This is a genomic window from Tessaracoccus sp. (assembly GCF_016714275.1).
Taxonomy (GTDB): Bacteria; Actinomycetota; Actinomycetes; order Propionibacteriales; family Propionibacteriaceae; genus Arachnia.
Genome location: NZ_JADJNP010000002.1, coordinates 395619 through 508705, shown reverse-complemented (window position 1 = coordinate 508705; position 113087 = coordinate 395619). Strand labels below are relative to the sequence as shown.

Genomic DNA, 113087 nt, shown 5'->3' with positions numbered 1-113087 from the left:
CCTATGGGGGTGGCGGAGGGTCTACGTTCTCGTCGCCGTCCTCGCGCTCCCGCTCGCGGTCGTGCTCGCCGTCCTGATTCCGCGACTGCCCGCCCGCCGGTCCATCCCGTATGTGCAGTTGCTCGGATCGGTGTTCACCGCGGTGGCGCGGCATCCTGCCGCTCCGGTCACGCTGCTGATCACCGGCGCGAACTTCGCGGTGTTCTCCCTGTTCTGGACCGCGCTCACCTTCCTGCTCACCGCTGAGCCGTTCGGCTACTCGACCACCCAGATCGGCCTCATGGGGCTCGCCGGGCTCGTCGGCGCCGTCGCCGGACGCAGAGCCGGCGTCATGCACGATCGCGGGTGGTCGGTCCCAGCCACGGGGATCGCCCTTGCGCTGCTCGCGCTCTCGCTCGTCGGGGCGTGGGCGTTCCAAACGTCGATCGTCGGCCTCATCGTCGTCGTGATCGTCCTCGACATTGCCGTTCAGGGAAACCTCATTCTCGGTCAGACTCGGATGTTCGCCTTGTCCGCGAGCGAGCGCAGCAGGCTCAACACCGCCGTCGTGGTGTTCAACTTCCTCGGTGGCGCGCTCGGATCATTCCTGGCGGGACCGCTGTGGTCGGCCGGGGGCTGGACCGCGATCACCGCCGGATCCCTCGCGGTCACGCTGTGTGCGCTGTGCGTCTGGGCGATGTCGCGGCGACGGTTGGCGGACCTGACCTGAACCCCGGTCGCGGTACTCCACAGCATGCGGTCCCGGGGCCCTGATCAGGTCAGCTCCCACTGGACGCGGGTTGGTACGGACCTGTGTCTCTGAGGCTCCGAGCCGGGCAGACTGGAATCTATGGACATTGAGGTTATCCAGGGTGACATCACCCGGCAGCAGGTGGACGCAGTGGTGAACGCGGCGAACTCTGGGATGCGTGGCGGCGGTGGTGTGGACGGGGCAATCCACGCCGCGGGTGGCCCGGCGATCCTGGCCGACTGCATTCGTCGGTTTCCCGGCGGCCTTCCAACCGGGCAGGCGGGCTGGACCACCGCCGGAGACCTGCCGGCGCGTTGGGTGATCCACGTCGTCGGACCGATCCACGGACGGGGCGACCGCCGCCAGCTGGAATCCTGTTACGCCCACGCACTGGCGGTGGCCGACGACCTGGGCGCGACATCGATCGCGTTTCCGCTGGTCTCCGCCGGCGCCTACGGCTGGCCGCTGGAGGACGCAGCAGGTGCCGCGGTGGAGACACTGCGCGCCACGCCTACCAGGGTCGAGCGATGTGTGCTGGTGGGCTACTCGAGGCAGACCGCAGCTGTCTTGCGCCAAGCGTTGGCGCGGCAGTGACCGGCACTGGCCCGTCGTTCGTCGGCGATGCTCGTCCCGCTCTCGACCCCAGCATTTCTGCCGAGGAGTTCCAGCGTTGGTACTGGTTGAGGGAAGAACTGGCGGGGTTCGCTCGGGTCCTTGGCATCCGGGTCTCTGGCGGCAAAGACCTGTTGGCGGCCCGGATCGCTGCGAGACTCGACGGGCGCGAGTTCGTCGAACCCGCGACCGCGAAGCGCGGCGGCGCGCACCAACTCACCGGCATCCTCTCGCCAGACACGGTGATTCCGCAGGGTCAGCGGTGCAGTCACGTCGTGCGGGCGTGGATGATCGAGCAAGCGGGCGAGGGATTCCACTTCGACGCCGAGATGAGGGCATTTTTTGCGGAGTCCGATGGCACGAGGACGTTGCAGGACGCCCTCGACCACTGGCACGCGACGCGGGGCAGGGCGCAACGCGGCATCGATCGCCAGTTCGAGTACAACCGCGTCACTCGGGCGTGGTACGAGGCGAACCCCGGCGGTAGCCGCGAGGACATGCGGGCTGCGTGGTGGGACTACCGCTCGCGTCCGGTTGATGAACGGGGCCGGACATAGATGCGCCCTCTCGCGCTTCCTGCACTCCGGGAGATCGTCAGTGGCTCCGCCTCTCTACGATGCGGTGGATACGTCGTCGGCGATAGTCGGGGTGGTGGCTAGCTGAAGACCACGGCGCCGTCGTCGTCGATGCGCCATCCCGGGTTGTGCGCGATCTCCCAGATGACGCCGTTCGGATCGGCGGCGTGGCCATGGAAGACGCCTCCGAAGGCGCCGTCCTGAGCGGGCTTGAGGATCGTTCCACCCGCAGCTTCGAATGCGGTGAGCGTGGCGACGACACTCTCGCGATCGGGCACATTGTGGGCGAGGGTCACTCCGCTGACTCCGCTGGTCGAGCCTTCGCGCTGCAGGTCTTGGTCGAACTTCTCGGCGTCGAACAGGCCGAGCAGGAGGCCCGGCGCGATCTGGAAGAAGACGATCTCGCCCGGCTCGTCGTGGAACACGGTCCAGCCCAGGCCGCCGCGATAGAAGGCCTTGGCGGCATCGAGATCGGGGGTCGCAAGGGTGAGGAAGTGCAGGCGCTGGTCCATGAGCTCAGTATCTCTGATCCAACGCACGACACGGCTCAGCAGCTTGCGCAGCAGCAGCCGTCCTAGCACCTCGACGATGGAGTCCAGCCCGAACCCGATCAGCGCGGCCGCGGACGCGGCGCCGTCGTCGTCGGCGGCGGCGGGGACGATTGCCTCGATGACATTCCAACGATGACCAATCGTAGATGGTCCGAACGCAAATCTGCGTAGGCTGTACGAGTTGTGCATTACGCACAGCTGAGTGAACCCACGCAGATTCGTGTACGGCGGCGGGAATGAGGCCTTCTCTCGGCGGTACAGTCGGGTCTTCGCTAGTCGACATGTTAGGGAGAGGCGGCCACGATGAGCGCACGCAGCCGGCGGAGCCCCGCGAGGGCGACGCGGTGAGCGGGCTCTCCGCCCGGCAGCGCCGGTCGCTCTGGCAGTTCGTGAAGTTCGGCTTCGTGGGCGGCTCCGGGGTGCTCGTCAATATGGCGGTCATCTGGGTGCAGCGTCACGGGTTCCCGATCATCTGGTCGGGTTCCGCGCACGGCGAGGGTGCCTGGTGGTCGATCCCCGGCACCCCGTTCAACATCCGCTGGTACCACGTGATGAGCATGGTGGCGTTCCTCGTCGCCAACCTCTTCAACTTCCAGTTCAACCGGCTGTGGACGTTCGGCTCGCACCGGCACGCGGGCTGGTGGCGCGAGTATTGGCCGTTCCTCACCGTCGGCCTCGCCGCGCAGGGCATCGGGATGGTGCTGCTCACCGCGCTGATGTGGGACCGCTCGCCGATCGAGCTGCCCAGCGACATCTTCGACAACTCCACCGGGTTCCGCACGAAGCTGTACTGGGCGCAGCTGATCATGATCGTGTGCACGCTGCCCGTCAGCTTCCTGCTCAACAAGTTCTGGACCTTCCGAGCCGTCCGCAGTCATCGCCTCAAGGCCTCGGAGGAGGTCTCGTAGCCGATGTACCTCAAGAAGCTCACCCTGCGCGGGTTCAAGTCCTTCGCCTCGGCCACGACGCTGGTGTTCGAGCCGGGCATCACCTGCGTCGTCGGGCCGAACGGCTCCGGCAAGTCCAACGTGGTGGACGCGCTCAGCTGGGTGATGGGGGAGCAGGGCGCCAAGTCGCTCCGCGGCGGCAAGATGGAGGACGTCATCTTCGCGGGCACGACCAAGCGCGCGCCGCTCGGCCGCGCGGAGGTCGAGCTGACCATCGACAACTCCGACGGCGCGCTGCCGATCGAGTACACCGAGGTCACCATCACCCGCACGATGTTCCGCAGTGGGGGCAGCGAGTACGCCATCAACGGCGCCACCGCGCGACTGCTCGACGTGCAGGAACTGCTGAGCGACTCCGGCATCGGACGCGAGATGCACGTCATCGTCGGGCAGGGGCAGTTGGACGCCATCCTGCAGGCGACGCCGGAGTCACGGCGTGGCTTCATTGAGGAGGCCGCCGGCGTGCTCAAGCACCGCAAGCGCAAGGAGAAGGCGCTGCGGAAGCTGGAGGCGACCAAGGCGAACCTCGAGCGGCTGCAGGACCTGGTCGCCGAGTTGCAGCGCCAGTTGAAGCCGCTGGGTCGGCAGGCGCAGGCCGCGCGCAAGGCCGCCGTCATCCAGGCGGAGCTGCGCGACGCCAAGGCCCGCCTGCTGGCCGACGACCTGGCTACGGCACAGGCCCAGCTCGCCGCAGAGCTCGCCGACGAGGCGGCCGCCGCCGAGGCGCGGGCCCGGGCCGAGCAGGCCGTGGCCCAGGCCCAGGCCGGTGAGGAGGCGGCCGAGCGCAGGCTCCGGGCCGCTGCCGCGGACTTCGACGCCGCCCAGGAGCAGTGGTACGCGCTCGCGGGCCTCCGGGAGCGCGTCGGCACCACCATCTCCATCTCTGCGGAGCGCATGCGGATGGGCGAGAACCAGCCCACCCTCGACGTCGGCGGCCGCGACCCCGAGGTGCTCGAGGCCGAGGCTACCGAGATCCGGTCCCGCGAGAACGCCCTGCGCGCGGAGGCAGACGCCGCCAACGGGACGCTGACCGACGCGACGCTGCGCCGGGGCGGCGCCGAGCACGAGCATTCCGCCGCCGAGCAGGCCTACAGCGCCGCGCTGCGCGCCATCGCGGACCGGCGCGAGGGACTCGCGCGCCTCGCGGGCCGGGTGTCGAGCACGCAGGCCCGCCTTGAGGCGTCGGGCGAAGAGGTCTCCCGGCTGGAGATCCGCCGTGGCGAGGCGGAGGAGCGCGCCGAGCAGGCCGGGCGCCGCTACCACGAGACGGAGTCGTCGCTTGCCGGTCTGGGCGCCTCGGAGTCCGACCTTGACGCCGTCTATGAGAAGGCCGCGGCTCTGGTAGAGGCCGCCGACACCGCCGTCCACGCCGTCAAGGCCCGCGAGGCCGACAACGCGAAGGCCCGCGCCGGGTTAGGTGCGCGCGTCGAGGCGCTGCGGCTGATGAGTGAGCGCAGGGACGGCGCGGCCGAGCTGCTGGGCTCCGGACGTGTCGAGGTCCTCGGCCGGCTGAGCGACCAGCTCACCGTCGAGGCCGGCTGGGAGGCCGCGATCGATGCGGCGCTGCGCGGCGCGGCCGAGGCCGTCGTCGTCCACGGTCTCGACGGGGCGGTCGCCGCCGCGGGTCACCTGGCCGAGCGCGACCTGGGACGCGCCCCTCTGGTGGTTGCGGGCGCTCCCGCGACACGCCCACGGCCGGTGCAGGGCACCTCGGCCCGGACGCTGGTCACGGCACCCCGGGAGCTGTCCGACGCACTTGACCGGCTGCTGGACGGCGTCGTCGCCGTCGAGGACGCCGCTGCCGCCGCTGCAGTCGTCGCCGCTGACCCCTCAGTCGTCGCAGTGACCCGCGCGGGGGAGTGGGTGTCGGCGTGGTTGGTCGAGGGCGGTTCCGCCGCCGCCCCGTCGCTGCTGGAGCTGCACGCGCAGCTCGCGGAGGCGGAGGGCGCGCTCGCCGAGGCGGACCACGAGGCGCAGCGGTTGCGGTTCGAGGCCGAGCGGGCGGCGTCCGCGCTGGCCGAGGCACGGGCCGATGAAGAGGCGGCGCTGGCGGCGCTGCACGACTCTGACGCGAAGCTGGCCGCCGTCGCCGACCAACTCGGATCGTTCCGCCAGGCGCAGGCCACCGCGCTGAAGGAGGCCGAGCGGTTGGAGGAGGCGATGGTCGCGGCCACCGCGGCCCGCGCGAGAGACGAGGATCAGCTCGCCGAGCTGACGGCGCGCCTAGAGGCGGCGTCGGCGGAGGACGACATCGCGGAACCAGATGCGGGCGAGCGCGACCAGAAGGCCGCGGAGGCGCGGCGGGCGCGGCAGGCGGAGATGGACGCGCGCCTCGCACTGCGCAGCATCGAGGAGCAGCTCAAGGCCATCGCGGGCAGGGCGGACGCGCTGCAGCGGGCGGCGCAGCACGAGCGGCAGTCGCGGGCGAAGGCTAAGGCGCGGGCGGAGCAGCTGCGTCGCGAGGCTGAGGTGGCGCGGGCCGTCCACGAGGCGGGGCTGCGGGTCGCGGACCTGGTGGAGCTCGCGCGGCAGCGGGCGACAGCCCAGCGCGATGCCGCCGACCAGGCTCGCCGAGAGGCAGAGGCGGGCACGACGCGCGCCCGGCACGAGGCGAAGGCCGCGGCGACACGGCTCGACGAGATCGTCCGCGGTGCGCACCGCGACGAGATGGTACGCGTCGAGTTCCGGATGCGGATCGAGCAGCTGACCGACCGTGCGCTGAGCGAGCTGGGCCTCGAGCCGGAACAGTTGGTCGTCGAGTACGGCCCCGATCAACCCATTCCGGTGCTGACCAGGCCGGACGGCACCGCGCTTACGGAAGAGGACGAGGCGCCGGAGCCTGTCGCCTACGACCGCGACCGCCAACAGTCCCGGCTGCGCGCGGCCGAGCGCAACCTCGCCATCCTCGGCCGGGTCAACCCCCTGGCGCTCGAGGAGTTCGAGGCGATGACCGCGCGCCACCAGTTCCTCGCCGAGCAGCTGGAGGACCTTCGGCAGACGCGCACAGACCTGCTGGACATCGTCGCCGAGGTCGACAAGCGCGTGCAGGAGGTCTTCGAGGCCGCCTACCGCGATGTCGAGAAGAGCTTCGGCGACGTCTTCGGTCGCCTCTTCCCCGGCGGCGAGGGCCGCCTCATCCTTACCGACCCCGGGGACTGGCTGACCACGGGCGTCGAGGTCGAGGCGCGCCCCGCAGGCAAGCAGGTCAAGCGCCTCTCGCTGCTCTCGGGCGGCGAGCGCTCCCTGGTCGCCGTCGCGTTCCTCGTCAGTCTTTTCATCGCCCGCCCCAGCCCGTTCTACATTCTCGACGAGGTGGAGGCGGCGCTCGACGATGCCAACCTCGGCCGCCTGCTGAGCATCTACGAAGAACTCCGCGCCAACTCCCAGCTACTGGTGATAACGCATCAGAAGCGCACCATGGAGATCGCTGACTCTCTGTACGGCGTGACCATGCGCGGCGACGGCATCTCCACCGTCGTCAGCCAGCGCCTCCACACCGACTAACCACTCGCCAGCCACCTGTTGCGGTGGACGCTGGCGTGTCGATTGGGTTTGGGTCGACGACGGTGGCAGACTCATTTGCGAGCCCAAGAATGCCGTCCTCGAAAGGGTCTCTCATGTCGTTTGCCGCCGGTTTCGCGGTGCTGCTGGTCATCCTCCTCGCGGTGGCCGTTTTTCTCGTCGTCGCCGTTTCCTCGGGGCATGTCACACTCAAGCGGCAGAAGCTGAATGAGCTCGCGGAGGCGGCAGAGATGCACATGAACGGCCGTGGTCAGGTTCCGCGGTTCATTGAGCGTCTCGAGGAGCGGATCGACGAACGCGTCTCCGCCCGCTGAGGGCGCACGCCAACCGCGAATGGGGCTCCGTGAGCCCTCGCCAGTAGGATGTCCGCCGTGTGGATCTTCTGGACCGTAATTGCCATCGTCGGAATCGCGCTCGTCGTGGGCGCCGTCGTCATCGCCGTTGACGGCCGCAGGCAGCGGGAGCTGCAGGCACAGACCAAGCCGGAGCTGACTCCCTCTGTTGAGGAGCCGGCGCCCGAACCCGCGGAAAAGGAGCCGGCAGCTCCCGCGGCCGAAGGTGAGCCTGAGCCGATCACCGAGCCGGTCGTCGTCGAGCCCGCGGCACCCGTGCTGGACGAGCCCGAGGCGCCGCTGTCGCGCTGGGCCCGGCTGCGGCGTCGGCTGTCTTCCAGCAACAACGCGCTCGCCCGGGCGCTCGCGGACCTCCTGTCGGTCGACAAGATCGACGCGGACGTGTGGGACGACTTCGAGACGACGCTCATCACCTCCGACCTCGGCGTTGGGCCGGCGACGGAGCTGACCGACGCGCTACGCAAGCAGCTCGCCGTCGACGGCGTCGCCGACTCCGCGAAGGCCCGCGAGGTGCTGCGCGCCGAGCTGTTGCGGCTCGTGAACCCCAGCCTCGACCGCTCCCTGAACCTGACCCCGGCGAACGACGGCGACCCGGCCGTCGTGCTCGTCGTCGGCGTGAATGGCACGGGCAAGACCACGACCGTCGGCAAGCTGGCCCGCGTGCTGGTCGCCGACGGCAAGTCAGTCGTGCTGGGCGCGGCCGACACCTTCCGCGCCGCCGCCGCCGAGCAGCTCGCCACGTGGGGCGAGCGCGTGGGCGTCGAGACCGTGCGCAGCGACGTCGACGGCGCCGACCCCGCATCGGTCGCGTTCGACGCCGTCGCGAAGGGTGTCGCCGATGGCACCGACGTCGTGCTCGTCGACACCGCCGGCCGCCTGCACACCAAGACCGGCCTGATGGACGAACTCGGCAAGGTCAAGCGCGTCATCGAGAAGAAGGCCCCGGTCACGGAAGTGCTGCTCGTCCTCGACGCCACCACCGGCCAGAACGGCATGACCCAGGCGCGCATCTTCGCCGAGGTCGTCGACGTCACCGGCATCGTGCTCACGAAGCTCGATGGCTCCGCCAAGGGCGGCATCGTCGTCCAGGTCCAGCGCGAGCTCGGCGTCCCCGTCAAGCTCGTGGGATTGGGCGAGGGCGTCGATGACCTGGCCCCGTTCGACCCCGAGGGCTTCGTCCAGGGCATCCTCGGCGAGTAGTCACCCCACCGATCCGAGGGCCAGCGGGAGCACCGCGTCGGCTCCGGCGCGGCGCAGCAGGCGACCCGCAACGGTGATCGTCCAGCGCGAGTCGATCAGGTCGTCGACCAGCAGCACGGGGCCGTCGAGCGACGATAGCCGCGCGGCCAGCACGGGAGGCACCGAGAACCGACCCCACAGGTCGCGGACCCGGAACGCGCTGTTGGCCGACCCCACCGGGGCGTCGGCGTGCAGCGTCAACGGGCCGAGCAACTCCAGCCGGCCGGCCCGGGCGATCCCCGTGGCCAGCGACTCGACCAGCCCCGGCCGGGAGACGCTCGGCACCCAGGCGACGGCGACCGGCCGCTCTTCCCACTCCCAGCCCTTCAACACACGCAGGCAGGCCGAGGCCAACGAGGCCGGAAGGTCCCGATCCATCGGGCGCCCGTCGCGGTCCGGCGCGAACAGCTCCCGGAGCGCGGTGCCGTAGCCGAGGTCGGTGAGTCGCGCGATGACCCGGCCCTCGGCGAGCTGCTCGTCGGCCGGAATCTTGCCCTTGACCGCCTTGCCCCCGACGGTGACGCCGACCCGGTCGAGTCCCTGCGGCCAGAGCGCCCGCGGCGGGACCTCGACACCCACGCGCTCCAGCGACTCCTGGGCGCCGCGCTCGGCGTCGAGCGACACATCGGTGGCGTACCACGGGCCGGCGCACACGTCGCAGCGGCCGCACGGCGCGCTCGCCGGGTCGTCGAGGGAGCTGGTGAGGAACGCCATCCGGCACTGGGCGCCGCGCTGATAGCGCAGCATCGCGTCCTGCTCGGCGACTCTCGACTCGGCGATCCGGTCGTAGCGCTCCTTGTCGAACGTCCACGCCCGGCCGGTCGCCGTCCAGCCGCCCTGCCCGTACTCGACGACGCCATCGACGGCGAGCACCTTCAGCAGCAGCTCCAACTGGCTGCGGCGGAGATCCACCCGGGCCTCCAGCGCGCCGATCGACAGCGGACCCGGCGCCTCGCCCAACGCCGACAGCACGGCGTCCGCCCGCTGCTTCGTCGGCATCGCGTTGGTCGCGAAGTACCGCCAGATCTCCTTGTCCTCGGAACCCGGAAGGAGCAGGACGTCGGCGCTGGGGGTGGCGCGGCCGGCGCGGCCGACCTGCTGGTAGTACGCGACGGGGGAGCTGGGGGAGCCGAAGTGGACGACGAAACCGAGGTCCGGCTTGTCGAAGCCCATCCCGAGCGCCGACGTCGCGATCAACGCCTTCACCTCGTTGCCCTTCAGCGCCTCCTCGGCAGCGAGCCGCTCCGCCTGGTCCGTGCGGCCGGTGTAGGGGAGCACACGGTGCCCGGCCTTCGCCAGCTGCGCTGCCGTCTCCTCCGCTGCGGCGACGGTGAGGCAGTAGACGATGCCGCTGCCTGGCAGCTCCGCCAGGTGTTGCGTCAGCCAAGCCAGACGGCGCCACGAGGTCTTCATCTCCAGCACGCCCAGCCGTAGCGACGCCCGCGCCAGCGGCCCGCGCAGCGTGAACACCTCATGCCCACCCGCGGCCATCTGCTCCTCGACGTCGTGCACGACACGCTCGTTCGCGGTCGCCGTCGTCGCGAGAACGGGGACGTCGGAGGGGAGCTCGGAGATCAGCGTGCGGATGCGGCGGTAGTCCGGCCGGAAGTCGTGGCCCCAGTCGCTGATGCAGTGCGCCTCGTCGATGACGACGAGGCCCGCGGTGCCGATCAGGCGGGGGAGTTGCTCGGCCCGGAACCGCGGGTTGACGAGCCGTTCGGGGGAGACGAGCAGGACGTCGACCGCGTCGTCGTCCAGGAGCCGCTCGATGTCGTTCCACTCCGTGACGTTGGCGGAGTTGATGGCGGCGGCGCGCACGCCCGCGCGCTCGGCGGCGGCCACCTGGTCCCGCATGAGCGCCAGCAGCGGCGACACGATGAGTGCAGGGCCAGCGCCTGCCCGGCGCTGGAGCAGCGCGGCGATGAAATAGACGGCCGACTTGCCCCAGCCTGTGCGCTGCACAACAAGCGCGCGGCGATGCTCCGCCACCAGTGCCTCGATCGCCTCGAACTGCCCGTCGTGGAACACGGCGTCCGGGTTTCCGGTCAACGCGCGCAGGACCTGGAGCGCCTCCTCGCGCAACCCGCGGGTGCCGCGTTCGACGACATCCCGCTGAGGCACGGTGCGGGCCACGCGCGGCGCGGTGGCGCGCGGGGCGGCCACGGCCTCGGCCAGGTCCGCGGGCGGCTCGTCCCAGGGGTCGGGCGGCAGCTCGTCGAACTCCGGCGGCGGCTCCAGGTCCCACGGTTCACTCATGCCGGACACCCTGCCATGCCCGACAGACAGTTTTCACCCCGCGCGGTTCAAGTATCCTTGGGCGCGATCAAGCACATTTGCGAAGGGACGCCCAAGTGTTCGACACGCTGCAAGACCGGCTTTCGTCGGTGTTCAAGGGGCTGCGCTCCAAGGGGCGCCTGACCGAGGCCGATATCGATGCGACGATGCGAGAGATCCGCATCGCCCTGCTCGAGGCCGACGTCAACCTCGGCGTCGTCAAGGAGTTCGTCTCCACCGTCAAGACCCGGTCGCTCGACGCGGAGCTGTCGAAGGCCCTGAACCCGTCACAGCAGATCATCAAGTTCGTCAATGAGGAGCTCGTCTCGATCCTGGGCGGCGAGGCCCGGCCTATCCGGCACGCGAAGCGGCCCCCGACAGTCATCATGCTCGCCGGCCTCCAAGGCGCGGGCAAGACGACGCTCGCGGGCAAGCTCGGCCTATGGCTGAAGGAGAACAAGCGCACGCCGCTGCTCGTCGCCGCAGACCTCCAGCGCCCGAACGCCGTCAACCAGCTGCAGATCGTCGGCGAGCGCGCGGGGGTTCACGTCTTCGCGCCCGAGCCCGGCAACGGCGTCGGCGACCCCATCGACGTCGCCCGCCGCGCCATCGAGCACGCCGAGCACAAGCTGTACGACGTCGTGATCGTCGACACCGCGGGCCGCCTGGGCGTCGACCAGGAGCTCATGCAGCAGGCTGCGAACATCAAGGCCGCTGTCGGCCCGGACGAGACGCTGTTCGTCGTCGACGCCATGATCGGCCAGGACGCCGTCAACACCGCCAAGGCGTTTGACGAGGGCGTCGGGGTCGACGGCGTCGTCCTCACGAAGCTCGACGGCGACGCCCGCGGCGGCGCGGCGCTCTCGATCGCGCGCGTCCTCGGCAAGCCGATCATGTTCGCCTCCAACGGCGAAGGCCTTGGCGACTTCGACATGTTCCACCCCGACAGGATGGCCTCGCGCATCCTCGGCATGGGGGACGTCCTGACGCTCATCGAGCAGGCGGAGAAGACCTTCGACGCGGAGCAGTCGCGCGCCGCCGCCGAGAAGCTGATGGGCAAGAACAAGTTCGGCCTCCAGGACTTCCTCTCCCAGATGCAGCAGCTGCGCAAGATGGGGCCGATGTCGAAGATACTCGGCATGCTGCCCGGCGCGGGCCAGTTCAAGCAGGCGATCAACGAGATCGATGAGAAGGAGATCGACCGGATCGAGGCGATCATCTACTCGATGACCCCCGCCGAGCGCGACGACGTCTCCATCCTCAACGGCTCCCGCCGCGCCCGCATCGCCAAGGGCGCAGGGGTGCAGGTCTCCGAGGTGAACAAGCTCGTCAACCGCTTCGTCGAGGCTCGGAAGATGATGGAGGCCATGGCCGGCGGCGGGATGCCCGGGATGCCGGGAATGCCCGGTATGGGTGCGGGTCGTCGCGCGGGCTCCAAGAAGCCGGTGACGAGCAAGCGAAAGGGCAAGAAGCCCGCGCCGCGGCAGGCCCAGCGCCCCGCGCAGCGCCTGCCGCAGCAGCCGGCCGTGCCGCAGATCCCGCAGTCGATGGACGACTTCCAGCTCCCCCCTGAGCTGCAGAAGATGTTCGACCAGAACAAGCCCAAGTTCTAGGAGCGTGCTGAACAATGCCTCCTCCGGCGAGGACGTGCCAGGCGGGATGAGATACGACCCCCGTATCTCGACGAGTATGTCCACCCTCCCGTCGACGAGTGCAACGAAGCAGACGGCGTGCCAGGGCGCTGCGCAGTAGGCCACCTTCCGCTTTCGTAAGGGCCCTAGTCTCCTCCAAGGAGGATGTGGGTGTCCGGGTCCTAAAGTACCCCGAGTGCTCGTGGTTCCTTGGAGGCGCTAAGTTCCTCCCAGCGGACGACGAGAGTCCGCGTCGTCGGCCGAGAAGCGGCCGCCTCGGGGAGGACCTATGAAGAGCGAACCTGTTGAGCCCATGCCGGTGCGGCCGTTAACGGGAGCAGCTCGCGCAGGGCGCCGCATCGCCGCCGTCGCGATGGCCGGTGCCTTAGCCCTGGGCGGTGCGATCGCGCAGCCTGCAGAGGCAGCGGTGAAGGCAAAGGTCGACGTGCCGCTGCCGGTGGGGACCGCGGTGGCGACGCCGATCCCGTTTGGCGCGAACGGAACGCTGATCCCCATGGACTACGGCTGGATGGCGACCGAGGATGGAAAGTCCTGGTTCGACGTCGACGTGCCGGAGTCGGTGTGGACCCGCGACTTTGTGGCGATGAACACCCAGAACGCCTTCGTGGGCTACACCACGGAGTCGGTACATGCGCGCGTCAAGCTGAAGAAGGGCGCGAAGCCGGAGAAGATGCCAGCGGTGCCTGAGGACAGCTGGCGCGTTGTCCATCAGGAGAACGGCGTCGTCTACCTCCAGGAGGTGGGCTCGGACCGAGAGGTGTGGTACCAAGCGTCCGACGGCGCCCGGAGTTTGCTGGACACAGTACGCGGCGGCAGCGTCCGTATCGGCTACGTCGATGGCTGTCGGGTCTCGTGGTACGCCGAGGAGTGGGAGCCGCAGCCGTCCGCCTGGACCGTGCTGTTCGACACCTGTGCAGGCACCCAGTTGGCGACCTTTGACGGTGACCAACTCCGGATCGAGGCCTATGCCGACGGCGCGGTGACCTACGTCGAACACGACTATGACACTGAGGAAGCACGCGTGTGTCGTCGGCCGTTGGCCGGGGGCGCGGACAGATGCCTCACCGGGAAGTTCGTCGTCGAAGGATTCCTCGGTGGGGGAGTCCTGACCACGCCGCAGGACCAAGGCGCGGTTCCCACCTACCGGTTCTACGACATCGCAACCAAGAAGTCGGCCTGGACGTTCACGGGCGACTGTGGGTGGGCCGATGAGCAGATTGCCTGCGCGGACGCCTCGGGGAGCATCTTCCGGATGGGCGCGACGGGTCGTCAGGGCAACGTCGGGAAGCTGCCGAAGGTAAAGACCTGGGCGAAGATAGCGCTGGGTGGCGCTGATCTCTACCTGGTCTCACGCACCGGCGGCACGATCTCTCGGATCCAGTCGGATGGCAAGAAGGTGGGCGCCCCCAAGCAACTGTCGGCTGGCCGCGATGTGTCTGCGTCGGCGGCGCGCGCAGTGGTGGGCAACACCCTCCTCGACAGGGCCAAGGTCACCAAGAAGGCCTTCCTTCCCGCCCGCGCAACCGCGGGGCGGATGTCAGGGCCATACGTCACCTACACGGACTTCGCCGTGGACCGTTCGTACGTGAAGCGGACCGACGGCAAGACGCTCCTGAGCACCGCCGACAAGATCGTGGACGTCTTCGGACCCAGGGCGCTGGTCCAAAGCGATCGTGCTCTCAGGGTGGTGGATGTGGAGTCTGGAAAGACCATCGCGTCGCGGTCAGTGAAGAGCATTCGAGCGACTGGGCTCTGGGGCGACCTCGCCTACTACACCACCTACGACGAGACGCGCGACAAGATCGAGCTTTTCGAGTGGAACTATGTGACCGACGGCAAGGGCGCCAAGAAGGCGAGGCAGCTCAAGGCTGGCATCCCGACGACATCAGGGGAGATCACAGATGGCTTGCTCGCCTTTGACGACGCCATCGTGAATCCGGTGACCGACAAGCTGACCTGGCACGGTGGCAGAGTCGAGGCAGCGACCAACAACCGTGTTGCGTACGCCGTGGAGACGCAACGGCCGGACAAGGTGCGGGTGGAGACGCTCGACTTCGGGGGGAAGTCCGCGCCGCGGATGCTGGGTGTCGTGGCGAAGTCGTCGATCAAGTCCGGGGACGCCTGGACGCCGGAGATCGATTTCAGCAAGCCGTTGCTGAAGGGCAAGCTGGAGATCCGGGATGCGAAGAAGAAGCTGGTTGCGACGGTGAAGCTGCCCGCCACGGCCGATGGTTCGTACCGCGGGGTGGGCTGGGACGGGAAGGACACGAAGGGCGTCCCGGTGAAGGCGGGCACGTACACGTGGACGGTGAAGGCGACCGACGATCCGGCGCGCACCGGACTGAAGAAGGGCCAGGAGGCCCAGGCGCTGGACGGCAAGAGCGCGGCATCGGGGAAGATCAAGGTCTCGTTGAAGACGTTCGCGAAGTCGGCGACGCCGAAGGTGTCGGGGACGGCGAAGGTCGGCTCAAAGCTGAAGGCCAAGGCAGGGACGTGGTCTCCGAAGCCGACGTTCACCTACCAGTGGCTGCGGAACGGGAAGAGCATCAAGGGCGCGAAGAAGTCCTCGTACACGGTGACCTCGTCCGACAAGGGGAAGAAGATCAGCGTGAAGGTGAAGGGGTCGAAGGCGGGGTGCAAGCCGGTGTCTACGACCTCGAAGGCCACGTCCAAGGTGAAGTGAGGCGTCGATAGCTTCGCATGAGTCGCGGGATCCCCGCCCAGCCGCTCCGGTCGCGTCCGCGATCGCGGTCTGGGCGGGGATCCTGCTGCTGCCGCTTGCCGAGTTCCGGTGGGGTGCCGACCCTGGGGTAGCGCTCCGCCTCGTCGTCTCCGCGGTGGTTCTGGTTGCGGCCGCCGTCGTGCTGCGTGGGACCCGCAGCTTCCTCGACCACCGCGTTCTGCTCGCCGCTGGAGCGGGGCTCGCGGCGTTCGTCGCCGCCGCGCTTCTGGGCGCGACCCCGGTGCTCTCTCTGATGGGGCGTTTCCCGCGCTACGAGGGAATCGGGATGCTGCTGCTGTACGTCGGCCTAGCCGCCGCCGGCGCCGTCGTCATCTGCGGGCAGCGGCTGCAGCAGGCTTTGCTCGCGCTCGCCGCGCTCCAGGCCGTCCTGCTGACGCAGGTCGTGTGGGAGACGGCGCAGGGCGGGGCGCGGGTCGCGACCTCCGTCGGCAACGCGTCAGACCTCGCCGTCGTCGGGCTGACCGGGTTCGGCGTCCTGCTGTGGCATGCGCTGACATACAGATATGCCTGGCTGTGGGCGGGCACCGGTGCCGCCGCGTTCGTCGTTCTCCTGAGCGGGTCCCGAGGTGGGTGGTTCGGCCTCGTGGCGATCGTCGCGGGCGCCGTCGTCCTGCTGGCGACTGCTCGACGGTGGCGCACCGGGGCATGGGCCGGCGGCATGCTGCTCGCTGCGGCCGCCGTCGTGCTTGCGGTGCCGGGCACGCGGTCGCGGCTCCTGGGAGAGGGCCTCGCTTTCCGGACAGCCGACGGCCGCCTGCTGATGTGGCGCGAGACGCTTGCGCTCGTGGGCGACCGGCCGATGACGGGGGCGGGGCCCTCGAGGTTCGTCGACGAGATCGGCGCGTTCCATACGGAGCAGTGGGCGCGGATGGTCGGGCCCGAGAACCCGCCGGACTCGCCCCACAACGTCGTCCTCCAGGTCCTTGCCTCGACGGGCATCCTCGGTGCGGTGGCGGCGCTGGCTGCGGTCGTCGTCGTGGTCGTCCTGCTGCTGCGCGCCCGCTCCGACTGGGCGCGGGCCTGCCTGCTCGCAAGCCTCGGCGCAGGAGTCGCGCTGTGCTTCCACTTCACGACCCTGTGGGCGCTCGGTCCGCTGTTGATGTGCCTCGGCGGCGCGCTCGCGGCGCGTGCGCGGCGAGCCTGGCCCTGGGTGACGGCGCTGCTGGTGGTCGCCGCGTGGGCGGCGGTCGTCGGTGTCCTCACGATGGTCTCCGAGGAGCGGCTGGCGGGCGACATCGAACGGCTCGCCGCGACGGAGTCGGGCGCGGGCGTACGACTCGTGGCGACCATCTCGTCAAAGTCCTGGGATCCCGACTTCGTGAGGCGCGGCGGCTACGCGCTCGTGAGCTTCGCGGAGCAGGGCGAGGCCGACCCTGCACCGGCCCTTTCCGCGCTGAGCACAGCCTGCGACAGGCTGCCCCGGTCGACTGAGTGCGCTCAGACCCTAGGCAACGCCCAACTGCTGGCTGGCCACGCTGACGACGCCGTCCGCACGCTCTACGCAGTCATCGACCACGCACCCACCAACTCCGACACCTGGCTCTGGCTGGCCGACGCGCGGGCCGTCTCCGGCGACATGGACGGCGCCGTCGAGGCCCTCGTGCGGGTCACGGAGCTGAGGCCCGACGACCCCACTGCATGGGATGCGCTCGTCGTCGCGTACGAGCGGATGGGCGAGGCCCGTCTCGCCGAGGCCGCCCGGGCCGAGGCCGATGCGCGGCGATAGGCTGGCCGCATGAACGGCGCCCTCCATATCCGCGGCCACCTGCTCCCCGACGACGAGGTCGTCGACCTCTGGATCGCCGACGGCGTCCTGCAGCATGAGCCGGTCCCGGACGCCGACACCATCGCCACCGATGCCTGGATCATTCCTGGCCTGGTGGACGCGCACTGCCACATCGGGCTTTCCGCCGAGGGCGCCGTCAGCCCCGAGACGATCCGCGCGCAGGCGCTCGCCGACCTCGCCGCAGGCACCATGCTGATCCGGGATGCCGGGTCGCCCTCGGATACGCGCTGGGTCCAGTCCGACGACGCTCTCCCGCGGCTGGTCCGCGCCGGCCGGCACGTGGCCCGGCCCAAGCGCTATCTGCGGAACCTGGGCGCCGAGGTGGAGCCAGAGGACCTGGTCGCGCAGGTCCGGCACGAGGCGCGTTCGGGCGACGGATGGGTCAAGCTGGTCGGAGACTGGATCGACCGCGCCGTCGGCGACCTGGCGCCGCTCTGGCCGGCCGACGTCGCGGCCCAGGCCATCGCCGTGGCCCACGAGGAGGGCGCTCGGGTCACCGCGCACTGCTTCGGCGAGCAGGCCGTCGCCGAACTGGTGGCCGCGGGCATCGACTGCATCGAGCACGGCACCGGCATGTCCGACGACGTCATCGCCCAGATGGTCGCGCGCGGCACGGCTCTGGTGCCCACGATGATCAACCTGGCGCGGTTCCCGCAGTACGCGGCGCCCGCCAAGGAAAAGTTCCCGGCCTATTACACGCACATGACGGATCTGTACGAGCGCAGGAAGGACACCATCGGGAAGGCCGTCGACGCGGGCGTCGCTGTCTACTCGGGCACCGACGCCGGCACCGTCGTGGCGCACGGCTCCATCCGCGAGGAGATCGCGGAGTTGGCGGAGGTCGGCGGTGCGGAGTTCGCCCTCGGCGCCGCGAGCTGGCGTGCCCGCCCTTGGCTCGGCGCCGACGTGCTGACCGCAGGCGCCAGCGCCGACCTCATCGTGCTCGACGCCGACCCGCGCGCGGACCTCTCGACGCTGTATCGTCCCGTCGCCCGCGTCCTGAGGGGCCGCGTTCTATAAGGGTCAGCCCCAGCCCAGCTCGTGGAGCTTCTCCTCCTCGATGCCGTGGTAGTGGCCCAACTCGTGCACGAGGGTGATCCAGATCTCGTCGTACAGCTCGTCCTCGTCCTGGCACATGCGCGTTAGCGGGCCCTGGAACAACACGATGCGGTCGGGGAGCTGGCCGAAGCCGTACTGCTCACGCTCGGTGAGCGCGGTTCCGTCGTAGACGCCGAGCATGTCGGTGCCGTCCTCCGGTTCGTCCTCGATGACGAAGATCAGGTTGTCGATGCCCTGGAGGAGCTGCTCGGGAAGCTCGCCGAGCGCCTCCTCAACCAGGAGTTCGAACGCTTCCGCGGAGATCTGCACGTCGACGAGCGTAGCCGCACCCTCGGAGCCTGACCGATAAGTGCGGTGAGATAGGCGCGGGACGGCCCTGAGAGCCAGAATCCCGATCTGGCCACACTTATCCGTCAACGTGGTGCGTGTTTGGGCCGAGCCGGGAACCTCTGGCACAATGTCCGCTGCACCTTCTTCGTTCGTGCCCTCTCACGCGGGCGGGGGAGTCCCTCAGGTTTGCGCCGCGCGTGCCCCACACGCATAGGCGCGTCCATCCACTCGCCTGCGGCCGCAGGCACACTGAGTAACAGGAGAAACCACACCAGTGGCAACCAAGATCCGCCTGAAGCGTCTCGGCAAGATTCGCTCGCCCCACTACCGCATCATCGTCATCGACTCGCGCGCCAAGCGCGACGGCCAGGCCATCGAGGAGATCGGCCTGTACCACCCGAAGAACGACCCGAGCGTGATCCGCGTCGACTCCGAGCGCGCGCAGTACTGGCTGGGCGTCGGCGCGCAGCCGACCGAGGCCGTCGTCGCGATCTTCAAGCGCTCCGGCGACTGGCAGAAGTTCACCGGCGACACCAGCCCTTCGGGCATCGACCCGCAGCCGGAGCGCCGTGACCGCGAGGCCGAGTTCGCCAAGGCCCTCGCCGAGGATGCCGGCGCCACCGCGCCCGCCATCTCGAAGGCCAAGAAGAAGGCGGCGGAGGCTGTCGAGGCTCCCGCCGCCGAGGCCGAGGCCCCCGCCGAAGGCGAGTGAGCATGCTGGCCGACGCCTTGGAGCACCTCGTCGCAGGAATCGTCTCGAATCCCGACGACGTGACGGTCAAGGAGAAGGACCTGCGCCGCGGACGGCTCCTCGAGGTGCGCGTGCATCCGGAGGACGTCGGCAAGGTGATCGGCCGTCAGGGCCGCACCGCGCAGGCGCTGCGCACCGTGATCGGCGCGCTGGCGGGCAAGGAAGGGATCCGGGTCGACTTCGTCGACGTGGATCGGCCCCGCCGCCGCTGAGGCAGTCAACCGACGCCGGTCGAGCACATCGCTCGACCGGCGTCGCACATTCCCGAGGAGGGCCAAATGACTGACACCATCGAGGTGACTGTCGGCCGGTTCGGCCGTGCGGTCGGCATCCGTGGCGAGATCGCCGTCGACCTGCGCACCGACGAGCCAGGGCGCAGGTTCTTTCCCGGAGCGAAACTGCTGCTGGGCGAGAAGGGCAAGAAGGTCGAGATCGCAGGCGTGCGCTGGAACCGTGGCCGACTGGCCGTCACGCTCGTCGGCTACCCCGACAGGACCGCCGTCGAACCGCTCACAGGGCAGCTGTTGCATACCCGCGTCCCGGCCGCTGAACGGCCGAGCGAGCCCGAGGAGTACTTCGACCGCCAGCTGGTCGGCATCGCGGTGCTGCGGCATGACGGAACGCCCGTCGGAACGGTGACCGAGGTCGCTCACCTCCCGGCGCAAGACGTGCTGGTGTGCGATGTCGCCGGCGAGGAGCGCATGGTGCCCTTCGTGCAGGCTCTCGTTCCCGTCGTCGATGTCGAGGCTGGGCACGTCCGCCTCGCTGACGTCGCGGGTCTGCTGGAGGACGACGAATGAGGATCGACGCCGTCAGCATCTTCCCCGACTACTTCGCGCCGCTGGGGCTGAGCCTCGTCGGCAAGGCCATCGCCGCAGACACCGTCGAGGTTGCCGTGCATGACCTGCGCGACTGGACCCACGACCGGCACCGGACCGTCGACGACACGCCCTACGGCGGGGGCGCGGGCATGGTGATGAAGCCGGAGCCGTGGGGGGAGGCCCTCGACGCGCTGGAGCAGGCATCGCCGCTGCCGATGACGGTGATCGTCACCACGCCCGCCGGCCGACCGTTCACGCAGGAGCTGGCCTACGAACTGGCGGCCAAGGAGCGGCTGGTGTTCGCGTGTGGCCGGTACGAGGGGATCGACCAGCGCGTCGTCGACTATTGCCAGGAGCGGTACGAGGTCGTCGAGGTGAGCCTCGGCGACTACGTGCTGGGCGGGGGAGAGGTCGCGGCGCTGGCGATCACGGAGGCCGTCGTGCGGCTGCTGCCCGGCGTGCTGGGCAATCCGGAGTCGCTGCGGGAGGAGTCGCACTCAGCCGGGAACGCGCAGCTGCTCGAGTATCCGAACTACACGAAGCCGCCCGTTTGGCGCGGCCGGGAGGTGCCAGATGTGCTCCTCAGTGGGAACCACGGCCTGGTCGCGAAGTGGCGCCGGGAACAGGCTGAGGCCCGCACGAGGGAGCGACGACCCGATCTGGCAACGCCCCTAGCCAGCAGCGAAAATACGTGAGGATTTAAGCGCGTAATTTCGTTTTTGCGGAAGCGTGGTTTAACCTGCCCCCTACCACCATTGAGGCCCTCCTGTTGGCTAGAGTGAGCCCGTGGCAACAACACTCACCATTCATCAACGAGCGTTGCGTTCGACGGTCATCAAGAAGGTCATCATGGCGGTGACCGGCTTGGTGATGATCGGATTCCTGCTCGTGCACATGTACGGCAATCTGAAGATGTTCGTGAGCTTCGAGGCTTACGATCACTACGCGCACTGGCTGAAGGGGCTGACCGACGACGGCGGCATCATGGCTCCGATCATGCCGGCCGGGCAGTTCATCTGGGTCTTCCGTTTCGCGCTCCTGGCTGCGATCGTCCTGCACATCTGGTCCGCGGCGTCGCTGTCGAGGGACACCATCCGCAACCGGGGCGACAAGTACGTCAACAGCAAGCGGCTCGTCCAGACCTACTCGGCGAGGACCATGCGCTGGGGCGGCGTCATCATCGCGTTCTTCGTCGTCTTCCACCTGCTTCAGTTCACGATCGTCCCCAAGTCGTTCGGCGGTGACCCGCACGAGCCGCACACAATGGTGATGAACGCCTTCCTGGAGTGGTGGATGGTCGCGTTCTACGCGCTGTGCATGGTGCTGATCTGCATGCACGTCCGTCACGGCGTCTGGAGCGCGCTCACGACCCTCGGCGCCAACACCAGCACGGAGGCCCGCAAGGTCCTGAACCTCGTCGCGATCGTCGTCGCCGTCGTCCTCTACGTCGGCTTCATGATCATGCCCCTCGCCATCCTGTTTGGAGTGATCAAGTGACCACCACCGCAACCACCCAGGAGTTCTGGGTCGACGGAGCGGACATCGCCGACGCCAAGGCGCCCACCGGCCTCGACATCGAGAAGGTGTGGAAGACCCGCCAGTTCCAGGCTCGCCTTGTCAACCCGGCCAACCGCCGCAAGCTGTCGGTCATCATCGTCGGCACCGGCCTCGCAGGCGGCGCCGCCGCGGCGACGCTCGGCGAGGCGGGCTACAACGTCCTCAACTTCTGCTACCAGGACAGCCCGCGTCGCGCCCACTCGATCGCGGCCCAGGGCGGCATCAACGCCGCGAAGAACTACCGCAACGACAACGACTCGACCTTCCGGCTCTTCTACGACACGGTCAAGGGCGGCGACTACCGCGCCCGCGAGACCAACGTCTACCGGCTCGCCGAGGTCTCGGCCAACATCATCGACCAGTGCGTTGCGCAGGGCGTGCCCTTCGCCCGCGAGTACGGCGGTCTCCTCGACACCCGCTCCTTCGGCGGCGTGCAGGTGCAGCGCACGTTCTACGCCCGCGGCCAGACGGGCCAGCAGCTCCTGATCGGCGCGTACCAGCAGCTGGAGCGCCAGGTCGCCGCGGGAACCGTGAAGATGTACACCCGCCACGAGATGGTCGAGCTGATCGTCGTCGACGGCCGGGCCCGCGGCATCGTGACCCGCAACATGGTCAACGGCAAGGTCGAGACGTGGACGGCGGACGCCGTCGTGCTCGCGACCGGCGGCTACGGCAACGTGTTCTTCCTCTCCACCAACGCGATGGGCTGCAACGTCACCGCCACCTGGCGTGCGCATCGCAAGGGCGCCTACTTCGCCAACCCCTGCTACACGCAGATCCACCCGACCTGCATCCCGGTGCACGGCGACACACAGTCGAAGCTGACGCTCATGTCGGAGTCGCTGCGCAACGACGGCCGCATCTGGGTGCCGAAGAAGGCGGAGGACTGCGCCAAGGATCCGCGTCAGATTCCCGAGGAGGACCGCGACTACTACCTGGAGCGGATCTACCCGGCGTTCGGCAACCTGGTGCCCCGCGATATCGCGTCGCGCCAGGCGAAGAACATGTGCGACGAGGGCCGCGGCGTCGGCCCCGCCGTCGTGGAGCGCGACGCGCACGGCAACGAGCGCAAGATGCGCCGCGGCGTCTACCTCGACTTCTCCGACGCGATCAACCGCCTCGGCGAGGACGCGGTCAGGAACAAGTACGGCAACCTGTTCGACATGTACGCGCAGATCACGGGTGAGAATCCGTATCAGACGCCGATGCGCATCTACCCCGCGGTGCACTACACGATGGGCGGCCTGTGGGTCGACTACGACCTGATGAGTTCGATCACCGGCCTCTACGTCGCGGGCGAGGCGAACTTCTCAGACCACGGCGCCAACCGCCTGGGCGCGTCGGCGCTCATGCAGGGCCTGGCCGACGGCTACTTCGTGCTGCCGAACACCATCAACGACTACCTGGCCGACGCGCCGTTCGAGAAGCTCGACGCGGGCCACCCGGCGGTCAGCGAGGCACTCGCCTCCGCGCAGGCGCGTATCGACAAGCTCATGTCCATTCAGGGCACCCGCTCCGTCGACTCCTACCACAAGGAGCTCGGCGCGATCATGTGGGAGTACTGCGGCATGGAGCGCACCGAGGAGGGCCTCAAGAAGGCCATCGGCCTCATCCGGGCGCTGAAGGAGGACTACTGGAACAACGTCCGCGTCACCGGCGTGGCCGAGGACTTCAACCAGGCCCTCGAGCGGGCAGGACGCGTCGCCGACTTCTTCGAACTCGGCGAGCTGATGTGCATCGACGCGCTGCACCGGCGCGAGTCGTGCGGCGGCCACTTCCGCGCGGAGTCCCAGACGGAGGACGGCGAGGCCCTGCGTCATGACGACCAGTTCCTGTACGTCGGCGCCTGGGAGTGGGGCGGCGAAGGGGGCAAGGCCGTGTTGCACCGCGAGCCCCTGAACTACAAGGCAATCGAACTCAAGCAACGGAGTTACAAGTGAAGCTCAAGCTACGTATCTGGCGCCAGGCGAACGCCAACGCCGCCGGCCGGATGGTCGAGTACAACCTCGACGGCGTGTCTGAGGACATGTCCTTCCTGGAGATGCTCGATCTGCTCAACGAGAGCCTCACGGCCGACAACCAGGAGCCCGTTGCGTTCGACCACGACTGCCGCGAGGGCATCTGCGGCATGTGCGGTGTCGTCATCAACGGCAGCGCTCACGGCCGGGGTGAGTCTCCGGTGCCGACGACGACGTGTCAGCTGCACATGCGCTCGTTCGAGGACGGCGCCACGATCGACATCGAGCCATGGCGCGCGGGGTCCTTCCCTGTGATCAAGGACCTCGTCGTCGACCGCACCGCCTTCGACCGGATCATCCAGGCCGGCGGCTTCATCTCGTCGAACACGGGCGCGGCACCCGAGGCGCACTCGACCCCCGCGCCCAAGCGTGAGGCCGACATCGCCTTCGACAACGCCACGTGCATCGGCTGCGGCGCCTGCGTCGCGGCGTGCCCGAACAGCTCCGCCATGCTGTTCACGTCGGCGAAGATCACGCACCTGGCCATGCTTCCGCAAGGCCAGCCCGAGCGGTACCGCCGGGTGAAGTCGATGGTGGCGCAGCACGACGAGGAGGGCTTCGGCAACTGCACCAACATTGGTGAGTGCGCCGCGGTCTGCCCGAAGGGCATCCCGCTGGAGTCCATCGCTCAGCTGAACCGCGATCTCATCGCGGCGATGTTCAAGCGCGACGGGAAGTGAGTTCTGCCCGGCGTCAGCCGGACAAGAGTCAGGTTGAGTAAGGACGAGCCGCTCGGCGAGTTCGCACCGAAACCTCACACTCCGACGGCGCGGCCCCCGGATTTCCCGGGGGTCGCGCCGTCTGGCATAATTTCTTCTCGCTGCCCGTTCCGGGCGGCCCCAAATCACGCAGCTCCTGCCACGGGGGGATCGTCTGTACTGGCTTGGGAGAGACGAACACCGCGGTGACCTGTGGCACTGACGGAAAGGGTGAACATCCATGACCCATCAGTTGATCAAAGACATCAACAAGGCAGCGCTGCGCGACGACATCCCGGACTTCCGCGCCGGCGATTCCGTCAAGGTGCACGTGCGCGTCATCGAGGGCACGCGCTCGCGTGTCCAGGTGTTCGCGGGCGTCGTCATCGCGCGCAACGCCAGTGACGTGCAGGAGGCCTTCACGGTCCGCAAGGTGAGCTTCGGCGTGGGCGTCGAGCGCACCTTCCCGCTGAACTCTCCGATCATCGAGAAGATCGAGGTCGAGCGTCGTGGCGACGTGCGTCGCGCCAAGCTGTACTACCTCCGTGGACTGCGCGGCAAGGCTGCGAAGATCAAGGAGAAGCGCTGAGCTTCGCACCTCTCCAGAGGTGCGGAACCGCCGGGATCGAGTCCTCTCGCCCGGCGGTTCGCCGTTTCCGGACCTGTCGGATCCGGGCGGTATGCTCGGGACGGCGAGTGAGCCTGAGCTATCGATGAAGGGCCTGATGTGGACCAAGTGACCGAGCCGTCCGAGCGCGCGGAATCGCAACCGACGCCGCCCAGCGCCGGTCGTCGTGTCCTCGGCTGGCTGACCGAGAGCCTCCTCGTCATCGTGGGTGCGGTGGTCATCGCGACGCTGATCCGCACGTTCGTCGGGCAGATGTTCATCATTCCTTCCGGCTCCATGGAGCACACGCTCGAGGTGAACGACCGGGTGCTCGTCGCCAAGTTCGGCGGCTTCCAGCGGGGCGATGTCGTCGTCTTCGAGGATCCTGGCAACTGGCTGGACCCCAGCCCGCCAGAGGACAACCCCGTCAAGCAGGCGCTGGAGTTCGTCGGCGTCCTGCCCAACTCGGGAACCGAGCACCTGATCAAGCGCGTGATCGGCATGCCGGGAGATCACGTGCGCACCACGGAGGACTTCGAGATCGAAGTCAACGGCGAGGTCCTCGACGAGACGCCGTACCTGTTCTCCGAAGACGGCATGCAGGTCGCCGCGGCAACGGTGCCGTTCGACATCGTTGTTCCCAAGGACCGCATCTTTGTGATGGGCGACCACCGCAACGCCTCGCGGGACTCGCGCTGCAAGCTGGGCGACGTGTCGCAGAACCCGGGGATGAGCGCGTTTGTGCCCGTCAAGAACGTCGTAGGCGCCTCGGTCGCGATCGTCGCGCCGCTCAACCGGCTGGCCACGTTCCAGCTGCCGCCGACCTATGCTCACGTTCCGGCCGCCGAGGGCAAGGCGCCGGAGAAGCCGGTCCTCACCCACGTGGAGACTGGCTGCTGATGATCCGTCTGGGCCGGGGTGCCTACAGCTACGAGCGTGCCGTCGCCCGCGCGGGCCTCGGGCCCGTGGCGGGAGCCGACGAAGCGGGCCGCGGTGCCTGTGCCGGCCCGCTGGTGGCTGCGGCCGCGATCCTCGACCCCGCGCGCCCGATCGCCGGTCTCGACGACTCCAAGGCCCTCACCGCCGCCACGAGAGCACGCATGTACGACCAGATCCTCGCCACGGCGGTCGCCGTCGCGTGGGCGCTCATCGAGCCCGCCGAGTGCGATGCACTCGGCATGCATCAGGCGGACCTGCATGGGCTCCGTCGCGCCGTCGGGCGGCTCGACGTCGCGGCGAACTTCGTGATCACCGACGGGTTCCCCGTCGACGGGCTCGGGGTTCCGGGGGTCGCGATGTGGAAGGGCGACAAGGTGGCGGCGTGCGTCAGCGCGGCGTCGATCGTCGCGAAGGTCACGAGGGACAGGATCATGGTCGGCTACGACGCCGACTATCCCCAGTACGGGTTCGCCGTGCACAAGGGATATTGCACGAGCGCGCACCAGGCGGCGCTGGACGAGCACGGACCGTCGCCCATCCACAGGTGGTGCTTCGACAACGTCGTGCGAAGCGCTAGGCTAATCGGATCATGAGTGCCGAAGACCTGGAACAGTACGAGAGCAAGCTGGAGCTTGACCTCTACCGCGAGTACAAGGACGTCGTCGGCATCTTCACCTACGCGGTGGAGACCGAGCGCCGGTTCTATCTCTGCAACGCGGTTGACCTGAAGGTCCGCACCGAGGGTGGCGACGTCTATTACGAGGTATCGATGGGCGACGCCTGGGTGTGGGATATGTACCGGCCCGCGCGTTTTGTGAAGTCGGCGAAGGTGCTGACCTTCCGCGACGTCTCTATCGAGGAGATCGTGCACTCGGACCTTCAGGTCCCCGAGGGCGACCGCCCCGCCTCCTGAACCCGCCTGTGGATAAGCGGCAAACTGGCCGCGCGTTTGCCACTACGCCCTGTGAAGGGTGGTGGCCATGGAAACCAAGAAGATGGCGTTCGGCCGTCGCGGGGAGGACCGCGCGGTTGAGTACATAGAGAACCTGGGCTGGCAGGTGCTGGCGCGCAATTGGCGGTGTCGCGAGGGCGAGGCGGACATCGTCGCGTATGACCCGGAGGCAGACGCGGTCGTGGTCGTGGAGGTGAAGAGCCGGTCCGGCACGGGTTACGGCTCGCCGTTGGAGGCGATCACGTACGCGAAGGTGCGGACGCTGCGGCATCTCGCTGCCATCTTCGCCCGCCAGGCCGGCACCTCCGCGCGGAGGCTGCGGGTCGACGCCGTCGGCCTTCTGTGGCGGCCGGGAGCAGACCCCGAGCTTGTCCACGCGCGCGGGATCGAGGAATAGTGCGTGCGTCGGCATGGTCGGTGGCGTTGTCGGGCATCGACGGCGTCCCGGTCGAGGTGGAGGCCGCGAAGGGTGGCGGGCTCCCGCGCACACAGCTCGTGGGGCTGCCGGACAAGTCGCTGTCCGAGGCGAAGGACAGGGTCAAGGCGGCGGTGGTTGCCAGTGAGCTGCCGTGGCCGCCGCAGCTGGTGACGATCAACCTGTCGCCGGCGAGCCTGCCGAAGATGGGCTCGCACTATGACGTCGCGATCGCGGTGGCCATCATGGCGGCTGAGGGCGGCATCCGGCAGGGATTGCTGGGATCGACGGTGCTGCTGGGCGAGCTCAGTCTGGACGGCCGTGTGCGCAAGGTCCGCGGCGTGCTGCCTGCGATGCTCGCGGCGGCGCGGGCAGGCTTCGAACGTGCGATCGTCCCGGCCGGGCAGCAGGCCGAGGCCGCCCTTGTTCCGGGGCTGACGGTGTGGGGCGCAGGGCGGCTGGAGGAGGTGGCCGCGCTGCTGAACGGCAAGCGGGTCGACAATCCGGTGGAGGCGGCCGACGCGTCGTCGCCGTTGGTCGAGGCCGACGACGGCTACGCGCCGGACCTCGCGGACGTGATGGGTCACGAGGACGGCAAGTTCGCCCTGGAGGTGGCAGCTGCCGGGCGGCATCATCTGTTCCTGAGCGGCGCGCCGGGCGTGGGAAAGACCATGCTCGCGTCCCGGCTGCCGTCGATCCTGCCGGACCTGACGGTGGAGGAGGCGGTCGAGGTGTCGGCGGTGCACTCGCTGGCGGGTCGCGCGTTGGACGGCCTCGTTCAGCGGCCGCCCTTCGCGGATCCACATCATTCGGTCACGCCCGTGGCGCTGGTCGGCGGTGGCTCCGGCGAGATCCGTCCTGGCGCGATCTCGCTCGCGCATCGCGGGGTGCTCTTCTTGGATGAATGTCCAGACTTCGGGCCGAAGCTGGATGCCCTGCGCACACCGCTGGAGAACGGCTGGATCACGGTGAGCAGGGCGCGTGCCACCGCGCGGTTTCCCGCACGGTTCCAGTTGGTGCTGGCGTCCAATCCGTGTCCCTGCGGTTACCACGGGGTCGCCGGTGCGGAGTGCCGGTGCGATCCCATCCGGGTGCGCAAGTACCAGGAGCGGATCAGCGGCCCCATCCTGGACAGGGTGGACATCCGCCATCAGATGGCGGGCGTCAACCGAGTGCTCCTCGAGGTCGACGAGCCGCGTCCCGAGTCCAGTGCCGCGGTGCTGCAGCGCGTCTTGGAGGCGCGGGACCGGCAGGCGCGGCGGCTGCGCGACACACCGTGGACGACGAACGGGGAGGTGCCCGGGCCACACCTTCGCCAGCAGCTGCCGCTGCCCGAGGACCTCGGGATGCTGAACGGCGCCCTCCAGCGCGGGCAGATCAGCCTGCGCGGCGTCGACAAGGTACTGAAGGTGGCGTGGACGATCGCCGACATGACGGGCCTTGGCAGGCCGGGCGAGCGCGAGGTCAGGGCGGCGCTGCATCTGCGTCAGGGAGAGCTGAAGAGGGCGGCATGAGCGCGCAGGAACGAAGGACGCGGATGGGTCTCTGCGCCTTGGGCACCTGGGGCTCACCCCTGCTGGGCCACACCCTCGCCGAGTTCGGTGCGGAGGCGCTGTGGGCGGGGTTGCTGGCCGAGGGCGAGGAGACGGCCTTCGGGCGACGCGCCGCGACGGTCGACCTCGACGCTCTGGAGCGAGCGACCAAGGCCTGCGGCGCCCGCTTCCTCGTCCCCGGCGACGACGAATGGCCCGCGCGCCTCGGCTCGCTCGCCGAGGTCCAGGTCGGCGGAATGGGCGGCGAGCCTGCGGGGCTCTGGGTGCGGGGCGGGCCGGTTGAGGGCCTCGCGGGGGCGGTTGCGGTCGTCGGTGCTCGGGCCTGCACGAGCTACGGCGATCACGCCGCTGTCACGCTGGCGGCAGACCTCGCGGTGGAGGGCCGCTGCGTGGTCTCCGGGCTCGCCTACGGCATCGATGCGGCCGCGCACAGGGGCGCGTTGGGCGTCGACGGGCGCACCATCGCGGTGCTCGCAGGCGGCGTCGACGACCCGTACCCGGCTGCCAATCGTCGGCTCGCCGATGCCGTCGCTCGATCGGGCTGCCTGATCTCGGAGACCCCACCCGGCGTCAGGCCATCGAAGCACGCCTTCCTGGCGAGGAACCGGATGATCGCCGCTCTGGCTGAGGCGGTCGTCGTGGTGGAGGCGGCCGCACGATCCGGAGCCAAGAACACGGCGACCTGGGCCGGCGAGCTCGCCCGCCCCGTCCTGGCCGTCCCTGGGCCCATCACGTCGTCGCTCTCGGCCACGCCTCACCGGCTGATCCGGGAGGGCGAGGCCGTCCTCGTCACGTCGGCGGAGGAGATCGCCCAGGCGATCGCGCCTCTCGATCCGTCGCGGGAACCCGACGGCAGGGGCGACCGGCGCCCCCTCGACTCCCTGCAGCGACCGCTGTTGGAGGTCCGGGAGGCGCTCGCACCGCGCGAGTCCGTGACGCCGGCTGAGATCGCCCGCAGGACGGGGCAGTCCCTCCTCGACGCGCTGGCGCACGCGCACGCCCTCGTCGACGGCGGCTGGCTCGATCTCGGTGACGACGGGCTGTTCAGCCTGCCGCGACGTCGGAGACCGAAGGAGGTGGCTATGCCAAGCGCCAGTTGACCTGTCGGCCGAGCGTGCCGCTGAGCTCGTCGGCCGCTGCGTCAGACGAGTAGTGGGCGAGCGTGGCCTGCATCGAGACGATCCGCTCGGCGATGCCGAGTCGTTCGGCCGCGGGCGCGTTGGTCGGCTCGTCAAGGAACCGTTTCATCGAGCCCACCGTGCGTTCGGCGTGCAGGGCGATCGACGCCGCCTGGGCCGCGAGCCGGTCCCGGTACCAGTCGGACGCCAGCACCTGCTCGCGGTCGAACATGGCCCGGAACGCAGGGTCGCGCAGCGTCATGCCATCCGAAGAGCCGGTCGCCATGATCTCCAGCAGCGCCTTCACCGGCGGGACCGCCAGCGCGGCCGTGCCGTCGTCCAGGTAGGACTGGGCGACGCGCTGGTGAGTCGTCACGATGGTGCGCACCGACTCGGCGTAGGTCTCGGTGTCCTGCAGCTCGGGGCGCAGCATGTTCTCCGAGAACACCACGTGCGGGTGCATGAAGATGCGGCCGAAATACTTGGACTGGAACTTCGCGGTCATGCGGTAGCCGAGGCGGCTCGCCTCGATCACCTCGCCGTCCAGCTCGAAGTCCTCGACGCGTTCCAGCGCGCCCTCAGCGATCAGGTTCGCCGCAGAGCGCTCGGCGGGGCTCATCCGGGAGAAAACCTCGGGCACGAGCAGTGAGATGTCGTGGTCGACCCGGACGTTCGGCCCGATGACGCCTGCGGACGACAGCCAGCCGTCGTATCCAGTGAGGGCGAACGACAGGAAGGCGGCGTTGAGGTCGATGACAGAGGCGAGGGCGTTGAACGGACCCTTCGTCATCGCACCCTCGGAGCCGGCGCCTGTTGTCGACGGGGACTTGCCGGTCATCGAGGAGATGAACTCCATGAACAGCTCGGGCAGCTCCATGTAGTGCAGCGGCGCGTAGCAGCAGAGGGGCGGCACACCGGCCTCGGCGGCGTTGTTGCGGCGGCCGGCGGCAACGACGTCGACGGGGAGCCGCAGCGCGGCGTCCAGCGGCAGGCGGCGATGCAGCCGGGCGGCCATCTCAGCGACGGCGGTCTCCCGCGGGCGGGAGATGTCGGGCCGGACTTGGAGGTAGCGCGGATTCTTCGACGGCGCGCCGTTCACGATGCGCGGATGCGCGGAGCTGACGAAGTAGGGCGCGCCGCCCTCGCCATCGGCGACCGTGCGGATCAGCGTCTGCATCGGCCGTGTGAACTTCGAGAAGGCGACCGCGTCGTCGGCGATGGCTCGGGCGTCCTCGCGGGCCAGCGGGGCGAAGTTGCTGAGGAACGCGCCCGCGGCGATGTCGGCCTCTGCCTGCTTGTCGTAGCCGCGGTGGATCGCGTCGTCGGGGCGCTGGAACAGCAGCTGTTCGCAGTTGGCCACGTACTTACGCGACAGGCCGTCGACCCGTCCCGCGACCTCACCCGGCACCACCATGCTGGCGGTGATGTCGTCCTCGGTCTGCACCTTCGCCGCCGGGTGGAAGTCGTGGCGGAGCCCGAAGAGGCGCCACGAACCGTCGGGCGCGAAGCCGACCCGCAGCATGTTCACGACGATCTTCTCGCCGTCGAGCCGCAGCGCATGCCCCGCCCGGCCGTTGATCCGGCCGACGGTGAAGTGACTCGGCCAGTCGTCGCCCCATTCCGGGCGGTAGAACCGCTTGACGACGAACACGAGCTCCTTGATGTGGTGCGGGATGCTCGTCAGCCACTCGTTGTATTCAGCGGTGTACGACGAGCTGGGCGTCAGCAGCTTGATGACGGAACCCACGCTGCGCTCGTCGGAGAGAAGCGGCCGGGAGTCGCCCTGGGAAGGCTCCGCGAAGCGGGAGGAGAAGTCGAAGTTGACGATGTCGGCGACGAGATCGATGTCCTCGGCGAAGTCGTTGACGTAGGCGTTGCCGTTGACGAACGCGTCGGTGATCGACTTGGAGATCTCCGACTTGCCGCCGCCCGAGACGGTGGCGGGCTTGTGGCACGAGGTGGCGATGGGGGAGGTGCCGAGCAGCGTCCACTGTTCGCCGTCGGCGGCCAGGTGAATGAGCTCGACGAGATACCCGTCGGGGAGCACGTAGGTCTTGTCAGCGCGCAACGGGATCGACTGGGCCTCGCCATCACGTTCCCAGGAGATGGTGACGTCGCGGAGCGAGAACGTCGTCCGCTCGGGAACCAGGACGATATGCGGCTGTTCGAGGTCGATGGCGTGACCCTCGGCCTGCTGCTCGAAGCGATCGGGATTGTTGGCGATGACCTCGTCGATGCAGCACGTCGGGTCCGAGTACGTGCTCGTGAAGGTCTGGCCGAGGTTGTAGCGGGGGAACGCGATAGCGCCGCCGGAGTGTTCCTCCTCGACGCGGCCGAGGAGGTTGGCAGCGTAGCTGATCTGCGCCTTGACCTCCTTCTTGCAGTAGCCGAAGTAGTTGTCCGCGATGACGGTGACGATGACGCCCCGCTCGTCGCGGGCGCAAGCCTTGAACGCGGAGCCGCCGTTATAGCGCTCGTCCTCTTCCTTCCAGCACATTCCGTCGCGGCGCTGCCGCTCCGTCGCGTCGTCCCAGCGGGGGAGTCCCAGTTCCTTCTTCGTCAGCCGCGTCAGGTGCGGCGCGAGCACGACGAAGCCGGTGTGACCAGTCCACCGCGTCGGGTCGAGCGAGCTGTCGTTCTCGGGCAGGTACGGGTCGCCGCCGTTGCCGAAGATGCCCTCGACGAAGTCCAGGTTCGCCAAGAGCGTGGCCGGCGCGAAGAAGCGCGTCTCCATCCGCACCTCGCCGGTGTAGCCGGGAACCTCCGGGACGACGAGCGGCCGCAGCAGCAGCGATGCCCAACACGTGGGGCGGTCGTCCCGGTTGGAGGTGTAGGGGAGCACCATCGCCTCGGTGGGCGGGTTGAACGCGTGCTCCAGCAGGCGGCCGAACACGGCGCGCGGCACGGCGAGCTTGTCGTCCTGGATGGGGAGGCCGCCCTCAGCGATGTGAAAGACGCCCTTGGTGGTGCGGCGGTCGTTGGCGGGGTTGTGCAGGATCCCGTTGACCAGGCGGTAGCTGGTGAGCTGCGCGGAGGTGAAGGTGTCGCCGTCGTAGGGCAGGCTCATGGCGCGGGCGAGCCCGGGTTGGTCGAGCACGAGGGTCTGGCGCGGGATCTGCGGCGAGGTTCCCGTGCCTTCGAGGTAGGCGTCCAGGAACGACTGCACCCGGCCGTCGACGGCGGGGAGCCGGTGCTGCAGGCGTCGGTTCAGTTCGCGCTGCCGGGCGAGGATGGGGCGGACGAGGTCGACGGCCTTGCCTGCCGGTCCTTCCTCGGGCAGGGGGATGCCGAGAAGCCCCAGTCGGAGGTGAATTGCCGCAATGTCCGCGAGATTGGCCATGCCCCACTATTGCGTGTCGTAGACGACGCGTAAACGGGGCCCCGGGATAAGTACCCGCCGGGCTGTGCTTACTATGCCGCGCGATCGGAGCGCCCGGAGACGCCTATCGCGCGGCGGCGTGCACGGCCTCGATGGCGGCCCTGACCTCGTCGTTGAGGGCGGCGAGGTGTGCAAACGCCGCTGGCGGTGTGCCGCGGTAGAGGGGGCGGACGCCGACGAGGACCTCGAACAGGTCGTCGCGTTCGAACGTGCCGCGGCCGCTGAGGAGGCGCAGGTCGGCGCGGGAGCCGCGCAGGTCGCGGACGCGGCCGCTCCATCCCGGGTTCGTCATGGGGGCGCCGTCGGTGTCCATCGCGTCGGCCAGCGCGCCGAGAGCATCGGTGAGGCGAACGAGCTCGGCCTTGACGGCATCGCAGTCGAACGGCCCCGGCCCGGCCTCGGCGGCGGGAGCCCCGCCGCGCCCCAGGATCTTGTCCAGCAGCCCCATGTCGTCTCCTTCGTCGATGGTGGCTCACAGGCTACCGGGGCTGAAGCGTCCTAGTCGGTGTTTTTGACGCGTGCTCTCAAGGTCGTAGAGGGGTGACGCTTGGTGCAGCCACGCGCCTGTGGCACGGTGTCGGCGTGGACAGGGTGTATCGGCGTCGACGGGTGAATCCGTGGGACGTTGCCGCGCGACTTCGCAGCGGCGATCCGGACGGGATGGCCGTGGCGGTGCACTTCCTCGTGCAGCGCCCCCGATTCCACGGCTCGGGTTACCTCTTCGAGAAGGTTGCTGGGGCGGTCGCCGTCGGACCGGATGCCGGTGTGCTGGCCGACGACATCCGCGACGTGGTTCGCGAGTCCGCGCGGCGGGCCCTTGAGCGGGAGACGCGCTACGTTGCGCGCCTCGCGGCGCGATACTGGACGGACTCGCTCGCGGAGGATCTCGCCGCGATTCCGGGGCCTACGGCGACGTTCCTCGTCGTGCGGGCGCTGGAGGTCAGGTCGTCGTACCGGGCGATCGGCCTGGTCTCTGGGTAGCGGGCCGCGCGCGCTACCGTCGCCCAATAGGATCGCGGACATGACGAGACCAACGTTCGACGAACTCGGGCTGGCGACGGCGCGGCTGTGGGCGACGCGGAGCGCCGACCCGAAGGTGCAGGTCGGTGCATGCCTGCTCGACCGCTGGAACCGTGTGGTGGGCGTGGGCTACAACGGCCGTGCGGCGGGGGAGCCGAACGAACGCGAGAGCCTGGAGCAGGGCCACAGCGGGTTCATCCACGCTGAGGTCAACGCGTTGCTGGCAGCCAACTGGAACGGGGAGGGACACACGCTGTTCGTGACCCACGAGCCCTGTGCGACCTGCGCCCGCCTGATCATCAACTCGCGCCGCGTCATCCGTGTCGTCTACGAGATGAGCTACACGGAGACCGCGCGCCGCGACGCGGGCCTCCCCTCCGGAGCGGGCATCCTGCGCGACGCCGGCCTGGAGGTCGTATCCGCCCCGTAGCTGCCCTACTCGAAAAGGCCGGCAGTTGCCGCTCCGACGGCGAGGGTCAGGGCATGCGCGGCGGTGCCACCGACTCGCGCTCGACGATCGGGCACGACAGGACGGTGGGCGAGGCCGTCCACGACGCCTCCTCTTCCCTTCCGCGGATGAGGGCACCCAGTGTCGCAACCGCCCAAGCGCCCATCTCGTACTGGGGAAGGGCAACGGTCGTCAGCGTCGGGAATAGGCTGTCAGGAATCGGGGCTTGATCGTCGAAGCCGACCACCGACAGATCCGTGGGGACCGCGAGGCCGCGTTCACCAGCGGCTCGGTAGGCACCCATCGCCATCCGGTCGTTGTAACAGAACACGGCCGTGGGACGCTGCTCCAGGAGGTCGAGCGTCGCCCGATAGCCCCCGCGGGCGTCCGCCTCGGCCGTGACGACCAGGTCGTCGACCGACAGCCCCGCGGCGCGCACGGCGTCGAGATAGCCGAGGAGACGTCCACGCGTTGCGGGCACATCCTGGGTGCTCGCCGCGAACCCGATCCTCCGATGGCCGGCCTTGATCAGCATCTCCACCACCGACGCCGCCCCTGCCCGCTCGTCGGGCAACACGGCAGGGATCGTGCCCGCGGAGTCCCGCGCGCCGATCAGCACCGCGGGCCGGGACCGCAGGTTCTCCGGGACCACGACTTCGTCGTGATAGACCGTTGCGTAGATGATTCCGTCCGCCTGCCGGTCGAGGAAGGCCTGGACCTGGGCCGCGTTCACCTGGGGGTTGGGGTTCAGTTCGGAGTTGATGATGGCGAGCGTGAGGTTGAGCCGACTTGCCTCCTCCTGGGCGCCGAGGATGATGCGTCCTGCGTGCGGGGTGGCGGCGATCTCCTCGGTGACAAGGCCGATCAGGTCCGAGGCCTGGGTCCGTAACCCGCGCGCCAACCGATTCGGCCGGTAGCCCAACTCCTCCGCCGCAGCGCGGACACGAGCGGCCGTGTCCGCGCTGACGCGGGTGTGCGGTGTCTTGTTGAGGACGTGGGACACCGTGGTCTGGGAGACGCCGGCGCGCGCGGCCACGTCTCGGATTCCAGGTGTCTTGCCGGTGGCCCGATCCCCTCCCGTCATGCGGTGGCCGCCTCCTCTCACCGGACGAATCCCTGTGTCCCGGAAGGAGTGCGGCCCGAACCCGCACGACTTCCAACTACCCGGACCCTACCGGGAATCAGTTGACTGTGCCCTCCGGCCTCCTGGTAAGCGGCGTGCCTATCGACGGCGTCGCCCGGAAGGCGTTCACCGCGGTGTCGACGACCACCTGCTCGGCGCGGCCGGAGTCGAGGATGGTGTTGCCCGTCGCAGCAGGATCGACGAGGACGGTGGTCACGTCGAGACTTCGCGACGCCTCCGTCGTCAGCAACGCGCCGACTTGGGCCTCGAAGCACGAGTCGCTCGACGTCGCGGCCGCGTCGTTTCCGACCATGTGGTTGCTGGCGACGTAGTTGCCTCCGCCGTCGGTCAGCCGGATGATGACCGGCTCCGCGCCGGCCGGCTGGACACTCCGTGAGTCGAGCACCTCGGAGAAGTGGTTCCCGATCACGGAGTTCCCCCGCCCGCTGATGGTGAGGAGCCCATGCAGGTCATCGAGTCCGTTGTCGACACCGAGGAACGGTGTCCAAGGCTCGTGGTCGCGAAGGAAGTGGTTCGAGGCCACGAGGTTCTCGGAACTGTTCCCGGCAAGGACCGCCATGCCCGGATAGAACGAGTGAAGGCGGTTGTTCGTGATGCTTGAGCGCGTGACGCCGTGAAGGTGGATGCTGCTGGCACCACGCGGGAACACGTTGTTCGACGTGATCAGCAGCCCACCGTGGTTCTCCGCGTAGATCGAACGACCCCAGGGGCCCGCCCCGACGAGGTTGTCCGTGATCTTCGACGCCTGGCCCCAGCCCCGCAACTCGATGCAACTCCCGCACTCCGCGAGGAAGTTGTCATGAATGGACAGCGCATCCGCCTTGTAGATCGTCAGCGCGTTCTCGAGGTAGACGAACCCCATACCCGTGACCCGGAAGGAGTCGTTCGCATCCGCGACGTAGATGCCGGTCTTTCCGTTGACGTACGAGTTCTCCGGTTTGCCCCCGGGACCGTCTCCGGTGAAACGCAGCCCATCTATGCAGAAGTCGGCGAACTCGACGGCACTGATCCTCGGGCTTCCTGTTCGTGCGACGCGGAAGGCGGCACCCGCGGACTCGTCATGGGGATCCCCGCCGACGACGTCAACGAGCACCCTGCTCCCGCCCGGCCATAGCTCATGCAGGCCTGACCATTCCTCCTCGGGGACATTGAAGCGGATGCTGGACGACGTGAAGCCGTGCCCGGCGCCCTCGATCCGCAGGAAACTGACGTCGATCAGCACCTGGGTTCGCAGGCGGTAGTCGCCGGGCGGGATGTGAATCACCGCGCCCGGCTTTCCCCTGTCGTCGCGGCCGAAGCCTAGCTGGCGTGCCTTGACGTCCGCGATGATGCTGTTGATGACTTCTCCGAGGTCCTCGTGCGCATCGCCGTGGGGCCACCTGGTCACGTCGTAGGTGTTGCTGCCCGACATGGCCGCTCCGTTCGTAGTTCGCTCTCTCACCCCTTGACCGCCCCGAGGGTGAGGCCGGCGACGATGTGCCGCTGGAGGAAGAGGGTGAGCAGGATCACCGGTACGGAGTAGACGGCGGCAAGTGCCGTCATGCCGCCCCAGTCGAGCCCGAACTGACTCTGGAAGTTGGCGATGACGATCGGAGTCGTCTGCGCCCGCACGGAGGTCAGCAGCAGCGAGAACAGGAACTCGTTCCACGACGCCAGGAACGCGAAGATCGCGGTGACGGCCAGGCCACCCGAGACGACCGGGAGCACCACCTTCACCATCGCCTGGAGGCGCGTGCACCCGTCGACCTTCGCGGCCTCGTCGAGTTCGTCCGGCACCGCGTCGAAGAAGCTCGACATCAGCCAGATCGACAACGGGAGCGAGATGGTGGTGTGCGCGACCGCGAGCCCGATCGAGGTGTCGGTCATGTGCAGCGAGCGCATGACGTCGATGAGCGGCACGCCCACCGCGATCGTCGGCACCATGCGGGCCACCAGCGCGGCGAACACGAACACCTGCCCGCTGGGAGTGCGGAACCGCGTGATCGCATAGGCCGCAGGAACGGCGAGCACCATGGACATCGCCGTGCTCAACACCGCCGTCACCACGCTGTTGATGAGGGCGGCCGGAACGCCCTCCCGGCTGAGTGCCAACACGTAGTTGTCGAGGGACCACTTCTCGGGCCACACCGACGGCGGCACTGCGATGGCGTCGAGCGGCGTCTTGAACGACGTCAGCATGAGGTAAAGGAAGGGGAATCCGTACAGCACGATCACTGCCGCCAGAAGACCCCACAGAATGAGGCGGCCCTTGCCTCGGGCCTCGAGTCCGTTCATCACTGATCACTTCCTGGACGCCAGATGAAGATGATCGCAAGGACGGCGACGGCCATCATCGCGAAGAGGTAGACCGTGCCCATGGCGCTGGCCAGGCCCGGTTCGCCGAAGCGGGTCATCGTCCGGTAGACGAGAAGGCTGAGCGTCGTCGTCGATCCCTGCGGTCCGCCGTCCGTCTGGATCAGGATGATGTCGAATGCCTTCGCCGCGTCGATCCCGCGCACGAGCAGCGCGACGGCGATCACCGGGCGCAGCATCGGCAGGATGATGTGCTTCAGCAGCTGCGGATAGCGGGCGCCGTCGATGCGTGCCGCCTCCACCATCTCGCCGGGTATGTTCTGCAGGCCGGCGAACAGCACGAGTGTGATGAACGACGTGGTCAGCCAGATGTCTGGAATCGCGACAGCGAGAAGCGCGATCTGGGGGTCGCTCAGCCACTGGATCTGGTCGGGGCTGGAGAGAAGTCCCCATTCGTACAACAGCTGGTTGACGATGCCGAAGTTATCGATGAGCAGGAAACGCCACAGGAGGCCGGCCACAACGGGCGCGATCATCAAGGGATACATGAACAGCGTGCGGAAGACCGTCGACTTGTTGCCCAGCGACGAGAACAGGAGCGCCACCGCCAGGCCGAAGATGAACTCGAAGACGACAACGATCGCCGTGTAGGCCACCGTGCGCCACGCGGCCCCGCGGAACGCGTCCGAGGCAAACGCCGTCAGGTAGTTCTGAAACCCGACGAACTCCCTCGGACCGCCGGCAAACGGCGAGATGGTGAAGAAGCTGTCCGCGACGAAACGCAGGAGCGGCCACAGCACGAACGCGATCAGGAAGGCGGCGGCCGGGAGCATGAGGAACGCGGCGAACCTGCGGTCGCCGCGCCGTGCCCTCATAGAGGAGCTCACTTGCCCTCGATCGCTTCGATCTGCGCCTTGGCCTCGGCAAGCAGCTGCTTGTTGTCGGCGTTCGGAGCGACGGCCTTCTGCAGCATCGGCACCAGCACAGAGTCGACGATCTCCTGCCACTTCGCGGTGGCCGGCCGCGGCAGCGTCTGCGGCGCGTCGAGGGTGGTGACGAGGGCGGGGAAGTGCTCGAAGCCTTCCGCGTCCTTCTTGGCCTCAAAGGCCGACTTGCGGGCGACGAGACCGAGTGCCGTGTCGGCCGACAGCGCGTTGTTCTCGTAGGCGAACGCCAGGAACTTCTTGGCTTCCTCGTTCTTCTTGCCCGCGGCGGGAACCGACAGGTACCAGGCGCCAGGCACGGCGGCGATGCCGCCCTCGCCAGCGATCATGGGCGCGACGCCGATCTTGTCCTTGACCGTCGCGTCCTCAGGGGTCTGTCGCCACGCGTGACCCCAGAACCGCATCATGGCCGTCTTGCCCTGGTAGAAGAGGTTCTGTGCCCCGGCCCAGTCGAGCTGCGCCGCTCCGGGCGGAGCGAACGGCAGCAGGCTGGTGTAGAAGTCGAGTGCCTTCAGATGGGCTTCGTTGTCGATGGTGACCGTCTGCGCGGCGGGATCCAGCACCATGGTCTTCTCGCCCGTCTGGGAGACCGTGGCTAGCCATTCGGTCTCGACGGCGCCCTTCACGTCGGTGCCGTAGAGGCCCTCGTCGGGCCGGGTGAAGAATTCCGCGGCGTCGCGGTACTGCTCCCACGTCGTCGGCGCGGCGAGCGCGTAGCCGTACTTCGCCTCGAAGTCCGCCTTGTTCTTCTCGTCCTCGAAGAGGTCCGTGCGGTAGAAGAGGATCTCGGCGTTCGTCCAGACCGGCATGCCGATGAAGTGGCCGTCTACCTGGGCCTCCTGGACGAGGCCGCCGAAGAGGTCCGATTTCACGTCGTCGGTGAAGAGGTCGTCGAGGGGAGCGACGCCCTGCGCGAAAGCGCTGAGCCAGATGGCATCGAGCGCGGCGACGTCGAAGCTGGGCTGCCCCGACTTCAGCTCGCTGGAGATGCGGTCGTACAGCCCGGCGTAGGGCAGTTCGACTAGCGTGACGGTGGTGCCGGTGTCCGCCTTGTACTTGTCGGCGATGGGCTGGAGTTCTGCCTTGCCGCCGCCCTCGACGACGACGGTGAGTTCCTTGCTTTCCTCTCCGGAGGGGGCCGGTGAGCCGCCGACGCCACAGGCGCTCAGCGCGAGCAGCGGGACGGTGAGTGCGGCGATGAGGCCGTGCGGGCGAAGCTTCTTCACTTCGGGCTCCGTTCTGTTGGGTGGTGGGTAGCGACTGCCGTAGTAGCTGCCAAGACGATTTGCCAAATCGTCATGGCAGAACTGTAGCGTCGGCCTTGGCGAGGGTCAAGGGGCGAAATCTCTGCTCTCTTTGGTGTCTGGTGAGCGGCTCGCCGAGGGGGCTGCGACCGTGCCTGGAGTTTTCGCGCATGGTCGGAGGCAGCGTGCTCTGTTGGGCACAGGAGGGAGGTTCGTGCGTCAAAACTCCATGCTCGCGTTGCGCAGCAAGCGCGTGGTGGGCGACGTCGTGCAATGAGCGTGCATCGGTGGGGGCGGTCGTTCGCTTGGCGTGCACCACGTTGTTCAAGACCCCGGGTGGGAGGGAGCGTCAGGGAAGCGTAAACCCCGGTTGGGTGGGCGTTTAACCTAGCCAACCGGGGTTTCCCGTTGTGTCCGAGAGAGGACTTGAACCTTGTTCGAAATAACTCTGACAAGTGTCAATAACGAAACTACCCGTGATTCTGGCGTTTCGTGCGGCGAACGTGCGACGAAGGATCTGGGGTGGGTTCCCCGGGGGCGGGGTCGGTGGGGCTGAGGTCACGAGGGTTGGACCCATCGTCGGGTGGTGGGGTCCCAGGTGGCATCCGGGGGGAGCCGAGTTAGGACTGGGTCGATGAACTCGGCGTCGGCCGCGATGAGTGCGGTGAACTGGTGGGGGAGTGCAAGGCCGATGGGCCCGAGCCCTCTGCGGTAGGCAGTGTAGGTCTCGGCTCGGAGGGCCCCGAGCCCTGCGGTGGCCTGGGCGAGTGAGTTGAGTGTCACGCCGCGGAACTGCGAGGTCGCCTCGACTGCGGCACGTAGAGGCCCGCATCGCAGGGTCTGTGTGCCGGTGAGGAGGTAGATGTCGACGAAGTCGCGGACGCGGGTGTTGGCTTGGCCCAGTTCGATGGCAGTGACCAGCTTCTCAGCCAGGACTGTCTCGACGGGGTAGCCCAGGATTGAGATGGGATCGGTACCGGGGCGCAGGGATGGGAGCTGGACTTGGAGCGGTGCGGGGGTGATGGGGTCGCCGAAGTTGATGTCGAGGCGGAGCTTGACCTGCGCGGTCGCTAGCTGCGCGAGCATCGTTACGCGGACTCCTGAGTAGAGCGCGTCGTCGCGGATCGCGGCGGTGGTGATCGTTGCGGTGAGGAACTCGACGCCGTCGTTGGGGTCGGGGAGTGAGGCGATTTCGGCGATGCGTGCTGCGACGGTGTCGGCATCGGAGGCCATGTTCCTGGCCAGGGCGTCGGCGTCGACGGTGGGGCGACGGGCGCCGAAGGTTGCGAGCAGCATCCCGCCCTTCAGGACGAAGTCATCTGCGTAGGGCGAGGTGGACAGGCGGGCTAGCCAGCGCTCCACGACGTACATGGTCAGCAGTTCCTGGGTGCCGCGACGGTCCCGTCGTGCTCGGTTCTGCAGGTCGAGGTAGGCGCGGCCTGCTGGGCTGTCCCGCGTTGGTCTGTTCATCGGGCGCTGGCCACGTCGAGGGCGGAGCGCATGGGGCCGAACACGCCGAGGGCTTCGGCATAGTCCAGCAGCCCGGCCGGGCGGGCTCCGGGGGAGGCCAAATACCGGTGGAGGGCAGCGTGGGCGACTGGTTCACCGAAGCGTCGCCGGAACCGCATGAGGTCGACCACCGTGCGGGCCGGGTCGTAGATCCGCACGGGCTCGTCGGGGGCTGCGTCGAAGGAGGTGAGCCCGAGTTCGAAGATCGATTCGGCGAATCGGAAGACGGTCACCGACGGGTAGTCGATGACGGGGGTGTGGGATCTGGCCGGCACGGCGATCTGCACGGCCAGGGGCATCTCGTCGGTTAGGTCGTGAACTGCTGCGGCCGACACGCAGCACACGATGGCGCGGGGCGTTCGGTACGCCACCGCCAGAGCGTCCGGGTACGACGCCGGTGCGGCGTCAGCTCGACGGAAGACGCCACGCGAGAGTTCCACCACATGCCCGGCGTCCCGCCAGGCGTACAGGTCGCGTGGATGGACTCCCTGGAGTCTGGCGGTCTCGGTGGTGAATGTCGGAGGGAGGTCGTCACCGAGTTCCTTCATGGATCGAAGTCTTGCATGCCGATAGGCAGAATGTGTGGATTCGATCCGCGTGTGTCGAGTGGCCTCTCGCCTGGCTCGTGACGCACCTGTTCGAAGCTTGTCAGCCCAACGAGCTCTCTAGCCTAGTCGGAACCGCATTCGTCAGCCGCCGATCGGGCCTCGTGCCGCAAGTACGCCGCGTTCACGCTCCTCGTGGTCGACGAGTGGCTCCTCGACCCACCCGACGACGGCATCCGCAGCATGCTGCTCGAGTTGCTCGAACGCCGCTACGACACCACCTCCACCGTGTTCTGCACCAAGTACGCGAAGAAGGACTGGCGCCAGAGACTCGGCTCCGGAGTCCACGCCGACGCGATCATGGACCGCATCGTCCACAACACCATCTGGATCGAGACCGGCGGCACCAACATGCGCGAACACACCTCCATCGCGAGCTTGGCCCTCGATCCCACCGGCAAGGGCCGAGCCCGCTGGACCCAACGATGGAAGCAGGCACTCAACGCCTTCGACATCACCTTCAACGGCCGACTGTCCGCCCACAGCCACTAACCATGACTTACACCGTTAACTTGACAGACCCAAGAAATCCTGCCAACTAGGGACTGTCAAGTTTTCGGTGTATCTCATGGTTAGTGGCTGTGGGCGGACAGCCGGCCGTTGAAGGTGATGTCGAAGGCGTTGAGGGCGCCCTTCCAGCGTTGGGTCCACCGGGCCCGTCCCTTACCGGTCGGATCGAGCGCCATGACCGCGAGGTAGACACACTTGAGCGCGGCCTGCTCGTTCGGGAAGTGCCCACGGGCCTTCACCGCTTTCCGGATCCTGGCGTTCACGGACTCGATCGCGTTGGTGGTACACACGATCGGGACTGCTGAAGGTTTGGTTGACTCCAAGATCGCATGACTCTCACGAGAGGGTCGTGCTGGAAGGATGGCATCCATGCCGAAGATCGCTTACACCGACGAGTTCAAGCGCGACGCGGTCGCGCTGGTCGCCTCAGGCATCCCGCAGAAGCAGGTCGCCAAGGACATGGGGATGGCCAAGACCACCCCTTCAAGCCTGGGTCCGCGACGCTCGCTTCCAGTCCCACGGGATGACCCCGACCACCGATCCTGAGCAGCGCAAGGACATGGCCCAGGCGTTACGCAGGATCCGCGAGCTGGAGATGGAGAACGAGGTCCTACGGCGAGCGGCGGCGTATCTGTCGCAGGCTCACATCACGCCCCCAAAATGATCTACCCGCTCGTGAAGGGAGATGGCTGCGGTCGGTGCCACCGTGAGGGTGCCGGTGGCGGTCGCGTGTCGGGTGTTGGGATTCTCCAAGCAGGGCTACTACAAGTGGCTCAAGCAGCCGGTGTCGGCCCGCGAGGCCGAAGAGCGTGAGCTGATCGACGTGCTCCACCAGCTCCACGATGATGACCCGGAGGGCGGCTACCGCGTCCTGGCCGATGACATTGCCGAGTTGGGCTACGAGTTGTCGGAGCGCAGAGTGTGGCGGCTGTGCCGGGTCGCTGGCATCCAGTCGGTGTTCACCAGGCGCAAGACCCGGTACAAGAAGGCCGGCGCTCCCGTCCACGATGACCTGGTCAACAGGCAGTTCAGCGCCGACGGCCCCAACGAGCTATGGCTGAGCGACATCACCGAGCACCGCACCCGCGAGGGCAAGGTCTACCTTTGTGCGATCAAGGACGTGTTCTCCAACCGGATCGTGGGCTACTCGATCGATTCGCGGATGAAGGCCCGTATCGCCGTCAACGCGCTCCAGATGGCAGTGGCCCACCGAGGCCGGCCCGCCGGGGTGATCGTGCATTCCGACCGCGGGTCCCAATTCCGCTCCAGACGCTTCCTGAAGGCCCTCAAACGCCACGGCCTGACCGGCTCCATGGGCCGCGTGGGGGCATGCGGTGACAACGCCGCGATGGAGTCGTTCTTCGCGCTCCTGCAGAAGAACGTCCTCGACCGACGGTCCTGGAGTACACGAGAGGAACTGCGGCTAGCGATCGTGTCCTGGATCGAGGGGAAGTACCACCGGAAACGCCGTCAACGCAGGCTCGGGAAACTCACCCCGGTCGAGTTCGAACTCATCATGAAACCAACCGCTAGACTGGCGGCATAAACCCCGGAGGTCAACCAAACCTTCAGCGGACCCCGCTGTCGTCGGGGTTGGCTCGGGTTCTGGTTCGTATGAGCACTTGGCATGCACACGCGAGAACCGAGGTCGTGTTGCTCCAGATGACAGCAGAGCCGATCCGGCGTCGGGTTGAGGACCTGTTCCTGACCTTGCGGCACGGTCGCTGCGGGTGCTGGTGGAGCGCCCGGCTGCGCGCTCAGAGGGGGTGTTGAGCGTCATGCGATTTGGCCGGATCCGGAAACTACCTAGCAACCGCTACCAGGCAAGCTATGTGGGTCCCGATGGGAAGCGCCACAATGCGCCCGCAACCTTCACGCACAAGACCGATGCGAGTGCCTGGGTCGCCGCCGAGCGGAGGCTCATCGAGTACGGAACGTGGACGAGCCCTGCGGCCAGGGCCGAGGCAGCCGAGGCGGCGGTCCGTGCGGAGGCCGAGCGGGTTGCGGCCGAAGAGCGCGCGGCGGAGGTGTTGGCGAGCGTACCGACGGTCAGTGAGTGGGTCGCCAGCTGCATTTCTGAGCGGCAGAGCCGCAGCCGTCGGCCGATCAAGCAGACCACAGCGGACAACTATCGCAAACTGGCTCGACTCAACCTCGACGGTACTGAACTGGGGGACATGAGGATAACTGAAGTCAGGCGAACCCATGTTCATGCGTGGCGCTGGAACGGACCACCCAGCAGGACCCGAACGCAAGGAGGTAAGGCCTATGAGTTGCTCGTTTCCGTCTTCGACGACGCGGTGGTGGCCGAGTTGATCGACGTGACCCCTTGCACGCTGCGGGGTGCTGGGGCGCCTGATCGGGCACGCGAGCCGCAGTCTCTATCGCTGGTGGAGGTCGCTCGCTTTCTCGAGTCGGTCGAGGAGCCGTGGGCCAGGGCGGCCTTGACCATTCAGGTCACTTGTGGCTTGCGGATCGGAGAGGTCCTTGCCTTGAGGTCGAAGGACCTTGACCTCATGGCGGAGACGGTGACGGTCGCGGGGACTGTTGCGAAGGTGGGCGGCGCTGGCGGTAAGCGGACCCTCGTGATTCAGACACCGAAGACACGTGCGTCGCTGCGGACGCTGTCACTGGTGCATGACACGGTCGCGGATCTGAGAGTGTGGCGCAAGAGCAGGGGCCTACTGAAGCCGGAGGAGTTGCTCTTCTGCGATGCTCTCGGCAAGCCGCTGAACGACGACGTGCTCCGCCGGATCCACAAGAAGGCCGCGAATGAGATCGGGCGCAGCGAGCTTAAGGATCACGATCTCCGCGCTACAGCGGCGACACTCGCTGCCGCTGCCGGGGCCTCCGTTCGGGAGATTCAGGCGATGCTCGGACACACAACTCCGACGATGGCACTGAGCTATCAAACGGCGACGAGAGAACGCGATGCCGAAAGGGCGCGCAAGATGTCCGCCCAACTCGCCAACGCACGCCGCAACGCGGCTGCGAACCCCGAGACACCCGGGCACTGACGGCCGACATCTGTCTGCCTGGGTCGGGACCCGAGAGCCGTCGAGCGGCCGCCGAACGTGCGTGCGTGCCGCTTTCCGCGCTTGGCGCGGAGCGGACATGGAAAGCTGGGCCGTACCGGTGCGCCGGACGGTCAGACGATGTCGCCCCGGAGAAGGGAGTCGATCTCGTTGAGGTCGACGAGGACTCGGAAGCCGTTCTTGTAGCGCGTCAGCTTGCCCTCCGCGATACGGCGCTCAAGGGACCGCCGTGAACTCCTGCAGTACTCGACAGCCTCCGCGAGCGTCGCGTACCGCGGATGTGTCTTCGTGTCGGTAGCTTGGGCTCTCGCCATCTCATTCACCTCTTCCCGGTTACCTATAGAACCCGGACTGGCTGCGGCCGGGGCGCGAGCGATCGTTGGCCCCGCGTAACCTGGCCAACGAGGAGGGGTCGTGTGCCATGGGTTGCGGCTGAGCAAGCTTTGAGATCCACGATTTCGTGCACCGAACGTGCACCGAACGTGCACCAGAGTGGCGCATTCTGGCGGACAGTGGCGGAGCGACGAAATGACGAAACCCCTAGTCAAACGGGTTTGATGCCGTTTGACCAGGGGCTTTCCTGGTGTCCGAGAGAGGACTTGAACCTCCACGCCCTTAACGGGCACTAGCACCTCAAGCTAGCGCGTCTACCTATTCCGCCACCCGGACTGGTGGACTCCCTCACGGGAGCGCGACACGAAACGTTAGCAGGTCTGGACCCAGGTTGCACAATCGGCGCGGCCCACATGAGACGCGGCTCGCGGCGCAGTTCTCAACCGGCCTGGCGGAGGGCGTTCGGGCCACCGGAGATGTCGTCGAGGGCGGCGACGATCGGGGCGACGAGCTCCTTGCCCTCGGCCTCTAGGAGCTCCACCAACTGGTCGACGGTGCGGGGGCCGACGAGCGCGCTCGCCACCTGCGGGGCGTCCCGCACCCACATCAGCGCGACCTGGCCGGGCGTCAGACCCAAGCCCTGCGCGGCGTGGGCGACGGCGTCGACGATGGCCGTCGAGCGGGGCTGAAGATACGGCTCGACGAACCAGGTGAAGTGCTCCGAAGCGCCGCGCGAGCCTCGGGGGAGACGGCCCCCGCGGTAGGCACCCGGAAGAACGCCCCGACCGAGCGAGGACCAGGCCAGCACGCCCAACCGGTGGTGCGCGGCGGCGCCGACGACCTCGACCTCCGCGCGGCGAGCCAGCAGCGAGTACTCCACCTGCACGCTCGACAGCCGGGTACGCGTGCGGTCTGCCTCCTGCCAGGTGGCGGCGGTCGCGGTCTGCCAGCCGACGAAGTTCGAGACGCCGACGTAGCGCGCCATGCCTCGCGCGACGGCGGTGTCCATCGCCGACAGCGTCTCCTCGATCGGCGCGTCGCCCCACGCGTGGACCTGCCAGAGATCGACGTGGTCGGTGCGGAGGCGCCGCAGCGACGCCTCGAGGTCGTTCAGCAGGGCGCCGCGAGAGGTGTCGATCTGCCGTCGGCCGTCACGGACGACGAAGCCGGCCTTGGTCGCGATGATCAGCGATTCGCGGGGGAGCCCGCTCGCGATCGCCTTCCCGATCATCTTCTCCGCGACGCCCGCGCCGTATGCCGGAGCGGTGTCGACGAGGGTGCCGCCCGCGCCGACGAACTCGGTCAGCAGTGCCCGCGCCGTCGCCCATTCGACGTCGCGGCCCCAGGCCATCGTGCCCAGCCCCAGCCGCGAGACCCGCAGCCCGGAGGCGCCGAGCGGTCGTGTCTGCATGCGCCGACCCTACGCCGCCAGGACGCCAGTGAGGATGAGGACGGCGACGACGGCCGCGACGGCCAGGCGGTAGACCACGAACAGGGTGAAGTTGTGCGTGGAGACGTACCGGAGCAGCCACGCGATGACGGCGTAGCCGATGACGAACGCGATGACCGTGGCGGCGATCGTCGGCCCCCAGGCGACCGCGGTGTCGCCGCCGATGTCCTTCAGCTTGTAGAGGCCGGACCCGAACACGGCGGGGATGGCGAGCAGGAACGCGTACCGGGTGGCAGCCTCTCGGGTGTAGCCGAGGAAGAGGCCACCGGAGATCGTCGCACCCGAGCGAGAGACGCCGGGGATGAGCGCGCAGGCCTGGAACAGACCGTAGAGGATGCCATGCGGCCAGGTCAGGTCCTTCAGCTCACGGGTGTTGCGCGAGCCGTGCCGGTCCGCGAACGCGAGGATGATCGCCACGCCGGCCAGCATCGCGACGGTGATCCACAGGTTGCGCAGCGTCGAGTCGATGGCGTCCTGGAAAAGCAGGCCGAGGACCACGATGGGCACGGAGCCGAAGATGACCAGCCAGCCCATGCGTGCATCCGGGTCGGACTTGTCGACCTTCCCGGTGAGCGAGCCGATCCACTGCGTGATGATCCGCCAGATGTCCTTGCGGAAGTAGACGAGGACGGCGGTCTCCGTGCCGAGCTGCGTGACGGCCGTGAACGCGGCGCCGGGGTCGCGGCCCTCGAAGAACAGCTGGCCGACGATCGACACGTGCGCGCTCGACGAGATGGGCAGGAACTCCGTGAGTCCCTGAACGATGCCGAGCACGATCGCCTGCAGCCAGTCCATGGCATCCCTTCCGGAAGGTTGATGAGCGTCGGTCACTCTACTGGGCTGCGCGCCGGGGGCGAATTAGGATCGGGCCCATGACGAAGGTGGTCCTGATCCGGCACGGGCGCTCGACGGCCAACGCCGACGGTGTGCTCGCGGGCCGCGCGGAGGGTGTCGGCCTTGACGAGGTCGGCCGCGCTCAGGCCGCGGCGCTCCGCCGCTCCCTCGACGGCGTCCCCGTGGCCGGGGCCTACACGTCGCCGCTGCAACGCTGCCGCGAGACCGCGGCGTTGGCGGGCTTCCCCGACGCGGAGCCCGTCGAAGAGCTCACGGAGTGTGGGTACGGCGCCTGGACCGGCCGCGCTCTCGCCGAGCTGGCCGCGGAACCCGCCTGGGCCGAGATTCAGGCCCGGCCGTCGTCGGTGACCTTCCCGGGCGGCGAGGCGATGGCGGAGATGGCCCGCCGCTCCGTGGGCGCCGTCGCCGACCTCGCCTCCCGGCACGACGGCGTCGTGCTCGTGTTCAGCCACGGCGACCCCATCAAGGCGATCCTCGCCGACGCCCTCGCCGTCGGTTTCGACGACTTCCAGCGGCTCCACGTGAACCCGGGCGGCGTCAGCGTCATCGAGCTGACGCCCGCCCGGACCATGGTGCTGGCCATGAACGTCGGGGGCGACCTCGCGGGCCTCCTCGGCGCGTCCGTCGCGCCGACCGTCGGCGGCGGCGACGTCGCGGGCGTAGGGTGAGCGCCATGTTCCTGGAGTTCGACCGGCCGGACCGCTGCATTGTCGGCACCGTCGGCCCGCCCGGCAACCGGCTGTTCCTGATCCAGGTGGCGCAGGGCAGCAGGCTCGCCGCGGTCGCCGTCGAGAAGCAGCAGGCGCAGCTGCTGGGGCTGAGGGTCGGCGAGGTACTCGACCAGCTGGCCGAGCTCGGCCGCGACGTCCCTCCCCCGGGCGATCCCCTCGACCTCGGCCCGCTGGACGCGCCGGTCACCGTCGCGTTTCGTGCGTCGGCCATCGGCCTGGCATGGGACCAGGACTCCGGCCGGCTGGTGCTCGAACTGATCTCGGTGGATGCCGACGATGAGTCCGAGGACGCCGACAACTCGCTCCTTCAGATCCGGCTGACCCCGGTCATGGCGCGCGAGTTCTCGGGCCGAGCCGCCGTCGTCGTGGCTTCCGGCCGACCACCGTGCCCTGCCTGCGGCCAGCCGCTCGACGGCTCGACCCACATCTGCCCGCGCGCCAACGGCTACCGGGGTCCGCTGTTTTCATGACCGGGCCTCAGGGGGAGCTGCGGCTGGTGGGCCGCCTCGTGGAGGCCTCGAACGGCACCTTCCTCGCCGAGGATGAGTCGCGGGTGCGCTGGGTCTACAAGCCCGTCGCCGGCGAGGCGCCCCTCTGGGACTTCCCGTCGGAGACGCTGGGGCGGCGCGAGGTCGCCGCGTACGCGCTCTCGGAGGAGCTGGGCCTCGAGATCGTGCCGGAGACGGTGTGGTGCGAGGGGCCCTTGGGAGAGGGGTCCGCACAGGCGTGGATCGACGGCGAGCCGTCCGACCTGATCGGACTCATGCCGCCGGAGCAGCTCACCGAGGCCTGGATGCCGATCGTCGCGGGAACCACGGAGGACGGCGCCACCGTCGTGCTCGCCCACCGCGACGATCCCCGCCTCCGCCGCGTCGCGCTGTTCGACGCGCTGCTCAACAACTCGGACCGTAAGGGCGCCCACCTCATCGCCGACGGCGAACGTGTGCGGGGCGTCGACCACGGAGTGAGCCTGCACGTCGACGACAAGCTGCGCACGATCCTCTGGGGCTGGGCGGGCGACCCTCTGACCGACGACGAACGCGCCATTCTCGCTTTGGCTAGGGAAATCACTGCGCCCATCGCCCCCGGACTCGCGGAAGAGGAGTGGGCGGCTTTCCGCGGCCGGGCCGCCGCGATCCTGGCCGCGGACGCGTTCCCGACCCCGTCCGGCCGCTGGCCCAGCATCCCGTGGCCGCCGCTGTAGCCGGTAGGTTTACGCACATGTATGCCTGGGCTGATGTCGCCGTCCCTAGCCTCCCGCCGTCGGAGGACGTCCCCGAGGGGCTCAGCCTCTACGACACCGCGGCTAGGCGGATCGTCCCCGTCGGCCCCAAGGACGACGTCGCCCGCATGTACGTCTGCGGTATCACGCCGTACGACGCCACTCACCTCGGCCACGCGAACACGTATGTGGCGTTCGACCTGATCAACCGCGCCTGGCGCGACCTCGGCCTCGCCGTCAACTACACGCAGAACGTGACGGATGTCGACGACCCGCTGTTGGAGCGCGCGGCCGCCACCGGCCAGGAATGGGAGGAGCTGGCCGAGGACCAGACTGAGCTGTTCCGCAGCGACATGGTCGACCTGCGTGTCATCCCGCCGGATCACTACATCGGCGCGGTCGAGTCCATCTCCTGCGTGGTCGAGCTGATCGAGCACCTTGTGGAGAGCGGGCTGGTCTACCAGGTGGAGGATCCCGAGCACCCGGACTGGTACTTCAACACCGTGGCGGCGCCCGGGTTCGGCGGCATCTCCCACTTGGACGAGGATGCGATGATCCCCTTGTGCGCGGCCAACGGGGGAGACCCGGAGCGCCCGGGCAAGCGGCACCCGCTCGACTGTCTCGTCTGGCGCTTCGCCCGGCCCGACGAGCCCAGCTGGAACTCGGCTCTCGGCGCGGGCCGTCCCGGTTGGCACATCGAGTGCACCGCCATCGCGTTGCGCTACCTCGGCGCGAACTTCGACGTCCAGGGCGGAGGCCGTGACCTGATCTTCCCGCACCACGAGATGTCGGCCGCCGAGGGCGTCGTCGCCGCGGGGGAGCCGCTGGCCGAGGCGTTCGTGCACTCGGGCATGGTCGGGCTGCACGGCGAGAAGATGAGCAAGTCGAAGGGCAACCTGGAACTCGTCAGCCGTCTCCGCCACGCGGGCGGCGACCCGATGGCCATCCGGCTCGCGCTGATGAACCACCACTACCGCTCCGACTGGGACTGGACGCCCGAGCAGCTCCCGGTCGCCGAGGCCCGCCTTGCGCGGTGGCGCGAGGCCGCGGCGCGGGGGATAGGCGCCCCGGCCGGGCCGCTGCTGGCCGCGATGCGCCGCGCGCTCCGCGACGATCTCGACGCCCCGGCCGCGTTGGACGCCGTCGATCAATGGGTCGAGGCCTCGCTCGAGGGCGGTGACGACGCCGAGGCTCCCGTCCTGGTGCGCACGGCCGTCGACGCGTTGTTGGGGATCGCGCTCTGACCGATAGGCGGGCGTGGGCTCGCATTCGATAGGCTGAGGCCTCGTGAAGACGTTCGACCAGCTCTTCGAGCAACTCTCTGAGACCGCCCGCACCCGGCCCGAGGGGTCGGGCACCGTCGCGCGTCTGGACGCCGGGGTGCACGCGATCGGAAAGAAGATCGTCGAGGAGGCCGCCGAGGTCTGGATGGCCTCCGAGCACGAATCGAAGGAACAGGCCGCCGAGGAGATCAGCCAGCTGCTCTACCACCTCCAGGTGATGATGCTGGCCCTCGACCTCGACCTCGACGACATCTACCGCTACCTCTGATACCTCTTACCTCTGACAAGGGTGAACACTGTGACCAGTGACCGAATGCTCCGCATCGCCGTCCCCAACAAGGGCGCCCTGGCCGAGCCCGGCGCCGCCATGCTGCGCGCCGCCGGCTACCGCCAGCGCACCGACCCGAAGGACCTGACGCTGATCGACGCGGATCACGGCGTCGAGTTCTACTACCTGCGCCCTCGCGACATCGCCGTCTACATCGGCCGCGGCGACCTCGACCTCGGGATCACCGGTCGCGACATGCTGCTCGACTCGGGCGCCCAGGCCACCGAGATCATGCAGCTCGGGTTCGCCGGTTCGCGCTTCCGGTTCGCGGCCGTCGGCGGCTCGCGGATGACGGTCGCGGACCTGCAGGGCAAGCGCATCGCCACGTCCTACCCGGGCCTCCTGGGGACGTATCTCGCGGAGCAGGGCATTGAGGCGGACCTCGTCAAGCTCGACGGGGCCGTCGAGTCGGCCATCAGGCTGGGCGTCGCCGACGTCGTGGCCGACGTCGTCGACACCGGAACGACGCTGCGTCGCGCGGGTCTCGAGATGCTCGACGGCGCCATCTGCACCTCCGAGGCGGTGCTCATCCAGCGCACGGGCACGGACCTGCCGGAAGGCGCCGAGGCGCTGGAGACGCGCCTGAACTCGGTTCTCGTGGCCCAGAACTTCCTGATGATGGACTACAACGTGGCCGAGGCCGACCTGGCTGCGACGACGGACCTCGCGCCCGGGGTCGAGGGCCCGACGGTGTCGAAGCTCCACAAGGAGGGCTGGTGCGCCGTGCGCGTGCTCGTCCCGCGCAAGGGTGCGCACCTGCTCATGGATCGTCTCTACGACGCGGGGGCTCGCGGCATTCTGCTGACCGAGCTGGCCGCCTGCCGGCTGTGAGCGACGAGCAGGGCGGCGGCCCGCTGCCGGGCGAGGATCCCCGTCCCGACGATGCGGGTGCTCAAGGGGCGCCGGACCCGGATCCCCACCCCATCCCGGACCGCCTGTCCTACGCGAGCCCGCCTGCGTTGATGACGGCCGTCGTGCTGTCGATGGTGCTGCTGTCCTTCGCGATGTTCGGCTGGTACCAACTGGGGCCGGAGATCCGCAGCGAGATCACCTGGCCACAGGCCGGGACGCTGCTGTTCTTCATCTTCTTCATGATCGCGGTCATGCTGTCGGTCGGGTACTCGCGCCTGTGGGCGTCTGGCGACGAGGTCGTCGTGCGCAACGGCCCGCTGGTGCGGCGCTATTCGGTCCACGAAATCGCGGGACTGCGGCTGCGATCGGGTGACGCGTGGTCGTCGCTGCTGATCAAGCGCGACGGCGGCCTGAAGCGTCAGCCGGTGCTCGCCATCCAGTTCCTCGAGGGCGAGGCCGGCCAGCGCAAGGTGATCGAGCTGCGCCGCTGGCTGGTGGCCCACGGCGCCACGAGCCAGGACGTCACATGATTCCGCGCTTGCGGAGCAACTCCTCGATCTCGGCGTCCTCGGGGTCCAGGCCCTTCTGAGCCTGCTTTGGCGCGGGCTTGGCGGCGGGCGCAGGCTTCGCGGGCTGGCCGCCTTGCACCTGGGGTCGCTGCCCGGTCTTGACCGGAGGCACGGCGCTGCGGCCGGCATCTGCGGGCTTCACCTGCTTCCGCGGGCGCTCGGCCGGATCCTTCTTGGGCAGCATGGCGCCGACGACGACGAACACGATGCCGCCGATCAGCAGGCCGAGGCCCCACGCCGTCGCCGTCGTGAACGGCGTGCGCTGGAACCAGGCGACGAGCGACGCGATGCCGTTGATGGTGAGGTCCGTCACGCCCGTGAGCCACAGCCCGATCGGCAGAGCCGTCCAGCCGATCCCGATCACCGCGGTCCGCGCCGACCGCGATCGAGAGGTGAACCCCACCGTCGCGGCGGCGAACAGCACGGCGAGGCCGATGGAGACGAGCATGACGACAGACATGCGCCCAGTCTTCCACACCGGATACCCTCACCCCATGGATCTTCGGACGCTCGCTCAGCCCAGTTCGCGGTTCGCGGGCGACCACGGCGAACCCGACCCGGTGACGAGGACGGCTCTCGCGAACGCCGTCGATCAACAGGGGTACGTCCGCGCCATCGTGGCGCTATGCACGTCGAGGCTCCTACTGCCGATCGTGGCGAGCGGCGACGACGGCGGCACCGCGCCCGACCCGGACCGTCACGCGGAGATGGCGGCGGTGACGCTGACAGATGAGTCGGGGAGCTACCTGTTGGCGTTCACGGGGATCGACTCGCTGCGTGCCTGGCAGCCCGACGCGCGCCCGGTTGCGTGCCTTCTGGACGAGCTGGCCGCCACCGTCGAGGCGGCGGGCGCCTCGCGGTTGCTGATCGACCCTGCGGGTCCTGTTCCGTTCGTGATCGACGGCGATCCGCTTACCCGGCTGGCGGACGGCCACGCCCTCGTCGAGTTGGACGCCGGCGAGTTCGCGTGGATCAAGCCCGAGCAACCCGCGGACCACTAGGCTGAGCGCAACCACCGACCATCAAGGAAGAGGCGGACATGCAGGACTACCTGTGGGTGCTGAAGGACTCCGAGAAGGACCTGATGCGCGAGATCGAGCCGGAGCGGATGAACCAGCTCGACGAGGACGGTCTGATCGCGCTGCATCGCAGGGTCCGGCGCGCGCGTAACAAGCACACGACCAACTACCGGCGCAAGGCTGCGCGCAACGTCGCTGAGAAGGGCGGCCGCGGCGCGGCGTACCCGAAGGGCGGCAAGGCCCGACTCCGCGCAGAGGCCTTCGAGGAGGCACTGTCGCTGGTGTCCGCCCGCCTCGCGGAGGTCGCCCACGAGCAGGCCGAGCAGTTGAAGGCAGAGCGCGAGGGCTGAGCCCCGCTGGTTGAGCCGGCGCACCCTGCTTGCCCTCGCCCACGCCCACGGTTTGACGTCGTACGACCCTAGCCGATCGTCGGCGGGCGTTGTGCGGCGGAATGCGTCGCTATACCGACGCATGCCGCCGCGGTAGCTGGAGATCCGACGTCGAACCGACGGTGGCAGCCGCGCTAAGGGCCGGCTCGGCAAGCGGACGTCTCGGTGGTTTGGCGATCCCGCGTCTGGCAAGTAGCATAGGCGACTGTCAATCGGCGGTCTGACCGTCCGAGCAAGTGGAGTCTCTCCCACCCGTGCTGCCAGAGCGGCCGGGTCACTGACCAGACGCGGGGTCTGCCCTGCGCGCTGAACGGTGTTAGAGGCCTCCGCATGCGCGGGGGCCTTTTCGTCGTGGCCACCAACGAAACCCTTGTGGAGGACCCATCAGCACCGAACCGCGGATCAATGATCGCATCCGAGTACCCGAAGTCCGGCTCGTCGGCCCCAACGGCGAGCAGGTCGGCATCGTGCGCGTCGAGGACGCCCTGCGCCTCGCCGCGGAGAACGATCTGGATCTTGTCGAAGTCGCCCCGATGGCCAGGCCTCCGGTCGCCAAGCTGATGGACTACGGCAAGTTCAAGTACGAGGCGGCGCAGAAGGTGCGCGACGCCCGCCGCAACCAGTCCAACATCTCCACCAAGGAGATGAAGCTGCGCCTCAAGATCGACCAGCACGACTACGACACGAAGAAGGGCCACGTCGTCCGCTTCCTCAAGGCCGGCGACAAGGTGAAGATCACCATCATGTTCCGCGGCCGCGAGCAGTCGCGCCCGGAGCTCGGCATGGCGCTGCTGCAGCGCCTCGCCACCGACGTCGCAGAGTTCGGCTACGTCGAGGCGGCGCCGAAGCAGGACGGCCGCAACATGCTGATGGTGCTCGGCCCCACCAAGAAGAAGACAGAGGCGCGCGTCGACCAGGCAGCCGATCGTGACCGCCGCATGGCCGAGCGCCAGTCGCACGCCGAGCAGGAGCGGGCCGCCGAGGCCCAGATTCGTGCCGCGTCCGGCCACGCCGATCAGGCGCCCAAGAGGCGCCGCGGCCCCGCAGACAACATGGACCCTGACATCGACCTCTGACGAGGCCGAATCACAACTAAGAAAGCGAGCCAAACAATGCCGAAGATGAAGTCGCACTCCGGCGCGAAGAAGCGGTTCAAGACCACCGGGACCGGCAAGCTCCTGCGTCGTCAGGCCAACCTCGGCCACCTCAACGAGCACAAGACCTCGCGGCGCATCCGCGCCCTGCAGGCGCCCGTCGCGGTTGCCTCTGCCGACGCCAAGAAGGTGCGCAAGCTCCTTGGCAAGCACAAGGGCCGCTGAGCCCACACCCCCGATCGTCCCCGAACCACCCCGTCGGCCCGCGCCGACTAACCCAAGGAGTACCCCATGGCACGCGTGAAGCGTTCTGTGAATGCGAAGAAGAAGCGCCGCGAAGTTCTCGAGCTGGCCTCCGGCTACCGTGGCCAGCGGTCGCGTCTGTACCGCAAGGCGAAGGAGCAGATGCTCCACTCCGCCACCTACAGCTACCGTGACCGTCGCGCCAAGAAGGGCGACTTCCGCGGCCTGTGGATCCAGCGGATCAACGCCGCTGCCCGCGCTGAGGGCATGACCTACAACCGTTTCATCAACGGTCTGAAGAACGCGGGCGTCGAGGTGGATCGCAAGATCCTGGCCGATCTGGCCGTCACCGACGTCGCCGCGTTTAACGCCCTGGTCGCCATCGCCAAGGACAACCAGCCCGCGGCCGCCTGAAAGGCGCGCGAGTGAGCAACGAACCGAACGCCGCCCTTGGCCTCCCGGCCTCGGTGCTGCGTTCGGTTCGTCGTTTGACGCAGCGCCGGGGCCGCGACGTCGCGCGCGCCTTCCTCGCCGAGGGCCGTCAGGCCGTCCGCGAGGCGCTCGCTGCCGACGGCCTCGTCCAGGAGCTGATCGTCGAGGACCCTGTCAAGCACGCTGACCTCATCGAGGGCCTAGAGGTGCCGGTCTGGGTCGCCACGCAGCACCAGATGCGCCAGCTCAGTGACACCGTCACCCCGCAGGGCATCATCGCGGTCGTGCGTCAGCTCGACTTTGGCTGGGAAGCCCTCGACGGCGCCAAGCTCGTCGTGATCTGCGCCCAGGTCCGTGACCCGGGCAACGCGGGAACGGTGATCCGTTGCGCCGACGCGTTTGGCGCCGACGGCGTCATCCTCACCAGCGGGAGCGTCGAGATCTACAACCCGAAGACGGTGCGCTCCACCGTCGGCAGTTTGTTCCACATGCCGATCCTCACGGGGATCCCGCTCGCGGACGCCGTCGCAAAGGTCAAGGCCATGGGCATGACGGTGCTCGCGGCCGACGGCGACGGCGAGGCCCTTGACCTCAAGGCTGCTGCCGGCGAGCTCAGCGGGCCCATCGCCTGGATCATGGGCAATGAGGCGTGGGGGCTCCCCGCCGAGGACGCACGGCTCGCCGACGAGGTGGTGGCTGTCCCCATGTGGGGACAGGCCGAGAGCCTCAACCTTTCCAGCGCCGCGGCGGTGTGCCTGTACGCCACCGCATCCGCGCAGAGACGAGAAGGAGGGTCCCATGTCAGGGCCTAACGACAACTTCGACCCCAAGCAGGTTGCCGCGCTCAGCGCGTCGGCCATCGAGGGATACGTGGCCGACGCGCTGGCCGCGATCGCCGCGGCAGGCACCACCGCCGAGCTGAAGCAGGCGCGCCTCGCCCACGCGGGCGACACGTCGCCGCTAGCGCTGGCGAACCGCGAGATCGGGGCGCTTCCCCCGCAGGCACGCAAGGAGGCTGGTCAGCGTGTCGGCCAGGCGCGGGGCGCCGTCAACAAGGCCGTCGCCGCTCGTCAGGATGCGTTGGCCGAGGTGGAGCTTGCGGCTGCCCTCCGCGCCGAACGCGTCGACATGACCCTGCCCGTGGACCTCGCTCCCCAGGGTGCGCTGCACCCCGTGACCACGCTCATCGACGAGATGATCGACGTCTTCGTCGCCATGGGCTGGGAGGTCGCCGACGGCCCGCAGCTCGAGGCCGAGTGGTACAACTTCGACGCCCTGAACCTCGCCCCGGATCACCCGGCGCGCGCGTTGCAGGACACGCTGTGGGTCGACCCGCCGTCGGCCGGCAAGCTGCTGCGCACCCAGACCTCGCCGGTGCAGGTGCGCGCCATCCTCGAGCGCGGCGTCCCGCTGTACGTGATCAGCCCTGGCAAGGTGTTCCGTGCCGACGAGTACGATGCCACGCACCTGCCCGTCTTCCATCAGTTGGAGGGCCTCGTCGTCGACAAAGGCATCTCCATGGCCGACCTGCGCGGGACGCTCGACCACCTTGCCAAGGCCATGTTCGGGGACGTGAAGACGCGCATGCGCCCGCACTACTTTCCGTTCACCGAGCCCTCCGGCGAGGTCGATCTCGAGTGCTTCGTGTGCCACGGCGCCTCGGTCGGCAACCCGGACGCCCCCTGCCGGACCTGCAGGTCCGAGGGCTGGATCGAGTGGGGCGGCTGCGGCGTCGTCAACCCGCGGGTGCTCGCCGCCTGCGGCGTCGACCCGGACGTGTACTCAGGCTTCGCGTTCGGCATGGGCGTCGACCGCACCGTCATGTTCCGCACCGGCGCCCCCGACCTCCGCGATTTCGTCGAGGGCGACGTCCGCTTCAGCCGTTCCATCCTGGGAGGTGTCCGATGAAGGCCCCGATCTCGTGGCTGCGTGACCTCGTCACGCTGCCGTCCGACGTCACCACGGCGCAGCTGGCCGACCAGTTCACCGCCGTCGGCCTCACCGTCGAGCATGTCGACGTCGTCGCCGCGCCCGTCACGGGCAACCTGACGGTCGGCCGCGTGCTCAGCATCTCGAACGAGCCGCAGAAGAACGGCAAGGTCATCCGCTACTGCCGCGTCGACGTGGGCGCGCAGAACGATCCCGCCACCGACGAGTTCCCGGCGAGCCGCGGCATCGTCTGCGGCGCGCACAACTTCGACGAGGGCGACCTCGTCGTCGTCGCGCTTCCCGGCACCGTCCTGCCGGGCGACTTCGCCATCGCGGCCCGCAAGACCTATGGTCACGTCTCCGACGGCATGATCTGCTCGGAGGTCGAGCTCGGCCTGGGCGACGACCACAGCGGCATCATCGTGCTGCCCGCGGGCTTCGCCGACCCAGGCACGGACGCGATCGACTTGCTGTGGACCGCGGACGAGGTGCTCGACATCGACGTGACGCCGGACCTCAGCTACTGCCTCTCGTTGCGCGGCCTCGCCCGCGAGGCGGCCATTGCCAATGGCGTCAGCTACAAGGACCGGTACCGCGAGGCGCTGCCCGCGCCGGTCGATAGCGGCTACCCGATCGTGCTGGAGTCGGACCGCTGTTCGGCGTTCGTCGCGCTGACGATCGACGGCATCGATCCCGCCGCGCCCAGCCCCGACTGGATGGCCCAGCGCCTCCGCGCCTCGGGCGTGCGTTCCATCTCGCTCGCGGTCGACGTGACCAACTACGTCATGCTCGAGTCCGGCCAGCCGCTGCACGCCTACGACGGTGCGAAGCTCGACGGCCCCATCCGTGTCCGCCTCGCGCAGGCGGGGGAGCGGCTGACGACGCTTGACGGCCAGGACCGCGCGTGTGATGCCGACGATCTGCTGATCACCGACGACTCGGGACCGATCGGCCTGGCCGGCGTCATGGGCGGTGAGACCACCGAGGTCTCCGAGGTCACGACGACCATCGTGTTGGAGGCCGCGCACTTCGACGGCGCCACCGTCTCGCGCACCTTCCGCCGTCACGGCCTGCCCTCGGAGGCCTCCAAGCGCTTCGAGCGCGGCGTCGACCCGCAACTGCCCTACGCGGCGGCCAAGCGGGCGGCGAAGCTGCTCGTCGCGCACGGCGGTGGTCAGGTGACGGCCGAGACCATCGTCGGCTCGGCGCCCGCGCCGCACCGGGTCGCGCTGCGTTCCGGCCTGATCTCCGCCGTGTTGGGCACGAAGGTCGAGCAGGAGTGCACCATGCGGCTGCTGGCCGCCGCGGGCATCGAGGTCACGGCCCTGGGTGACTCTCTCACAGTGACCGCGCCCAGCTGGCGCGGTGACCTCGTCGACCCCTATGACGTCGTCGAGGAGGTGGGACGCCACGTCGGCTACGACGCGATCGGCCTCAGCCTGCCCGTGCCGAAGGAGACCCGCGGCCTGGACCCCGCGATCCGCAACCGTCGCGCCGTGCTCCGTGCGGTCGCGCAGCTCGGGTTTACCGAGGTGCTGACCCTGCCGTTCGCCTCCACTGGTGAGCTGGACCAGCTGGGTCTCCCCGCCGATGACCCGCGCCGCGCCCTCGTGGGCCTCGCCAACCCGCTTTCCGAGACCCACGGCTACGTGCGCACCACGCTGCTGCCCGGGCTGTTCTCGGCGGTCGCGCGCAACACCTCGCGCAGCCTCACCGACCTCGCGCTCTTCGAACAGGGCCGCGTGTTCTTCGACGGCGACGAGCCCGGGGCGCCGCGCCCGAGCGTGGCGCAGCGCCCGTCCGGCGACGAGTTGGCCGCCATCGACGCCGCGTTGCCCGCGCAGCCGCAGCACATCGCCGCGGTCGTGACCGGCAACTGGCGCGCCGCGGGATGGCAGGGAGCCGCCGTCGTCGCGGACTGGACGCACGTCGTCGCGTTCGCGGAGCAGGCCGCCGCGGCCGTGGGCATCCGCCTGACGAGGCGTAACGCGGAGCAGGCGCCCTGGCATCCTGGCCGCTGCGCCGAGTTCAGCGTCGACGGCGCGGTCGTCGGCTACGCGGGCGAGCTGCACCCCGCGGTGATCGCCGCTTACCGTCTCCCGGCCCGCGCGGCCGCCGTCGAGCTGGACCTGGATGCGCTGCTGGCGCACGCTGTCGATGGTGGCAGGATCGGGTCGCTGGCGAGCTTCCCGCTGGCCAAGGAGGACGTGGCGCTGATCGTCGACGACGAGGTGTCGGCCGCCGATGTGCGCGCGGCACTGGCCGAGGGGGCGGGGGACCTGCTGGAGTCCCTGTCGCTGTTCGACGTCTATACGGGCGACCAGGTGGGTGAGGGCAAGAAGTCGCTGGCGTTCGCGCTGCGCTTCCGCGCCAACAGGACGCTTACCGACGCCGAGGCCGCGGGCGCCCGCCAGCGCGCGGTCGCCGTCGCAGTTGAGCGATTCGGCGCCGTTCAGCGCGCCTGACCGCTCGTTGTTTCGGGGACCCGCGCGAAGCGCCGGCCCGTGTCGAAACGAATGGAGAGGTGACGCGCGAACCCCCTCTTCCTGCCCGATCGAGCAGGAAGAGGGGGTTCGCGCGTCAGAACTCCATGTGTGCCGTCATCGACGACGTTGACGCAGCTTCTCCAGTTCTGCGCGCTCGCCCTTGGTGAGCGAACCGATGCCCTCGGCGTTGATCTTGTCGAGCAGCTGGTCGATGCGTTCCTCGTCGCTGACGTGGCGCTTCGGTGCGTTGTGCTGCGCATGGGTGTGCGCCTTCATGGGCTTTGCCGCCTTGGCAGGCCGGGGAGCGGAGGGCGTCGCCGGGCGGCCGCCACCGGGGATCCACGCGTACGCGTCGAGCAGCCCGACGGCGCGGGCCGCGATGGCGGAGAGAGCGAGGGAGAGCAGGAGGCTGATCAGAGTCGGCCACATCCGGGAACCGATCAGCTGCAGGACCTGGATGCCCAGCAGGACGGCACCGAACACCCAGGCGCGGATACCGAACATGAACTGGCGCATGGGGGACTCGGCGATCCAGAGCAGCAGAATCGCGAACTCGACGAGCTGCAGCCCCGCGGCCACGGCGCCCGGGAGGATGGTGCCGACCAGGCTGACGGAGACGGTGATGGACAGCCAGATCCCGACGAACAGCCAGGCCATGCGGGAACGACCGACCTGGGACTCCAGGTCGCGGCCGAAGAGCCACAGGAAGAAGAGGTTCAGCACGCTCCAAAAGGAGACGCTGTCGGCGAGCGGCCAGGTGAACACGCGCCAGACCTGCGCGACGGCCAGGTGCTGCGGGACGTAGAACAGTGCAGCAGGTAGTCCGCTGAGGACGACGGCGGCCAACATTCCGAGGGCGCCCAGCAGGACAACCCCGACGGTCGTCGTGACGTGCACGCGGCCGATCCGGAACCAGCCTTCATCTTGCATGTAGCTCACAGGCCAAGGGTGCCAGATACCCTCAACCCATGCCACGCGTGATCCACACAGGCCAGGCGCTCGTCGACGCCACTGCCCAGGTCCCCGACCTCCCGGCCCGCGGCCAGAATGTCATGGCCGGCGGTTGGGACCAGGCCGCGGGGGGAGCCGTCAACATTCTCGCCGCCGCCGCGCGTTCCGGCGCCGCGTGCGTCCACGCCGGGACGATCGGCACCGGTCCGAACGGCGACCTCGTGCGCGCCGCGCTTGCGGCTGAGGGCGTCGGCTGGACCGCTGCCGCGGTAGCGGACCAGGACACCGCGTTGTGCGTCGTCCTCGTCGAGCCGAGCGGTGAGCGCACGTTCGTCACGATGCAGGGCGCGGAGCGGGCGCTGACGGTCGAGGCGCTGGCATCGTCGCGCCCCGAGCCCGGCGATCTGGTTTGCCTCACCGGCTATAGCCTCGCCGTCGCCTCGACCCGCGACCCGCTGTTGGCCTGGCTCGAGACCCTGCCCGCCGGCGTCGAGGTGGTCCTCGACCCCGGCGCCGTGTTCGCGGACCTGCCCAACGGCGACCGGACGCGGGTGCTCGCCGCGACGACGGTATGGACATCGAATCAGGAGGAGGCTACCGATCTCACCGGGGTCGAAGGGATGGCCGAGTCGGCCGACGCCGTCGCGCGGCTCCTCCCGTCAGACGCCGTGTCGATCGTCCGCGACGGCCCTGCGGGCTGCGCCGTGCGTACCGACGGCTTGACTACCGTCGTGCCCGGGTTTCCCCGGAGGCCGGTCGATACCAACGGCGCAGGCGACGCGCACACCGGCGTGCTGGTCGCGGAGCGCGCCGACGGGACGAGCTGGGTGGAGGCGTGTCGGCGGGCGAACGTGGCCGGTGCCATCACCGTGACGCGGCTGGGCCCGGCGACGTCGCCGACCAGGGCCGAGATCGACGACTTCCTCGGCGCGCTCGTGCCAGACTCTGCGCCATGACCGCACACGCCGCACCGCAGGACCAGGCCGAGCTTGGGCCGGTCGGGTCTGGGAGTCCCACGCCGTCGCAGGATCCCTGGCTCGTCGTGATCGACGGGCAGCGCATCTTCGCCGACCCGGACAGCGAGTGGGGTTCGGCCATGTGGCCCGGCGCGCTGGCGGAGATTCAGCGGCTCCTGCGGTTGTATGAGGGTCGCACCATCCTCACGCGCTGGGTGCCGCCTGCACCAGGCGAACGTGTCGGCTCGTGGGACGCCTACATGAAGGCGTGGCCGTTCGCCGACCGCCCGGCGGATGACCCGTACTTCGACCTCGTCCCCGAGTTGGCAGCCGTCAAGGCCGTCGTCGTGGACGCGCCGACGTTCGGCAAGTGGGACGCGATCAGCGACATCGTCGGCGAGGCGCCGCACCTTGTCATCACCGGGGTCTCCACCGACTGCTGCGTGATCTCAACAGTGCTCCCCGCTGCGGACTCGGGTGCCACCATCACCGTCGTGGCGGCGGGATGCGCCGGCTCCGACGAGGAGAACCACTCCGCGGCGCTGCAGGTGATGGGCTTGTACCCGCCCCAGGTGACCATCGCCGCTCCTTGAGCCAGGCTCCCGCGCGAAGTGCCGGGCCTGTGTGGAAAGGAGCCGGACCGCGGAACGCCTCTCGGCGCGAGGCCGCTCTCAGCGGCGAAAAGTGGAGCCCGGGGTTACCGCGGCCCGGCCTGCATAGCTTAGCCACTTGGGCCGATGGTTCAAGGGGATCAGTGGAGAAGGCCTGCGCGCCACGCCGAGGCGGCGCGCGTGAGCTCCCCGGTGATTGCGTCGTAGCTGTCCGCGCGGCGGCATTCCTCGACGGCGCGGGCGGGGTCGGCGTCGGACGACGCCAGCTCGCGGCATCCGGCGCCCATCACGCGGGAGAAGGCCGCGGCACGTTCGAGGGCGACGGCGAAGTCGCCGACGAACGCCCCACGCAGGATCTGCGTCGCGAGGGAGACGACCTCGTCCGGGGTGGGCGCGGCGCTCGAACCCGCGATCGCCTGCCCGACGGCGTCCACCTCGATCCCGCGCCGGAACCGGTACGCCGCAGCGGATGGAGCCTCGCGCACGGTGTGCCGCAGCAGGTAGAGGCGCCAGAGAGCGCCCGGAAGGGAGTCGGGGGTGGCCGCCGACCATAGCTCGGCCAGGTCGTCGATGCCGTCGGCGTCGGCGAACGCGATGACCCGATCCACCACCGAGGCGTCGGGCGTGGAACGCACCCGGTGCAGCAACGCGGCCGCGGTGTCATGGGCGAGGCCGCCGACCTCTGCAGGGTCGCCGCCGCCGCGAAGGAGTTCGAGGACGTCGCCGGGACGGTGCACGGGCTTGTGGTAACCGGTCATCGGGCCATCCTAGGAGCACGCCCCAGCCGGGGCGATAGGCTCGCCCCATGGCTTGCAGGGACCACGGATGGCACTGAGCAGGGTGGCTATCGTCGAGGCTGGGCTCGGGATCCTCGACGCCTACGGCCTCGGCGACCTCAGCATGCGCCGCGTCGCGGACGCGCTCGGCGTGCAGGCCGGGGCGCTGTACTACCACGTGCCGAACAAGCAGTCGCTGCTGGCGGCGCTGTCCGACGAGGTCCTCGCGGAGGTGGCCGAACCGACCTCCGGAAGGCCTGCGCAGGAGTGGCTCAGCGCGTGGGCCGACAGCGTGCGCGGGGCCTTGCTGGCCCGGCGCGACGGTGCGGAGCTGGTGGCGTCGTCGCTGGCGCTTGGGTTGGGCGGCGTCGATCTCGTCACCCCGACCACTCGCTGCCTTGCCGACGCGGGCAACCCGCGCCCGGAGGCGACGGCGCGGGCGCTGCTTCACCTCATCCTCGGTTTGTGCGTGACGGATCAGACCCGTGCGCAGCTGCATGAGCTGGGCGTCGTCGCTGCGTTCGATGCCCGCGTCGCGCAGGACGACTTCGCCTGGGCCGTGGCCACGTTCGTCAGCGGCGCCGTGCGGGTCGACTGAACAGCAGCCCGACGAGGCCGACCCCTGCCGTTCCCAGCATCACGTACAGCACGGGTCGCATCCACTCGCGCAGGTGGGCGAGCGCACCCTCGGTGAGGGTGCCCACCAGGACCGGGCCGAGCCCGGGGCCGGACGGGAGCGCGATGCGCCCCGCCCACCAGTTGGCCGCGGCGAGCCCGACGGCGGCCAGGAGGCCGACGGTGAGAAGCGCGGCCCAGCGGCCCCGACGGGGCCCGATGACGAGGCCCCCTACTGCGAGGATCGCTGCGCCCGCGTAGAGCCACGGCCAGCGCGCCGACCAGCGCAGCGCGCTCGCGGCAAGCTCGGTCTGTTCGGGGTCCATCCGCACCAGCGGCGCGCGCAGCTCGGTCGACCAAGAGATCTCGTCGACGAATGGCCGGAGGCGCTCGGGCGTTGCCGCGATCAGCTGGGTCCTTGCGAGGTCGACGAAGGGGGCGAGGTCGAACCACAGGGTGGGAGGCGTGGCACCGTCGTACGTCTCAATGTCCGCGACGACGCCCGCGCGGGTGCTGTCCAGCGCGGCGATCCACGCGCGGTCGATCCCCGGGTCGTCGAGGGAGGCGTCCACGGCGGAGCGAATGAGGCTCTCGAGCCTTGCGGTCAGGCCCGGCACGGCGTCGGCGATGGTGGGAATCTCACGGACGGCGCGCTCGGTCAGTGCGCCGGCGAGGGCGGCTCGGACCTTCGCGTCCTGGGTGACGGGCGCCACGATCTGCCGTGCGGGCGCCGGAGTCCGCGCCGCGAGGTCCGCCCACTGCGCGGCGGCACCGCCCATCCCGAGCGCAGCGGCGATGGCGAGAAGCACGAACGAGAGCGTGGTGCGGAGGAAGTTCATCGGTACTCCTTCGGGCGGCCCTCTCCGATGCGCGCCGCTGCACACACCCTACTCCCGGCCTCGATCCACCGATCTGCGCCTGCTACGCGACCCGTCCAGGCACACTGGCTTCGCCCTGACCGCTCAACAGATGGCGCAGGCCCAGGACGGCGTTTGAATATCTATTGAGAATCTGGAATAGTCACGCCCATGACTTTTTCAGTGGCGGTCGCCGGATGCACGGGCTATGCGGGCGGCGAGGCGTTGCGCCTCCTCCTCCAGCATCCCGAGGTGACCATCGGCGCGCTCACCGGCAACTCCAGCGTCGGCGATCTGCTGGGCCAGCACCAGCCGCACCTCGCCCCGCTCGCCGGCCGCGTCGTCCAGCCGACGACCGCCGAGGTTCTCGCGGGACACGACGTCGTCTTCCTCGCGCTGCCGCACGGCGCCTCGGCGGCGATCGCGGAGCAGCTGGGCGACGATGTGCTGATCGTCGATGCGGGTGCCGACTACCGCCTGGCCGACCCCGCGCAGTGGGAGAGGTTCTACGGTTCGCCACACGCGGGCACCTGGCCCTACGGGCTGCCTGAGCTGCCCGGCCAGCGCGAGATACTTGCCGACGCGAAGCGTGTCGCGGTTCCCGGGTGCTATCCGACGGCCTGCACCCTTGCGCTGCTGCCCGCCGTCGCGGGCGGGCTGATCGACGCCTCGCAGATCGCGATCGTCGCGGCGTCGGGCACCTCGGGAGCAGGAAAGTCGCTGAAGCCGCACCTGCTCGGCTCCGAGGTGATGGGAAACATGAGCCCGTACGGCGTCGGCGGCGTCCATCGGCACACGCCGGAGATCGTGCAGAACCTGTCGTCGCTGTGCGACGGCGAGGTCGTCGTCAGCTTCACCCCGCTGCTCGCGCCCATGTCGCGCGGCATCCTCGCGACCTGCTCCGCGCCCATCGCTGACGGCGTGACCGCCGAGGCGGCCGTCGCCACCTATCGCTCGTTCTACGACGACGAGCCGTTCGTCGACGTCCTGCCCGACGGCGTGTGGCCGCAGACCGCGGCCGTCGTCGGCTCGAATCGCGTGTCGGTCCAGGTCACCGTCGACGAGCATGCGGGGAGGTTGATCGTCATCTCCGCCATCGACAACCTGACGAAGGGCACCGCCGGCGGTGCCGTCCAGTCCATGAACATCGCCCTTGGCCTCCCTGAGACCACCGGGCTCAGCAGCGTAGGAGTCGCACCGTGAGCGTCACCACCCCGAAGGGTTTCGTCGCCGCCGGTGTCACCGCCGGCCTGAAGGCGAGCGGCAGGCCAGATCTGGCCGTCGTCGCGAACCACGGCCCGCGCATGGCGGCCGCGGCCGTCTTTACCAGCAACCGTGTGTTCGCGGCACCCGTGAAGTGGTCGCGTCAGGCTGTCGCGGATGGGCAGCTCCAGGCCGTTGTTCTGAACTCCGGCGGTGCCAACGCCTGCACCGGGCACGCCGGCTACCTCGACTCGGCGACGACGGCCGCGCGGGTCGCCGACCGGCTCAGTCTCATCACCGACAACGTCGCCGTCTGCTCTACCGGACTGATCGGCCTGCGGCTACCGATGGAGAAGCTGCTCCCCGGCGTCGACTCCGCGTGCGACGCGCTGAGCGCCGACGGCGGTGCGGCGGCTGCGACCGCGATCATGACCACCGACACGGTGTCGAAGCAGGCCGAAGCGTTCGGCGACGGATGGTCGATCGGCGGCATGGCGAAGGGGGCGGGCATGCTCGCGCCCGGGCTCGCGACGATGCTCGTCGTGATCACCACCGATGCCGACCTCCCCCCCGAGTCGCTCGACGCGGCCCTCCGGGAGGCGACGCGGCTCAGCTTCGACCGCGCCGACTCGGACGGCTGCATGTCGACCAACGACACGGTCATCCTGATGGCCTCGGGGGCCAGCAGCGTCGTCCCGTCGCCGGACACCTTCACCGCCGCGCTCACCGGCCTGTGCCAGGATCTGGCCCGACAGCTGATCCGCGACGCAGAGGGCGCCTCGCACGACATCGCCATCGAGGTCGTCGGCGCGGCCAGTGAACGCGACGCGGAAGTCGTCGGACGGGAGGTCGCCCGGTCCAACCTGTTCAAGTGCGCCATCTTCGGAGGCGACCCGAACTGGGGCCGCGTGCTGTCGGCCATCGGCGTGACGGACGCGGCCTTCGACGCCGACGAACTCGACGTCTCGTTCAACGGTGTCATGGTCTGCCGGGGCGGCCAGATCGGTGAGGACCGCACCCTCGTCGACCTGTCCACGCGCGACGTGCGTGTCACCGTCGACCTTCATGCCGGGGACGCCACGGCGACCATCCTCACCAACGACCTCACGTACGGCTACGTGAAGGAGAACGCGGAGTATTCGACGTGAGCCCGAAGATCTTGACCCACCGGCAGCCGGAACTGATCGCGAAGGCGGCGACGCTCATTGAGGCGCTGCCGTGGCTCGCTGAGTTCGCGGGGGAGACCGTCGTCATCAAGTACGGCGGAAACGCCATGACCGACGAGGCCCTCAAGCGCGCGTTCGCCGAGGACATCGTCTTCCTGCGGCGCGTCGGGCTCCGCCCCGTCGTCGTGCACGGAGGCGGCCCACAGATCTCGGAGATGCTGGCGAAGCTGGACATCGCCTCGGAGTTCCGTGGCGGCCTGCGCGTGACCACGCCCGAGGCCATGGACGTCGTGCGGATGGTGCTGGTCGGGCAGGTCGGCCGAGAGTTGGTGAACCTGATCAACCAGCATGGGCCGTTCGCCGTCGGCATGTCGGGAGAGGACGGCGGGTTGTTCACCGCGAAGCGGCGTGGCCTGGTCGTCGGCGACGAAGAGATCGACCTTGGGCTGGTCGGCGACGTGAAGTCGGTCGACCCGAGCTCGCTGAACGACCTCATCTCCGCGGGGCGTATCCCCGTCGTCGCCACCGTCGCGCCCGACCGCGACGGCCAGGTGCACAACATCAACGGCGACACTGCGGCGGCGGCGCTCGCCGTCGCGCTGAAGGCGAAGCGCCTCGTGATGCTGACCAACGTCGCGGGCGTGTACGCCAACTACCCCGACGAGGAGTCGATCATCACGCAGATCACGACCGACGAGGTCCGTGAGATGCTCCCGACCCTCGACGCCGGAATGATCCCCAAGATGGAGGCCTGCGTGAAGGCGGTCGAGGGCGGCGTCCGCTCCGCCACCGTCATCGACGGCCGGGTCCCGCACTGCCTGCTGCTCGAGATCTTCACAGACGAGGGCGTCGGCACGATGGTCACAACCACCGTTCCTTGAGCCGGTCCCCGGCGCGAAGCGTCCGGACCGTGTCGAAAGGTCCCGCGCCTACCCACAGAACCGACCCAGAACCACAAGGACTGAAATGAGCCAGCAAGCACTCAAGGACCGGTACGCCGCCGTGATGATGAACGCGTTCGGCGCGCCGCTGCGCGTGTTCGAGCGGGGGGAGGGCGTGCATCTGTGGGACGCGGACGGGCGCCGCTACACGGACCTGCTGTCCGGCCTTGCCGTCAACGCGCTCGGGCATGCGCACCCGGAGGTGACCACCGCGATCACCGCGCAGCTGGGGCAGCTCGGACACGTCTCGAACTTCTTCGCCAGTGAGCAGCAGGTCAGGTTGGCGGAGCGGTTGGCCGCGTTCACGGGCGCGGAGAGGACGCGCGTCTTCTTCACCAACTCCGGCACGGAGGCAAACGAGGCGGCGTTCAAGATCACACGGCTGACCGGGCGGACGCGGATCGTCGCCATGGATGGCGCGTTCCACGGCCGGACGATGGGCGCGCTCGCCATCACGGCGAATGAGAAGTACCGCGCGCCGTTCGAGCCGCTTCCCGGCGACGTCACCTTCGTCCCGTATGGCGACGTCGATGCGCTCCGGGACGTCGTCGACGACACCGTCGCTGCCGTTGTCATCGAGACGGTGCAGGGCGAGAACGGTGTCGTCCCGGCCCCCGAGGGATTCCTTCAGGCGGCGCGCGCGCTGACCGCTGAGGCGGGCGCGCTGCTGTGGATCGACGAGGTCCAGACGGGTCTTGGCCGGTGCGGCGAGTACCTCTCGCACACCGCCGACGGCGTGGTTGCCGACCTCGTCACGCTCGCCAAGGGCCTCGGCAACGGCTTCCCGGTCGGCGCATGCCTCGCCAGCGGGCGCGCGGCGGACCTGATCCAGCCCGGCCTGCACGGCACGACCTTCGGCGGAAACCCCGTCGCCGCAGCCGCGGGCAACGCGGTCCTGGACGTGCTTGAGAGCGGCGTCCTCGACCAGGCACGCGAGACCGGTGCGTGGCTCGCCGACCAGCTGAGGGCGCTCAACCATCCGCGGATCCTGGACGTCCGGGGGAGAGGAATGCTGCTGGGCGTCGTCCTGATCGACGACGTGGCCCCCGCCGTCGCCGCGGCCGCGCTGGACGCCGGCTGGGTGATCAACGCACCCCGGCCGTCGGTACTGCGCGTCGCGCCGCCGCTGATCTCGACAAGGAATGACCTGCAGGGTTTCGTCGACGCGCTGCCCGCGCTGCTGGAACAGGCCTGACCATGGCCGGCCCGACGCGTGCGGAGAGGTTGTCGACGCTGCGCCAGCTGCTCCTCGAGGCGCGCTACACATCGCAGGGCGAGTTGAGCGACGCGCTGGCCGCGCATGGCATCGTCGTCAGTCAGCCGACGCTCTCGAAGGATCTGCTGGAGCTCGGCGCCGTGCGCCAGCGGGCCGTCGGTGGAGCGCTCGTGTACGCCGCTCCCGGAGACGACACCGAGGGCGCGGCAATGGAGAAGCTGGCCCGGCTGTGCGCGGAGCTGCTGCAGTCGATCCGCCACGCGGGAACGCAGATCCTCGTCAAGACGCCGCCCGGGGCGGCGCAGTACTTCGCCTCGTATCTCGACCTCGCCGCGCTGCCCGGCGTGTTGGGTACGATCGCGGGCGACGACACGGTGCTCGTGATCGCCACCGACGACGACTCCGCGGAGCGCGTCGTCTGGGTGATCTCCGAGATGACAAGGACCGGAAGGCCAGCGGATGCCTCCGCTGGTTGAGCGGCCGCGCGAGCGTCGGCGAGCCGCCTTAGTCGTTACCTCTAGACCCGACCACAGACAGGAAGACAGTGAGCACTGACCAGGGACGACTGTGGGGCGGGCGCTTCGCCGGCGGGCCGAGTGACGCGATGTTCGCGCTGTCGAAGTCGACGCAGTTCGACTGGCGCCTCGCGCTGCACGACATCGCAGGGTCGCGCGCGCACGCCAAGGCGTTATTGGCCGCGGGGCTGCTGACCCAGGACCAAGCCTCCGCGATGGATGAAGGACTCGCCGAGCTCGCGCGCCGCGTCAAGACTGGCGAGTTCGGGCCCGCGGAGTCGGACGAGGACGTGCACGGCGCGCTGGAGCGGGGGTTGAAGGACATCGTCGGCCCGGAGCTCGGTGGCCGGATTCGCGCCGGGCGTTCGCGCAACGACCAGATCGCGACCCTGATCCGCAGCTACCTGCGGGAAGAGATCCGGTTGGTCGCGCAGGACCTCGACGGCGTGCTTGAGGCGCTGGCGTCGCAGGCGGAGCGCTATCACGGTGCGGTCATGCCTGGACGAACTCACCTGCAGTCGGCCCAGCCCATCCTGCTCAGCCACCACCTGCTGGCCCACGCCTGGCCGCTGGTGCGCGACGTCGACCGCCTCCGCGACCTTGACCGCCGCCTCGCGGTCAGCCCTTACGGCTCGGCTGCGTTGGCCGGCACGTCGCTGGGGCTCGATCCGGAGTTGGTGGCCCGCGAGCTGGGCTTCTCGTCGTCGGTGCCCAACTCGATCGACGGCACTGCGGCGCGTGACCTGATCGCCGAGGCCGCGTTCGTGCTGGCGCAGGTCGGCGTCGACCTGTCCCGCCTCAGCGAGGACGTCATCATCTGGTGCACCGCCGAGTTCGGCTTCGCGACCCTCGACGACGCCTGGTCCACCGGCAGCTCGATCATGCCGCAGAAGAAGAACCCTGATGTCGCGGAACTGGCTCGCGGCAAGGCCGGACGCCTCATCGGCAATCTCGCGGGGCTGCTGGCGACGCTGAAGGGGCTTCCGCTCGCCTACAACCGCGACCTGCAGGAGGACAAGGAGCCGATCTTCGACGGCCTCGATCAGCTGCACGTGCTGATCCCCGCCGTAGCGGGCATGGTCGGGACCCTGACCTTCCATCCCGATCGCATGGCCGAGGTTGCGCCACGCGGTTTCTCGCTGGCCACCGACGTCGCCGATCACCTGGTCCGCCAGGGCGTGCCGTTCGCCGTCGCGCACGAGGTCGCGGGCGAGTCGGTGCGCTACTGCGAGCAGCGCGGCATCACGCTGCAGGACCTCACCGTCGACGACCTCCCCGGGATCTCCGCACACCTGGACGAGTCCGTGCTGGGCGTCCTCACGGTCGAGGGCTCGGTCGCATCGCGCGACGGCCGCGGCGGGACAGCCCCGGGTCGCGTCGCAGAGCAGACGCGCGAACTGCGCGCGGCGCAGTGCGAGTTGCGCGACTGGGCGGGAGCGGCCCTTCGGCCATCGGTTAGGTGAGGGTGCGAGCGCCAGTAAGCTGTGCTCTCGTGAACGCACTACTTAAGGATCTTCGCTGGCGGGGGCTTGTTGCCCACTCGACCGACCCGGACGCGCTCGGAGCGCATCTGGACGAGGGCGGCGTGAAGTTCTATGTGGGCTTTGATCCGACGGCGCAGAGCGTCCACACCGGCAACCTCGTGCAGCTGCTGCTGGCGCGCAGGCTCCAGCAGGCGGGGCACCAGCCATTCCTGCTGGTTGGCGGCGCGACGGGCCTCATCGGCGACCCGAAGGAGACCGGCGAGCGTGTCATGAACTCCACGGACGTCGTCGCCGAATGGGTGGAGAAGATCCGCGCGCAGGTCGAGCGGTACGTCTCCTTCGAGGGATCAGTTGCGGCGACGATGGTCAACAACCTCGACTGGACCGCGAGCATGTCGACGCTGGACTTCCTGCGCGATGTCGGCAAGCACTTCCCGGTCAACCGGATGCTGGCGCGCGATGTCGTCGCCCGACGCCTTGAGTCCGGTATCTCGTACACGGAGTTCTCGTACGTGCTTCTGCAGTCGATGGACTACCGAGAGCTGAACCGGCGCCACGGGGTGACGCTGCAGACAGGCGGCTCCGATCAGTGGGGCAACATCACGGCCGGCGTGGAGCTGATCCGACGCAGTGATCAGCGACGCGTGCACGCGATGGCGACGCCGCTGCTGACGAAGGCCGACGGTGCCAAGTTCGGCAAGACCGAGTCCGGGACGGTCTGGCTTGACCCGTCGTTGACCTCGCCGTACGCGTTCCATCAGTTCTTCTTGAACGCGGAGGATGCGAAGGTCATCGACTACTTGAAGGTGTTCTCGTTCCGCTCGCAGGAGGAGATCGAGGCGCTGGCGCAGGCGACGATCGACGCCCCGTACAAGCGTGAGGCGCAGCGCGCCCTCGCCGACGATGTCACCGACCTTGTGCACGGTGTCACCGAGCGCACGGCGGCGGTGGCCGCGGCGTCGGCGCTGTTCGGGCGCGGCGAGCTGGCTGAACTGAGCGAGCAGACGCTCGACGGCGTGGTCCGCGAGGTCGGCGGGCAGCCGGTGGTCGGTGACGTGTCTTTCGTCGACGCGATGGTCGCTGCGGGGCTGGTGAAGTCGAAGGGCGAGGCACGCCGCGCCGTCGCCGAGGGCGGCGCCTATGTGAACAACGAGAAGGTGACCGACCCCGAGCTGACGCTCACGCCGGACCTGTTGCTGCACGGCCGCTACGCGGTCCTGCGCCGCGGCCGCAAGACCGTGGGAGCGGTGGTTCGCACCGCTCCGTGAGTCGACTCACTTGCGCTCGGTGAGCCCCTCGACATCGAGGGACCGGACCGTCTTGCGCGTGCGCGCCGCCGACGCCTTCATGTCGGCGGCGCGTTTGTTCCCCGCCTTGAGCTCGTCGGGGATCAGGTAGACGCGTGCGGGGGTGTTGCCGGACTTCTTCGTGATCATGGTGGGTGCGAACTCCGCGGCGGTCGCGACGAAGCCGCCGTTCTCCTGTTCCTCGAAGGTCACCTGGGCCATGAGGCCGTCGTAGGTGCGGGGCTGGGCCGGACCGCTGGAGGCAATGAGGTTCCCCGCGCCGTAGATGACCCACTTGTCGTTGACTTTGTCGATGGGTTGGACGACATGAGCGTGCTGGCCGAACACCATGTCGACCTCCGGCGCGGCGGTCACGGCCTTCGCGAAGTCCCGCTGCTGGGAGTTGATCCTGCTGGAGTACTCGTCGCCGGCGTGCATGTGGACAAGCACGATGTCGGCGCCCGCCTTCTTCGCGCGCTTGGCGTCGGCGATTGCGGCGTCGGCGTCGAGCAGCTGCACGGACCACGGCTTGCCCTTGGCCTTAGGCAGGCCATTGAGGCCGAACGTCTGGCTGATGACGGCGATCTTCACTCCGTCGTCGGTGGTGAAGATGACCGGGGTCTTCCTGTCCTCCTCGGTTGCCCAACTACCGGAGGTCAGGATGCCGTGCTCGCGGTGCACCTCGATGGTGCGCACCAGTCCGTCCCAGCCCTGATCCATGGTGTGGTTCGACGCCGTGGTGCAGAGGTCCCATCCCGTGGCCACGATCGCAGGCGCGATCTCCTGCGGAGCCGCGAAGAGCGGGTAGTTGCGGAACGGGCCGTCCTTCTTCGCGAACGGCACCTCGCTGTGGCAGATCGCCAGATCCGCGGCGGAGACGTACTCCCTCAGGGACCGAAGCTGCGGGCGGAAGTCGAACCGCCCCTTCTTCGCGTCGAGCTCAGCGCTCACCCACAGGCTGTTGTGCCAGAGCAGGTCGCCGCTGACGTTGACGGAGGCCGTCCGGGGAACGAATGTCGTGGGGGTGGGGGAGGGAGTCGGTGTGTCGGACGGCGTCGGAGAGCTGGACGACGGCGCGGGCTCTATCGGTGTAGGGGAGGACGTCTCCGGGGCAGGCTGAGGTGCGCAACCGGCCAGCAGAAGGATCACAAGAGCAAGAGGGAGGCGCCGCATGAACACAGAGTACGCGGCGACACGCCCGGGCGGCGCGAAGGGGCACCCCGGACTTGCGTGACTGCGAAGCCGAGGGTAGAGTTACATCTGCGCTTCGCAGGTGACCCGGACGCAAGGACGGACCTGCAGCGCCCCACCCCAACGATGACGTCTTCGGACGAGTGTGCGTTCAACGAGAACCCGCTCAAGGTCCGGGAAAGAGTCGACTCCCCGCGCGGGAGAAGGTGGGACTGACTTAACTTAAATAGTGCATATTCCGAAGAAGCTTGGATTTGACGGGGAATGCGCGAATGAGTAAAGTCGGACAAGCCGCGAGAGCGGCGCAGACAACTGAAACAGCGGGCCTCACACTGGTTTGACTAGGGTGGATGACGCTGATAAGGTTGGTCGAGTTGCCCCTGGCTGGGTGGCCCTCTTGTGGGGGTTGTTTGGTTGGGTGTGTACCCGAAGCTTGAGAACTCAACAGCGTGCTTTTATAGTCAATGCCAATTTATTGCACATTTGCTGCTGGCTGCACTGTTTGGTGTGGTTGGTGGTTTTGTGTGTGTCTCGTCGGCGCGGCATCCTTTTTGGGTGTTGTGTTGAGGTTTCTTTGAGAATAAAAAATATTGATTGACCAGTTTTTGGTCTTGTCAGTGATTGTTTCTCTTTTTGATTAAGTAGTGATTCCTGGTTCTGCCTTTTTGGTGGGGTTGGGTTTTGGTAGTTTTTCGACGGAGAGTTTGATCCTGGCTCAGGACGAACGCTGGCGGCGTGCTTAACACATGCAAGTCGAACGGTAAGGCCCTTTCGGGGGTACACGAGTGGCGAACGGGTGAGTAACACGTGAGTAACCTGCCCCAGACTCTGGGATAACAGCCGGAAACGGTTGCTAATACCGGATATTCAGCTTCCTGCGCATGTGGGTTGTTGGAAAGTTTTTGCGGTTTGGGATGGGCTCGCGGTCTATCAGCTTGTTGGTGGGGTAGTGGCTCACCAAGGCTTCGACGGGTAGCCGGCCTGAGAGGGTGACCGGCCACATTGGGACTGAGATACGGCCCAAACTCCTACGGGAGGCAGCAGTGGGGAATATTGCACAATGGACGGAAGTCTGATGCAGCAACGCCGCGTGCGGGATGACGGCCTTCGGGTTGTAAACCGCTTTCATCCATGACGAAGCGAAAGTGACGGTAGTGGGAGAAGAAGCACCGGCTAACTACGTGCCAGCAGCCGCGGTGATACGTAGGGTGCGAGCGTTGTCCGGATTTATTGGGCGTAAAGAGCTTGTAGGCGGTTTGTTGCGTCGGGAGTGAAAACTCAGGGCTTAACCCTGAGCCTGCTTTCGATACGGGCAGACTTGAGGAAGGTAGGGGAGAATGGAATTCCTGGTGAAGCGGTGGAATGCGTAGATATCAGGAGGAACACCGGTGGCGAAGGCGGTTCTCTGGACCTTTCCTGACGCTGAGAAGCGAAAGCGTGGGGAGCAAACAGGCTTAGATACCCTGGTAGTCCACGCCGTAAACGGTGGGTACTAGGTGTGGGGAACATTCCACGTTCTCCGTGCCGTAGCTAACGCATTAAGTACCCCGCCTGGGGAGTACGGCCGCAAGGCTAAAACTCAAAGGAATTGACGGGGCCCCGCACAAGCGGCGGAGCATGCGGATTAATTCGATGCAACGCGAAGAACCTTACCTGGGTTTGACATATGCCGGAAACAGTCAGAGATGGCTGCCCCTTTTTGGTCGGTTTACAGGTGGTGCATGGCTGTCGTCAGCTCGTGTCGTGAGATGTTGGGTTAAGTCCCGCAACGAGCGCAACCCTCGTCCTATGTTGCCAGCGGGTCATGCCGGGGACTCATAGGAGACCGCCGGGGTCAACTCGGAGGAAGGTGGGGATGACGTCAAGTCATCATGCCCCTTATGTCCAGGGCTTCACGCATGCTACAATGGCCGGTACAAAGAGTTGCGAGCCTGTGAGGGTGAGCGAATCTCAAAAAGCCGGTCTCAGTTCGGATTGGGGTCTGCAACTCGACCCCATGAAGTCGGAGTCGCTAGTAATCGCAGATCAGCAACGCTGCGGTGAATACGTTCCCGGGGCTTGTACACACCGCCCGTCAAGTCATGAAAGTCGGTAACACCCGAAGCCGGTGGCCTAACCCTTTTTGGGAGGGAGCTGTCGAAGGTGGGACTGGTAATTAGGACTAAGTCGTAACAAGGTAGCCGTACCGGAAGGTGCGGCTGGATCACCTCCTTTCTAAGGAGCTCATGGACCCCTGTGGGGGTTTATGGTTGCCAATTATCAGGAACATGTGTTTTCTGGGTTGGTGGCTCTGGTTTGTGGAACATTGACTTAGAATCTTCTGGGTTCGGCCTGTTTTCTGTGAGTACAGCCCCTTGTTTGGGGAGTGGAAAGTGGTTGGGTTGGGTCTGGGGGGTTTGCCAAGAAAGCACGTTGTTGGGTTTCTGAGGAGTCGGTTGCATCTGGCTTTTCTGGTGCGGTCCAGACGCTTGCGCATGTACATGTTTGTTGTGTGTGGGGTTTGGGTTCGCTCGTTGTTTGAGAATTTCACAGTGGACGCGAGCATCTTTGTAGATCAATTTTTCTGATTTTTCTTGTTGATATTCTTTTTGGTTTGACAAGCTACTAAGTGCGGTCGGTGGATGCCTTGGCACCAAGAGCCGATGAAGGACGTTGTAACCTGCGATAAGCCATGGGGAGTTGGTAAACGAGCTTTGATCCATGGATTTCCGAATAGGGAAACCTTGAATTTCCGGAGTTATGTCCGGCGACCTCTGCCTGAATATATAGGGTAGTTGGAGGGAACGTGGGGAAGTGAAACATCTCAGTACCCATAGGAAGAGAAAACAATAGTGATTCCGTTAGTAGTGGCGAGCGAACGCGGATGAGGCCAAACCCTGGTTGTGTGATAGCTGACAGGCGTTGCAGCTGGGGGGTTGTGGGAGCATGCGTGATCACGCTGTTGAGTGGTCGAAGAGTTATAAAAGCATTGTGTGAGTTGAATCCGTTGGAATGCGGTACCAGAGCGGGTTAGAGTCCTGTAGGTGTAGCCTTTGCTCTCTTTGTTGTGTTTTTCCCAAGTAGTGCGGAACCCCTGAAATTCCGCGTGAATCTGGCAGGACCATCTGCTAAGCCTAAATACTCCTTGGTGACCGATAGCGGACAAGTACCGTGAGGGAAAGGTGAAAAGTACCCCGGGAGGGGAGTGAAATAGTACCTGAAACCGATCGCATACAATCCGTCGGAGCCTTCCTTTTTGGGGGGTGACGGCGTGCCTTTTGAAGAATGAGCCTGCGAGTTAGTGGTACGTGGCGAGGTTAACCCGTGTGGGGAAGCCGTAGCGAAAGCGAGTCCTAATAGGGCGTTTTAGTCGCGTGCTCTAGACCCGAAGCGGAGTGATCTATCCATGGCCAGGTTGAAGCGACGGTAAGACGTCGTGGAGGACCGAACTCACTTGGGTTGAAAACCGAGGAGATGAGCTGTGGATAGGGGTGAAAGGCCAATCAAACTCCGTGATAGCTGGTTCTCCCCGAAATGCATTTAGGTGCAGCGTCGTATGTTTCTTACCGGAGGTAGAGCACTGAATGGTCTAGGGGGCCCACAAGCTTACCGAAATCAGTCAAACTCCGAATGCCGGTAAGTGAGAGTACGGCAGTGAGACTGTGGGGGATAAGCTTCATAGTCGAGAGGGAAACAGCCCAGATCATCAGCTAAGGCCCCTAAGCGATAACTAAGTGGAAAAGGATGTGGAGTTGCGGTGACAACCAGGAGGTTGGCTTGGAAGCAGCCACCCTTGAAAGAGTGCGTAATAGCTCACTGGTCAAGTGATTCTGCGCCGACAATTTAGCGGGGCTCAAGTTATCCGCCGAAGCTATGGCATTCACACATTTTGGTCGTAAGGCCGTGTGGATGGGTAGGGGAGCGTCGTGTGCGCGGTGAAGCGGCAGGGTGACCTAGTCGTGGAGAGCACACGAGTGAGAATGCAGGCATGAGTAGCGAAAGACGGGTGAGAAACCCGTCCGCCGAATATCCAAGGGTTCCAGGGTCAAGCTAATCTGCCCTGGGTTAGTCGGGACCTAAGGCGAGGCCGACAGGCGTAGTCGATGGACAACGGGTTGATATTCCCGTGACCGGCAAAATATCGTCCGTGCTGAGGCGAGTGATACTAAACACGCAAGCACTTCTCAAACGGCCTTCGGGTTGTTGGGTTGTGTGAGTCTGTGACCTGATCTTGTAGTAGGCAAGCTGCGGAGGGACGCAGGAAGGTAGCTCTTCCCGGCTATGGCTATGTCGGGTTAAGTGTGTAGGGTGGAGCATAGGCAAATCCGTGCTCCGTGATGCCTGAGACATGACGTGTCCGCACCCTTTGGGGTGTGGTAAGAGTGATCCTATGCTGCCTAGAAAAGCTTCGTGAGCGAGATATGAGCCGCCCGTACCCCAAACCGACACAGGTGGATAGGTAGAGAATACCAAGGCGATCGAGAGAATCGTGGTGAAGGAACTCGGCAAAATACCCCCGTAACTTCGGGATAAGGGGGACCTGATACGTGAACACCCGCGCGGTGGGAAGCGTTGAGGGTCGCAGAGACCAGGCCCAAGCGACTGTTTACTAAAAACACAGGTCCGTGCTAAGTCGAAAGACGATGTATACGGACTGACTCCTGCCCGGTGCTGGAAGGTTAAGGGGAACTGTTAGTCCACTTGTGGGCGAAGCGGTGAACTTAAGCCCCAGTAAACGGCGGTGGTAACTATAACCATCCTAAGGTAGCGAAATTCCTTGTCGGGTAAGTTCCGACCTGCACGAATGGAGTAACGATTTGGGCGCTGTCTCCACCACGAACTCGGCGAAATTGCATTACGAGTAAAGATGCTCGTTACGCGCAGCAGGACGGAAAGACCCCGGGACCTTTACTATAGTTTGGTATTGGTGATCGGTGTGACTTGTGTAGGATAGGTGGGAGACTTTGAAGCCGGGACGCCAGTTCCGGTGGAGTCATCGTTGAAATACCACTCTGGTCACTCTGGTTATCTAACCTAGGTCCATTATCTGGATCAGGGACAGTGCCTGATGGGTAGTTTGACTGGGGCGGTCGCCTCCTAAAAGGTAACGGAGGCGCCCAAAGGTTCCCTCAGCCTGGTTGGCAATCAGGTTTTGAGTGTAAGTGCACAAGGGAGCTTGACTGCGAGACAGACATGTCGAGCAGGGACGAAAGTCGGGACTAGTGATCTTCTGGTAGCGAATGGAAGCGCCAGGACTCAACGGATAAAAGGTACCCCGGGGATAACAGGCTGATCTTGCCCGAGCGTCCATAGCGACGGCATGGTTTGGCACCTCGATGTCGGCTCGTCGCATCCTGGGGCTGGAGTCGGTCCCAAGGGTTGGGCTGTTCGCCCATTAAAGCGGCACGCGAGCTGGGTTTAGAACGTCGTGAGACAGTTCGGTCCCTATCCGCTGCGCGCGTAGGAGTCTTGAGAAGAGCTGTCCTTAGTACGAGAGGACCGGGACGGACTAACCTCTGGTGTGCCAGTTGTTCCACCAGGAGCACGGCTGGTTGGCTACGTTGGGAAGTGATAACCGCTGAAAGCATCTAAGCGGGAAGCACGCTTCAAGATGAGGGCTCCCACAACGTTAAGTTGGTAAGGCCCCTGTAGACCACAGGGTTGATAGGTCGGACGTGGAAGCACAGTAATGTGTGGAGCTGACCGATACTAATAGGCCGAGGGCTTGTCACACACACCCAAAAAGCAAATCACTCAAGAAAAACCAAAGATTGATTGTCTGCGAAGACAAACACATGCTACGCGTCCACTGTGGAATATCTCGAACAACGAACGAGACCCGCCGTTTATTCTGTCCCTGCCCGGGACCCACGGTTTGCCCGTGACCGGCCAGAACAGATAAACTAGGTCCGTGCGTATAGTTCAATAGTGTTACGGTGGTCATAGCGAAAGGGAAACACCCGGTCCCATCCCGAACCCGGAAGTTAAGCCTTTCAGCGCCGATGGTACTGCAGCGGGGACGCTGTGGGAGACTAGGACACCGCCGGACTTCTTCATTGAAGAAGAGCCCCGAACCCTTTGCGGTCCGGGGCTCTTCTGCGTTCCCGCACCGCGACACCTGGGCCTGCCGGTGACGCTAACCGTCGCGCGGCAAGGCCAGCCCGACACCCTCAGGCCTGCCCTTTCAGTTCATGCAGCACCGGCATCCCGATGCGGGCCAAGCGTTACGACGTATGGCTGGCGTTATGGAACGCCATGTCAGCGCCACGGCGCAACCGGGGCTCATAGCAACGAGACACTGGTCCCACGGCCCGGGAACGGGTGCTCGTCGGTTAGGTCCGAGGGCCGGAGCCTGGGATGATAGTCGGCATGCCATCTGATAACTCCACACCGGACGAGGGACGCGCAGATCGTCAAAACGATAGGTCGTATGGCGACCACAGGGAAGCCGGTTCACGGCCGCCTCGGCGCGATTCCGACGGGGGCGGGCGTGGCAGTGGCGACCGCGGCGAACGCAAGGGTCAGCAGGGCGGTGGACCTCGCAAGTGGGAGGACCGCGGTCCTCGGCGTGATGACGATCGCCGTGGGGGTTACCAAGGCGAGCGGAAGCACGGGGATAACCGCGGACCTCGCAAGGACGGCGAACGCAAGCCGTGGGAAAGCCGCGAAGGCGCGTCCCGTAAGCAGTGGGAAGACCGCGGACCTCGTCGTGATGACGATCGCCGCGGCGGTTACCAGGGCGAGCGCAAGCAATGGGAGGACGGGAGAACCGCGAAGGCGCGTCCCGTAAGCAGTGGGAAGACCGCGGACCTCGTCGTGATGACGATCGCCGTGGCGGTTACCAGGGCGAGCGCAAGCAATGGGAGAACCGTGAAGGCGCGCCCCGTAAGCAGTGGGAAGACCGCGGACCTCGTCGTGATGACGATCGCCGTGGCGGTTACCAGGGCGAGCGCAAGCAATGGGAGAACCGTGAAGGCGCGCCCCGTAAGCAGTGGGAAGACCGCGGACCTCGTCGTGATGACGATCGCCGTGGCGGTTACCAGGGCGAGCGCAAGCAGTGGGGGAACCCTGAAGGTGCGTCCCGTAAGCAGTGGGAAGACCGCGGCGATCGCGGTCCCCGTCGTGATGACGATCGCCGCGGCAGTTACCAAGGCGAGCGCAAGCAGTGGGAGAACCGCGAAGGTGCGCCCCGTAAGCAGTGGGAAGACCGCGGCGATCGCGGTCCCCGTCTCGATGACGATCGCCGCGGCGGTTACCAAGGCGAGCGGAAGCACGGGGATAACCGCGGACCTCGCAAGGACGGCGAACGCAAGCCGTGGGAAAGCCGCGAAGGCGCGCCCCGCAAGCAGTGGGAAGACCGCGGACCGCGAAAGTGGGAAGATCGCGGTGACCGCGGACCTCGTCGTGATGACGATCGCCGCGGCGGTTACCAGGGCGAGCGCAAGCAATGGGAGGATCGCGGCGATCGCGGGCCTCGCAAGGATGGCGAGCGCAGGTCCTGGGAGAACCGCGAAGGTGCGCCCCGTAAGCAGTGGGAAGACCGCGGCGATCGCGGTCCCCGTCGCGATGACGATCGCCGCGGCGGTTACCAGGGCGAGCGCAAGCAATGGGAGGATCGCGGACCGAGAAAGTGGGAGGATCGCGGTGACCGCGGCCCCAGGAAGTGGGAGGACCGCGAGGAGCGGCCTGCGCCGCGGCCGGGCACGGCGCCGCGGCCCGATGAGCCCGACAAGCCGCGCGACTTCGTCGAGGCCGAGCTGCCCGCAGGCGTGCGGGCTGAGTTGAAGAGCCTGCCGAAGGACCTCGCGGAGACCGTAGGCGCGCACATCTGGGCGGCGGGCCAACTCGTCGATGTCGACCCCGACATGGCGTTCCGGCACGCTGAGGCGGCGCGTCGTCGCGCCGGACGTCTGCCCGTCGTGCGAGAGGCCGCCGCCGTTACCGCGTACGCTGCCGGCGAGTTCGCCATCGCTCTGCGCGAGTTCCGGGCCCTGCGCAGGATGAACGGCGGCGACGAACTGCTGCCGGTGATCGCGGACTGCGAGCGCGCCCTCGGACGCCCCCGCGACGCGCTCGACATCCTCGGAGAGCTCGATCCGAAGACCCGCGACATCGATCTGCGTATCGAGTGCCTCCTCGTCGAGGCCGGTGTCCGCGATGACCTCGGCCAGCGTGCCGAAGCCTTGCGCCTGCTCAAGGCCGCGATCGGACGTCAGGTGGGCAGCCCCCTTGCTCAGGCGCGGCTGCGCCATTCCTACGCGAACCTCCTCGAACTCGAGGGCGACGCGAAAAGCGCGCGCGAGTGGTTCACCTCCAGCGCCGCGCTGGACCCGGAGGGCGAGCTCGACAACGCAGACCGCATCGCCGCGCTCGACGGCGTCGTTCTGCCGGAGTCCATGGTTCTCATCGAGGAGTTCGACGAGGACGAGGACGAGGACGGCGGTGTGCTGCCCGAGGATCCCGCGGACGAGCAGGACCTCGGGGAGGACGAGGACGGGCTGCTCGAGGATTCCGCGGACGAGCGGGAAGCCGACGAGGATGATGACGCGGACGCGGCCGAATCCCACGACGACGAGCAGGACGTCGTCGAAGAAGACGCGGACCTCGATGACGGCGACGAGCCGGATCTCGACGAGGACGGTGAGGGCGAGGAGATCGTCGAGGACGTCGCGCAAGAGGAATCCCCCATGGATGAGGAGGCAGACCGATGATCGCTCTGGCCAGCAACTACGACGCGGCGCTGTTCGACCTGGATGGGGTCATCTACCTCGGGCCGATCGCGGTCGATGGGGTGCCGGAGGCCCTTGACGAGCTGCGCTCTCGCGGCACGCACCTGGGATTCGTGACCAACAACGCCGCGCGCACGCCGGCCGTTGTCGCCGAGCACCTCACGGACCTCGGCATCACCGCTGACGAGGCCGACGTCGTCAACTCGACCCAGGCGACGCTGCGGATGCTTGCCGCGGAGTTGGCGCCGGGCGCGAAGGTGCTTTCCGTCGGCACCGACGCACTCCGGCAGCAGCTGATCTCGGCAGGGTTCGCGGTCGTCGACTCCCTCGACGACGCGCCCGACGCTGTTGTGCAGGGCTACAGCCCGACCATCGGATGGCAGCGCCTGGAAGAGGCCGCGCTGGCGATCCAGCGTGGCGCTGTCTGGTACGGCACCAACCCGGACATGACTCGTCCTTCGGACCGCGGTATCACCCCCGGGTGCGGCGCGCAGCTCGCGGTCGTGCGCGCATGCGTCGACATCGAGCCGCGGATTGCGGGCAAGCCCTTCCGTCCGCTGCTCGACGAGACCGTGCTGCGGATCGGCGCTGACAAGCCGATCTTCGTGGGGGACCGCACCGATACCGACATCCTGGGCGCCAACAACGTCGGCATGGACTCGCTGTTCGTCTTCACGGGCGCCCACGGAAAGGCCGACCTCGCCGTCGCGGCGCCCGAGTACCGGCCGACCTACATCGGCTTCGACGCCACCGCCCTCCTCGAGCCGCCGCGCGAGGCGGAGGTATACGGCGAGCGGTTCGTGTGCGGATATCAGGAGGTCGATATGACCGACGGCTTCGCTTACCTCGGGACCCGTCCGATCACCCGCGACGAGCAGCTCGACGCGCTGTGGGCAGCGCTGCAGGCCAAGTGGCGCTTCGACGTCGACATCGATGCCGTCCTGAACTCTCTGGACACGCTGCGGTGACCGATCCCACGCCGAGGAGCGCGGCCCCGGCCGACGTCCGTCGGCTGGAGCTCGTCGGCGAACTCGTGGCCAGCCTCGACGGCGTCGAGGAGCTGCCGCTCGACCAGCTCGCCAGCCGACTCGGCGAGGCCCAGGGCCTGCTGGCCAGCGTCCTCAACAACGACCCCTCCGTCACGCAGCTGGGTATTCCCGGCGTCGCGCGGTGAGGCCGGGCGTCGTTCGGTCGGGTGGGGCATCACGTGGTGAGGCTCGACGTCGCGCTCGTCGCGCGAGGACTCGCTCGCTCGCGCACACAGGCGGCCCGTCTCCTGGCCGAGGGCCGGGTCACGCTCAACGGCGCCACGGCAGCCAAGCCCTCGACCCCAGTCACCGGCGCTGACGACATCGCGGCCGTCGAGGAGCGGTGGGTTTCGCGTGCCGCGCACAAGCTGCTGGGTGCCCTCGATGACTCGGGGATCACCGTCGGCGGTCGCGTGCTCGACGCTGGCGCCTCGACCGGCGGTTTCACCCAGGTGTGTCTGGACCGCGGTGCGTCCCGGGTGTACGCGGTCGACGTGGGCCACGGGCAACTCGCCGCGCCTCTTGCCGCCGACCACCGGGTGGTTGTCCACGAGGGCCTCAACCTGCGTGACCTCACCCTCGACCACCTCGAAGGCGCCCCTGTCGACCTCATCGTCGGTGACGTCTCCTTCATCTCGCTGACGCTCCTCCTCCCGCGTCTCGTCGACGTCCTGCCGCCGAGCGGCGAGGCGCTGCTCCTCGTCAAACCGCAGTTCGAGGTAGGGCGCGACCGCCTCGGCGCGGGCGGCCTCGTCCGCGATCCCGCGCTCCGGGCCCAGGCCGTCGACGGCGTCGTCGCCGCGGCCCGCGCGCTCGGCTGGCGGGAGCGCTGGCGCGGCGAGAGCCGGCTCCCGGGCGCCTCCGGCAACGTCGAGTACTTCGTCCACTTCGTCCGGGCCTGAGATGGGTAGGCAACCCGGCAGGTACTGACATGGGTAGGCAACCCGGCAGGTACTGACATGGGTAGGCTGGGCGCGTGGATCAGCGAGTCGTGGCAGTGCTCCTCCATCCCGCGAGGGACGAGGCGTTGGAGAAGGCCGCCGCGTTCATCCGCGCCATGCATGGCAAGGGATTCTCCTTCCTCGTCTTCGAGCCTGACCTCGCCCGCGTCCGCGAGCGGGTGCCCGAGGCCGTCGTCGAGCCGGTCGGCAACGTGCCCGCGGAGATCGCCGTTGTCTTCGGCGGCGACGGCACCATGCTGCGCGCCGCGGAATGGGCCCTGCCGCTCGGGGTGCCGCTGCTCGGTGTGAACCTCGGCCACGTCGGCTTCCTCGCTGAGATGGAACTCTCGGATCTCGACGAGCTCCCGACCGCGATCATCAAGCGGCGCTACCTCGTCGAGCGGCGTCTCGCGCTGCGCGTCGAGGTCTTCGACTCCGCAGGCATGGTGGTCTGGCGCTCGGAGGCCGTCAACGAGGTCTCGATGGAGAAGCTGACCCGCGAGAAGATGCTCTCGGTCCTTGTCAGCGTCGACGACCGCCCCCTGTCCCGGTGGGGCTGCGACGGCGTCCTCGTCTCGACGCCGACCGGCTCTACCGCCTACGGGTTCTCCGCGGGCGGTCCCGTCATCTGGCCTGACGTGCAGGCCATCCTCGTGGTTCCGCTCGCAGCCCACGCGCTGTTCAACCGCCCCATGGTGCTCAGCCCGTCGTCGAAGGTCTGCCTCGAGATCACCGAGGACGCGCTCAGCACCGGCATCCTGTGGTGCGACGGCCGCCGCAGCCACGAGTTGGCTCGTGGCGAGCGCGTCGTCGTCACCGCGCACTCGGACCACGTGCTGATCGCGCGGCTCGGCGAGCAGCCGTTCACGACGCGGCTCGTCAAGAAGTTCGCTCTACCCGTCAATGGTTGGCGGCGGCGGAGCGGGGCCTGATGCTCGCAACGCTCCGGCTCACCGCCTTCGGCGTGGTGGACGAGGCTGCGCTCGACCTCGGGCCCGGGTTGACGGCGCTGACCGGTGAGACGGGCGCAGGCAAGACCATGATCGTCTCGGGGCTCGGGCACCTCCTCGGCGCCCGCGGCGATGCGGGGATCGTGCGTCGCGGCGCCGAGAAGGCCGTCGTCGAGGGAAGGTGGGAGGTGCCGCCGACCACCACGGAAAGGGTCCGTGAGTTGGGCGGCGACACCGATGACGGCGAGCTGGTGACACTGAGGCACATCTCCGCGCAGGGCCGCTCGCGCGCCGTCGTCGGCGGGGTCGGCGTGCCGCTCTCTGCCCTCTCCGATGTGCTGGGCGAACTCGCCACCATCCACGGCCAGTCCGGGCAGATCCGGTTGTCGACGCCCGAACGCCAGCGCGAGTTGCTCGATGCCCGTGCCCGGCCGGCGGAGCTGGCTCGCTACCAGGCGGGCTTCGCGGAGCGCAGGGCCGCAGCGCAGGAACTCGCGCGGCTTGAGGCCGAGGCGACGGCGCGCGCCCGCGAGGCCGACATGCTGCGTTTCGGGCTGGACGAGATCGCGCGCGTCGAGCCGAGGCCCGGCGAAGACGCCGCCCTCGCCGCCGAGCAGGCCAAGCTGATGGACCTCGACGAGCTGCGTGCCCTCGCCGGAGCCGCGCACGAGGCGCTGAGCGGCAGCGATGTCGACTACGACGCGCCCAGCGCCGTCGGCCTGACCGGGTCCACGCGGAAGTCGCTCGACGCGCTCGCCGGCCGCGACGACGCCGCGCGCGACCTGGCGAGCCGCGCCACCGAGCTGGGCATGCTCGCCGCCGACCTCGCGGCCGACGTCGCGACATACCTGGACGACCTCGTCGCCGACCCGCTCCGGCTCCAAGCCGTGGGGGAGCGGCGCGCGGAACTGGCGGGCCTCACGCGCAAGTACGGACCCACCGTCGACGAGGTCCTCTCCTGGGCGGAGCGGTCCGCCACCCGGCTGGGAGAGCTGGAAGGCAGCGACGAGCGGATTCACCGACTGCGGGCCCGTATCGCGGAGCTGGACGAGGCCCTCGCCGCCGACGCCGCGGCGATCTCGACCGCGCGCCGCCTGGCTGCCGCTGAGCTCGCCGTAGAGGTCTTGGAAGAACTTGCCGCGCTGGCCATGCCGCACGCCGAGCTCCGCTTCGAGGTCACCGACGCAGCCCTCGGCCCGCACGGCGCCGACCGCATCGAGCTGCTCTTCTCCGCCAACCCCGGGGCGGAACCCGCGCCCCTCGGCAAGGTCGCCTCGGGCGGAGAGCTGTCGCGCGTGCGCCTCGCGCTGGAGGTCGTGCTCGCCGAGGGCGAGCAGGGCCACACGTTCGTGTTCGACGAGGTCGACGCGGGCGTCGGCGGCGCCGTCGGGCTGGAGATCGGCCACCGCCTGCAGCGCCTCGCCGCCACCAGCCAGGTCATCGTCGTCACGCACCTCGCTCAGGTCGCCGCGTACGCCGACCATCACTTCGTGATTGCGAAGGCAAGCGACGGCCATCTCACCACCTCCGGCGTCCGACGCCTCACCGACGGCGAGCGCGCCGCTGAGCTGGCCCGCATGATGGGAGGCGAGGCGCGCTCCGAGAAGGGCGTCGAGCACGCCGCCGAGCTGCTCGCCAGGGCCGCACGCCGTCCGAGTCCGCCCGACAGCTGAGCGGCCGCTCCCGCACTCCTCGACGAAGCCCGAGGGCCATCGAGCGTGCCCGAATGGCCGAGGGCAAGGGAACGGCTGAAGCAGGAAGCGCGATCACCGACTCGCGGCCGCCACAACCGTCGACCTCCTCAAGCTGACCTCCGGCTCGACGAGCGAAACCCAGTCGTAACGTGGACGACACATAGGTCTCGTAGCTTGGAGGTCCGTGGACAGCTCCAAGAAATCGGCAAAGCACATCTTCGTGACCGGCGGGGTCGTCTCGTCGCTCGGCAAGGGGCTGACGGCCTCCAGCCTCGGCAACCTGCTCAAGGCGCGCGGGCTCCGGGTCACTATGCAGAAGCTCGATCCCTACCTCAACGTCGACCCCGGCACGATGAACCCGTTCCAGCACGGCGAGGTGTTCGTCACCGACGACGGCGCGGAGACCGACCTCGACATCGGCCACTACGAGCGCTTCCTCGACGTCAACCTGGGCCGCGACGCCAACGTCACCACCGGGCAGGTGTACTCGACCGTCATCGCGAAGGAGCGCCGCGGCGACTTCCTCGGCGACACCGTGCAAGTCATCCCGCACATCACCGGCGAGATCCGCGACCGCATGCTCGCGATGGCCGACGGCGACGTCGACATCGTCATCCACGAGGTGGGCGGCACCGTCGGCGACATCGAGTCGCTGCCGTTCCTCGAGGCCGCGCGCCAGGTCCGCCAGGAGGTCGGGCGCGCCAACGTGTTCTTCCTGCACGTCTCGCTCGTGCCGTACATCAAGCCGTCCGGTGAGATGAAGACCAAGCCGACCCAGCATTCGGTGGCCGCGCTGCGCCAGGTGGGTATCCAGCCCGACGCCATCGTCTGCCGCGCCGAACGCGAGGTCAGTCCCGCGTTGAAGCGCAAGATCGCCGCCATGTGCGACGTCGACGACGACGCCGTCATTAGCTGCGCCGACGCACCCAGCATCTACGCCATTCCGCGCGTCCTGCACCGCGAGGGCCTCGACGCCTACGTCGTCCGGCGCCTGGGCGTCCCGTTCCGCGACGTCGACTGGACGGCCTGGGACGACCTGCTCGACCGGGTCAAGAGCCCGGCGTCGGGAGTGACCATTGCGCTGGTCGGCAAGTACGTCGACCTCCCCGATGCCTACCTCTCCGTCACCGAGGCCCTGCGCGCTGGCGGGTTCGCGCACCGTGCCCAGGTCTCCGTCCGCTGGGTCGCGTCCGATGGCTGCTCCACCCCGGAGGGCGCCGCCGAGCACCTCGCGGGGATCGACGCCGTGTGCGTTCCGGGCGGCTTCGGCATCCGCGGCGTCGAGGGCAAGCTCGGCGCGCTCACCTACGCCCGCGAGCACGGCATACCGACGCTCGGCCTGTGCCTCGGCATGCAGTGCATGGTGATCGAGGCGGCGCGTTCGCTCGTGGGCCTGCCCGAGGCCAACTCGAGCGAGCTCGACCCCGCCACCCCGGACCCCGTGATCGCCACCATGGCGGAGCAGGTCGGCATCGTCGACGGGGGCGGCGACCTCGGCGGCACCATGCGGCTCGGCTCTTACCCGGCCGTGCTCAGCCCGGGCTCCCAGGTCGCGGCCGCCTACGGCGCCGATACCGCGACCGAGCGGCACCGCCACCGCTACGAGGTCAACAACGCCTACCGCGGCCGTCTTGAGGAAGCCGGACTCGTCTTCTCGGGCACGTCGCCCGACGGCGCGCTCGTCGAGTTCGTCGAGTTGCCCGCCGAGACGCACCCGTATTACGTCGGAACCCAGGCCCACCCCGAGCTGCAGTCGCGCCCGACGCGCCCGCACCCCCTATTCTCGGGGTTGATCGCCGCGGCCCTGGCCAACCGCAAGGGGTAGACCCACGCCGTCGGCGGAGAACGAGGAGAAGCCGATGCAGTTCGACCAGCCGATGGCGTGGCCCGTGCGCAGCCGCGAGGTGCTGGGCACGGGGTTCGTGTCCTCCTTCGTCGAGGAGGAGATCGAGACGCCGTCGGGGGAGACGATGCGGCGCCAGTACGTGACGCACCCAGGCGCCGTCGGCATCGTCGCGTGGCGCGAAGATACCGACGATGTCGCCGTCCTCCGCCAATACCGGCACCCCGTCCGGATGGAGCTGGTGGAGATCCCGGCGGGGCTGCTCGACCTCGACGGCGAGGAGTACGTGGTGGCCGCGCAGCGTGAGCTGGCGGAGGAGGTCGAGCTCGCGGCCGACCGCTGGGACGTGCTCGTCGACACCTGCACCACGCCAGGGGCGTGCGAAGAGTCGCTGCGGGTCTTCCTCGCCCGGGCGCTGCGTCCCGCGGACCGCCCCGAGGGCTTCGTCCTGGAGGGTGAGGAGGCGCACATGACGTGGGAGTTCGTGCCGCGCGCGGACCTCGTCGACGCCGTACTGGCCGGCACGTGCCAGTCGCCGACGCTGGTCACCGGCATCCTCGCGCTCGAGACCGCGCGCCTGTCGGGCCGCCTCGACAGCCTCCGCCCCGCCGACGCGCCATGGCCGATCCGGGCGCGCTGAACCCGCCCATGAGCGTCGCCGACGTCGTCGCCGACTACCTCGCGCATGTCCGCGCCGAGCGTGGGCTGTCCGCCAACACCGTCGCGGCCTACAGGCGCGACCTCGCCCGCTACGAGGCTTTCCTCGCCGAACGGGGGATCGCCGAACTCGCCGACGTGTCCCCGGTCGAGATCACCGAGTTCGTGCGCTCCCTCCGCCAGGCCGCCGCGTCGGTGGCGCGGCACGTCGTGAGCGTGCGGAACCTGCACGCGTTCGCCGCGGACGAGGGCGTCACACCCACAAACCCCGCGGCCGAGGTAAGCCCGCCGAAGATCCCGCAGCGCCTGCCGAAAGCCCTGCCCATCGATGCCGTCGCGCGGATTCTGGAGGCACCGGACCGCGCCGACGTCGTCGGGCTCCGCGATGCCGCGCTCCTCGAGCTGCTCTACGCGACAGGCGCGCGGGTCTCAGAGGTGTGCGACCTCGACGTCGACGAGGCGCGGGGCGCGCTCGATAACCCCGATGCCGGCCTGCGCCTGCTCGGCAAGGGCGGCAAGGAGCGCATCGTCCCACTGGGCAGCTACGCCGCGCGCGCCCTCGACGACTATCTCATCCGCTCGCGCCCGACTCTCGCGCTGAAGGCGAGCCGCGCCGACCATGCGCTCCTGCTCAACCAGCAGGGCCGACGGCTCAGCCGCCAGTCCGCCTGGGCCGTCATCCGCCATGCGGCCGCAGCGGCGGGCATCACGGAGGAGGTCTCTCCGCACTCGCTCCGGCACTCGTTCGCCACGCACCTGCTCGATGGAGGAGCCGACCTCCGTGTTGTCCAGGAACTCCTCGGCCATGCTTCCGTCGCCACCACGCAGATCTACACGCTCGTCACTATCGAGCGCCTACGCGAGGTGCACGCCGCGGCGCATCCGAGGGCGAGATAGGCCTATGATGTCGACAAACCGATAAGAGGAGTGCACCGTGACGGATGACGGGCTGTTCGACGAGCCGAGCTTCGCGGTCCCCGACGCGCCCGCGTCGTCCACCCTGGTCGACACCGGGCAGATCGGCCCGACGGGGAGGCCGCTGCCGGCCTTTCCCGCACCCCAGCCGCCGCGCGGCGGGCCGCGCCGCGCCACCATCATCTCGATGTGCAACCAGAAGGGCGGCGTCGGCAAGACCACGACGACGATCAACCTGGGTGCTGCACTCGTCGAGACCGGGCGCAAGGTGCTGTTGGTCGACTTCGACCCGCAGGGCTCACTGTCCGTCGGGCTGGGCGTCAACCCTCACACGCTCGATCGCTCCATCTACAACCTGCTGCTCACCAACCAATACCAGCCGCAGGACGTCATCACGCACTCGTCCGTGCCGGGCCTCGACATCCTCCCGAGCAACATCGACCTCTCGGCCGCCGAGGTGCAACTGGTCAGCGAGGTCGCGCGCGAGCAGACCCTCCACCGGGTACTCAGCAAGCTGCGCCGCGACTACGACTACATCCTCGTCGACTGCGCGCCCAGCCTCGGGCTGCTCACCATCAACGCGCTGACGGCCAGCGATTACGTCGTCATGCCGCTCGAATGCGAGTTCTTCGCGCTCCGCGGCATCGCCCTGCTCACCGACACCATCTCGAAGGTGCAGGACCGGCTCAACCCCGAGCTGCAGACCCTCGGCATCCTCGGGACGATGTACGACGCCCGCACGCTGCACAGCCGCGAGGTTCTCGAGCGCGTCGTCCAGGCGTTCGGCGACGACGTCTTCCACACCGTCATCCGCCGCACCATCAAGTTCCCGGAGACGACGGTGGCAGGAGAGCCCATCACCACCTACGCCTCCGCGTCGCCCGGCGCCGACGCCTACCGTCAACTGGCCCGCGAGGTGTTGCTGAGGGTCGAGCAGCAGTGAGCAAGCGCGCCTCCCTTCCCGGGGCCTCGGAGCTGTTCCGGCCCACGAAGCAGGCCGGCGATGCGGCCGCTCCGGCCCCCGCGCCCGAGCCGACGACCGCCCCCGAGCCGACCCTGGCGGAGGCGTCGACGCCCGACGCGCCCACGGCGGCCAGCGGCAGGGTCAGACACGACCACAAGATCACCGTCTACTTCAGCGAGGACGAGCTTCTCGCGCTGGAGGACGCCAACCTCGCGCTGCGCCGCACGCACGGCATACGCGTTGACAGGGGAAGGATCGTGCGCATCGCCGTCGCCCAGGCCCTCGCCGACCTCGCGGCGCGCGGCGCGGACTCCGCGCTGATCGCCGAGCTCCAGAACCCGTGAGAAAGGCCGAGCAACAGCGCGGGGGCATCGACGGCTTCGAGGTTCGGCTCGCGAACTTCGAAGGCCCCTTCGACCTGTTGCTCACGCTCATCACGCGCCGCGAGCTGGACGTCACCGAGGTCGCGCTCAGCCAGGTGACGGACGAGTTCATCCAGTACGTGAAGCTCGGCGGCGAGGTGTGGGATTTGGAGAAGACCAGCTCGTTCCTCGTCGTCGCCGCGACCCTCCTCGACCTCAAGGCCGCGCGGCTGCTCCCCGGGGGCGAGGTCGACGACGCCGACGACGTCGCCGCGCTCGAGGCGCGCGACCTGCTGTTCGCACGCCTGCTGCAGTACCGCGCGTTCAAGCGGCTGGCGGAGTGGCTGTCCCAAACCATGACAGCCGCCGAGTCCACCCAATGGCGGCCGGGTGGGTTGGAGGACCAGTTCCGCGGCGTGCTGCCCGAGGTCGAGCTGTCGCTGACCCCAGACGACCTCGCCCGCCTCGCCGCTGCGGCGATGACGCCCAAGCTGGCACCCGTCGTCGAGCTGACGCACCTGCACACCAACGCCGTCAGCCTGACCGAACAGGTCGGACTGGTCGCCGATCGCCTGCGCCGCGAGGGCGCGCTCACGTTCCGTTCGCTGATCGCCGGCTGCGACCGGCTCACCACCGTCGTGCGGTTCCTCGCCCTGCTCGAGCTGTTCCGGGTGTCCCAGGTGGCGCTCGAACAGCTCTCGCCGCTCGGTGAGCTGACCGTGCGGTGGACCGCGGGCGACGACCGAACCGCTGTCGTGACCGACGACTACGGGCCGCTGCCCGAGCTCCAGGAGGATTGATGAGCATCGCATCCGCGTTCGAGGCCATGCTGCTGATGGCCACCGAACCCACGCCCAGCGACGAGCTGGCCGCCGCCGTCGGCGTGCCGGTGGCGGAGGCGGAGCAGGCGCTCGAGGGGATCGCGGCCTTCTACGAGGACAACGCCCGGGGTATCCGGCTGCGGCGCGTCGCGGGCGGCTGGCGGTTCGCCACCGATCCGTCGCTGGCCGACGTCCTCGAGGCTTGGCTCGTCTCCGACCAGCGTTCGCGCCTCACGCAGGCGGCGCTGGAGACGCTCGCCGTCGTCGCCTACCTCCAGCCCGTCTCCCGCGGCCGGATCGCGGGGGTGCGCGGTGTCAACGTCGACGGCGTCGTCAAGACGCTGCTCGTCCGCGGGCTCATCCACGAGGTGGGGGAGGATGCCATCACCGGGGCGATGACGTTCGGCACCACCCCGCTTTTCCTGCAGAAGCTGGGCCTCGACTCCATAAAGGAGCTGCCCGACTTGGCGCCGTTGCTGCCCGACGCCGTAGCCTTGGAGGCTGAGCTGGGCCAACTCGCCGCCGCGACGGCGCCCGAGAACCCGGCGAAGGAGAGCGAAGAGTCATGAGCGAAGAGGTCGAGGGCGTTCGGCTGCAGAAGGTGCTGGCCGCGGCGGGCGTGGCGTCCCGGCGCGCAAGCGAGATCCTGATCGATGAGGGCCGGGTCGAGGTCAACGGCAAGGTGGTCACCGAGCAGGGCCGCCGGGTCAACCCGGAGACCGACCACATCCGCGTCGACGGCTCGCGCATCCCGCCGCAGCGCCGCCACCAGTACTACGTGCTGAACAAGCCGCGAGGCGTCGTCTCGACTCTCGCCGACCCCGAGGGCCGCCGCACGCTGGCCGACTACCTGCCTCGGGGCAAGGAGCGGCTGTTCCACGTCGGCCGTCTCGACACCGAGACCGAGGGCCTGATCATCCTGACCAACGACGGCGATTTCGCGCATCGGCTCGCGCACCCCAGCTACGAGGTGAGCAAGACGTACCAGGTGCAGGCGCTGGGCGGGATGGACAACCGCACGCTGAAGCGGCTCGAGAAGGGCGTCACGCTCGACGACGGCCCGGCCCGGCCCGACAAGGTCAAGCTCATCGCGCGGACCGAGAACAAGACCCTGCTGGAGATCACGCTGCACCAGGGCCGCAACCGCATCGTGCGGCGGATGATGGACGCCGTCGGGCACCCCGTCGACCGGCTGGCCCGCACCCGGATCGGCCCGGTGCGCCTCGGCGTGCTGCCGGTGGGAGAGGTGCGCGAGCTCACCCGTGAGGAGCTGGGCGCGCTGCTCGACCTCGTCGGCATGTAGAACCACGCTCGCGGGTCGCAAATCTCTCTATGCGGGAGCCGGTGCTATATGGGCTGGCCGCTCGGTTAGAGAGATTTGTGTCTGGAGGAGGCGGAACCGAGGGCTGGGCAGGGGAGGTCGTGGCCGATTTCGGCGCGTGGGATACTATCTCGGGCGTGACGTACACCCCCTCGCTCCTGCGCCGCCTCGCCCTCGGGGCTGCCGCGGCCGGCCTGATCGCCCTGACTGCCTGTGGTTCGGGAACGCCCGGCGGCAGCTCTTCGCCGGACGGCGCCTACGGAACCTCCTCGCCGTCGGTCTCCCCGAGCGCCTCGCCCAGCCCGACGGTGTCGGTCTCGCCGTCTCCGGATCTCAGCGGCATCACCGTGACCGGCGACAAGGAGCCGAAGGTGGAGGTCAAGGCCCCTTGGGCGATCGCCACGACCCAGGTGAAGGTGCTGAAGAAGGGCGAAGGTGCGGTCGTCGCGGACGACGCGACAGTCTCGGTCGACTATCACGGCGTCAACGGCACTACCGGCGAGGTGTTCGAGTCCTCGTTCGGGTCGGATCCGGTGACCTTCCAGTTGGAGGGCGTCGTTGCGGGCTTCAAGAAGGCCATCGCGGGCCAGACCGTCGGGTCTCGGGTCCTCGTCGGCATGACCCCCGCGGACGGATACCCGAACGGTTCGCCCGACGGCTCCATCGCGCCCGGCACGTCGCTGATCTTCGTAATCGACATCCACGCCGCCAGCGAGGAGGTCGCGCCGGTGAAGGGCCTGCCAAAGGTGACCATGAAGGACGGCAAGCCGGAGATCGAGATCCCCGCGGGCGTCGAGGCGCCGACCAAGCTGGTCGCGCAGGACCTCGTGCATGGCCCCGGCGACAAGGTCGAGAAGGACTCCCTGATCGCGGTGCAGTACCGCAGCTGGACCTACGCGGACGGCAAGATCTTCGAGGACGCCTGGGAGCCGCAGCAGGGCTCGCTGGACAAGCTGATCGCCGGCTGGCAGGAGGGCCTTGTCGGCAAGACCGTCGGCTCTCGCGTGCTGCTCATCGTGCCGCCGGCGAAGGCCTACCCGGAGGGTCGCGAGACCCCCGCGCCGACGCTGGCCCCGAACCAGACCCTTGTCTACGTCGTGGAGATCCTCGACGTCGCTCCCGCGGCGTAGGGACGCTGCGGGAGGAGCGGGACCTTTCGACTCGACGACTCGGCCGGCGCCTCGTGCGTCGACTCAAGGAGCGGTGTAGACCCAGCCCTGAAAGAAGCGCTGATCGCCAGGCATGGCGGCCAGCGCTTCTTCCGTGTTCCCGCACGGCCCAAGGCCCAAGCTCTCGCTCAGCACGGCGAAGGCGTCCCCAGGGGATGCGAAGGCGTCCAGCCCGACGGCGCCGTCCCGCTTGGCGAGCCGGGCGCCGTCGGCGTTCACGACAAGGCCCACGTGCGCGTACGTCGCGGGGGTGCCTCCCAGCCGCTGCGTGAGCCAGGCCTGGCGCGGCGCCGAGCTCAGCAGGTCCGCCCCGCGGGTGATGAAGGTGACGCCCATGGCGACGTCGTCCACGACGGCCGCGAGGTTGTAGGCGAACTGCCCGTCACCGCGGACGAGGACGAAGTCGTCGACGGCACCTGTCACCTCGCCCGCGTGGACGTCCGTGACGGTGAAGCTCGCGCCGCCCGAGTCGAGCCGCAGCGCGGGCTTCCTCGTCCGACGGCGCTCCTCGCGCTCCGCGGTGGTCAGCCGCCGGCAGGTGCCGGGATAGGGGCGATAGTCGTCGTGCGGCGCCGACGCCGCTTCCGCGAGCTCGCGGCGGGTGCAGAAGCACTCGTAGGTCGAGAGCGTTGCGACCGCGTCGCGGTACAGGTCCAGGCGCTCGCTCTGCCGGACGATGCCCCCGTCCCAGGTGAGCCCCAGCGCGAGCAGGTCGGCTAGCTGGCGTGCCTCCACGCCGTCGGCCGCCCGCACCCGCGCCTCGTCCAGGTCCTCGACCCGCATCAGCCAGCGCCCACCCGCCCGTCGCGCGAGCAACCATCCGGCGAGCGCCGTGCGCAGGTTGCCCAGGTGCAGGTCCGAGGTCGGACTCGGCGCGTAGCGGTCGACATGCATGCGACACATCATGCCCTCCACTAACCTCTTCTCCATGTCAGCGAGGAAGTCGGAGCGGTTGGTCAACCTGCTCATCGCGCTGCTCAGCACCCGGCGGTTCCTGACGCGGCGCGAGCTGCGCGGGATCATCGAGGACTACCGCGACAGCAGCGACACGGCGTTCGAGCGGCAGTTCGAGCGCGACAAGGACGAACTACGGGCGCTCGGCGTCCGGATCGAGACCGGTTCCAACGACACGCTGTTCGACGACGAGGAGGGCTACCGGGTCAACCGGGCCGACTTCGAGCTGCCCGAGATCTCCTTCACGCCCGAGGAGCTTGCGGTGCTCGGCGTCGCCAGCCAGGTGTGGCAGGACTCCGTCGCCGCGGGGCACACCGCGCGGGCGTTCGAGGCGCTGCGGGCCGGGGGAGCGGCGCCCGACCTCTCGCTGGTTCCCGCGCTGCGGCCCCAACTCGCCGTGCGTGAGCCGGACTTCGACATCGTCTACGACGCCGTCCTGCGTCGCCTTCAGCTGACCTTCGGCTATGGGGAAAGCAGCCGCCGCGTCCAGCCGTGGCGGCTGCTCCAGCGCAGGGGCAGCTGGTACCTGTTCGGCTACGACCTCGACCGCGCCGACGACCGCTTCTTCAAGCTCTCCCGCTTTACCGCGCCCGCGGAGACGGTGGGCAGGCCCGGCTCCTACGAGGTGCCCGTCGACGCGGCAGAACGGGCCGCACGGCTCGAACCGGCCGACGGCGCCTCCGCCGTCGTCGCACTGCGGCACGGCGCGACCCTTGAGCTCACAACTCGGCCGATCGAGAGCGCGGACGTCCCGGAGGGATATGCCGCGCACGAGGTGAGCGGCGTGCACGAGCGGGCCATCGTCGACGCCGTCGTGGCCGCCGGACCGGACGCCATCCTGCTCAGCCCCTCGAAGCTGCGCCGCTCCGCGATCGCGCGGTTGAAGAAGGTGGCGGAATGAGGTCCGACACGCAGCTCGCTCGCCTGCTTCGCCTCGTGCCCTACTTGTCGGCGAACCCTGGCGTCGGGATCGCGGAGGTCGCCGCGGCGTTCGGCGTGACCGCGCGCCAGATCCTCGCCGACCTCGAGGTCCTGCAGTACTGCGGCCTCCCGGGCTACCTGTACGACGACCTGTTCGACGTCGACCTCGAGGACGTGCGCGAATCCGGCAGGATCGAGTTCCGCAACGCCGACGTGCTCGCGCGCCCGCTGCAACTACGGCCGGCGGAGGCGGCGGGCCTCATGGCAGCGCTCGGGCTGGTCGTCGAGGCGGGCGGCGCATCCGACGCCGCCGCCAGCGCGCTGGCCAAGCTGCGCGCCGCCGTCGGCGACGTCGACCTTCCCCTGTCGGTCGCGGTCACGCCCACCGACCCCGGGCACCGCGAGGCGCTCACCGTCGCGATTGCCGAGCGCCGTGTCGTCCGGCTCGACTACAAGGCGGCGAACCGATCTGAAGTGTCGACGGCGCTCATTGAACCTGCGCGCTTGCGGCTGGTCGACGGATACACCTATCTCGACGCGTGGAGTCTGACGCGCGACCGCTGGCGGAGCTACCGGCTGGACAGGATCGTCTCGGTGGAGCCGCTGGAAGAGAGGTTCAACGAGCGCGACGACCCGCCCACGGCGTGGTTCCAGGACGCTCCCGGCCGGTTGACGCTGGTCGTGCGCCCTGCCGCGCGCTGGATCGCCGAGTACTACCCGACGCTGGAGGTGGTCGACGAGGGCCGCTGGCTGCGGGTCACGTTGCCGGTCGCCTCGATCGACTGGGCGGCCCGGCTTGTGCTCCGCCTCGGATCGGACGTTGTCGAGGTCGGCGACGACTCCGTCCGCGAGGTGGCGCGCGCGATGGCGCGCGAGGCGCTCGGCGCCTACGCGTGAGGTAGGGTTTTCGACGTGCTCTGGGTGTGGATCTTCGGCGGGCTGGCGGTGGCCGGTCTCGTGGCGCTCGTCGTCTACGGCGTCGGACTCGCGCATCGTGCCGCTGCGGTGCGGCACGAGGTCGGCGTGGCACTCGGCAGGGCCGAGGAGGCACGCGCGCTCGTCGAGCAGTTGAAGCTTCCCGGCCGGGACTAGTATTCACATGTGACCTGCGGCGACAGCCGCACAATGAAGGGAATTGACCATGCCTCTTGGTGGTTGGGAACTCGCGATCGTCCTCGTGGTCGCGCTGCTGCTGTTCGGCGGCTCGCGTCTCGCGGGCGTCGGCAAGGGTGTCGGGCGCTCGATCCGCGAATTCAAGGAAGAGGTCAAGTCGGCCGACAAGGACAAGCCGGAGGTCGTCGACGCTGAGATCGTGCAGCCGGAGATCGACCGCGACAAGCCCGCGAGCTGAGCAGTGACCACCGCATCCACTGAGCCGGAGAAGAAGAGCCGGTTCGCGTGGCTGCGGCCCCCGCAGGGCGGCACCGACGGAACGATGTCGCTGATAGACCACCTGCGGGAGCTGCGCTACCGCGTCACGGTGGCCGCCGCGGCGATCATCCTAGGGGCGTCCGTCTCCGCGTTCTTCTACAACGACATCGTCCAGTTCGTGCTGGCGCCGTGGGCGCGCGCGCGACAGGCGCTGCAGAACAACCTCGACGCGGACCTCATCATCGCCAACAACGGCGTCACGCAGGCGTTCACCGTCGCCGTCATCCTCTGCCTGGTAGCCGGCATCTTCTTCGCGGCGCCCATCTGGTTGTGGCAGGTCTGGGCCTTCGTCGCCCCGGGCCTGCTTGCCAAGGAGAAGAAGTACTCGCTGATCTTCGTGGCCGTCTCGCTGCCGCTGTTCTTCGCGGGATGCGCGCTCGGATACTACGTGTGGCCGAAGGGCATCGAGGTCCTCCTGGGTTTCACACCCGCGAACATGGGCATCACGAACATCCTCGACGTCGCCAACTTCCTCAGCCTTGAGATCAAGGTGGTCCTCGTCTTCGGCCTCAGCTTCCTGCTCCCCGTCGTCGTCGTGGGCCTCAACATGGCGGGCGTCGTGCGTGGCTACCAGTTGAAGAAGGCGCGCAAGATGGTCATCTTCGGCAGCGTGGTGCTTTCCGCCGTCGCTACCCCGACCACGGACCCGTTCTCCATGCTGGCGCTCGCGGTGCCCATCACATGCATGTTCCTGATCGCGGAGATCATCTGCCGCGTCTGGGACAAGAGGCGGGGCATCTCCGAGGAGACCGCAGCGGAGTTCGCCATCGATCTCGAAGACGGTAAGTGAGCAGCGAGCTCGCGAAGCAGCGGCTCGTCACTGTCGTCTGCAACGAGCGTTCCGGCGGCGGACGCGCCGGGCGCGTGCTTCCCAAGGTCGTGCGTCGGCTCCAGGACGGGCTTGCCGACGCCGAACTGCACGTCGTCATCTCAACCTCCTACGAGCAGGCCCGCGACCTCACGCGGGCCGCGGCGCTCGCAGCGCAGCCACGGGATATCGTCGCGGTCATGGGCGGCGACGGCATGGCCCATCTCGGGCTCAACGCCTGCGCGGGAACCGAGGCCACCCTCGCCGTCATCCCCGCAGGCACCGGCAACGACTTCGCGCGCGGTGCGGGCATCCCGCGCTCGATTTCTGCGGCCGTCGAAGCGCTGGTGCAGGGACATACTCGTCGGCTCGACCTCACGAGGCTCACCAACGACGTCGGCTCCTACTACGTGGGCGCCGTCGTCTCCAGCGGCTACGACGCGCGGGTCAACCGCGCCACCAACGACATCCGGCTGCGCTTCGGGCCGCTCAGCTACGGCTACATCGCGCTGCGCGAGCTGGCGAACTTCGAGCCCTTGACCTATCGCCTCGTCGTGGACGGGCAGGCGCGCGAGGTGAGGGCGATGATGGTTGCCGTCGCGAACATGGGCGTCTTCGGCGGCGGCATGAAGATTGCGCCCGACGCCGACCCCGCCGACGGCATCTTGGACATCACGCTCATCTACGAGGCCTCGCGCGGCAAGCTGCTGCGGCTCCTCCCACAGGTCTACACGGGCACCTTCGTCAAGGACCCCGTCGTCGAGCTGCTGCGCGCCCGCCGCGTCGAGATCGACGGGGAGGGCCTCTTCCTGATGGGCGACGGCGAGGAGCTGGGAGAGGTGCCCGCCGTTGCCGAGTGCGTGCCCGGCGTCCTGAGCGTCGTCGTCAGCGAGTGAGCGGCTGATAGCTTTGAGGCCGTGACCACGGCCATGCCAGATGAGGTGCGCGAGTTCGCCTCGCAGTACCCCTACCAACTCGACGACTACCAGATCGAGGCGTGCCGCGAACTCGCCGAGGGGCACGGCGTCCTCGTCGCCGCGCCGACCGGGGCGGGCAAGACGGTCGTCGGCGAGTACGCCGTGCACCGTGCGGTCTCCGACTCCCGCAAGTGCTTCTACACCACGCCCATCAAGGCGCTGTCGAACCAGAAGTACCACGACCTCGTCGACCGCTACGGGCCCGACCGCGTCGGGCTGCTCACCGGCGACACGTCGGTCAACGGCGACGCGCAGATCCTCGTGATGACCACTGAGGTGCTGCGCAACATGATCTACGCCGGCTCCCCGACGCTCGGCAACCTCGGCTACGTCGTCATGGACGAGGTCCATTACCTGGCCGACCGGTTCCGCGGCGCGGTGTGGGAGGAGGTCATCCTCGGGCTGGCCGAGTCCGTCCAGATCGTGGCCCTTTCGGCGACCGTGAGTAACGTCGAGGACTTCGGCGAATGGCTGGGAACGGTCCGCGGCGGGTTCGCCGTCGTCGTGTCCGAGCGGCGGCCGGTGCCGCTTTTCCAGCACGTCCTTGTCGGGCGCAAACTGATGGACCTGTTCGACGGCGTGGCCCCGACGGCGCGCGAGCTGCCCGCGGAGCGCGCCGCCCGCGTCAACCGCGAGCTGCTCAAGGTGAGCAAGGAGGAGGCCGGCCGGGTCCGCGACGACTCGCGCCGCCCCCGCGGCCGTTCGGGCCGCGGAAAGCCCGGCAGGCAGACCGCGTACGGCGGCGCGGCGAACCCGAGGTTCGCGACCCGGCCGACGAGCCGCGGCGAGGTCGCCGTCGTCCTCGACCGGGCGCAGCTGCTGCCCGCCATCGACTTCATCTTCTCCCGCGCCGGGTGTGACGCAGCCGTCCGCCAGGTCGCTGATACGGGGATCACGCTTACGAACCGCGCTGAGGCCGCGCTGCTGGGATCGATCGCGGACCGCCACGTCGCGAACCTCACGCAGGCCGACCTCGGCGCCCTCGACTACGAGCGCTTCCGCGCTGCACTGACCGCCGGCGTCGCCGCCCACCACGCAGGCCAGCTTCCCGCCTTCAAGGCCATTGTCGAGGAGGGGTTCACCACCGGCGCGCTGAAGCTGGTCTTCGCGACCGAGACGCTCGCGCTCGGCATCAACATGCCGGCGAAGACCGTCGTGTTGGAGAAGCTCGTCAAGTACAACGGTGAGGGTCACGTCGACATCACCGCGGGGGAGTACACGCAATTGACCGGCCGCGCGGGGCGGCGTGGGATCGACGTCGAGGGGCACGCGGTCGTGCTGTGGCAGCCGGGCATGGACCCGCGCGCCGTCGCCGGCCTCGCCTCGCGCCGCACTTACCCGCTGCGCTCCAGCTTCACGCCCAGCTACAACATGGCCGTGAACCTCATGGCCGCCATGGGCAAGGAACGCGCCCGCGACCTGCTCAACCAGTCTTTCGCGCAGTTCCAGACCGACAAGTCCGTGGTGCAGGCCTCCCGTGTGGGGCGCTCGCTCCAGACCGACCTGGCCTCGGCCCGCGAGGCCGTCGACTGCCACCTCGGCGACGCCATGGAGTATGCGCGGCTGCGCGACCGGATCTCCCAGTTGGAGGCCGCGTCGTCGAAGGCGCGCCGCCGGGAGCAGTCGGAGCAGGTCGCCGAATCGATCGCGCAGCTCCTGCCCGGCGACATCGTGCACGTCGCGCGCCAGGGTTGGTCCGTGGTGCTGCGCGTGGCACAGCGCGCCGGCCGCGGCTCTGAGCCGTCGGCGCAGGTCATCTCGGGCGACCACACGGTCCTCAAGCTCCAGGCGCACGATCTGCGCGGCCCGCTGGTCGCCGTCGGTCGCGTGCGCGTGCCCCGCGACTTCTCGCTGCGGGACCGCAGGGCGCGACGGGCGCTGCTGGCCGCGATGTCGGCCAAGCTTGACGAGCGCGACCCCGAGATCCCCGACACCGCCATCCCCACCGACGATGCCATTGCCCGCGAGATCGCGGACCTGCGCGTCGAGCTCAAGCGGCACCCCTGCCACGGTTGCCCGGACCGCGAGGCCCACGCCATCGAGGCCGCCCGCATCATCCGTCTGGAGCGCGAGGCCGAGCGGGTTGAGCGCGACGTCACAGGGCGCGCCAACTCGCTCGCGGTCCAGTTCGACCGCGTGCTGGCGGTGCTCGGCGAGCTGCACTACCTCGACGGCGACGACCTCACCGACGCCGGACGCATGCTGCGGCGCATCTACAACGAGCTGGACCTGGTGGCCGCAGAATGTGTCCGCCGCGACGTGTTCGCAGGCCTCGACGCGCCACAACTGGCGGCGGTGCTGTCGACGGTGCTGTACGAGTCGCGCCCCACCCGCGACGCCCTCCCGCCCCGGATGCCCGACGCCGCATCCGAGCGCGCTCAGTCCGCGCTGCGCGCCGTGTGGCGCGAGGTCGGCCAGGTGGAACGAAGGCACGGCCGCGACCGCGGACGCGAGCCCGACATCGGCTTCGCCGAGGCCGCGTGGCGGTGGGCGAGCGGTCAGGACCTGGCGAAGGTGCTCGCCACCACCAGCCTCACCCCGGGGGACTTCGTCCGCTGGGTCCGGCAGGTGATCGACCTCGCGGGACAGCTGGCCACTGCCGTCGGCCCCGGCGACCTGCGTCGCACGTGCCGCGAGGTGCAAGACGCCATGCGCCGTGGCGTCGTCGCCGCCGATCTCACCGAGGACTGAGCCTTAGGGACGTGCCACCTCTCCGCAGGACCTCTACGAGGTGCCACCTCTCCGCGGGAGCACTAGGGTGAGGCCATGTCGGTAGCGCTGCGCGTCATCCCCTGCCTCGACGTCCACGACGGTCGTGTGGTCAAGGGCGTCAATTTCCGCAACCTGCGCGACGCGGGCGACCCCGTCGAGCTCGCAGCGCGGTACTCGGCCGCGGGCGCCGACGAGCTGACCTTCCTCGACATCTCCGCCTCGTCCGACGGCCGCGCCACCACGCGCGACATGGTTGCCCGCTGTGCCGAGACAGTTTTCATCCCGCTCACCGTCGGCGGGGGAGTGCGCTCGGTCGAGGACGTCGACCTGCTGCTGCGCTCCGGCGCCGACAAGGTGGGCATCAACACCGGCGCGCTCGCGCGACCCGAGGTGATCGACGAGATCGCGGCCGTGTTCGGCAACCAGGTCCTCGTGCTGTCGGTCGACGCCCGGCGAGAACCGGGCATGCCGTCGGGATACGGCGTCACGACCCACGGCGGACGCCGCTCCGCGGGCGTGGACGCGGTTGCTTGGACGAAGGAGGCGTGTGCGCGTGGCGTCGGCGAGATCCTGCTCAACTCCATGGATGCCGACGGCACCACCGACGGCTTCGACATCGATATGATCCGCGATGTGAGGGAGGTCGCGGACGTGCCGCTGATCGCCTCGGGCGGCGCGGGCACCGTCGAGCACTTCGTGCGCGCCGCGGCAGCCGGGGCCGACGCACTGCTCGCCGCGAGCGTTTTCCACTACGAGACGCTGACGATCGCGGACGTCAAGGACGGTCTCCGCGCCGCCGGCTTCGCGGTTCGCTGATCGGACAGAGGGAGAGACCATGGACTGCCTGTTCTGTGCCATCGCCGCCGGGGACATCCCGTCGAAGAAGGTCTACGAGGATGAGGCCGCGTACGCGTTCCTCGACATCGCGCCCTGGCAGGAGGGACACACACTCGTGATCCCGAAGCGCCACGCCGTCGACGTGCTCGAGGACGACGCCATCCTCGCTGAGGTGGCGCCTGCCGTCGCCCGGGTGGGGCGTCTGCTGAAGGAGCGCCTGGGCGCCGACGCGTGCAACGTCGTGTCGAACGCGGGCGCCGCGTCGGGCCAGGAGGTCTTCCACGCGCACGTCCACGTGCTGCCGCGGTGGGACAGTTCCCCGGGACTCTCGCGCCTGAAGACGACCGTCACGGCGGACCTCGACGACGTGTGGCGCCGCATCAACCAAGGATGACGCCGTCGGCGCAGGCAACGTGCCTCGTCAACCGCGTATCTACGGTTTATCTGGATTAAGTCTCCCCGGCGTCGCGGGAACGAAGGTGCCTGCTTAGATGGTTTCTAGCGAGGCGTGGACGAGCCTCCGAAACTGAAGAAAGGGACCTCACATGAAGGCCACCAAAACTGTCGGCGTACTGTCGATCATCGCCGGAATTGTCATGATCATCGCCGGTGCCGCCACCTACGCCACCGTCGCCGCCCAGCTGAAGGCGGAGGCCATCACCGTTCCCGGTGACTCCGCGTTCATGGGCGGAATGTTCGCAGGCAAGCCGGTCGCCGGCCCGCTGAGCGCGTACGCGCAGGCCGACATCATCAACCACCACGCCCTTGCCGGCACCGACGGCAAGACCTACGCCGAGCTCGGCGCCCTGGCCAACGAGGCCAAGGAAAAGGGTGACGCCGAGGCGGAGGAGAACTTCCGCACGCAGCGCGCAACCGTCATGAACGCCTCGTTCCTGCGCGCCTCGCTGTTCAGCTCGGTCATCGCCTTCGGTGTCGCCGCGCTGGTCATGGGCCTCGGCCTGATCGTCGGCCTCATCGGCTGGGCGCTGACCACCATCCGCTCCGCGGAGTGATCCTCGTCGCATAGCGATCTAGAGGTGCCACCTATCCGCGGGACCTCTCGGACGGCGGGTCGGGAACTTCGGTTCCCGGCCCGCTTTCTCATATTCCGGGACCCGCGCGCGGCCGCCTTGACACGGAGCCGTCGAACGACCAAGGTATGGGCCATGCTCACCAGGCTCGTAGTAGACAACTAGCGCATCGCGAACCACACGGTTTCCGTTGCGCTCCCTCGTGTGCCCCATCGGGCGACGGGGGTTTTTTCTTGGAATCACCCAATCGAGCCAACCAACGTAGGAAGGGAGAGGCAATGGCGCAGGACAGCGGTCAGATCATGACGGGAGCACAGGCGCTCGTGGCGTCGCTTGAGAGAATGGGAGTCGATGTAGCCTTCGGCATCCCAGGCGGCGCCATCCTTCCGGCGTACGACCCTCTCTACGACTCGAAGATCCGTCACATCCTCGTCCGGCACGAGCAGGGTGCCGGACACGCGGCCGAGGGGTACGCGATGAGCTCCGGCCGGGTCGGCGTCTGCATCGCGACCTCGGGGCCTGGCGCGACGAACCTCGTCACGCCCATCGGCAACGCCTATATGGACTCGACGCCGCTCGTCGCCATCACGGGGCAGGTCAACAGCACCGCGATCGGCACGGACGCGTTCCAAGAGGCTGACATCCGCGGCATCACGATGCCGATCACGAAGCACAGCTTCCTGATCAAGGACGTGCACGAGATCCCGCTTGCGATCAAGGAGGCGTTCCACATCGCCTCCACTGGACGTCCCGGCCCGGTTCTCGTCGATGTCGCCAAGGACGCGCTCGTCGCGAAGGCGCCGTTCGTCTGGCCCGAGGAGATGGACCTCCCCGGCTACCGGCCGACCATCAAGCCGCACACGCGCCAGATCCGCGCGGCTGCCAAGATGATCTCCGAGTCCCAGCGGCCCGTCCTGTACGTCGGTGGTGGCGTCACGTTGGCTCGTGCCCATGAGGAACTTGCCGAGTTCGTCGCCAAGACGCACATCCCCGTCGTCACCACGCTGATGGCGCGCGGCGTGTTCCCGGACAGCCACGAACTGAACATGGGCATGCCCGGCATGCACGGCACGGTCGCGGCCGTCGGCGCGCTGCAGAAGTCGGACCTGCTCATCGCGCTCGGTACCCGCTTCGACGACCGCGTCACCGGCAAGCTCGACTCGTTTGCTCCCGAAGCGAAGGTCATCCACGCCGACATCGACCCGGCGGAGATCGGTAAGAACAAGCCGGTCGACGTCCCGATCGTCGGCGACGTGCGCGAGACGCTGCGGCAGCTGAACGAGGCCATCGAGGCGTACCCGAAGCCGGACGCCGACGCGTGGCGTCGGCTCCTCGGTGGCATGAAGGCGCGCTACCAACCGCGCTGGGAGGAGGCCCCCGACGGCCGCCTCTCGCCGCAGGAGGTCATCAAGCGGATCGGCGATCTCAGCCCGCCGGACACGATCTACGCCGCGGGCGTCGGTCAGCACCAGATGTGGGCCGCCCACTTCCTGCCGCACGAGAAGCCCGCCCGGTGGATCAACTCCGGTGGCGCCGGCACCATGGGATTCTGTGTTCCCGCAGCCATGGGCGCCAAGGTGGCCAACCCGGACTCGACGGTGTGGGGCATCGACGGCGACGGCTGCTTCCAGATGACCAACCAAGAGCTGGTCACCTGCGCCGTCAACAACATCCCGATCAAGATCGCGGTGATCAACAACAACGCGCTCGGCATGGTGCGCCAGTGGCAGTCGCTGTTCTACGACGGCCGCTACTCGCACACCGACCTGAACACCGAGTCGTGGCCGAACTTCCCGATGCTCGCCGAGGCGATGGGATGCGTCGGGCTTCGTGCCACCAACGAGGAGGAGATGGACGAGGCGATCGCGAAGGCGCTCGAGATCAACGACCGCCCTGTCGTCATCGAGTTCGTGGTCCACAAGGACGCCATGGTGTGGCCGATGGTCCCCGCAGGCACAAGCAACGACGAGATCCGCGTGGCCCGCGATATGGCCCCCGACTGGGAAGAGGAAATCCTGTGATGAAGAACCACACCCTCTCGATCCTCGTGTCGAACCGCCCCGGCGTCCTCACCCGGATCGCCGCGCTGTTCTCGCGCCGCGGCTTCAACATCGAGTCGCTCGCCGTTGGCCCAACCGAGCGCGAGGAGATCTCTCGCATGACGGTCGTCGCCCAGGTGGAGGACGACGCCGCGCTGGAGCAGATCGTCAAGCAGCTGAACAAGCTCATCGAGGTCCGCAAGGTCCTCGAGCTCGGCCCCAGCTCCGTGCAACGCGAGATGGTCCTTGTCAAGGTGCGCGCGGACGCCGCAACCCGCAGCCAGGTGATCGATGTCGTGAGCCTCTTCCGCGGCAAGGCCGTCGACGTGTCGGCCACGACCATCACGATCGAGGCGACGGGGAGCACCGATAAGCTTGCGGCGCTGCTCGAGATGCTCGCGCCGCACGGCATCGTCGAACTGGTCCAGTCGGGTCAGGTCGCGCTGGGCCGTGGCACGAAGATCCTCGCCGAGAAGAACAGATAACAACCCCAGACCTTAGGAGAACCCACCCATGGCAGAAATGTTCTACGACAATGACGCCGACCTGTCGATCATCCAGTCGCGCAGCGTTGCCGTCATCGGCTACGGCTCGCAGGGTCACGCGCACGCGCTGAGCCTGCGCGACTCGGGCGTCGACGTGCGCGTCGGCCTGCGTCCGGGCTCGCCGTCGGCGGCCAAGGCCGAGGCCGAGGGCCTGCGTGTCCTTCCCGTCGCCGAAGCCGTCGAGGAGGCCGACCTGATCATGATCCTGGCGCCCGACCAGGTCCAGCGCACCCTTTACAAGGAGGAGATCGAGCCGCACCTCGCCGCAGGCGACGCGCTCTTCTTCGCGCACGGCTTCAACATCCGCTTCGGCTACATCACCCCGCCTGAGGGCGTCGACGTCTGCATGGTCGCCCCGAAGGGCCCCGGCCACCTGGTGCGCCGCGAGTACGCCAACGGCCGCGGTGTGCCCGCGATCATCGCCGTGGAGGTCGACGCCAGCGGCAACGCCTGGCCGCTGGCGCTCAGCTACGCCAAGGCCATCGGTGCGCTCCGCGCGGGCGGCATCAAGACCACCTTCACCGAGGAGTGCGAGACCGACCTGTTCGGCGAGCAGGCCGTGCTCTGCGGCGGTGCGTCCGCGCTGGTCCAGGCCGGCTTCGAGGTCCTCACCGAGGCGGGCTATCAGCCCGAGGTCGCCTACTTCGAGTGCCTGCACGAGCTGAAGCTGATCGTCGACCTCATGTACGAGGGCGGCATCGCCAAGCAGCGTTGGAGCGTCTCGGACACCGCCGAGTACGGCGACTACGTCTCCGGCCCGCGCGTCATCGACGCCCGCGTCAAGGAGAACATGAAGGCCGTCCTCACCGACATCCAGACCGGTGCCTTCGCGAAGCGCTTCATCGATGACCAGGACGCCGGCGCTCCCGAGTTCAAGGAGCTCCGCGCGAAGGGCGAGGCGCACCCGATCGAGGCCACCGGCCGCGAGCTGCGCAAGCTGATGAGCTGGGTGGAGACCACCGACACCGACTACGTGGAGGGCTCCGCCGCCCGCTGAGGCGCGCGATGACCTGAACCGGGGCCTGCGGAGACGCAGGCCCCGGTTTTTCACGTCCTGGTCTGGAAACGCAACGTCTCACATCCCCGTCCGGAGTTCCGCGAGTTGGCACTGAAGGCGGACCGGCGTCTCTCAAAAGAACGTGAACACAGGTAAAAACAGGGAAAATGGTTGACAGAATGTCTGAATATGGGGAAGATGGAGCAGCGGCGTCGCGAAGAAGTGTCGCCGGGAGCAACAGGAGTTACTCATGAGTGTCACCACCACCCGATCTGGAGGGGGCGCGCGGGTCGCCGTCCAGAAGTTCGGGACCTTCCTCTCCGGCATGATCATGCCGAACATCCCCGCATTGATTGCCTGGGGGCTTTTGACGGCGCTCTTCATCGACGTCGGTTGGCTCCCCAACGCGTCCCTCGCGTTGATGGTGGGCCCCACCATCCACTACCTGCTGCCCCTGGTGATCGCCAACACGGGTGGCCGGATGGTCTACGACTTCCGCGGCGGCGTCGTGGGTGTGCTCGGAACCATGGGCGCCATCGTCGGCTCGGACCACCTGATCGCGCAGTTCAACGCCACGCTGCCTGAGGGAGCGAACCAGCTCGGCCAGATCCACATGTTCATCGGCGCCATGATCATGGGCCCGCTGAGCGCGTGGGTCATGAAGAAGCTCGACGCGCTGTGGGCAGGCAAGGTCCGTGCGGGCTTTGAGATGCTGGTTGACATGTTCTCTGCCGGCATCGCCGGTTTCCTGATGATGTTGTTCGGTTTCACGGCCGTCGCCCGCCTCGTCAACGTGATCATGGACGTCCTCGGCTCGGCCGTGGGCTGGCTGATCGAGACGGGTCTCCTGCCGCTGGTCAGCATCGTGATCGAGCCCGCCAAGGTGTTCTTCCTGAACAACGCCATCAACCACGGCGTGCTCACCCCGCTGGGAACCGCTCAGTTGGACGTCGACGGCAAGTCGATCCTGTTCCTGCTGGAGGCCAACCCCGGCCCCGGCCTCGGCCTGCTCCTCGCCTTCTCCGTCTTCGGTTTGGGAGCCGCACGGGCCTCCGCCCCGGGTGCCGCGATCATCCACTTCCTCGGTGGTATCCACGAGATCTACTTCCCCTACGTGCTGATGAAGCCCCAGCTGCTGATCGCGATGATTCTGGGCGGCATGACCGGCGTCACCACCAACATGGTCTTCGGAGCGGGTCTGCGTGGCCCCGCCGCGCCGGGCTCCTTCCTAGCGGTGATGTTCCAGACCGCCTCGGACTCCTATCTGGGCGTGATCTTGTCCGTCCTGCTGTCGGCGACGGTGACCTTCCTGGTTGCTGCCTTCATCCTCCGGCTCTCACGCAAGGGTGACCTGGAGAAGGGCGATGCAGGCGACCTTTCCGCGGCCATTGCCCAGACCCAGGCCAACAAGGGCAAGAAGTCGGACGCGTTGTCCATGCTGGGAGACGGCGGGGCGCCTGCGGTCTCCGGCCCGATCACCTCGATCGTCTTCGCCTGCGATGCGGGCATGGGCTCCAGCGCCATGGGCGCCAGCGTGCTGCGCAAGAAGATCAAGGACGCCGGGTACGGCAACGTCACCGTGATCAACAAGGCGGTGCGCAACCTCGAGGACAACATCGACGTCCTGGTCACGCAGCGCGAGCTGGGGGAGCGCGCCACCGCGCTCGCGCCGAGCGCCGTCGCCGTGTTCGTGGACAACTTCATGAACTCTCCTCGCTACGACGAGGTGCTCCAGATGGTCGTCGACTCGCATGCCACCGACGCGCAGCCCGCGCCGGCCCCCGCCCCGGTCGAGGAGACCCCGGCCCGCTCCGCCGACGTCGGCTCCGAGGTACTCGCCGCGGAGTCCGTCGTGCTCTCCGGCTCCGCCACCGACGCGGCCTCCGCCATCACGGAGGCCGGGAACCTGTTGGTTGCCACGGGCGGCGTCGACGCGGCCTACGTGGCCGCGATGCACGAGCGCGAGGAGTTGGTCTCGACCTACATGGGTAACTTCCTCGCCATCCCGCACGGCACCAACGAGGCCAAGGACTCGGTGAAGCGTTCCACCATGTCGTTCGTGCGGTACCCGCAGGGCATCGACTGGAACGGCAATACGGTGAAGTTCGTCGTCGGGATCGCGGGCGCGAACAACACCCACATGGATATCCTGCAGAGGGTTGCGATCACCTTCAGCAACCTGGAGCAGGTTGACAGGCTCGAACGGGCCGGTTCCGTGCAGGAGATCGTCGACATCCTGAAGGAGGCGTGAGATGAAGGCACTGAGGTTCCATGCCCCCGGCGACGTCCGGCTCGAGGACGTCCCCGAGCCGGAGTGCGGCCCGGACGAGGTCAAGATCCGGGTCCGCAACTGCTCGGCCTGTGGCACGGACGTCAAGATCCGCGCCAACGGGCACGTCAACATCACCCGCGTCACGACGATGGGTCACGAGATCGCGGGGGAGGTCGTCGAGGTCGGCCCCCAGGCGAAAGGCGGCTTCGCCGTCGGTGACCGCGTGCAGGTCATCGCAGCGGTGCCGTGCGGCGACTGCCACGAATGCAGGAAGGGCTGGATGGCCGTGTGCCAGAACCAGACCTCTGTCGGCTACCAGTACGACGGCGGATTCGCCGAGTACATGATCGTGCCGTCCGAGGTGCTGAAGGTCGACGGGCTGAACCGGATTCCCGACGGGGTGGGCTTCGACGAGGCCTCGGCCGTCGAGCCGTTCGCCTGCGCCATCAACGCGCAGGAGCAGCTCGGCATCGAGGAGGGCGACTTCACCGTCGTCTTCGGGGCCGGGCCCATCGGCTGCATGCACATCAGGATCGCCCGCGGCGTGCACAAGGTCGGCACGGTGGTGCTGGTCGACGTCAACGCCGAGCGGCTCGCGATGTCGGCCGAGGCCGTGCGGCCGGACATCGTGATCGATGCGTCGACCACCGACGTCGTTGCCGAGGTCATGCGGCTGACCGAGGGCCGCGGGGCCGACGTGATCATCACGGCGACGCCGGCGAACGTGACGCAGGAGCAGGCCATCGCGATGGCCGCGCGCAACGGGCGGATCTCGTTCTTCGGCGGCCTGCCGAAGACCAACCCGACGATCACTTGCGACAGCAACCTCGTGCACTACCGCCAACTCCACATTCACGGGGCCAACGGCTCCGCGCCGGAGCACCACAAGGCCGCGCTTTCCTACATCGCCTCGGGACAGATCCCCGTCCGCGACCTGATCACGCGGCACGTCCCCCTCGATCGGGCGCTCGACGCGCTGGACATCGTCGCGAAGGGCGAGGCGATCAAGGTGACGGTCGAGCCCTGAGCGGGCGAGGCCAGACCTTAAGGTGTCTCCCATGTACGCGGAGGAACGACAGAGCGCGATCGTGACCTGGGCCCGGGAACTGGGGCGGGTCTCCGTCGCCGACCTTGCGACGAGGTTCGGCGTGACGGCGGAGACCATCCGGAGGGACCTCGACGCACTCGCGCGCGACGGGCTGCTCAGCCGGGTCCACGGCGGCGCGGTGCCCCCGGACAAGCTCCCGCGGGGTGAGGCGCCGGTCGGCGCGCGCG

The 113087-nt window shown here is 68.3% G+C and carries 107 protein-coding genes, 1 tRNA gene, 3 rRNA genes and 3 pseudogenes (2 of these 114 cut by a window edge); 89 read left to right on the top strand and 25 right to left on the bottom strand.

Going from position 1 to position 113087, the window contains the following annotated elements; translation table 11 throughout:
* From IPJ61_RS11005 to IPJ61_RS10995, 3 genes are all read left to right on the top strand, one after another.
* Nucleotides 1-709, top strand: the 3' portion of a protein-coding gene (locus IPJ61_RS11005) for an MFS transporter (protein ID WP_297106987.1). It extends 497 nt beyond the left edge of the window; the window shows 709 of its 1206 coding nt (coding positions 498-1206); the start codon falls outside the window, past its left edge; it ends in the stop codon at nucleotides 707-709.
* A gap of 120 nt (nucleotides 710-829) precedes the next feature.
* Complete coding sequence (locus IPJ61_RS11000; protein ID WP_297106985.1) at nucleotides 830-1324, top strand: O-acetyl-ADP-ribose deacetylase; 495 nt, start codon at nucleotides 830-832, stop codon at nucleotides 1322-1324.
* On the top strand, nucleotides 1321-1899 hold the full coding sequence (locus IPJ61_RS10995) for a DUF6434 domain-containing protein (protein WP_297106982.1): 579 nt from the start codon (nucleotides 1321-1323) through the stop codon (nucleotides 1897-1899). Before IPJ61_RS11000 ends, IPJ61_RS10995 begins: the two co-directional genes overlap by 4 nt.
* A 98-nt stretch (nucleotides 1900-1997) precedes the next feature.
* Here IPJ61_RS10995 and IPJ61_RS10990 read toward each other — a convergent pair whose 3' ends face one another.
* Nucleotides 1998-2657, bottom strand: a complete 660-nt coding sequence (locus IPJ61_RS10990; RefSeq protein WP_297106979.1) for a VOC family protein — start codon at nucleotides 2655-2657, stop codon at nucleotides 1998-2000.
* Between the two features lie 92 nt (nucleotides 2658-2749).
* On the opposite strand from IPJ61_RS10990, the gene IPJ61_RS10985 reads away from it, so the two are divergent.
* The 4 genes from IPJ61_RS10985 to ftsY all read left to right on the top strand — a co-directional run bounded on the left by IPJ61_RS10985 (nucleotide 2750) and on the right by ftsY (nucleotide 8490).
* Nucleotides 2750-3376, top strand: coding sequence for a GtrA family protein (locus IPJ61_RS10985; RefSeq protein WP_297106976.1), 627 nt, complete (start codon nucleotides 2750-2752; stop codon nucleotides 3374-3376).
* A 3-nt stretch (nucleotides 3377-3379) separates the two neighbouring features.
* The gene (gene smc / locus IPJ61_RS10980) at nucleotides 3380-6919 is read left to right on the top strand and encodes a chromosome segregation protein SMC (RefSeq protein WP_297106972.1); all 3540 of its coding nucleotides are present in this window, start codon (nucleotides 3380-3382) and stop codon (nucleotides 6917-6919) included.
* A 113-nt stretch (nucleotides 6920-7032) separates the two neighbouring features.
* Nucleotides 7033-7251, top strand: coding sequence for a hypothetical protein (locus IPJ61_RS10975; RefSeq protein ID WP_297106969.1), 219 nt, complete (start codon nucleotides 7033-7035; stop codon nucleotides 7249-7251).
* 48 nt (nucleotides 7252-7299) lie between these two features.
* A complete protein-coding gene (gene ftsY / locus IPJ61_RS10970; protein WP_297106966.1) occupies nucleotides 7300-8490 on the top strand; it encodes a signal recognition particle-docking protein FtsY in 1191 nt (396 codons plus the stop codon).
* Here the strand turns inward: ftsY and IPJ61_RS10965 are convergent, their stop codons facing one another.
* Nucleotides 8491-10785, bottom strand: a complete 2295-nt coding sequence (locus IPJ61_RS10965; RefSeq protein ID WP_297106963.1) for a RecQ family ATP-dependent DNA helicase — start codon at nucleotides 10783-10785, stop codon at nucleotides 8491-8493.
* A 95-nt stretch (nucleotides 10786-10880) separates the two neighbouring features.
* Between IPJ61_RS10965 and ffh the strand changes: the two genes are divergently transcribed.
* From ffh to IPJ61_RS10945, 4 genes are all read left to right on the top strand, one after another.
* Nucleotides 10881-12416 carry a signal recognition particle protein gene (gene ffh, locus IPJ61_RS10960; RefSeq protein WP_297106961.1) on the top strand — a complete coding sequence of 512 codons (1536 nt, stop codon included), beginning with the start codon at nucleotides 10881-10883 and terminating at the stop codon, nucleotides 12414-12416.
* A 307-nt stretch (nucleotides 12417-12723) separates the two neighbouring features.
* Nucleotides 12724-15138, top strand: coding sequence for a FlgD immunoglobulin-like domain containing protein (locus tag IPJ61_RS10955; protein ID WP_297106958.1), 2415 nt, complete (start codon nucleotides 12724-12726; stop codon nucleotides 15136-15138).
* A gap of 154 nt (nucleotides 15139-15292) precedes the next feature.
* A complete protein-coding gene (locus IPJ61_RS10950) occupies nucleotides 15293-16924 on the top strand; it encodes an O-antigen ligase family protein (protein WP_297106954.1) in 1632 nt (543 codons plus the stop codon).
* A gap of 9 nt (nucleotides 16925-16933) precedes the next feature.
* Nucleotides 16934-18004, top strand: coding sequence for an amidohydrolase family protein (locus IPJ61_RS10945; RefSeq protein ID WP_297106951.1), 1071 nt, complete (start codon nucleotides 16934-16936; stop codon nucleotides 18002-18004).
* A 3-nt stretch (nucleotides 18005-18007) separates the two neighbouring features.
* Here IPJ61_RS10945 and IPJ61_RS10940 read toward each other — a convergent pair whose 3' ends face one another.
* Nucleotides 18008-18352: a metallopeptidase family protein gene (locus IPJ61_RS10940; protein WP_297106948.1), complete on the bottom strand. Its 345-nt coding sequence runs from the start codon at nucleotides 18350-18352 to the stop codon at nucleotides 18008-18010.
* 295 nt (nucleotides 18353-18647) lie between these two features.
* Between IPJ61_RS10940 and rpsP the strand changes: the two genes are divergently transcribed.
* From rpsP to dprA, 14 genes are all read left to right on the top strand, one after another.
* A complete protein-coding gene (rpsP, locus tag IPJ61_RS10935) occupies nucleotides 18648-19085 on the top strand; it encodes a 30S ribosomal protein S16 (protein ID WP_297106945.1) in 438 nt (145 codons plus the stop codon).
* 2 nt (nucleotides 19086-19087) lie between these two features.
* Nucleotides 19088-19336: an RNA-binding protein gene (locus tag IPJ61_RS10930; RefSeq protein ID WP_297106942.1), complete on the top strand. Its 249-nt coding sequence runs from the start codon at nucleotides 19088-19090 to the stop codon at nucleotides 19334-19336.
* Between the two features lie 66 nt (nucleotides 19337-19402).
* Nucleotides 19403-19924, top strand: coding sequence for a ribosome maturation factor RimM (rimM, locus tag IPJ61_RS10925; protein ID WP_297106939.1), 522 nt, complete (start codon nucleotides 19403-19405; stop codon nucleotides 19922-19924).
* Nucleotides 19921-20640, top strand: coding sequence for a tRNA (guanosine(37)-N1)-methyltransferase TrmD (gene trmD, locus IPJ61_RS10920; protein WP_297106936.1), 720 nt, complete (start codon nucleotides 19921-19923; stop codon nucleotides 20638-20640). The genes rimM and trmD overlap by 4 nt, the downstream gene beginning before the upstream one ends.
* Nucleotides 20641-20794: 154 nt before the next feature.
* Nucleotides 20795-21442, top strand: a complete 648-nt coding sequence (locus IPJ61_RS10915; RefSeq protein WP_459251300.1) for a succinate dehydrogenase cytochrome b subunit — start codon at nucleotides 20795-20797, stop codon at nucleotides 21440-21442.
* Entirely contained in the window at nucleotides 21439-23442 is a 2004-nt protein-coding gene (locus IPJ61_RS10910) for a fumarate reductase/succinate dehydrogenase flavoprotein subunit (RefSeq protein WP_297106930.1), read from the top strand. The genes IPJ61_RS10915 and IPJ61_RS10910 overlap by 4 nt, the downstream gene beginning before the upstream one ends.
* Complete coding sequence (locus IPJ61_RS10905) at nucleotides 23439-24200, top strand: succinate dehydrogenase/fumarate reductase iron-sulfur subunit (protein WP_297106926.1); 762 nt, start codon at nucleotides 23439-23441, stop codon at nucleotides 24198-24200. The genes IPJ61_RS10910 and IPJ61_RS10905 overlap by 4 nt, the downstream gene beginning before the upstream one ends.
* Nucleotides 24201-24459: 259 nt before the next feature.
* The gene (gene rplS, locus IPJ61_RS10900) at nucleotides 24460-24807 is read left to right on the top strand and encodes a 50S ribosomal protein L19 (protein ID WP_297106923.1); all 348 of its coding nucleotides are present in this window, start codon (nucleotides 24460-24462) and stop codon (nucleotides 24805-24807) included.
* Nucleotides 24808-24954: 147 nt separating this feature from the next.
* Nucleotides 24955-25725, top strand: coding sequence for a signal peptidase I (gene lepB, locus IPJ61_RS10895; RefSeq protein WP_297106921.1), 771 nt, complete (start codon nucleotides 24955-24957; stop codon nucleotides 25723-25725).
* Nucleotides 25725-26357 carry a ribonuclease HII gene (locus IPJ61_RS10890; RefSeq protein WP_297106919.1) on the top strand — a complete coding sequence of 211 codons (633 nt, stop codon included), beginning with the start codon at nucleotides 25725-25727 and terminating at the stop codon, nucleotides 26355-26357. Before lepB ends, IPJ61_RS10890 begins: the two co-directional genes overlap by 1 nt.
* A complete protein-coding gene (locus tag IPJ61_RS10885; RefSeq protein WP_297106917.1) occupies nucleotides 26354-26677 on the top strand; it encodes a DUF2469 domain-containing protein in 324 nt (107 codons plus the stop codon). Before IPJ61_RS10890 ends, IPJ61_RS10885 begins: the two co-directional genes overlap by 4 nt.
* A gap of 67 nt (nucleotides 26678-26744) precedes the next feature.
* A complete protein-coding gene (locus IPJ61_RS10880; protein WP_297106914.1) occupies nucleotides 26745-27113 on the top strand; it encodes a YraN family protein in 369 nt (122 codons plus the stop codon).
* On the top strand, nucleotides 27110-28645 hold the full coding sequence (locus tag IPJ61_RS10875) for a YifB family Mg chelatase-like AAA ATPase (RefSeq protein WP_459251299.1): 1536 nt from the start codon (nucleotides 27110-27112) through the stop codon (nucleotides 28643-28645). Before IPJ61_RS10880 ends, IPJ61_RS10875 begins: the two co-directional genes overlap by 4 nt.
* The gene (gene dprA / locus IPJ61_RS10870) at nucleotides 28642-29784 is read left to right on the top strand and encodes a DNA-processing protein DprA (RefSeq protein WP_297106907.1); all 1143 of its coding nucleotides are present in this window, start codon (nucleotides 28642-28644) and stop codon (nucleotides 29782-29784) included. The genes IPJ61_RS10875 and dprA overlap by 4 nt, the downstream gene beginning before the upstream one ends.
* On the opposite strand, the gene IPJ61_RS10865 is transcribed toward dprA, so the two are convergent.
* The gene (locus IPJ61_RS10865) at nucleotides 29765-33142 is read right to left on the bottom strand and encodes a hypothetical protein (protein WP_297106905.1); all 3378 of its coding nucleotides are present in this window, start codon (nucleotides 33140-33142) and stop codon (nucleotides 29765-29767) included. The two genes, dprA and IPJ61_RS10865, sit on opposite strands and share 20 nt — an antisense overlap.
* 103 nt (nucleotides 33143-33245) lie before the next feature.
* Complete coding sequence (locus IPJ61_RS10860) at nucleotides 33246-33629, bottom strand: hypothetical protein (protein WP_297106903.1); 384 nt, start codon at nucleotides 33627-33629, stop codon at nucleotides 33246-33248.
* A 134-nt stretch (nucleotides 33630-33763) separates the two neighbouring features.
* Here IPJ61_RS10860 and IPJ61_RS10855 point away from each other — a divergent pair, with 134 nt between their 5' ends.
* Both IPJ61_RS10855 and IPJ61_RS10850 read left to right on the top strand, forming a co-directional pair.
* A complete protein-coding gene (locus IPJ61_RS10855; RefSeq protein ID WP_297106900.1) occupies nucleotides 33764-34162 on the top strand; it encodes a hypothetical protein in 399 nt (132 codons plus the stop codon).
* Between the two features lie 40 nt (nucleotides 34163-34202).
* On the top strand, nucleotides 34203-34631 hold the full coding sequence (locus tag IPJ61_RS10850) for a dCMP deaminase family protein (protein ID WP_297106897.1): 429 nt from the start codon (nucleotides 34203-34205) through the stop codon (nucleotides 34629-34631).
* 46 nt (nucleotides 34632-34677) lie between these two features.
* Here IPJ61_RS10850 and IPJ61_RS10845 read toward each other — a convergent pair whose 3' ends face one another.
* From IPJ61_RS10845 to IPJ61_RS10815, 7 genes are all read right to left on the bottom strand, one after another.
* Nucleotides 34678-35685 (bottom strand): LacI family DNA-binding transcriptional regulator, encoded by a 1008-nt coding sequence (locus IPJ61_RS10845; protein WP_297106891.1) that lies wholly within the window; start codon nucleotides 35683-35685, stop codon nucleotides 34678-34680.
* A gap of 145 nt (nucleotides 35686-35830) precedes the next feature.
* A complete protein-coding gene (locus IPJ61_RS10840; protein ID WP_297106888.1) occupies nucleotides 35831-37204 on the bottom strand; it encodes a NosD domain-containing protein in 1374 nt (457 codons plus the stop codon).
* 26 nt (nucleotides 37205-37230) lie between these two features.
* Nucleotides 37231-38067 (bottom strand): carbohydrate ABC transporter permease, encoded by an 837-nt coding sequence (locus IPJ61_RS10835; protein WP_297106885.1) that lies wholly within the window; start codon nucleotides 38065-38067, stop codon nucleotides 37231-37233.
* On the bottom strand, nucleotides 38067-38960 hold the full coding sequence (locus tag IPJ61_RS10830) for a carbohydrate ABC transporter permease (RefSeq protein ID WP_297106883.1): 894 nt from the start codon (nucleotides 38958-38960) through the stop codon (nucleotides 38067-38069). Before IPJ61_RS10830 ends, IPJ61_RS10835 begins: the two co-directional genes overlap by 1 nt.
* Before the next feature lie 8 nt (nucleotides 38961-38968).
* Nucleotides 38969-40255, bottom strand: a complete 1287-nt coding sequence (locus tag IPJ61_RS10825) for an ABC transporter substrate-binding protein (protein ID WP_297106880.1) — start codon at nucleotides 40253-40255, stop codon at nucleotides 38969-38971.
* A 576-nt stretch (nucleotides 40256-40831) separates the two neighbouring features.
* Nucleotides 40832-41743 (bottom strand): nucleotidyl transferase AbiEii/AbiGii toxin family protein, encoded by a 912-nt coding sequence (locus IPJ61_RS10820; RefSeq protein WP_297106877.1) that lies wholly within the window; start codon nucleotides 41741-41743, stop codon nucleotides 40832-40834.
* A complete protein-coding gene (locus IPJ61_RS10815; protein WP_297106874.1) occupies nucleotides 41740-42330 on the bottom strand; it encodes a type IV toxin-antitoxin system AbiEi family antitoxin domain-containing protein in 591 nt (196 codons plus the stop codon). The genes IPJ61_RS10820 and IPJ61_RS10815 overlap by 4 nt, the downstream gene beginning before the upstream one ends.
* Nucleotides 42331-42504: 174 nt before the next feature.
* Here IPJ61_RS10815 and IPJ61_RS22535 point away from each other — a divergent pair.
* Nucleotides 42505-42879, top strand: a pseudogene (locus tag IPJ61_RS22535) (ATP-binding protein); the annotation flags it as partial.
* An 80-nt stretch (nucleotides 42880-42959) separates the two neighbouring features.
* Here IPJ61_RS22535 and IPJ61_RS10805 read toward each other — a convergent pair.
* A pseudogene (locus tag IPJ61_RS10805) lies at nucleotides 42960-43190 on the bottom strand (transposase); the annotation flags it as partial.
* Between the two features lie 76 nt (nucleotides 43191-43266).
* On the opposite strand from IPJ61_RS10805, the pseudogene IPJ61_RS10800 reads away from it, so the two are divergent.
* Both IPJ61_RS10800 and IPJ61_RS10795 read left to right on the top strand, forming a co-directional pair.
* Nucleotides 43267-44443 (top strand): annotated as a pseudogene (locus IPJ61_RS10800) (IS3 family transposase).
* A gap of 184 nt (nucleotides 44444-44627) precedes the next feature.
* On the top strand, nucleotides 44628-45914 hold the full coding sequence (locus IPJ61_RS10795; protein WP_297106872.1) for a site-specific integrase: 1287 nt from the start codon (nucleotides 44628-44630) through the stop codon (nucleotides 45912-45914).
* 131 nt (nucleotides 45915-46045) lie between these two features.
* On the opposite strand, the gene IPJ61_RS10790 is transcribed toward IPJ61_RS10795, so the two are convergent.
* The 4 genes from IPJ61_RS10790 to IPJ61_RS10775 form a co-directional block, all read right to left on the bottom strand.
* Complete coding sequence (locus IPJ61_RS10790; RefSeq protein ID WP_297106869.1) at nucleotides 46046-46246, bottom strand: DNA-binding protein; 201 nt, start codon at nucleotides 46244-46246, stop codon at nucleotides 46046-46048.
* Between the two features lie 267 nt (nucleotides 46247-46513).
* Nucleotides 46514-46601: transfer RNA gene (locus tag IPJ61_RS10785), tRNA-Leu, on the bottom strand.
* 103 nt (nucleotides 46602-46704) lie between these two features.
* Nucleotides 46705-47676 carry an aldo/keto reductase gene (locus IPJ61_RS10780; RefSeq protein WP_297106866.1) on the bottom strand — a complete coding sequence of 324 codons (972 nt, stop codon included), beginning with the start codon at nucleotides 47674-47676 and terminating at the stop codon, nucleotides 46705-46707.
* Between the two features lie 9 nt (nucleotides 47677-47685).
* Entirely contained in the window at nucleotides 47686-48510 is an 825-nt protein-coding gene (locus IPJ61_RS10775; RefSeq protein WP_297106863.1) for an undecaprenyl-diphosphate phosphatase, read from the bottom strand.
* A 77-nt stretch (nucleotides 48511-48587) separates the two neighbouring features.
* Here IPJ61_RS10775 and IPJ61_RS10770 point away from each other — a divergent pair, with 77 nt between their 5' ends.
* The 7 genes from IPJ61_RS10770 to IPJ61_RS10740 are packed head-to-tail and all read left to right on the top strand — an operon-like array spanning nucleotide 48588 to nucleotide 53516.
* Complete coding sequence (locus IPJ61_RS10770) at nucleotides 48588-49238, top strand: MSMEG_4193 family putative phosphomutase (RefSeq protein WP_297106861.1); 651 nt, start codon at nucleotides 48588-48590, stop codon at nucleotides 49236-49238.
* 5 nt (nucleotides 49239-49243) lie between these two features.
* Nucleotides 49244-49771, top strand: coding sequence for a DUF3090 domain-containing protein (locus tag IPJ61_RS10765; RefSeq protein ID WP_297106859.1), 528 nt, complete (start codon nucleotides 49244-49246; stop codon nucleotides 49769-49771).
* Nucleotides 49768-50505, top strand: coding sequence for an SCO1664 family protein (locus IPJ61_RS10760; RefSeq protein WP_297106856.1), 738 nt, complete (start codon nucleotides 49768-49770; stop codon nucleotides 50503-50505). The genes IPJ61_RS10765 and IPJ61_RS10760 overlap by 4 nt, the downstream gene beginning before the upstream one ends.
* Before the next feature lie 17 nt (nucleotides 50506-50522).
* Complete coding sequence (mshC, locus tag IPJ61_RS10755; protein ID WP_297106854.1) at nucleotides 50523-51767, top strand: cysteine--1-D-myo-inosityl 2-amino-2-deoxy-alpha-D-glucopyranoside ligase; 1245 nt, start codon at nucleotides 50523-50525, stop codon at nucleotides 51765-51767.
* Between the two features lie 43 nt (nucleotides 51768-51810).
* A complete protein-coding gene (locus IPJ61_RS10750) occupies nucleotides 51811-52074 on the top strand; it encodes a phosphoribosyl-ATP diphosphatase (RefSeq protein ID WP_297106850.1) in 264 nt (87 codons plus the stop codon).
* 45 nt (nucleotides 52075-52119) lie between these two features.
* On the top strand, nucleotides 52120-52965 hold the full coding sequence (hisG, locus tag IPJ61_RS10745) for an ATP phosphoribosyltransferase (RefSeq protein ID WP_297108150.1): 846 nt from the start codon (nucleotides 52120-52122) through the stop codon (nucleotides 52963-52965).
* On the top strand, nucleotides 52962-53516 hold the full coding sequence (locus IPJ61_RS10740; protein ID WP_297106848.1) for a hypothetical protein: 555 nt from the start codon (nucleotides 52962-52964) through the stop codon (nucleotides 53514-53516). The genes hisG and IPJ61_RS10740 overlap by 4 nt, the downstream gene beginning before the upstream one ends.
* Here the strand turns inward: IPJ61_RS10740 and IPJ61_RS10735 are convergent.
* Nucleotides 53509-54015, bottom strand: coding sequence for a hypothetical protein (locus IPJ61_RS10735; protein ID WP_297106847.1), 507 nt, complete (start codon nucleotides 54013-54015; stop codon nucleotides 53509-53511). The two genes, IPJ61_RS10740 and IPJ61_RS10735, sit on opposite strands and share 8 nt — an antisense overlap.
* A 34-nt stretch (nucleotides 54016-54049) precedes the next feature.
* Between IPJ61_RS10735 and IPJ61_RS10730 the strand changes: the two genes are divergently transcribed.
* From IPJ61_RS10730 to pheT, 8 genes are all read left to right on the top strand, one after another.
* Nucleotides 54050-54556: an SseB family protein gene (locus IPJ61_RS10730; protein WP_297106844.1), complete on the top strand. Its 507-nt coding sequence runs from the start codon at nucleotides 54050-54052 to the stop codon at nucleotides 54554-54556.
* Nucleotides 54557-54594: 38 nt separating this feature from the next.
* Nucleotides 54595-54924, top strand: coding sequence for a hypothetical protein (locus IPJ61_RS10725; protein WP_297106841.1), 330 nt, complete (start codon nucleotides 54595-54597; stop codon nucleotides 54922-54924).
* 422 nt (nucleotides 54925-55346) lie between these two features.
* Nucleotides 55347-56039, top strand: a complete 693-nt coding sequence (gene infC / locus IPJ61_RS10720; RefSeq protein WP_297108147.1) for a translation initiation factor IF-3 — start codon at nucleotides 55347-55349, stop codon at nucleotides 56037-56039.
* 36 nt (nucleotides 56040-56075) lie between these two features.
* A complete protein-coding gene (gene rpmI / locus IPJ61_RS10715; RefSeq protein ID WP_297106838.1) occupies nucleotides 56076-56282 on the top strand; it encodes a 50S ribosomal protein L35 in 207 nt (68 codons plus the stop codon).
* A gap of 66 nt (nucleotides 56283-56348) precedes the next feature.
* Nucleotides 56349-56714, top strand: a complete 366-nt coding sequence (gene rplT, locus IPJ61_RS10710; protein WP_297106835.1) for a 50S ribosomal protein L20 — start codon at nucleotides 56349-56351, stop codon at nucleotides 56712-56714.
* Between the two features lie 11 nt (nucleotides 56715-56725).
* The gene (locus IPJ61_RS10705; RefSeq protein ID WP_297106832.1) at nucleotides 56726-57544 is read left to right on the top strand and encodes a TrmH family RNA methyltransferase; all 819 of its coding nucleotides are present in this window, start codon (nucleotides 56726-56728) and stop codon (nucleotides 57542-57544) included.
* Nucleotides 57531-58640, top strand: coding sequence for a phenylalanine--tRNA ligase subunit alpha (pheS, locus tag IPJ61_RS10700; protein WP_297106829.1), 1110 nt, complete (start codon nucleotides 57531-57533; stop codon nucleotides 58638-58640). The genes IPJ61_RS10705 and pheS overlap by 14 nt, the downstream gene beginning before the upstream one ends.
* Nucleotides 58637-61126 (top strand): phenylalanine--tRNA ligase subunit beta, encoded by a 2490-nt coding sequence (gene pheT / locus IPJ61_RS10695; protein WP_297106824.1) that lies wholly within the window; start codon nucleotides 58637-58639, stop codon nucleotides 61124-61126. The genes pheS and pheT overlap by 4 nt, the downstream gene beginning before the upstream one ends.
* Before the next feature lie 135 nt (nucleotides 61127-61261).
* Here pheT and IPJ61_RS10690 read toward each other — a convergent pair whose 3' ends face one another.
* On the bottom strand, nucleotides 61262-62077 hold the full coding sequence (locus tag IPJ61_RS10690; protein ID WP_297108144.1) for a rhomboid family intramembrane serine protease: 816 nt from the start codon (nucleotides 62075-62077) through the stop codon (nucleotides 61262-61264).
* Between the two features lie 38 nt (nucleotides 62078-62115).
* Here IPJ61_RS10690 and IPJ61_RS10685 point away from each other — a divergent pair, with 38 nt between their 5' ends.
* Nucleotides 62116-63054 (top strand): PfkB family carbohydrate kinase, encoded by a 939-nt coding sequence (locus tag IPJ61_RS10685; protein WP_297106822.1) that lies wholly within the window; start codon nucleotides 62116-62118, stop codon nucleotides 63052-63054.
* Nucleotides 63051-63647, top strand: a complete 597-nt coding sequence (locus IPJ61_RS10680; RefSeq protein WP_297106819.1) for a cysteine hydrolase family protein — start codon at nucleotides 63051-63053, stop codon at nucleotides 63645-63647. Before IPJ61_RS10685 ends, IPJ61_RS10680 begins: the two co-directional genes overlap by 4 nt.
* Before the next feature lie 158 nt (nucleotides 63648-63805).
* Here IPJ61_RS10680 and IPJ61_RS10675 read toward each other — a convergent pair whose 3' ends face one another.
* Nucleotides 63806-64423 carry a hypothetical protein gene (locus tag IPJ61_RS10675; RefSeq protein ID WP_297106816.1) on the bottom strand — a complete coding sequence of 206 codons (618 nt, stop codon included), beginning with the start codon at nucleotides 64421-64423 and terminating at the stop codon, nucleotides 63806-63808.
* A gap of 67 nt (nucleotides 64424-64490) precedes the next feature.
* Between IPJ61_RS10675 and IPJ61_RS10670 the strand changes: the two genes are divergently transcribed.
* Nucleotides 64491-65039 carry a TetR family transcriptional regulator gene (locus tag IPJ61_RS10670; RefSeq protein WP_297106813.1) on the top strand — a complete coding sequence of 183 codons (549 nt, stop codon included), beginning with the start codon at nucleotides 64491-64493 and terminating at the stop codon, nucleotides 65037-65039.
* Here the strand turns inward: IPJ61_RS10670 and IPJ61_RS10665 are convergent.
* The gene (locus IPJ61_RS10665) at nucleotides 65014-65895 is read right to left on the bottom strand and encodes a hypothetical protein (protein WP_297106810.1); all 882 of its coding nucleotides are present in this window, start codon (nucleotides 65893-65895) and stop codon (nucleotides 65014-65016) included. The genes IPJ61_RS10670 and IPJ61_RS10665 overlap by 26 nt on opposite strands.
* Nucleotides 65896-66084: 189 nt before the next feature.
* Between IPJ61_RS10665 and argC the strand changes: the two genes are divergently transcribed.
* The 7 genes from argC to tyrS all read left to right on the top strand — a co-directional run bounded on the left by argC (nucleotide 66085) and on the right by tyrS (nucleotide 73706).
* Nucleotides 66085-67116, top strand: a complete 1032-nt coding sequence (argC, locus tag IPJ61_RS10660) for an N-acetyl-gamma-glutamyl-phosphate reductase (RefSeq protein WP_297106807.1) — start codon at nucleotides 66085-66087, stop codon at nucleotides 67114-67116.
* Nucleotides 67113-68264: a bifunctional glutamate N-acetyltransferase/amino-acid acetyltransferase ArgJ gene (argJ, locus tag IPJ61_RS10655; RefSeq protein WP_297106804.1), complete on the top strand. Its 1152-nt coding sequence runs from the start codon at nucleotides 67113-67115 to the stop codon at nucleotides 68262-68264. The genes argC and argJ overlap by 4 nt, the downstream gene beginning before the upstream one ends.
* Nucleotides 68261-69163 (top strand): acetylglutamate kinase, encoded by a 903-nt coding sequence (gene argB, locus IPJ61_RS10650; RefSeq protein WP_297106801.1) that lies wholly within the window; start codon nucleotides 68261-68263, stop codon nucleotides 69161-69163. Before argJ ends, argB begins: the two co-directional genes overlap by 4 nt.
* An 85-nt stretch (nucleotides 69164-69248) precedes the next feature.
* Entirely contained in the window at nucleotides 69249-70418 is a 1170-nt protein-coding gene (locus IPJ61_RS10645) for an acetylornithine transaminase (protein WP_297106798.1), read from the top strand.
* Between the two features lie 2 nt (nucleotides 70419-70420).
* Nucleotides 70421-70915 carry an arginine repressor gene (locus IPJ61_RS10640; RefSeq protein ID WP_297106792.1) on the top strand — a complete coding sequence of 165 codons (495 nt, stop codon included), beginning with the start codon at nucleotides 70421-70423 and terminating at the stop codon, nucleotides 70913-70915.
* Nucleotides 70916-71043: 128 nt separating this feature from the next.
* On the top strand, nucleotides 71044-72417 hold the full coding sequence (gene argH, locus IPJ61_RS10635) for an argininosuccinate lyase (protein ID WP_459251298.1): 1374 nt from the start codon (nucleotides 71044-71046) through the stop codon (nucleotides 72415-72417).
* A 29-nt stretch (nucleotides 72418-72446) separates the two neighbouring features.
* Nucleotides 72447-73706 carry a tyrosine--tRNA ligase gene (tyrS, locus tag IPJ61_RS10630; protein WP_297106787.1) on the top strand — a complete coding sequence of 420 codons (1260 nt, stop codon included), beginning with the start codon at nucleotides 72447-72449 and terminating at the stop codon, nucleotides 73704-73706.
* Nucleotides 73707-73712: 6 nt separating this feature from the next.
* Here the strand turns inward: tyrS and IPJ61_RS10625 are convergent, their stop codons facing one another.
* On the bottom strand, nucleotides 73713-74897 hold the full coding sequence (locus IPJ61_RS10625) for a CapA family protein (protein WP_297106784.1): 1185 nt from the start codon (nucleotides 74895-74897) through the stop codon (nucleotides 73713-73715).
* Between the two features lie 710 nt (nucleotides 74898-75607).
* Between IPJ61_RS10625 and IPJ61_RS10620 the strand changes: the two genes are divergently transcribed.
* The 3 genes from IPJ61_RS10620 to rrf all read left to right on the top strand — a co-directional run bounded on the left by IPJ61_RS10620 (nucleotide 75608) and on the right by rrf (nucleotide 80943).
* Nucleotides 75608-77129, top strand: a 16S ribosomal RNA gene (locus IPJ61_RS10620).
* A 380-nt stretch (nucleotides 77130-77509) separates the two neighbouring features.
* A 23S ribosomal RNA gene (locus IPJ61_RS10615) occupies nucleotides 77510-80627 on the top strand.
* 199 nt (nucleotides 80628-80826) lie between these two features.
* Nucleotides 80827-80943 (top strand): 5S ribosomal RNA (gene rrf, locus IPJ61_RS10610).
* The 16S, 23S and 5S rRNA genes sit together here, the layout of an rRNA operon.
* A 404-nt stretch (nucleotides 80944-81347) precedes the next feature.
* Here rrf and IPJ61_RS10605 read toward each other — a convergent pair.
* Entirely contained in the window at nucleotides 81348-81647 is a 300-nt protein-coding gene (locus tag IPJ61_RS10605) for a hypothetical protein (protein WP_297106782.1), read from the bottom strand.
* Complete coding sequence (locus IPJ61_RS10600; RefSeq protein WP_297106779.1) at nucleotides 81626-82774, bottom strand: hypothetical protein; 1149 nt, start codon at nucleotides 82772-82774, stop codon at nucleotides 81626-81628. Before IPJ61_RS10600 ends, IPJ61_RS10605 begins: the two co-directional genes overlap by 22 nt.
* Between IPJ61_RS10600 and IPJ61_RS10595 the strand changes: the two genes are divergently transcribed.
* The 15 genes from IPJ61_RS10595 to IPJ61_RS10525 all read left to right on the top strand — a co-directional run bounded on the left by IPJ61_RS10595 (nucleotide 82760) and on the right by IPJ61_RS10525 (nucleotide 96249).
* Nucleotides 82760-83605 carry a hypothetical protein gene (locus tag IPJ61_RS10595; RefSeq protein ID WP_297106776.1) on the top strand — a complete coding sequence of 282 codons (846 nt, stop codon included), beginning with the start codon at nucleotides 82760-82762 and terminating at the stop codon, nucleotides 83603-83605. The genes IPJ61_RS10600 and IPJ61_RS10595 overlap by 15 nt on opposite strands.
* Nucleotides 83602-84591, top strand: coding sequence for an HAD-IIA family hydrolase (locus IPJ61_RS10590; protein ID WP_297106773.1), 990 nt, complete (start codon nucleotides 83602-83604; stop codon nucleotides 84589-84591). The genes IPJ61_RS10595 and IPJ61_RS10590 overlap by 4 nt, the downstream gene beginning before the upstream one ends.
* Nucleotides 84588-84797, top strand: coding sequence for a hypothetical protein (locus IPJ61_RS10585; protein WP_297106771.1), 210 nt, complete (start codon nucleotides 84588-84590; stop codon nucleotides 84795-84797). The genes IPJ61_RS10590 and IPJ61_RS10585 overlap by 4 nt, the downstream gene beginning before the upstream one ends.
* Nucleotides 84798-84833: 36 nt before the next feature.
* A complete protein-coding gene (locus IPJ61_RS10580) occupies nucleotides 84834-85553 on the top strand; it encodes a TlyA family RNA methyltransferase (RefSeq protein WP_297106767.1) in 720 nt (239 codons plus the stop codon).
* A 74-nt stretch (nucleotides 85554-85627) separates the two neighbouring features.
* Nucleotides 85628-86524 carry an NAD kinase gene (locus IPJ61_RS10575; RefSeq protein ID WP_297106764.1) on the top strand — a complete coding sequence of 299 codons (897 nt, stop codon included), beginning with the start codon at nucleotides 85628-85630 and terminating at the stop codon, nucleotides 86522-86524.
* Nucleotides 86524-88215, top strand: a complete 1692-nt coding sequence (recN, locus tag IPJ61_RS10570; protein ID WP_297106761.1) for a DNA repair protein RecN — start codon at nucleotides 86524-86526, stop codon at nucleotides 88213-88215. The genes IPJ61_RS10575 and recN overlap by 1 nt, the downstream gene beginning before the upstream one ends.
* Nucleotides 88216-88420: 205 nt before the next feature.
* Complete coding sequence (locus IPJ61_RS10565) at nucleotides 88421-90061, top strand: CTP synthase (protein WP_297106758.1); 1641 nt, start codon at nucleotides 88421-88423, stop codon at nucleotides 90059-90061.
* Nucleotides 90062-90095: 34 nt separating this feature from the next.
* Nucleotides 90096-90719, top strand: a complete 624-nt coding sequence (locus IPJ61_RS10560; protein ID WP_297106755.1) for an NUDIX domain-containing protein — start codon at nucleotides 90096-90098, stop codon at nucleotides 90717-90719.
* A gap of 8 nt (nucleotides 90720-90727) precedes the next feature.
* Nucleotides 90728-91633, top strand: a complete 906-nt coding sequence (gene xerD, locus IPJ61_RS10555) for a site-specific tyrosine recombinase XerD (RefSeq protein ID WP_297108140.1) — start codon at nucleotides 90728-90730, stop codon at nucleotides 91631-91633.
* Nucleotides 91634-91670: 37 nt separating this feature from the next.
* The gene (locus tag IPJ61_RS10550) at nucleotides 91671-92594 is read left to right on the top strand and encodes a ParA family protein (RefSeq protein ID WP_459251277.1); all 924 of its coding nucleotides are present in this window, start codon (nucleotides 91671-91673) and stop codon (nucleotides 92592-92594) included.
* The gene (locus tag IPJ61_RS10545; RefSeq protein WP_297106752.1) at nucleotides 92591-92959 is read left to right on the top strand and encodes a hypothetical protein; all 369 of its coding nucleotides are present in this window, start codon (nucleotides 92591-92593) and stop codon (nucleotides 92957-92959) included. Before IPJ61_RS10550 ends, IPJ61_RS10545 begins: the two co-directional genes overlap by 4 nt.
* On the top strand, nucleotides 92956-93777 hold the full coding sequence (locus IPJ61_RS10540) for a segregation and condensation protein A (protein ID WP_297106750.1): 822 nt from the start codon (nucleotides 92956-92958) through the stop codon (nucleotides 93775-93777). The genes IPJ61_RS10545 and IPJ61_RS10540 overlap by 4 nt, the downstream gene beginning before the upstream one ends.
* Nucleotides 93777-94367 carry an SMC-Scp complex subunit ScpB gene (scpB, locus tag IPJ61_RS10535; protein ID WP_297106747.1) on the top strand — a complete coding sequence of 197 codons (591 nt, stop codon included), beginning with the start codon at nucleotides 93777-93779 and terminating at the stop codon, nucleotides 94365-94367. The genes IPJ61_RS10540 and scpB overlap by 1 nt, the downstream gene beginning before the upstream one ends.
* Nucleotides 94364-95101: a pseudouridine synthase gene (locus IPJ61_RS10530; protein WP_297106744.1), complete on the top strand. Its 738-nt coding sequence runs from the start codon at nucleotides 94364-94366 to the stop codon at nucleotides 95099-95101. Before scpB ends, IPJ61_RS10530 begins: the two co-directional genes overlap by 4 nt.
* A gap of 155 nt (nucleotides 95102-95256) precedes the next feature.
* A complete protein-coding gene (locus IPJ61_RS10525; protein WP_297106742.1) occupies nucleotides 95257-96249 on the top strand; it encodes an FKBP-type peptidyl-prolyl cis-trans isomerase in 993 nt (330 codons plus the stop codon).
* Nucleotides 96250-96312: 63 nt separating this feature from the next.
* Here the strand turns inward: IPJ61_RS10525 and gluQRS are convergent, their stop codons facing one another.
* Nucleotides 96313-97182 (bottom strand): tRNA glutamyl-Q(34) synthetase GluQRS, encoded by an 870-nt coding sequence (gene gluQRS, locus IPJ61_RS10520; RefSeq protein WP_297106739.1) that lies wholly within the window; start codon nucleotides 97180-97182, stop codon nucleotides 96313-96315.
* Nucleotides 97183-97216: 34 nt separating this feature from the next.
* Between gluQRS and IPJ61_RS10515 the strand changes: the two genes are divergently transcribed.
* The 16 genes from IPJ61_RS10515 to IPJ61_RS10440 all read left to right on the top strand — a co-directional run.
* Nucleotides 97217-98143 (top strand): helix-turn-helix transcriptional regulator, encoded by a 927-nt coding sequence (locus tag IPJ61_RS10515; protein ID WP_297106736.1) that lies wholly within the window; start codon nucleotides 97217-97219, stop codon nucleotides 98141-98143.
* Nucleotides 98140-99060 carry a helix-turn-helix transcriptional regulator gene (locus IPJ61_RS10510; RefSeq protein ID WP_297106733.1) on the top strand — a complete coding sequence of 307 codons (921 nt, stop codon included), beginning with the start codon at nucleotides 98140-98142 and terminating at the stop codon, nucleotides 99058-99060. Before IPJ61_RS10515 ends, IPJ61_RS10510 begins: the two co-directional genes overlap by 4 nt.
* A 15-nt stretch (nucleotides 99061-99075) precedes the next feature.
* A complete protein-coding gene (locus IPJ61_RS10505) occupies nucleotides 99076-99255 on the top strand; it encodes a hypothetical protein (protein WP_297106730.1) in 180 nt (59 codons plus the stop codon).
* A 49-nt stretch (nucleotides 99256-99304) separates the two neighbouring features.
* Nucleotides 99305-99514 (top strand): twin-arginine translocase TatA/TatE family subunit, encoded by a 210-nt coding sequence (gene tatA / locus IPJ61_RS10500; protein ID WP_297106726.1) that lies wholly within the window; start codon nucleotides 99305-99307, stop codon nucleotides 99512-99514.
* A 3-nt stretch (nucleotides 99515-99517) separates the two neighbouring features.
* The gene (tatC, locus tag IPJ61_RS10495) at nucleotides 99518-100384 is read left to right on the top strand and encodes a twin-arginine translocase subunit TatC (protein ID WP_297106724.1); all 867 of its coding nucleotides are present in this window, start codon (nucleotides 99518-99520) and stop codon (nucleotides 100382-100384) included.
* Nucleotides 100381-101298: a diacylglycerol/lipid kinase family protein gene (locus IPJ61_RS10490; protein ID WP_297106722.1), complete on the top strand. Its 918-nt coding sequence runs from the start codon at nucleotides 100381-100383 to the stop codon at nucleotides 101296-101298. Before tatC ends, IPJ61_RS10490 begins: the two co-directional genes overlap by 4 nt.
* A gap of 21 nt (nucleotides 101299-101319) precedes the next feature.
* Complete coding sequence (locus IPJ61_RS10485; RefSeq protein WP_459251276.1) at nucleotides 101320-104070, top strand: DEAD/DEAH box helicase; 2751 nt, start codon at nucleotides 101320-101322, stop codon at nucleotides 104068-104070.
* A 75-nt stretch (nucleotides 104071-104145) separates the two neighbouring features.
* Nucleotides 104146-104907: an imidazole glycerol phosphate synthase subunit HisF gene (gene hisF, locus IPJ61_RS10480; protein WP_297106719.1), complete on the top strand. Its 762-nt coding sequence runs from the start codon at nucleotides 104146-104148 to the stop codon at nucleotides 104905-104907.
* A gap of 19 nt (nucleotides 104908-104926) precedes the next feature.
* Nucleotides 104927-105322, top strand: a complete 396-nt coding sequence (locus IPJ61_RS10475; protein WP_297106716.1) for an HIT family protein — start codon at nucleotides 104927-104929, stop codon at nucleotides 105320-105322.
* A gap of 151 nt (nucleotides 105323-105473) precedes the next feature.
* The gene (locus tag IPJ61_RS10470) at nucleotides 105474-105941 is read left to right on the top strand and encodes an aromatic ring-opening dioxygenase LigA (RefSeq protein ID WP_297106712.1); all 468 of its coding nucleotides are present in this window, start codon (nucleotides 105474-105476) and stop codon (nucleotides 105939-105941) included.
* A 296-nt stretch (nucleotides 105942-106237) separates the two neighbouring features.
* Nucleotides 106238-107980 (top strand): acetolactate synthase large subunit, encoded by a 1743-nt coding sequence (locus IPJ61_RS10465; RefSeq protein WP_297106709.1) that lies wholly within the window; start codon nucleotides 106238-106240, stop codon nucleotides 107978-107980.
* Nucleotides 107980-108483: an acetolactate synthase small subunit gene (ilvN, locus tag IPJ61_RS10460; protein ID WP_297106707.1), complete on the top strand. Its 504-nt coding sequence runs from the start codon at nucleotides 107980-107982 to the stop codon at nucleotides 108481-108483. Before IPJ61_RS10465 ends, ilvN begins: the two co-directional genes overlap by 1 nt.
* 28 nt (nucleotides 108484-108511) lie before the next feature.
* Nucleotides 108512-109540, top strand: a complete 1029-nt coding sequence (gene ilvC / locus IPJ61_RS10455; protein WP_297106704.1) for a ketol-acid reductoisomerase — start codon at nucleotides 108512-108514, stop codon at nucleotides 109538-109540.
* A gap of 250 nt (nucleotides 109541-109790) precedes the next feature.
* Nucleotides 109791-111791 (top strand): PTS mannitol transporter subunit IICBA, encoded by a 2001-nt coding sequence (locus IPJ61_RS10450; protein ID WP_297106701.1) that lies wholly within the window; start codon nucleotides 109791-109793, stop codon nucleotides 111789-111791.
* Nucleotide 111792: 1 nt separating this feature from the next.
* Nucleotides 111793-112839: a zinc-dependent dehydrogenase gene (locus IPJ61_RS10445; protein ID WP_297106698.1), complete on the top strand. Its 1047-nt coding sequence runs from the start codon at nucleotides 111793-111795 to the stop codon at nucleotides 112837-112839.
* Between the two features lie 31 nt (nucleotides 112840-112870).
* Nucleotides 112871-113087: the start of a DeoR/GlpR family DNA-binding transcription regulator gene (locus tag IPJ61_RS10440; protein ID WP_297106695.1), read on the top strand. Its footprint extends 551 nt past the window's final position; 217 of the gene's 768 nt are visible here — the first part of the coding sequence; its start codon is at nucleotides 112871-112873; the stop codon falls past the right edge of the window.

What these genes read in the sequence shown, in the direction of transcription:
- IPJ61_RS10675 (WP_297106816.1), bottom strand. Translation starts at nt 64,423, where the DNA reads ATGACCGGTTACCACAAGCCCGTGCACCGTCCCGGCGACGTCCTCGAA.
- IPJ61_RS10625 (WP_297106784.1), bottom strand. Translation starts at nt 74,897, where the DNA reads ATGCGGCGCCTCCCTCTTGCTCTTGTGATCCTTCTGCTGGCCGGTTGC.
- IPJ61_RS10955 (WP_297106958.1), top strand. Translation starts at nt 12,724, where the DNA reads ATGAAGAGCGAACCTGTTGAGCCCATGCCGGTGCGGCCGTTAACGGGA.
- IPJ61_RS10985 (WP_297106976.1), top strand. Translation starts at nt 2,750, where the DNA reads ATGTTAGGGAGAGGCGGCCACGATGAGCGCACGCAGCCGGCGGAGCCC.
- xerD (WP_297108140.1), top strand. Translation starts at nt 90,728, where the DNA reads ATGAGCGTCGCCGACGTCGTCGCCGACTACCTCGCGCATGTCCGCGCC.
- IPJ61_RS11000 (WP_297106985.1), top strand. Translation starts at nt 830, where the DNA reads ATGGACATTGAGGTTATCCAGGGTGACATCACCCGGCAGCAGGTGGAC.
- IPJ61_RS10665 (WP_297106810.1), bottom strand. Translation starts at nt 65,895, where the DNA reads ATGAACTTCCTCCGCACCACGCTCTCGTTCGTGCTTCTCGCCATCGCC.
- IPJ61_RS10590 (WP_297106773.1), top strand. Translation starts at nt 83,602, where the DNA reads ATGATCGCTCTGGCCAGCAACTACGACGCGGCGCTGTTCGACCTGGAT.
- IPJ61_RS10595 (WP_297106776.1), top strand. Translation starts at nt 82,760, where the DNA reads ATGGCGTTCCGGCACGCTGAGGCGGCGCGTCGTCGCGCCGGACGTCTG.
- IPJ61_RS10690 (WP_297108144.1), bottom strand. Translation starts at nt 62,077, where the DNA reads ATGCAAGATGAAGGCTGGTTCCGGATCGGCCGCGTGCACGTCACGACG.
- scpB (WP_297106747.1), top strand. Translation starts at nt 93,777, where the DNA reads ATGAGCATCGCATCCGCGTTCGAGGCCATGCTGCTGATGGCCACCGAA.
- IPJ61_RS10470 (WP_297106712.1), top strand. Translation starts at nt 105,474, where the DNA reads ATGAAGGCCACCAAAACTGTCGGCGTACTGTCGATCATCGCCGGAATT.
- IPJ61_RS10780 (WP_297106866.1), bottom strand. Translation starts at nt 47,676, where the DNA reads ATGCAGACACGACCGCTCGGCGCCTCCGGGCTGCGGGTCTCGCGGCTG.
- argC (WP_297106807.1), top strand. Translation starts at nt 66,085, where the DNA reads ATGACTTTTTCAGTGGCGGTCGCCGGATGCACGGGCTATGCGGGCGGC.
- IPJ61_RS10685 (WP_297106822.1), top strand. Translation starts at nt 62,116, where the DNA reads ATGCCACGCGTGATCCACACAGGCCAGGCGCTCGTCGACGCCACTGCC.
- IPJ61_RS10465 (WP_297106709.1), top strand. Translation starts at nt 106,238, where the DNA reads ATGGCGCAGGACAGCGGTCAGATCATGACGGGAGCACAGGCGCTCGTG.
- pheT (WP_297106824.1), top strand. Translation starts at nt 58,637, where the DNA reads ATGAAGGCCCCGATCTCGTGGCTGCGTGACCTCGTCACGCTGCCGTCC.
- mshC (WP_297106854.1), top strand. Translation starts at nt 50,523, where the DNA reads ATGTATGCCTGGGCTGATGTCGCCGTCCCTAGCCTCCCGCCGTCGGAG.
- IPJ61_RS10775 (WP_297106863.1), bottom strand. Translation starts at nt 48,510, where the DNA reads ATGGACTGGCTGCAGGCGATCGTGCTCGGCATCGTTCAGGGACTCACG.
- IPJ61_RS10790 (WP_297106869.1), bottom strand. Translation starts at nt 46,246, where the DNA reads ATGGCGAGAGCCCAAGCTACCGACACGAAGACACATCCGCGGTACGCG.
- rimM (WP_297106939.1), top strand. Translation starts at nt 19,403, where the DNA reads ATGACTGACACCATCGAGGTGACTGTCGGCCGGTTCGGCCGTGCGGTC.
- IPJ61_RS10915 (WP_459251300.1), top strand. Translation starts at nt 20,795, where the DNA reads ATGGCGGTGACCGGCTTGGTGATGATCGGATTCCTGCTCGTGCACATG.
- IPJ61_RS10475 (WP_297106716.1), top strand. Translation starts at nt 104,927, where the DNA reads ATGGACTGCCTGTTCTGTGCCATCGCCGCCGGGGACATCCCGTCGAAG.
- IPJ61_RS10945 (WP_297106951.1), top strand. Translation starts at nt 16,934, where the DNA reads ATGAACGGCGCCCTCCATATCCGCGGCCACCTGCTCCCCGACGACGAG.
- IPJ61_RS10815 (WP_297106874.1), bottom strand. Translation starts at nt 42,330, where the DNA reads ATGAAGGAACTCGGTGACGACCTCCCTCCGACATTCACCACCGAGACC.
- pheS (WP_297106829.1), top strand. Translation starts at nt 57,531, where the DNA reads ATGTCAGGGCCTAACGACAACTTCGACCCCAAGCAGGTTGCCGCGCTC.
- hisF (WP_297106719.1), top strand. Translation starts at nt 104,146, where the DNA reads ATGTCGGTAGCGCTGCGCGTCATCCCCTGCCTCGACGTCCACGACGGT.
- recN (WP_297106761.1), top strand. Translation starts at nt 86,524, where the DNA reads ATGCTCGCAACGCTCCGGCTCACCGCCTTCGGCGTGGTGGACGAGGCT.
- IPJ61_RS10560 (WP_297106755.1), top strand. Translation starts at nt 90,096, where the DNA reads ATGCAGTTCGACCAGCCGATGGCGTGGCCCGTGCGCAGCCGCGAGGTG.
- tatA (WP_297106726.1), top strand. Translation starts at nt 99,305, where the DNA reads ATGCCTCTTGGTGGTTGGGAACTCGCGATCGTCCTCGTGGTCGCGCTG.
- IPJ61_RS10930 (WP_297106942.1), top strand. Translation starts at nt 19,088, where the DNA reads ATGCTGGCCGACGCCTTGGAGCACCTCGTCGCAGGAATCGTCTCGAAT.
- ilvN (WP_297106707.1), top strand. Translation starts at nt 107,980, where the DNA reads ATGAAGAACCACACCCTCTCGATCCTCGTGTCGAACCGCCCCGGCGTC.
- IPJ61_RS10835 (WP_297106885.1), bottom strand. Translation starts at nt 38,067, where the DNA reads ATGAACGGACTCGAGGCCCGAGGCAAGGGCCGCCTCATTCTGTGGGGT.
- rplS (WP_297106923.1), top strand. Translation starts at nt 24,460, where the DNA reads ATGACCCATCAGTTGATCAAAGACATCAACAAGGCAGCGCTGCGCGAC.
- IPJ61_RS10645 (WP_297106798.1), top strand. Translation starts at nt 69,249, where the DNA reads ATGAGCCAGCAAGCACTCAAGGACCGGTACGCCGCCGTGATGATGAAC.
- IPJ61_RS10515 (WP_297106736.1), top strand. Translation starts at nt 97,217, where the DNA reads ATGTCAGCGAGGAAGTCGGAGCGGTTGGTCAACCTGCTCATCGCGCTG.
- argH (WP_459251298.1), top strand. Translation starts at nt 71,044, where the DNA reads ATGTTCGCGCTGTCGAAGTCGACGCAGTTCGACTGGCGCCTCGCGCTG.
- IPJ61_RS10765 (WP_297106859.1), top strand. Translation starts at nt 49,244, where the DNA reads ATGTTCCTGGAGTTCGACCGGCCGGACCGCTGCATTGTCGGCACCGTC.
- gluQRS (WP_297106739.1), bottom strand. Translation starts at nt 97,182, where the DNA reads ATGCATGTCGACCGCTACGCGCCGAGTCCGACCTCGGACCTGCACCTG.
- IPJ61_RS10850 (WP_297106897.1), top strand. Translation starts at nt 34,203, where the DNA reads ATGACGAGACCAACGTTCGACGAACTCGGGCTGGCGACGGCGCGGCTG.
- IPJ61_RS10865 (WP_297106905.1), bottom strand. Translation starts at nt 33,142, where the DNA reads ATGGCCAATCTCGCGGACATTGCGGCAATTCACCTCCGACTGGGGCTT.
- IPJ61_RS10830 (WP_297106883.1), bottom strand. Translation starts at nt 38,960, where the DNA reads ATGAGGGCACGGCGCGGCGACCGCAGGTTCGCCGCGTTCCTCATGCTC.
- IPJ61_RS10725 (WP_297106841.1), top strand. Translation starts at nt 54,595, where the DNA reads ATGCAGGACTACCTGTGGGTGCTGAAGGACTCCGAGAAGGACCTGATG.
- IPJ61_RS10640 (WP_297106792.1), top strand. Translation starts at nt 70,421, where the DNA reads ATGGCCGGCCCGACGCGTGCGGAGAGGTTGTCGACGCTGCGCCAGCTG.
- hisG (WP_297108150.1), top strand. Translation starts at nt 52,120, where the DNA reads ATGCTCCGCATCGCCGTCCCCAACAAGGGCGCCCTGGCCGAGCCCGGC.
- rpmI (WP_297106838.1), top strand. Translation starts at nt 56,076, where the DNA reads ATGCCGAAGATGAAGTCGCACTCCGGCGCGAAGAAGCGGTTCAAGACC.
- IPJ61_RS10510 (WP_297106733.1), top strand. Translation starts at nt 98,140, where the DNA reads ATGAGGTCCGACACGCAGCTCGCTCGCCTGCTTCGCCTCGTGCCCTAC.
- dprA (WP_297106907.1), top strand. Translation starts at nt 28,642, where the DNA reads ATGAGCGCGCAGGAACGAAGGACGCGGATGGGTCTCTGCGCCTTGGGC.
- IPJ61_RS10680 (WP_297106819.1), top strand. Translation starts at nt 63,051, where the DNA reads ATGACCGCACACGCCGCACCGCAGGACCAGGCCGAGCTTGGGCCGGTC.
- IPJ61_RS10890 (WP_297106919.1), top strand. Translation starts at nt 25,725, where the DNA reads ATGATCCGTCTGGGCCGGGGTGCCTACAGCTACGAGCGTGCCGTCGCC.
- IPJ61_RS10530 (WP_297106744.1), top strand. Translation starts at nt 94,364, where the DNA reads ATGAGCGAAGAGGTCGAGGGCGTTCGGCTGCAGAAGGTGCTGGCCGCG.
- rplT (WP_297106835.1), top strand. Translation starts at nt 56,349, where the DNA reads ATGGCACGCGTGAAGCGTTCTGTGAATGCGAAGAAGAAGCGCCGCGAA.
- IPJ61_RS10880 (WP_297106914.1), top strand. Translation starts at nt 26,745, where the DNA reads ATGGAAACCAAGAAGATGGCGTTCGGCCGTCGCGGGGAGGACCGCGCG.
- trmD (WP_297106936.1), top strand. Translation starts at nt 19,921, where the DNA reads ATGAGGATCGACGCCGTCAGCATCTTCCCCGACTACTTCGCGCCGCTG.
- IPJ61_RS10770 (WP_297106861.1), top strand. Translation starts at nt 48,588, where the DNA reads ATGACGAAGGTGGTCCTGATCCGGCACGGGCGCTCGACGGCCAACGCC.
- IPJ61_RS10450 (WP_297106701.1), top strand. Translation starts at nt 109,791, where the DNA reads ATGAGTGTCACCACCACCCGATCTGGAGGGGGCGCGCGGGTCGCCGTC.
- IPJ61_RS10965 (WP_297106963.1), bottom strand. Translation starts at nt 10,785, where the DNA reads ATGAGTGAACCGTGGGACCTGGAGCCGCCGCCGGAGTTCGACGAGCTG.
- IPJ61_RS10445 (WP_297106698.1), top strand. Translation starts at nt 111,793, where the DNA reads ATGAAGGCACTGAGGTTCCATGCCCCCGGCGACGTCCGGCTCGAGGAC.
- IPJ61_RS10730 (WP_297106844.1), top strand. Translation starts at nt 54,050, where the DNA reads ATGGATCTTCGGACGCTCGCTCAGCCCAGTTCGCGGTTCGCGGGCGAC.
- IPJ61_RS10820 (WP_297106877.1), bottom strand. Translation starts at nt 41,743, where the DNA reads ATGAACAGACCAACGCGGGACAGCCCAGCAGGCCGCGCCTACCTCGAC.
- ilvC (WP_297106704.1), top strand. Translation starts at nt 108,512, where the DNA reads ATGGCAGAAATGTTCTACGACAATGACGCCGACCTGTCGATCATCCAG.
- ftsY (WP_297106966.1), top strand. Translation starts at nt 7,300, where the DNA reads ATGTCCGCCGTGTGGATCTTCTGGACCGTAATTGCCATCGTCGGAATC.
- smc (WP_297106972.1), top strand. Translation starts at nt 3,380, where the DNA reads ATGTACCTCAAGAAGCTCACCCTGCGCGGGTTCAAGTCCTTCGCCTCG.
- IPJ61_RS10840 (WP_297106888.1), bottom strand. Translation starts at nt 37,204, where the DNA reads ATGTCGGGCAGCAACACCTACGACGTGACCAGGTGGCCCCACGGCGAT.
- IPJ61_RS10860 (WP_297106903.1), bottom strand. Translation starts at nt 33,629, where the DNA reads ATGGGGCTGCTGGACAAGATCCTGGGGCGCGGCGGGGCTCCCGCCGCC.
- IPJ61_RS10670 (WP_297106813.1), top strand. Translation starts at nt 64,491, where the DNA reads ATGGCACTGAGCAGGGTGGCTATCGTCGAGGCTGGGCTCGGGATCCTC.
- IPJ61_RS10760 (WP_297106856.1), top strand. Translation starts at nt 49,768, where the DNA reads ATGACCGGGCCTCAGGGGGAGCTGCGGCTGGTGGGCCGCCTCGTGGAG.
- IPJ61_RS10990 (WP_297106979.1), bottom strand. Translation starts at nt 2,657, where the DNA reads ATGCACAACTCGTACAGCCTACGCAGATTTGCGTTCGGACCATCTACG.
- IPJ61_RS10975 (WP_297106969.1), top strand. Translation starts at nt 7,033, where the DNA reads ATGTCGTTTGCCGCCGGTTTCGCGGTGCTGCTGGTCATCCTCCTCGCG.
- IPJ61_RS10885 (WP_297106917.1), top strand. Translation starts at nt 26,354, where the DNA reads ATGAGTGCCGAAGACCTGGAACAGTACGAGAGCAAGCTGGAGCTTGAC.
- IPJ61_RS10735 (WP_297106847.1), bottom strand. Translation starts at nt 54,015, where the DNA reads ATGTCTGTCGTCATGCTCGTCTCCATCGGCCTCGCCGTGCTGTTCGCC.